The 109,764-nt window shown below is 61.8% G+C and carries 119 protein-coding genes, 1 tRNA gene, 1 other RNA gene and 2 pseudogenes (2 of these 123 running past the window's edge); 76 read left to right on the top strand and 47 right to left on the bottom strand.

Annotated elements, in window-relative coordinates; all coding sequences use genetic code 11:
• Positions 1-522: the 3' end of a hypothetical protein gene (locus tag ACYG9V_RS02600; protein WP_352765245.1), read on the top strand. 2,793 nt of this gene lie to the left of the window's left edge; the window shows 522 of its 3,315 coding nt (coding positions 2,794-3,315); the start codon falls outside the window, past its left edge; the stop codon is at positions 520-522.
• Here the strand turns inward: ACYG9V_RS02600 and ACYG9V_RS02595 are convergent.
• A complete protein-coding gene (locus tag ACYG9V_RS02595; protein ID WP_352765247.1) occupies positions 519-911 on the bottom strand; it encodes a hypothetical protein in 393 nt (130 codons plus the stop codon). The genes ACYG9V_RS02600 and ACYG9V_RS02595 overlap by 4 nt on opposite strands.
• 89 nt (positions 912-1,000) lie before the next feature.
• Between ACYG9V_RS02595 and ACYG9V_RS02590 the strand changes: the two genes are divergently transcribed.
• A complete protein-coding gene (locus ACYG9V_RS02590) occupies positions 1,001-1,681 on the top strand; it encodes a hypothetical protein (protein WP_352765249.1) in 681 nt (226 codons plus the stop codon).
• A gap of 543 nt (positions 1,682-2,224) precedes the next feature.
• Here ACYG9V_RS02590 and ACYG9V_RS02585 read toward each other — a convergent pair.
• The gene (locus tag ACYG9V_RS02585) at positions 2,225-3,487 is read right to left on the bottom strand and encodes an ATP-binding protein (RefSeq protein ID WP_352765250.1); all 1,263 of its coding nucleotides are present in this window, start codon (positions 3,485-3,487) and stop codon (positions 2,225-2,227) included.
• A 282-nt stretch (positions 3,488-3,769) separates the two neighbouring features.
• On the opposite strand from ACYG9V_RS02585, the gene ACYG9V_RS02580 reads away from it, so the two are divergent.
• Positions 3,770-3,907: a hypothetical protein gene (locus ACYG9V_RS02580; RefSeq protein ID WP_352765252.1), complete on the top strand. Its 138-nt coding sequence runs from the start codon at positions 3,770-3,772 to the stop codon at positions 3,905-3,907.
• Positions 3,908-4,278: 371 nt separating this feature from the next.
• Here ACYG9V_RS02580 and ACYG9V_RS02575 read toward each other — a convergent pair whose 3' ends face one another.
• From ACYG9V_RS02575 to ACYG9V_RS02565, 3 genes are all read right to left on the bottom strand, one after another.
• Positions 4,279-4,713 (bottom strand): hypothetical protein, encoded by a 435-nt coding sequence (locus ACYG9V_RS02575; RefSeq protein WP_352765253.1) that lies wholly within the window; start codon positions 4,711-4,713, stop codon positions 4,279-4,281.
• Between the two features lie 577 nt (positions 4,714-5,290).
• Positions 5,291-5,698 (bottom strand): thermonuclease family protein, encoded by a 408-nt coding sequence (locus ACYG9V_RS02570; RefSeq protein WP_352765255.1) that lies wholly within the window; start codon positions 5,696-5,698, stop codon positions 5,291-5,293.
• A gap of 288 nt (positions 5,699-5,986) precedes the next feature.
• Positions 5,987-6,451 (bottom strand): hypothetical protein, encoded by a 465-nt coding sequence (locus ACYG9V_RS02565; RefSeq protein ID WP_352765256.1) that lies wholly within the window; start codon positions 6,449-6,451, stop codon positions 5,987-5,989.
• Positions 6,452-6,944: 493 nt separating this feature from the next.
• Between ACYG9V_RS02565 and ACYG9V_RS02560 the strand changes: the two genes are divergently transcribed.
• The 3 genes from ACYG9V_RS02560 to ACYG9V_RS02550 all read left to right on the top strand — a co-directional run bounded on the left by ACYG9V_RS02560 (position 6,945) and on the right by ACYG9V_RS02550 (position 9,528).
• Positions 6,945-7,391 (top strand): hypothetical protein, encoded by a 447-nt coding sequence (locus tag ACYG9V_RS02560; RefSeq protein ID WP_352765257.1) that lies wholly within the window; start codon positions 6,945-6,947, stop codon positions 7,389-7,391.
• Between the two features lie 208 nt (positions 7,392-7,599).
• Positions 7,600-8,406 (top strand): outer membrane protein, encoded by an 807-nt coding sequence (locus ACYG9V_RS02555; protein WP_352765258.1) that lies wholly within the window; start codon positions 7,600-7,602, stop codon positions 8,404-8,406.
• Between the two features lie 234 nt (positions 8,407-8,640).
• The gene (locus ACYG9V_RS02550; RefSeq protein WP_352765260.1) at positions 8,641-9,528 is read left to right on the top strand and encodes a hypothetical protein; all 888 of its coding nucleotides are present in this window, start codon (positions 8,641-8,643) and stop codon (positions 9,526-9,528) included.
• Here ACYG9V_RS02550 and ACYG9V_RS02545 read toward each other — a convergent pair.
• Positions 9,520-9,867, bottom strand: coding sequence for a hypothetical protein (locus ACYG9V_RS02545; protein ID WP_352765261.1), 348 nt, complete (start codon positions 9,865-9,867; stop codon positions 9,520-9,522). The two genes, ACYG9V_RS02550 and ACYG9V_RS02545, sit on opposite strands and share 9 nt — an antisense overlap.
• Positions 9,868-10,223: 356 nt before the next feature.
• Between ACYG9V_RS02545 and ACYG9V_RS02540 the strand changes: the two genes are divergently transcribed.
• The gene (locus tag ACYG9V_RS02540; protein ID WP_352765263.1) at positions 10,224-11,174 is read left to right on the top strand and encodes a hypothetical protein; all 951 of its coding nucleotides are present in this window, start codon (positions 10,224-10,226) and stop codon (positions 11,172-11,174) included.
• A gap of 455 nt (positions 11,175-11,629) precedes the next feature.
• A complete protein-coding gene (locus ACYG9V_RS02535; RefSeq protein WP_352765265.1) occupies positions 11,630-12,859 on the top strand; it encodes a hypothetical protein in 1,230 nt (409 codons plus the stop codon).
• 525 nt (positions 12,860-13,384) lie between these two features.
• On the opposite strand, the gene ACYG9V_RS02530 is transcribed toward ACYG9V_RS02535, so the two are convergent.
• On the bottom strand, positions 13,385-13,684 hold the full coding sequence (locus ACYG9V_RS02530; protein WP_352765267.1) for a DUF982 domain-containing protein: 300 nt from the start codon (positions 13,682-13,684) through the stop codon (positions 13,385-13,387).
• A gap of 389 nt (positions 13,685-14,073) precedes the next feature.
• Positions 14,074-14,259 carry a DUF3606 domain-containing protein gene (locus tag ACYG9V_RS02525; protein ID WP_023711570.1) on the bottom strand — a complete coding sequence of 62 codons (186 nt, stop codon included), beginning with the start codon at positions 14,257-14,259 and terminating at the stop codon, positions 14,074-14,076.
• 125 nt (positions 14,260-14,384) lie between these two features.
• Here ACYG9V_RS02525 and ACYG9V_RS02520 point away from each other — a divergent pair, with 125 nt between their 5' ends.
• The gene (locus ACYG9V_RS02520; protein WP_352765269.1) at positions 14,385-15,245 is read left to right on the top strand and encodes an ATP-dependent DNA ligase; all 861 of its coding nucleotides are present in this window, start codon (positions 14,385-14,387) and stop codon (positions 15,243-15,245) included.
• Entirely contained in the window at positions 15,208-16,032 is an 825-nt protein-coding gene (locus ACYG9V_RS02515) for a hypothetical protein (RefSeq protein WP_460221905.1), read from the top strand. Before ACYG9V_RS02520 ends, ACYG9V_RS02515 begins: the two co-directional genes overlap by 38 nt.
• A gap of 230 nt (positions 16,033-16,262) precedes the next feature.
• Here the strand turns inward: ACYG9V_RS02515 and ACYG9V_RS02510 are convergent, their stop codons facing one another.
• The 3 genes from ACYG9V_RS02510 to ACYG9V_RS02500 are packed head-to-tail and all read right to left on the bottom strand — an operon-like array spanning position 16,263 to position 17,626.
• Positions 16,263-16,955, bottom strand: coding sequence for an SOS response-associated peptidase (locus ACYG9V_RS02510; protein WP_460221904.1), 693 nt, complete (start codon positions 16,953-16,955; stop codon positions 16,263-16,265).
• Between the two features lie 9 nt (positions 16,956-16,964).
• Entirely contained in the window at positions 16,965-17,345 is a 381-nt protein-coding gene (locus tag ACYG9V_RS02505) for a hypothetical protein (RefSeq protein WP_352765389.1), read from the bottom strand.
• Entirely contained in the window at positions 17,345-17,626 is a 282-nt protein-coding gene (locus ACYG9V_RS02500; RefSeq protein ID WP_352765388.1) for a hypothetical protein, read from the bottom strand. The genes ACYG9V_RS02505 and ACYG9V_RS02500 overlap by 1 nt, the downstream gene beginning before the upstream one ends.
• A gap of 73 nt (positions 17,627-17,699) precedes the next feature.
• Between ACYG9V_RS02500 and ACYG9V_RS02495 the strand changes: the two genes are divergently transcribed.
• Both ACYG9V_RS02495 and ACYG9V_RS02490 read left to right on the top strand, forming a co-directional pair.
• Positions 17,700-18,014, top strand: coding sequence for a hypothetical protein (locus ACYG9V_RS02495; protein WP_352765386.1), 315 nt, complete (start codon positions 17,700-17,702; stop codon positions 18,012-18,014).
• An 869-nt stretch (positions 18,015-18,883) separates the two neighbouring features.
• Positions 18,884-19,177: a hypothetical protein gene (locus ACYG9V_RS02490; RefSeq protein WP_352765384.1), complete on the top strand. Its 294-nt coding sequence runs from the start codon at positions 18,884-18,886 to the stop codon at positions 19,175-19,177.
• A gap of 148 nt (positions 19,178-19,325) precedes the next feature.
• Here the strand turns inward: ACYG9V_RS02490 and ACYG9V_RS02485 are convergent, their stop codons facing one another.
• Positions 19,326-20,174 carry a rolling circle replication-associated protein gene (locus ACYG9V_RS02485; protein WP_352765382.1) on the bottom strand — a complete coding sequence of 283 codons (849 nt, stop codon included), beginning with the start codon at positions 20,172-20,174 and terminating at the stop codon, positions 19,326-19,328.
• 147 nt (positions 20,175-20,321) lie between these two features.
• Here ACYG9V_RS02485 and ACYG9V_RS02480 point away from each other — a divergent pair, with 147 nt between their 5' ends.
• On the top strand, positions 20,322-21,317 hold the full coding sequence (locus ACYG9V_RS02480) for a PGN_0703 family putative restriction endonuclease (protein ID WP_352765380.1): 996 nt from the start codon (positions 20,322-20,324) through the stop codon (positions 21,315-21,317).
• Positions 21,318-21,451: 134 nt separating this feature from the next.
• On the opposite strand, the gene ACYG9V_RS02475 is transcribed toward ACYG9V_RS02480, so the two are convergent.
• Positions 21,452-21,541, bottom strand: a tRNA-Ser gene (locus ACYG9V_RS02475).
• Positions 21,542-21,910: 369 nt separating this feature from the next.
• Between ACYG9V_RS02475 and ACYG9V_RS02470 the strand changes: the two genes are divergently transcribed.
• The 3 genes from ACYG9V_RS02470 (at position 21,911) to ACYG9V_RS02460 (ending at position 23,707) form a co-directional block, all read left to right on the top strand.
• Complete coding sequence (locus ACYG9V_RS02470) at positions 21,911-22,618, top strand: 50S ribosomal protein L21 (RefSeq protein WP_023693165.1); 708 nt, start codon at positions 21,911-21,913, stop codon at positions 22,616-22,618.
• Between the two features lie 99 nt (positions 22,619-22,717).
• Positions 22,718-22,987 carry a 50S ribosomal protein L27 gene (gene rpmA, locus ACYG9V_RS02465; protein WP_015315190.1) on the top strand — a complete coding sequence of 90 codons (270 nt, stop codon included), beginning with the start codon at positions 22,718-22,720 and terminating at the stop codon, positions 22,985-22,987.
• 132 nt (positions 22,988-23,119) lie between these two features.
• Complete coding sequence (locus tag ACYG9V_RS02460; protein WP_023688901.1) at positions 23,120-23,707, top strand: GNAT family N-acetyltransferase; 588 nt, start codon at positions 23,120-23,122, stop codon at positions 23,705-23,707.
• A 192-nt stretch (positions 23,708-23,899) separates the two neighbouring features.
• Here the strand turns inward: ACYG9V_RS02460 and ACYG9V_RS02455 are convergent, their stop codons facing one another.
• Positions 23,900-24,763 (bottom strand): endonuclease/exonuclease/phosphatase family protein, encoded by an 864-nt coding sequence (locus ACYG9V_RS02455; protein WP_352765379.1) that lies wholly within the window; start codon positions 24,761-24,763, stop codon positions 23,900-23,902.
• 167 nt (positions 24,764-24,930) lie between these two features.
• Between ACYG9V_RS02455 and obgE the strand changes: the two genes are divergently transcribed.
• The 5 genes from obgE to ACYG9V_RS02430 all read left to right on the top strand — a co-directional run bounded on the left by obgE (position 24,931) and on the right by ACYG9V_RS02430 (position 30,624).
• On the top strand, positions 24,931-25,962 hold the full coding sequence (gene obgE / locus ACYG9V_RS02450; protein ID WP_352765377.1) for a GTPase ObgE: 1,032 nt from the start codon (positions 24,931-24,933) through the stop codon (positions 25,960-25,962).
• Positions 25,963-25,964: 2 nt separating this feature from the next.
• On the top strand, positions 25,965-27,143 hold the full coding sequence (gene proB, locus ACYG9V_RS02445) for a glutamate 5-kinase (RefSeq protein ID WP_352765375.1): 1,179 nt from the start codon (positions 25,965-25,967) through the stop codon (positions 27,141-27,143).
• A 3-nt stretch (positions 27,144-27,146) separates the two neighbouring features.
• Complete coding sequence (locus tag ACYG9V_RS02440) at positions 27,147-28,433, top strand: glutamate-5-semialdehyde dehydrogenase (protein ID WP_352765373.1); 1,287 nt, start codon at positions 27,147-27,149, stop codon at positions 28,431-28,433.
• A 203-nt stretch (positions 28,434-28,636) separates the two neighbouring features.
• Positions 28,637-29,269 carry a nicotinate-nucleotide adenylyltransferase gene (locus tag ACYG9V_RS02435; protein WP_023688904.1) on the top strand — a complete coding sequence of 211 codons (633 nt, stop codon included), beginning with the start codon at positions 28,637-28,639 and terminating at the stop codon, positions 29,267-29,269.
• A gap of 74 nt (positions 29,270-29,343) precedes the next feature.
• A complete protein-coding gene (locus ACYG9V_RS02430) occupies positions 29,344-30,624 on the top strand; it encodes an MFS transporter (protein ID WP_352765371.1) in 1,281 nt (426 codons plus the stop codon).
• A 15-nt stretch (positions 30,625-30,639) separates the two neighbouring features.
• On the opposite strand, the gene ACYG9V_RS02425 is transcribed toward ACYG9V_RS02430, so the two are convergent.
• Positions 30,640-31,494 (bottom strand): mechanosensitive ion channel family protein, encoded by an 855-nt coding sequence (locus ACYG9V_RS02425; protein WP_352765369.1) that lies wholly within the window; start codon positions 31,492-31,494, stop codon positions 30,640-30,642.
• Between the two features lie 241 nt (positions 31,495-31,735).
• Here ACYG9V_RS02425 and rsfS point away from each other — a divergent pair, with 241 nt between their 5' ends.
• The 8 genes from rsfS (at position 31,736) to ACYG9V_RS02385 (ending at position 40,079) form a co-directional block, all read left to right on the top strand.
• A complete protein-coding gene (gene rsfS, locus ACYG9V_RS02420) occupies positions 31,736-32,113 on the top strand; it encodes a ribosome silencing factor (RefSeq protein WP_023668698.1) in 378 nt (125 codons plus the stop codon).
• A gap of 62 nt (positions 32,114-32,175) precedes the next feature.
• Complete coding sequence (rlmH, locus tag ACYG9V_RS02415) at positions 32,176-32,658, top strand: 23S rRNA (pseudouridine(1915)-N(3))-methyltransferase RlmH (protein WP_352765367.1); 483 nt, start codon at positions 32,176-32,178, stop codon at positions 32,656-32,658.
• Between the two features lie 121 nt (positions 32,659-32,779).
• Positions 32,780-34,138 carry a murein hydrolase activator EnvC family protein gene (locus tag ACYG9V_RS02410; protein ID WP_023732986.1) on the top strand — a complete coding sequence of 453 codons (1,359 nt, stop codon included), beginning with the start codon at positions 32,780-32,782 and terminating at the stop codon, positions 34,136-34,138.
• Position 34,139: 1 nt separating this feature from the next.
• Positions 34,140-35,465 (top strand): S41 family peptidase, encoded by a 1,326-nt coding sequence (locus ACYG9V_RS02405; protein ID WP_023668701.1) that lies wholly within the window; start codon positions 34,140-34,142, stop codon positions 35,463-35,465.
• Positions 35,466-35,648: 183 nt separating this feature from the next.
• Entirely contained in the window at positions 35,649-36,830 is a 1,182-nt protein-coding gene (locus ACYG9V_RS02400; RefSeq protein ID WP_023832620.1) for a divergent polysaccharide deacetylase family protein, read from the top strand.
• Between the two features lie 2 nt (positions 36,831-36,832).
• Positions 36,833-37,348, top strand: a complete 516-nt coding sequence (locus ACYG9V_RS02395) for an RNA pyrophosphohydrolase (RefSeq protein WP_352765365.1) — start codon at positions 36,833-36,835, stop codon at positions 37,346-37,348.
• 271 nt (positions 37,349-37,619) lie between these two features.
• Complete coding sequence (alr, locus tag ACYG9V_RS02390) at positions 37,620-38,729, top strand: alanine racemase (RefSeq protein WP_352765363.1); 1,110 nt, start codon at positions 37,620-37,622, stop codon at positions 38,727-38,729.
• A gap of 93 nt (positions 38,730-38,822) precedes the next feature.
• Positions 38,823-40,079: a D-amino acid dehydrogenase gene (locus tag ACYG9V_RS02385; RefSeq protein ID WP_352765361.1), complete on the top strand. Its 1,257-nt coding sequence runs from the start codon at positions 38,823-38,825 to the stop codon at positions 40,077-40,079.
• 104 nt (positions 40,080-40,183) lie between these two features.
• Here ACYG9V_RS02385 and ACYG9V_RS02380 read toward each other — a convergent pair whose 3' ends face one another.
• The 3 genes from ACYG9V_RS02380 to ACYG9V_RS02370 all read right to left on the bottom strand — a co-directional run bounded on the left by ACYG9V_RS02380 (position 40,184) and on the right by ACYG9V_RS02370 (position 43,779).
• Entirely contained in the window at positions 40,184-42,337 is a 2,154-nt protein-coding gene (locus tag ACYG9V_RS02380; protein ID WP_352765359.1) for a phospholipase D-like domain-containing protein, read from the bottom strand.
• Positions 42,334-42,774, bottom strand: a complete 441-nt coding sequence (locus ACYG9V_RS02375) for a hypothetical protein (protein WP_023806586.1) — start codon at positions 42,772-42,774, stop codon at positions 42,334-42,336. The genes ACYG9V_RS02380 and ACYG9V_RS02375 overlap by 4 nt, the downstream gene beginning before the upstream one ends.
• 123 nt (positions 42,775-42,897) lie before the next feature.
• Complete coding sequence (locus ACYG9V_RS02370) at positions 42,898-43,779, bottom strand: LysR family transcriptional regulator (RefSeq protein ID WP_023806585.1); 882 nt, start codon at positions 43,777-43,779, stop codon at positions 42,898-42,900.
• Positions 43,780-44,144: 365 nt separating this feature from the next.
• Here ACYG9V_RS02370 and ACYG9V_RS02365 point away from each other — a divergent pair, with 365 nt between their 5' ends.
• The gene (locus ACYG9V_RS02365; protein WP_023684131.1) at positions 44,145-45,641 is read left to right on the top strand and encodes a CoA-acylating methylmalonate-semialdehyde dehydrogenase; all 1,497 of its coding nucleotides are present in this window, start codon (positions 44,145-44,147) and stop codon (positions 45,639-45,641) included.
• 203 nt (positions 45,642-45,844) lie between these two features.
• On the top strand, positions 45,845-46,144 hold the full coding sequence (locus tag ACYG9V_RS02360) for a hypothetical protein (protein ID WP_352459899.1): 300 nt from the start codon (positions 45,845-45,847) through the stop codon (positions 46,142-46,144).
• Positions 46,145-46,181: 37 nt separating this feature from the next.
• Here the strand turns inward: ACYG9V_RS02360 and ACYG9V_RS02355 are convergent, their stop codons facing one another.
• The gene (locus tag ACYG9V_RS02355; RefSeq protein WP_352596711.1) at positions 46,182-46,871 is read right to left on the bottom strand and encodes a GntR family transcriptional regulator; all 690 of its coding nucleotides are present in this window, start codon (positions 46,869-46,871) and stop codon (positions 46,182-46,184) included.
• 69 nt (positions 46,872-46,940) lie between these two features.
• Between ACYG9V_RS02355 and ACYG9V_RS02350 the strand changes: the two genes are divergently transcribed.
• The 13 genes and pseudogenes from ACYG9V_RS02350 (at position 46,941) to ACYG9V_RS02290 (ending at position 61,857) form a co-directional block, all read left to right on the top strand.
• Positions 46,941-47,834: a dihydrodipicolinate synthase family protein gene (locus tag ACYG9V_RS02350; RefSeq protein WP_352537837.1), complete on the top strand. Its 894-nt coding sequence runs from the start codon at positions 46,941-46,943 to the stop codon at positions 47,832-47,834.
• A gap of 51 nt (positions 47,835-47,885) precedes the next feature.
• The gene (locus ACYG9V_RS02345; protein WP_280940085.1) at positions 47,886-49,304 is read left to right on the top strand and encodes an NAD(P)/FAD-dependent oxidoreductase; all 1,419 of its coding nucleotides are present in this window, start codon (positions 47,886-47,888) and stop codon (positions 49,302-49,304) included.
• 13 nt (positions 49,305-49,317) lie between these two features.
• Positions 49,318-50,319: a 4-hydroxyproline epimerase gene (locus ACYG9V_RS02340; protein WP_023755542.1), complete on the top strand. Its 1,002-nt coding sequence runs from the start codon at positions 49,318-49,320 to the stop codon at positions 50,317-50,319.
• A gap of 459 nt (positions 50,320-50,778) precedes the next feature.
• Positions 50,779-51,681 (top strand): branched-chain amino acid ABC transporter permease, encoded by a 903-nt coding sequence (locus ACYG9V_RS02335; protein WP_023668715.1) that lies wholly within the window; start codon positions 50,779-50,781, stop codon positions 51,679-51,681.
• Positions 51,682-51,685: 4 nt separating this feature from the next.
• Positions 51,686-53,281, top strand: a complete 1,596-nt coding sequence (livM, locus tag ACYG9V_RS02330) for a high-affinity branched-chain amino acid ABC transporter permease LivM (RefSeq protein ID WP_023668716.1) — start codon at positions 51,686-51,688, stop codon at positions 53,279-53,281.
• A pseudogene (locus ACYG9V_RS02325) lies at positions 53,281-54,387 on the top strand (ABC transporter ATP-binding protein); the annotation flags it as partial. The gene livM and the pseudogene ACYG9V_RS02325, both read left to right, overlap by 1 nt.
• Before the next feature lie 20 nt (positions 54,388-54,407).
• A complete protein-coding gene (locus ACYG9V_RS02320; protein WP_023668718.1) occupies positions 54,408-55,136 on the top strand; it encodes an ABC transporter ATP-binding protein in 729 nt (242 codons plus the stop codon).
• Positions 55,137-55,248: 112 nt separating this feature from the next.
• Complete coding sequence (locus tag ACYG9V_RS02315; protein WP_023668719.1) at positions 55,249-55,596, top strand: DUF6867 family protein; 348 nt, start codon at positions 55,249-55,251, stop codon at positions 55,594-55,596.
• A gap of 137 nt (positions 55,597-55,733) precedes the next feature.
• Positions 55,734-56,855 carry a branched-chain amino acid ABC transporter substrate-binding protein gene (locus ACYG9V_RS02310; RefSeq protein WP_023668720.1) on the top strand — a complete coding sequence of 374 codons (1,122 nt, stop codon included), beginning with the start codon at positions 55,734-55,736 and terminating at the stop codon, positions 56,853-56,855.
• A 279-nt stretch (positions 56,856-57,134) separates the two neighbouring features.
• Entirely contained in the window at positions 57,135-60,593 is a 3,459-nt protein-coding gene (gene pyc / locus ACYG9V_RS02305; protein WP_352765356.1) for a pyruvate carboxylase, read from the top strand.
• Positions 60,594-60,743: 150 nt separating this feature from the next.
• A complete protein-coding gene (locus tag ACYG9V_RS02300; protein ID WP_023668722.1) occupies positions 60,744-61,004 on the top strand; it encodes a DUF2312 domain-containing protein in 261 nt (86 codons plus the stop codon).
• A gap of 93 nt (positions 61,005-61,097) precedes the next feature.
• Positions 61,098-61,538, top strand: a complete 441-nt coding sequence (locus ACYG9V_RS02295) for a hypothetical protein (protein WP_023694568.1) — start codon at positions 61,098-61,100, stop codon at positions 61,536-61,538.
• A gap of 7 nt (positions 61,539-61,545) precedes the next feature.
• The gene (locus tag ACYG9V_RS02290) at positions 61,546-61,857 is read left to right on the top strand and encodes a hypothetical protein (RefSeq protein ID WP_031196451.1); all 312 of its coding nucleotides are present in this window, start codon (positions 61,546-61,548) and stop codon (positions 61,855-61,857) included.
• Positions 61,858-61,919: 62 nt separating this feature from the next.
• Here ACYG9V_RS02290 and msrB read toward each other — a convergent pair whose 3' ends face one another.
• The 6 genes from msrB to ACYG9V_RS02260 all read right to left on the bottom strand — a co-directional run bounded on the left by msrB (position 61,920) and on the right by ACYG9V_RS02260 (position 66,103).
• Complete coding sequence (gene msrB / locus ACYG9V_RS02285; RefSeq protein WP_023688927.1) at positions 61,920-62,324, bottom strand: peptide-methionine (R)-S-oxide reductase MsrB; 405 nt, start codon at positions 62,322-62,324, stop codon at positions 61,920-61,922.
• A gap of 100 nt (positions 62,325-62,424) precedes the next feature.
• Positions 62,425-63,222 carry an MBL fold metallo-hydrolase gene (locus ACYG9V_RS02280; RefSeq protein ID WP_023668726.1) on the bottom strand — a complete coding sequence of 266 codons (798 nt, stop codon included), beginning with the start codon at positions 63,220-63,222 and terminating at the stop codon, positions 62,425-62,427.
• Between the two features lie 16 nt (positions 63,223-63,238).
• Complete coding sequence (locus ACYG9V_RS02275) at positions 63,239-64,429, bottom strand: vWA domain-containing protein (RefSeq protein WP_352444851.1); 1,191 nt, start codon at positions 64,427-64,429, stop codon at positions 63,239-63,241.
• A 9-nt stretch (positions 64,430-64,438) separates the two neighbouring features.
• On the bottom strand, positions 64,439-64,699 hold the full coding sequence (locus ACYG9V_RS02270) for a type II toxin-antitoxin system HicB family antitoxin (protein ID WP_050485875.1): 261 nt from the start codon (positions 64,697-64,699) through the stop codon (positions 64,439-64,441).
• Between the two features lie 35 nt (positions 64,700-64,734).
• A complete protein-coding gene (locus tag ACYG9V_RS02265; RefSeq protein WP_023716049.1) occupies positions 64,735-65,181 on the bottom strand; it encodes a GNAT family N-acetyltransferase in 447 nt (148 codons plus the stop codon).
• 58 nt (positions 65,182-65,239) lie between these two features.
• Entirely contained in the window at positions 65,240-66,103 is an 864-nt protein-coding gene (locus ACYG9V_RS02260; RefSeq protein ID WP_023698426.1) for a LysR family transcriptional regulator, read from the bottom strand.
• A gap of 142 nt (positions 66,104-66,245) precedes the next feature.
• On the opposite strand from ACYG9V_RS02260, the gene ACYG9V_RS02255 reads away from it, so the two are divergent.
• Positions 66,246-67,784, top strand: coding sequence for an MFS transporter (locus tag ACYG9V_RS02255; RefSeq protein ID WP_352765353.1), 1,539 nt, complete (start codon positions 66,246-66,248; stop codon positions 67,782-67,784).
• 43 nt (positions 67,785-67,827) lie between these two features.
• Here ACYG9V_RS02255 and ACYG9V_RS02250 read toward each other — a convergent pair whose 3' ends face one another.
• On the bottom strand, positions 67,828-68,667 hold the full coding sequence (locus tag ACYG9V_RS02250) for an AAA family ATPase (protein WP_023806577.1): 840 nt from the start codon (positions 68,665-68,667) through the stop codon (positions 67,828-67,830).
• Between the two features lie 149 nt (positions 68,668-68,816).
• On the opposite strand from ACYG9V_RS02250, the gene ssrS reads away from it, so the two are divergent.
• The 6 genes from ssrS (at position 68,817) to ACYG9V_RS02220 (ending at position 71,974) form a co-directional block, all read left to right on the top strand.
• Positions 68,817-68,972: non-coding RNA, 6S RNA (gene ssrS / locus ACYG9V_RS02245), on the top strand.
• A gap of 92 nt (positions 68,973-69,064) precedes the next feature.
• Entirely contained in the window at positions 69,065-69,649 is a 585-nt protein-coding gene (locus ACYG9V_RS02240) for a 5-formyltetrahydrofolate cyclo-ligase (RefSeq protein ID WP_023698428.1), read from the top strand.
• 70 nt (positions 69,650-69,719) lie between these two features.
• A complete protein-coding gene (locus ACYG9V_RS02235; protein ID WP_023824272.1) occupies positions 69,720-69,863 on the top strand; it encodes a hypothetical protein in 144 nt (47 codons plus the stop codon).
• On the top strand, positions 69,860-70,258 hold the full coding sequence (locus tag ACYG9V_RS02230) for a DUF3592 domain-containing protein (protein WP_023824271.1): 399 nt from the start codon (positions 69,860-69,862) through the stop codon (positions 70,256-70,258). The genes ACYG9V_RS02235 and ACYG9V_RS02230 overlap by 4 nt, the downstream gene beginning before the upstream one ends.
• A gap of 56 nt (positions 70,259-70,314) precedes the next feature.
• Positions 70,315-71,139 (top strand): TIGR00282 family metallophosphoesterase, encoded by an 825-nt coding sequence (locus ACYG9V_RS02225; RefSeq protein ID WP_023668734.1) that lies wholly within the window; start codon positions 70,315-70,317, stop codon positions 71,137-71,139.
• 73 nt (positions 71,140-71,212) lie between these two features.
• The gene (locus ACYG9V_RS02220) at positions 71,213-71,974 is read left to right on the top strand and encodes a TerC family protein (RefSeq protein WP_352765351.1); all 762 of its coding nucleotides are present in this window, start codon (positions 71,213-71,215) and stop codon (positions 71,972-71,974) included.
• Positions 71,975-71,995: 21 nt separating this feature from the next.
• Here ACYG9V_RS02220 and ACYG9V_RS02215 read toward each other — a convergent pair whose 3' ends face one another.
• The 3 genes from ACYG9V_RS02215 to ACYG9V_RS02205 are packed head-to-tail and all read right to left on the bottom strand — an operon-like array spanning position 71,996 to position 73,373.
• Positions 71,996-72,478: an SRPBCC family protein gene (locus ACYG9V_RS02215; RefSeq protein WP_023698429.1), complete on the bottom strand. Its 483-nt coding sequence runs from the start codon at positions 72,476-72,478 to the stop codon at positions 71,996-71,998.
• A 29-nt stretch (positions 72,479-72,507) separates the two neighbouring features.
• Entirely contained in the window at positions 72,508-72,870 is a 363-nt protein-coding gene (locus ACYG9V_RS02210) for a VOC family protein (protein WP_023700266.1), read from the bottom strand.
• A gap of 20 nt (positions 72,871-72,890) precedes the next feature.
• Entirely contained in the window at positions 72,891-73,373 is a 483-nt protein-coding gene (locus ACYG9V_RS02205; protein WP_023668738.1) for an SRPBCC domain-containing protein, read from the bottom strand.
• A gap of 50 nt (positions 73,374-73,423) precedes the next feature.
• Here ACYG9V_RS02205 and ACYG9V_RS02200 point away from each other — a divergent pair, with 50 nt between their 5' ends.
• From ACYG9V_RS02200 to ACYG9V_RS02185, 4 genes are all read left to right on the top strand, one after another.
• Positions 73,424-73,747, top strand: a complete 324-nt coding sequence (locus tag ACYG9V_RS02200; protein WP_023668739.1) for an ArsR/SmtB family transcription factor — start codon at positions 73,424-73,426, stop codon at positions 73,745-73,747.
• A 180-nt stretch (positions 73,748-73,927) separates the two neighbouring features.
• A complete protein-coding gene (locus ACYG9V_RS02195) occupies positions 73,928-74,677 on the top strand; it encodes a YebC/PmpR family DNA-binding transcriptional regulator (protein ID WP_023668740.1) in 750 nt (249 codons plus the stop codon).
• Positions 74,678-74,758: 81 nt separating this feature from the next.
• Positions 74,759-75,547: an RDD family protein gene (locus ACYG9V_RS02190; RefSeq protein WP_023700267.1), complete on the top strand. Its 789-nt coding sequence runs from the start codon at positions 74,759-74,761 to the stop codon at positions 75,545-75,547.
• A complete protein-coding gene (locus tag ACYG9V_RS02185) occupies positions 75,544-75,855 on the top strand; it encodes an Rdx family protein (protein WP_023824269.1) in 312 nt (103 codons plus the stop codon). Before ACYG9V_RS02190 ends, ACYG9V_RS02185 begins: the two co-directional genes overlap by 4 nt.
• 33 nt (positions 75,856-75,888) lie before the next feature.
• Here ACYG9V_RS02185 and ACYG9V_RS02180 read toward each other — a convergent pair whose 3' ends face one another.
• Both ACYG9V_RS02180 and ACYG9V_RS02175 read right to left on the bottom strand, forming a co-directional pair.
• Positions 75,889-76,365: an anthrone oxygenase family protein gene (locus tag ACYG9V_RS02180; protein ID WP_023824268.1), complete on the bottom strand. Its 477-nt coding sequence runs from the start codon at positions 76,363-76,365 to the stop codon at positions 75,889-75,891.
• A 1-nt stretch (position 76,366) separates the two neighbouring features.
• Complete coding sequence (locus ACYG9V_RS02175; protein ID WP_023824267.1) at positions 76,367-77,194, bottom strand: NAD(P)H-binding protein; 828 nt, start codon at positions 77,192-77,194, stop codon at positions 76,367-76,369.
• Between the two features lie 118 nt (positions 77,195-77,312).
• Here ACYG9V_RS02175 and ACYG9V_RS02170 point away from each other — a divergent pair, with 118 nt between their 5' ends.
• The gene (locus ACYG9V_RS02170) at positions 77,313-77,954 is read left to right on the top strand and encodes a TetR/AcrR family transcriptional regulator (protein WP_023684159.1); all 642 of its coding nucleotides are present in this window, start codon (positions 77,313-77,315) and stop codon (positions 77,952-77,954) included.
• A gap of 185 nt (positions 77,955-78,139) precedes the next feature.
• Here the strand turns inward: ACYG9V_RS02170 and rpmE are convergent, their stop codons facing one another.
• Positions 78,140-78,361, bottom strand: coding sequence for a 50S ribosomal protein L31 (rpmE, locus tag ACYG9V_RS02165; RefSeq protein ID WP_023668748.1), 222 nt, complete (start codon positions 78,359-78,361; stop codon positions 78,140-78,142).
• A gap of 204 nt (positions 78,362-78,565) precedes the next feature.
• Here rpmE and ACYG9V_RS02160 point away from each other — a divergent pair, with 204 nt between their 5' ends.
• Complete coding sequence (locus ACYG9V_RS02160) at positions 78,566-80,368, top strand: ABC transporter transmembrane domain-containing protein (RefSeq protein WP_023668749.1); 1,803 nt, start codon at positions 78,566-78,568, stop codon at positions 80,366-80,368.
• A gap of 10 nt (positions 80,369-80,378) precedes the next feature.
• Here the strand turns inward: ACYG9V_RS02160 and ACYG9V_RS02155 are convergent.
• Positions 80,379-81,865 (bottom strand): annotated as a pseudogene (locus tag ACYG9V_RS02155) (carboxypeptidase M32).
• A gap of 146 nt (positions 81,866-82,011) precedes the next feature.
• On the opposite strand from ACYG9V_RS02155, the gene ACYG9V_RS02150 reads away from it, so the two are divergent.
• A complete protein-coding gene (locus ACYG9V_RS02150) occupies positions 82,012-82,365 on the top strand; it encodes a DUF1304 domain-containing protein (RefSeq protein WP_023668751.1) in 354 nt (117 codons plus the stop codon).
• A 112-nt stretch (positions 82,366-82,477) separates the two neighbouring features.
• Here ACYG9V_RS02150 and ACYG9V_RS02145 read toward each other — a convergent pair whose 3' ends face one another.
• The 8 genes from ACYG9V_RS02145 to ACYG9V_RS02110 all read right to left on the bottom strand — a co-directional run bounded on the left by ACYG9V_RS02145 (position 82,478) and on the right by ACYG9V_RS02110 (position 88,566).
• On the bottom strand, positions 82,478-82,681 hold the full coding sequence (locus tag ACYG9V_RS02145) for a hypothetical protein (protein WP_348626114.1): 204 nt from the start codon (positions 82,679-82,681) through the stop codon (positions 82,478-82,480).
• Between the two features lie 10 nt (positions 82,682-82,691).
• A complete protein-coding gene (locus ACYG9V_RS02140; protein WP_348626115.1) occupies positions 82,692-82,868 on the bottom strand; it encodes a hypothetical protein in 177 nt (58 codons plus the stop codon).
• 238 nt (positions 82,869-83,106) lie between these two features.
• The gene (locus ACYG9V_RS02135) at positions 83,107-84,138 is read right to left on the bottom strand and encodes a peptidoglycan -binding protein (RefSeq protein ID WP_023684164.1); all 1,032 of its coding nucleotides are present in this window, start codon (positions 84,136-84,138) and stop codon (positions 83,107-83,109) included.
• 1 nt (position 84,139) lies between these two features.
• Positions 84,140-85,165 (bottom strand): MotA/TolQ/ExbB proton channel family protein, encoded by a 1,026-nt coding sequence (locus ACYG9V_RS02130; protein WP_023668754.1) that lies wholly within the window; start codon positions 85,163-85,165, stop codon positions 84,140-84,142.
• A gap of 179 nt (positions 85,166-85,344) precedes the next feature.
• Positions 85,345-86,061 carry a PAQR family membrane homeostasis protein TrhA gene (gene trhA / locus ACYG9V_RS02125; RefSeq protein ID WP_023688947.1) on the bottom strand — a complete coding sequence of 239 codons (717 nt, stop codon included), beginning with the start codon at positions 86,059-86,061 and terminating at the stop codon, positions 85,345-85,347.
• A 110-nt stretch (positions 86,062-86,171) separates the two neighbouring features.
• Complete coding sequence (locus ACYG9V_RS02120) at positions 86,172-86,972, bottom strand: inositol monophosphatase family protein (RefSeq protein ID WP_023733006.1); 801 nt, start codon at positions 86,970-86,972, stop codon at positions 86,172-86,174.
• 22 nt (positions 86,973-86,994) lie between these two features.
• Positions 86,995-87,561 (bottom strand): elongation factor P, encoded by a 567-nt coding sequence (efp, locus tag ACYG9V_RS02115; protein ID WP_023668757.1) that lies wholly within the window; start codon positions 87,559-87,561, stop codon positions 86,995-86,997.
• A gap of 141 nt (positions 87,562-87,702) precedes the next feature.
• Positions 87,703-88,566, bottom strand: coding sequence for a LysR family transcriptional regulator (locus ACYG9V_RS02110; protein WP_023733007.1), 864 nt, complete (start codon positions 88,564-88,566; stop codon positions 87,703-87,705).
• A 101-nt stretch (positions 88,567-88,667) separates the two neighbouring features.
• On the opposite strand from ACYG9V_RS02110, the gene ACYG9V_RS02105 reads away from it, so the two are divergent.
• Positions 88,668-89,684 (top strand): zinc-dependent alcohol dehydrogenase family protein, encoded by a 1,017-nt coding sequence (locus ACYG9V_RS02105; protein WP_023733008.1) that lies wholly within the window; start codon positions 88,668-88,670, stop codon positions 89,682-89,684.
• 9 nt (positions 89,685-89,693) lie between these two features.
• Here the strand turns inward: ACYG9V_RS02105 and ACYG9V_RS02100 are convergent, their stop codons facing one another.
• The 3 genes from ACYG9V_RS02100 to ACYG9V_RS02090 form a co-directional block, all read right to left on the bottom strand.
• On the bottom strand, positions 89,694-90,758 hold the full coding sequence (locus ACYG9V_RS02100) for a tetratricopeptide repeat protein (protein WP_352765346.1): 1,065 nt from the start codon (positions 90,756-90,758) through the stop codon (positions 89,694-89,696).
• 46 nt (positions 90,759-90,804) lie between these two features.
• Positions 90,805-91,452, bottom strand: coding sequence for a thiamine phosphate synthase (locus ACYG9V_RS02095; protein WP_023733010.1), 648 nt, complete (start codon positions 91,450-91,452; stop codon positions 90,805-90,807).
• A gap of 142 nt (positions 91,453-91,594) precedes the next feature.
• The gene (locus tag ACYG9V_RS02090; RefSeq protein ID WP_023684172.1) at positions 91,595-92,512 is read right to left on the bottom strand and encodes a DMT family transporter; all 918 of its coding nucleotides are present in this window, start codon (positions 92,510-92,512) and stop codon (positions 91,595-91,597) included.
• A 129-nt stretch (positions 92,513-92,641) separates the two neighbouring features.
• On the opposite strand from ACYG9V_RS02090, the gene ACYG9V_RS02085 reads away from it, so the two are divergent.
• Positions 92,642-93,079 (top strand): Lrp/AsnC family transcriptional regulator, encoded by a 438-nt coding sequence (locus ACYG9V_RS02085; protein WP_023704892.1) that lies wholly within the window; start codon positions 92,642-92,644, stop codon positions 93,077-93,079.
• On the opposite strand, the gene ACYG9V_RS02080 is transcribed toward ACYG9V_RS02085, so the two are convergent.
• On the bottom strand, positions 93,036-93,533 hold the full coding sequence (locus ACYG9V_RS02080; protein ID WP_023733012.1) for a GNAT family N-acetyltransferase: 498 nt from the start codon (positions 93,531-93,533) through the stop codon (positions 93,036-93,038). The genes ACYG9V_RS02085 and ACYG9V_RS02080 overlap by 44 nt on opposite strands.
• Positions 93,534-93,762: 229 nt before the next feature.
• On the opposite strand from ACYG9V_RS02080, the gene ACYG9V_RS02075 reads away from it, so the two are divergent.
• Positions 93,763-94,533: a sulfite exporter TauE/SafE family protein gene (locus tag ACYG9V_RS02075; protein WP_023668765.1), complete on the top strand. Its 771-nt coding sequence runs from the start codon at positions 93,763-93,765 to the stop codon at positions 94,531-94,533.
• A gap of 7 nt (positions 94,534-94,540) precedes the next feature.
• Here ACYG9V_RS02075 and ACYG9V_RS02070 read toward each other — a convergent pair whose 3' ends face one another.
• Entirely contained in the window at positions 94,541-95,092 is a 552-nt protein-coding gene (locus ACYG9V_RS02070; RefSeq protein ID WP_023694595.1) for a DUF2269 family protein, read from the bottom strand.
• Positions 95,093-95,402: 310 nt separating this feature from the next.
• On the opposite strand from ACYG9V_RS02070, the gene ACYG9V_RS02065 reads away from it, so the two are divergent.
• The 6 genes from ACYG9V_RS02065 to ACYG9V_RS02040 all read left to right on the top strand — a co-directional run bounded on the left by ACYG9V_RS02065 (position 95,403) and on the right by ACYG9V_RS02040 (position 100,018).
• A complete protein-coding gene (locus ACYG9V_RS02065) occupies positions 95,403-95,783 on the top strand; it encodes a hypothetical protein (protein ID WP_352765343.1) in 381 nt (126 codons plus the stop codon).
• A 385-nt stretch (positions 95,784-96,168) separates the two neighbouring features.
• On the top strand, positions 96,169-96,699 hold the full coding sequence (gene rcdA, locus ACYG9V_RS02060) for a protease adaptor protein RcdA (protein WP_023668768.1): 531 nt from the start codon (positions 96,169-96,171) through the stop codon (positions 96,697-96,699).
• A 66-nt stretch (positions 96,700-96,765) separates the two neighbouring features.
• Positions 96,766-97,272, top strand: a complete 507-nt coding sequence (gene ruvC / locus ACYG9V_RS02055) for a crossover junction endodeoxyribonuclease RuvC (protein WP_023668769.1) — start codon at positions 96,766-96,768, stop codon at positions 97,270-97,272.
• A 10-nt stretch (positions 97,273-97,282) separates the two neighbouring features.
• On the top strand, positions 97,283-97,903 hold the full coding sequence (gene ruvA / locus ACYG9V_RS02050) for a Holliday junction branch migration protein RuvA (RefSeq protein ID WP_023668770.1): 621 nt from the start codon (positions 97,283-97,285) through the stop codon (positions 97,901-97,903).
• Positions 97,904-97,946: 43 nt separating this feature from the next.
• A complete protein-coding gene (ruvB, locus tag ACYG9V_RS02045; protein WP_023700287.1) occupies positions 97,947-98,984 on the top strand; it encodes a Holliday junction branch migration DNA helicase RuvB in 1,038 nt (345 codons plus the stop codon).
• Between the two features lie 134 nt (positions 98,985-99,118).
• On the top strand, positions 99,119-100,018 hold the full coding sequence (locus tag ACYG9V_RS02040) for a metallophosphoesterase (protein ID WP_023726179.1): 900 nt from the start codon (positions 99,119-99,121) through the stop codon (positions 100,016-100,018).
• A gap of 144 nt (positions 100,019-100,162) precedes the next feature.
• On the opposite strand, the gene ACYG9V_RS02035 is transcribed toward ACYG9V_RS02040, so the two are convergent.
• Positions 100,163-101,413: a glycoside hydrolase family 5 protein gene (locus ACYG9V_RS02035; RefSeq protein WP_352765341.1), complete on the bottom strand. Its 1,251-nt coding sequence runs from the start codon at positions 101,411-101,413 to the stop codon at positions 100,163-100,165.
• A gap of 65 nt (positions 101,414-101,478) precedes the next feature.
• Here ACYG9V_RS02035 and ybgC point away from each other — a divergent pair, with 65 nt between their 5' ends.
• The 9 genes from ybgC to ftsH all read left to right on the top strand — a co-directional run.
• On the top strand, positions 101,479-101,949 hold the full coding sequence (gene ybgC, locus ACYG9V_RS02030) for a tol-pal system-associated acyl-CoA thioesterase (protein ID WP_460221903.1): 471 nt from the start codon (positions 101,479-101,481) through the stop codon (positions 101,947-101,949).
• A gap of 312 nt (positions 101,950-102,261) precedes the next feature.
• Positions 102,262-102,972, top strand: coding sequence for a protein TolQ (tolQ, locus tag ACYG9V_RS02025; protein WP_023673844.1), 711 nt, complete (start codon positions 102,262-102,264; stop codon positions 102,970-102,972).
• Positions 102,973-102,981: 9 nt separating this feature from the next.
• A complete protein-coding gene (gene tolR / locus ACYG9V_RS02020; protein WP_023673843.1) occupies positions 102,982-103,434 on the top strand; it encodes a protein TolR in 453 nt (150 codons plus the stop codon).
• Between the two features lie 7 nt (positions 103,435-103,441).
• Positions 103,442-104,599: an energy transducer TonB family protein gene (locus ACYG9V_RS02015; protein ID WP_023673842.1), complete on the top strand. Its 1,158-nt coding sequence runs from the start codon at positions 103,442-103,444 to the stop codon at positions 104,597-104,599.
• Positions 104,600-104,637: 38 nt separating this feature from the next.
• On the top strand, positions 104,638-105,942 hold the full coding sequence (gene tolB, locus ACYG9V_RS02010; protein WP_023673841.1) for a Tol-Pal system beta propeller repeat protein TolB: 1,305 nt from the start codon (positions 104,638-104,640) through the stop codon (positions 105,940-105,942).
• Positions 105,943-106,190: 248 nt separating this feature from the next.
• Complete coding sequence (gene pal / locus ACYG9V_RS02005) at positions 106,191-106,697, top strand: peptidoglycan-associated lipoprotein Pal (RefSeq protein ID WP_460221902.1); 507 nt, start codon at positions 106,191-106,193, stop codon at positions 106,695-106,697.
• A 211-nt stretch (positions 106,698-106,908) separates the two neighbouring features.
• On the top strand, positions 106,909-107,991 hold the full coding sequence (ybgF, locus tag ACYG9V_RS02000) for a tol-pal system protein YbgF (protein WP_023726183.1): 1,083 nt from the start codon (positions 106,909-106,911) through the stop codon (positions 107,989-107,991).
• 51 nt (positions 107,992-108,042) lie between these two features.
• Positions 108,043-109,449, top strand: a complete 1,407-nt coding sequence (tilS, locus tag ACYG9V_RS01995) for a tRNA lysidine(34) synthetase TilS (protein WP_460221901.1) — start codon at positions 108,043-108,045, stop codon at positions 109,447-109,449.
• Between the two features lie 103 nt (positions 109,450-109,552).
• A protein-coding gene (gene ftsH, locus ACYG9V_RS01990) for an ATP-dependent zinc metalloprotease FtsH (protein ID WP_023673598.1) crosses the window boundary here: on the top strand, positions 109,553-109,764 show its 5' end (the start). It continues 1,714 nt past the right edge of the window; 212 of the gene's 1,926 nt are visible here — the first part of the coding sequence; it begins with the start codon at positions 109,553-109,555; its stop codon lies off the right edge, out of view.

Below are 109,764 nucleotides of genomic sequence, written 5' to 3'. Positions count from 1 at the left end.
CCAAGGAACCGCGCCGTTCTCAAAGAGGCCTTCCCGACTGAAGCGTCCTTCAAGGATTTTCAATCGGCTATGGAACGTGAAGGACAGAAGACCCGCACCAACATGGCGATTGGCGGCAACTCGACCACCGCAGCCCAGGCGGCGGACCTTGCAAGCAATTTCGACGCAGGCGTGGCTGGACACATCATTTCCGGTCGTCCGCTAGCGGCTGCAGGTGCACTTGTCCAAAAGGCCCTTGCTCGCGCTACGGTCGTGAATGAGGCCACCGCCAAGGAGCTGGCCAAGATTTTGACGACAACCGATCCCGCCGTGGGCCGACAAATCATGACACAATTGCAGCACATGGCGATGAGGGACGCGCGCGTGGCCAAGAACCTTTTGCGGGTCCGGAGCCTGCTGCGCAATTCGGCGATCGTCGGGGGAACGCGAGCGGGGACGGACGTTCTCCACCCGCCTGTGGTCCAGCCCGCGATGAAGTCGCCGATCAGCTTGGCAGCGCCTTCGTCAGATGGTGGGCTCTAATGCAACAGATAGAGCGTCCCCAACACCGGAACGAACGCGAGCACGAGCATCCAGAGATCGCGAAGCGAGCCGCGATAGGTGTCATTGCCTGCCGCCTCGTGCCGAGAATAGCGGATGATCCCGAATATGGCTCTCGATGCCAATAATGCCCCAATGACGCCGGCCGCTCCGAAAGTCAGCAGATCCGTCCGGCCGTCGCCGCTGTCGGGGAAGAATACGAAATACAGGGAGGCGAAGACCCAAACTGCGATAAGCCCCGGCCCCAGAAGCTTTCGCCAGTCCCGAGTCTTTGACCAGGCCACAACCTGCGCAATGACTGCCGCAGCGACGAGGCTCCCGGCGACAGTCGCGCCCATAACAGCGACAAACAGAGTCAGTTCGCGTGTCAATTCAAACCCTCAAAGAAGTTCGGCAGCTTATCATCAAGCATGCAGGGCGAGGAAGTCCAACTTGTCGGAACCAGCCAGGAGATCAGGCGATGACCGCAGCACTGAATAAGGTACACGGGGCGGTGGTCGTGCCGATAACGAAGCCGGCTGTACCCCCTGCTTCGCCCGAGGCTTTTACCGACGCCGAGAAACGGGCTTTTGCGTCATTTGATGCACGGGAGAAGAAGCGCACGCCTCTGCCTTCGTTCAAGGTAAAGATGGGAGCAAGCGTTGAGGGTGTGCCACACGCGCAACTGTCCATCGATCATGCCCATACAATGGCTGGCTATATCCTCCAATCTGAAGCCATCAAGTCGGAGAGCTTCGCCTTTTATGACGGCATCACCCAGGCGCTTGCCACGCTTGCAACAAAAGGTGGGGTAACCCAGCCCAAGGCTCTGAACTTCGGCATGGCTATCGTGGCCGGGATCAATCCGCGCGACCAACTTGAGACCATGCTGGCAACCCAAATGGCGGCAGTGCACATGGCAACAATGACATTTGCGCGCAAGCTGCAGGGCTCAGAGACTTTGGAGCAGCAGGACAGCAACGAACGTACGTTCAACAAGCTCGCGCGCACCTTCGCGAGCCAGGTTGAGGCGTTGAAACGCTACCGCAGCAAAGGCGAGCAGCGGGTCATTGTTGAGCGCGTCACCGTCGAAAGGGGCGGCCAGGCTATAGTTGGCAATGTCGCTCATGGGGGTGGGGAGGTTCAAGAAAATGGCCGGTAACCCCATAGACAAGGCGCACGCGGCGCCGAGGTGCACAGCTCGCAGTAAGCGCACAGGCGTTGGCTGCAAGGCGCCAGCAAAGCGCGGATGGCGCGTCTGCCGGTTTCATGGTGCTGGCGGTGGAGCCCCAAGAGGCACGGGGCATGGCCAGTTCAAGCACGGGCGGTTTTCATGTGAAGCAATTGCTCAAAGGCGGGCCGTAGCCGCCCTGGTTGCCGAAGCCATGCGCGCGGCCGCCGGCATCACTTAGCTAAGGGAGTAAGAACATGGACCTCACCAAAAGGTAGGAAGGATGATCCTCGATAGGCCGGCTGCCCCAAAGCATCAAGGAACCCCCGTAGGTTCGTCCGCGTTTGGGCGAATGGATCAAGAGACCCAAGCCTTCAAAGGTCATATGGCCTTAAACTGGACATGCCTATGGATGCTGGGATTGCGCCATACGTCCATTGAACTCAGCCCGGTGATGGTCACGAGCGCTAATGGAACGTAATGGAAGCTAATGGAACGTAATGGAAGCTAATGGAACGTAATGGAGCCCTCCATCTATCCCTCGAAATGCGAGCCCTTCAGGGCGTCGCTCTTGGCGCGAGCGGAGCGGATGGCGTTGATCCACGCGGCGAAAGATTTCGTTGGAAGCTTGTAAAGACCCCGTAGGGTTGCATCCTGCAGGATAACCTCTTTGGCTTTAAGTGCCCTAAGAGCGTTAGCGACGTTTGCCTCCGAAACTCCGGACTCTTTTATGATTGTCTTCCTAGGTACCCAATCATCGCCATACTCCGCCATCGCGTCTAGCACCCTGCGATATTCGGCCGACGACACCCGCGCGAGGTACATGTCTTTAAAAAACTTATCCCCTAATTGCGTAAGGGCGCCCCCATCATCAAATGCTCCCTCACCCACGTCCTCAATATCAATCTCATTGTCTTTGTCATGGTCGAATGCAGAGTAAGAAAACTGCTGCACAAAATGTGGATAGCCTTCTGACAACTCCGCTAAGAAATCGATGGCCTCTTCAGTGATCGTCGTTTTCACGGCGTTCTTCCTGTTGGCCTCCTCAATCCCGTTCCTTACGACCCTCTTTCTTTCATCGATCTCTAGTGGCTCTAGAAGCATTGTACTGAAAAGCCTAGGAGACGATTCGTGACTGTCGCGAAGTTTCCCCAACAGAGTTGGGAGACCCGCCAACCCAAAAACTATTCTGTCGCAGCCCTGCCATTTCAGGCGTTCAGCTATCAACTTCAGATAAGCGCCTAAGCCCGCATCAACGGAAGGACGGTCCGCCTCATCAATTAGAAATAGTATCCCGTCGATGTCGCTACCCATCGCCTCGCAAAAAGCAGCGATGTTATCTACGAATTGTTCAGCGACCTCCTCCGTGTCTAGGACTATTTGTTCCTTGCTGAAGCTGACCCCTAATACCTCCCAATTGGAGAGCCACTCCCACGCAGCCTTCGCTTTCTCTTTAACAGCATTTTTGCTGCCGATCTCCTTTCGGAGGCCCCTACCGATTTTTCTAACCACATCGTTCTGCGTGGTGCAGCCACCCAGGTCGATAGATACTGACAGAAAATTAAATTCAGGAGCCGCGAAAGGAGGCAATGTGCCTTCAGCAAGCATGTTGACGGCAAATAGAAGAGACGATTTGCCTATTCCACGCTCGCCTTGAACGATGAAGTGCTGAGGGTTTTTGTGCTTCGTCTGGAACAGACATTTTTCGATTAGTGTAAGCTCGTCCAATCGACCAACGAACATTCCGGAGTGGACAATATCATTTGGACGAAATGGATTGTATTTGAGAGTCGCCATCTTTTTTTGCCCTGTGCCGAACGCCGTTTATCAACCTCTAGCGTCTTCGCTGGCGATGGGTTTGCCACTTTCTGCAACACGCGGTCAAATGCTTCCTCCGACTGGTCGGTTCCGGGTAGTGCATTAGTTTAAAACTTTGGCTGGGCATGAACGCCTTGCTCGTAGCCAATTTCGGTGGTGTTCTGGGGAAAATCGATGGAGGGGATGATGCATTTTCCAAAGCCAGGAGATTGCCCAAAGTGTGGCAAGCCAGTTCGGGAAGCTCACATGGAGCATATGAACATGAGTGACGGCACCATGAGCTTAAAAGCCTTCAGCGCGGCTTGCCCCTCGTGCAACGCGATATTGGGCGTCGTGCTCGATCCTCGGCCGCCAGAAGACATGCTCGACAAGATCATGAAGGCCCTGCGCGTTAGGTAGCCCATCAGCGGTGGGCATGCTCGCCAGGTAGGCGTCAACGAACTTCAACATAGCCTTTTTGCAAGTGGGGAGCCTGCCCTCAAAGGTGCCTCTTAGTGCAATCATAATCACTGCTGTCGGATTTCGCTGGCGTGGTCCGTCACAGGCTCGCCGATCGGACGCAACTTCTTGATCGCTTCGTTGATACCCGAATAGTTTCCAAAGGCCCGCGCGGACATCTCGGTCTATGCATTCAGTTCGGGCGCATCGACACGACCTCTTCAATCGATAGCGGCGCTAATGGCTTCGCCGACGATTTCATATCCCGTCTCCGCGATGGCAGGCGAAATCCCCTGGTATTTCGTTGATCCGAATCGGCCGGTAATCTTCCGTCAGATGTATTCCGATTTTCCGTCCCACCAAGCCAGATAGACCGAATGGCTATCGGTGTCGGTGATGGTGGAAAGAGGGCCGGCGCTGGCGAAGTGTCGCCCTTGGCGGCGGTCTGAATTGTATTTCCTATACAGCACGCCTGATTTCTTAGACGCCCAAATCTGCTCCTGCAGGTACTTCTCCAGTTTCGCAGCGTCCATCAACGAGAGGCCGTTAGCGAGGATGACAAGGTATTGATAGCCATGCATGTGCCAATATTCGTTTAGCCGCATCATTCCTGGTCGGCGTGTGTATCCGATCATGTATTCTGTCACGAACGGAGATGCCACGACGCACCAAACGGTGTTGTAGTAGTGGTCTAGTGCTGCTGTCCTAAGCATCGATTGTCCCGGCTCGCGCGCATCATGCAATTTGTTGCACGGCTGGACCGACAACCGATCTCCTGTTTCTAGTTTCCCCCAACGTTTTACAAGGTCGCCCGATTGCCCGACACCGGCCTCTACCGGGGTACGGGCGAGCGGGCGCTTCCCGGACTGTCACTGCGCTCACTCAGGAGTAGGGGCAGATTTGAGCATCAGGATCGCCAAACGGTGACTCCATAATTAACCTCGGCACCCGATCACCATAACAACCGTAGTGCTCCCACACTGTCGCGCAAAATCCAGTTCTCGTGTCCTGTTTCAGCGCGTCTGAAATGCCTTTCGAGCAGTCATCACGATATAGCGATTGAGGGCCCCGAATTGGTCCGCCCAGCTTCTTCTCTAGCCTGCTTTCGGTTTGCATATGGACAATCAATCCATCGCATGACGTTTCCGCTTGGAGAACGAAACAGAACGCACGAACCAGAGATTTTTCTTCCTCTCCGGCACTGGCTGCCATGACGCTTGCGCCAAAGGCAGCAAGGAATAGAGTCGTTGAGCGGATGAGAGGCAAATCAAACTCCTTTGTTCGTTCACTCAGTGAAGAGGCCGGATGTTGTTTTAGGAACGCCGTGTCTGTACACGCGGCTGGTTAGTGGGCCGGCTGCGAATGGTGTTTCCGCCACTCCCAAGGTCTCTCGAATGACCCGGCCCAAACGCCGCGCTTGGCCGCTCTCGCTTCCATTTCAGCCTTGCCATAAAAACCCGCGCTGTATTTCGGCCAATCAATCGCAAAGCCCTGTCTGACCATCCATTCCCCGATGTCCACGCCGCCAGCGGTGCAGACAGCGACCACACGCCGGTAGCGGTCGCGATCGACCTCGATGCATGACGCTGGCTGGTGAGTTTCCAGGAAGTCCGACAGAGCAAGCGATGCCTTCTGTCCGCAACGATACTTCTTATTGCTGGCATCCAAGCAGATCTGAGCGCTTTCCGGGGAGTCGATGCCGTTCACGCGAATTCTCTGCCCGTGGATTTCGATCGTGTCGCCGTCGACCACAGATGGGATTCCAACTAACGGCTTGGCTGCCGCAGGATAGCCCGCCAGCACAAGCGCTATGGCTGAGAGGACCAACCTACCCGTCAGTAAAAGGACTTCGGTTGCACGCCGTGTCCCGCCACGTGGACGCGCTAACAGCATCGAGCGCCCTCTATTAGAGGGAGTATTGCGGAGGCGTCTTCCGCCATGAGTTCACCCTAAACCGTTGTAAGTGGAAGGTTTGTAGCATCGGTCGCGATCCATCCCCACTCGCATCCCCACTTACTCATTTCACGGTTCGAAATGGTATCAAGTGCAGGTTGTCAGAGAGCCCTGCTTGATCAACTTAGGCCAATCCGGCCCCAGCGTTGTCCTGGCATCGACGGCATTGGCGCCGGCTGGGTCGCTCGCTTTGAACATCTTGATTGCGAAAGCCTGAGAGTGATTGCCGGAGTAGATGGTTGGGCCAGGTTGATAGGTCGTGGTCGCGTTTAGGTAACCGCCGTTGACCGTTCCTATCGTCGAATAACTGCCCGGCATCTGTGTGGCTGTGACCGTGTTCTGAGCAGCCGCATCGTAGATGACGTATTTGTCAAAGCCGGCTTTGATCGTCTCGATCGCCGCCTCTTTAACGGCTACCCTCTCCGCGCCGACGCCGCCACAAACTGGCGCTGCCCGCGCCGTGATTATGGCAGTGTCACCTGAGGTCTGCACAACACTGGTCCCAGCACATCCCGACATGGCCAGCCCCAGAATCGCAACAACGATTTTCATTGATCCCCCCGTAGCCCTTTAGCCGTTTTCGCAGCCTATCCCGTCGCCGTCTCGATCGAGGTCATAGATATCCGTACCCACGACAGTGACAGGCCCGCTTACGTATGCGGGGCCATTGCCCTTTCCAGAGGAGCAGTCAACATCGCTGGCTATTGGAACACAGGCGCCCGTATAGTTTGGATCACAGGTTTCCTGAGCATGAGCGCACCCAATGAATGATGCCACGCCAAAAGCAAACACGCCCAGACGGCGAAAAGCCATCAAACCCGCCCCCCATGAGGACTAGAGTCGTAGCGGGCAATTTAGCGCTAGGCAATATTAGTAGTTCTGGCTGAGACGCCTTTATTTCTGCCCCTCGAACTAAGGTCGGTTGGCAGCGATTCTCCGAGGCTTGGCACTGAAATTAATTGGGATGATGCCGCTTGCCCACCCCAGCAACGTAAGCGATAGTTGATCAGACGCCGACAACGAGTTTGGGATGGGGCAAACTTCAATGAATACGCCGTTCGATAGCCCACTGCTGCCTTACCAACTGCATTGCGAGTTCCTTCTGATCAGCTACTCCCTGCACCCCAGTGACCCCGCCTTCGGAACGACGCAGTTTTTCGGCACGCACTTTGCTGACAAGAGTTCCGATTTTGTTGCCGGAGGACCAGGAATAGCTCACCCGCTCGGTGGCGATGTGGTCATCTCCCCGACGGTCGGGGCTACGGTCACCGTATCGATAAACAGCGATGACAACTTCCTAGTCGAATACAAAATAGACTTCAGCGGGAACGTTCGAAAGAGATCGGTCGTTGTACCGCCCGGTGCGAGTGTCCCATTTTTGCTGAACGCAAAACCCTTCGAACTTGGCGCCACCCTTTCTGGCCGCTCCGCCGTGCTTCAGGGTACTTTTACGGCAACGGAGCGAGAGTCTGCAGTATCACTGCATCTTTGATACCTAGCGCGGCTCTGAGTCGGGGAAAAAATGGACGGTGACGACGACCGAAAATCGCACTTGCGGCTAGCCGTCGAGAACAGTCAGCGCGACATCGACAGGGAATCGCAAAACGCGAGATCGGGTGGCCGCTGGGAGAGTTGGCGGAGGCCACATTGTTGTATTACGAAATGATGATATAACGCATAAGGGACGTGGGGAACATGCCGTGCAAAAGCTTCTAATTGCCCTGTTGATGTCGCTGTATGGCGGAGTTGCGTTCGCTGCGGACGCTCTTGATGATGTCATCATCGTCGAAAATCCGACTAATTGGTCAGGGTTATATATCGGCGGTCACGCTGGTTGGGTCGGAGTTGATCAAGGCGCTACCAGCAATCCTCAACCAGCGGGTTTTGGCGAGCCGGCCATAATAGGTGTAGGTTTGGCGGGTGGCGGCTTCACCCCATCGCAACATAACCTCGATTCAGATTCGTTCGGGGGAGGCGTCTACGCAGGATACAATTGGCAGCATTCAAACATTGTGTATGGTGCCGAAGTCGATCTTACCGTCTTCCGCCATGACGAGGAGAATACTCAGACGTTCACGGATACTTGTTGCGGTGGGTCAGTTTTTCCTCAGACAACCGTGCATGCGTCTAACGATTGGGTCGGCTCGGTAAGAGGCCGCGTTGGTTATACGACAGGCAATTGGCTTCTCTACGCAACCGGCGGTCTAGCTTTCACCGAGACACATTATAATTCGTTTCTTACTCCCGACGGTGTCGCGTTCTCCGACGCCACGACGGCGACCTCTTCACAGAAGAAGACCACTGCGGGAGGAGTCGTTGGGATAGGGTTGGAGATGCTCCTAAGAAACAATTGGGTTCTACGAACCGAGTACGACTACTACCACATTTCAGGCGGTTCTGCCGCCGCGCCTGTTGTCGGACAGGATTGTCCCAATTGTCGATTCAAGATCGATTACGATGATATCCAAATACACAGCGTTAAAGCCGGTCTAGCTTACAAGTTCTAGTTCTGCGCGCAGAACCGTAAGGCTCTCACCCCGCCTAGGCGACAAACCCCCATCAAATGCCCGCCCGCTTAAGATCAAAATCTAAGCGGGCATTTTAGCTCTATGCAATATTAGTAGCTCTGGCTGGGGCCTATATCTCCGCCCTCCAATCAAGAGGCCCTAGGACAGCCCTTGTCTAAGTCTTAGCACACATGCGACTCTGTGGGCTGGACTTCCAAATGGGGGCGCCGTTTCATGTCACGGTATTATCTCTTCCCGGAAGATGGCGAGCCGCTTCGCATGTCTCTGCGCCTTGTGCAGGGGCTCGTCTTCGAGAAGGATTTTCTGCCGCAGTTCGCGAATACCAGGCAGCATGTGCTCTGGGTGTGGTTGGACGTCAAAGATGGCAAACCCATGAGAATCGGCCGCACAGAAGGCTCGGTCTGGGTATTCGACCGGGAAGGCGGCATCAAAGGAGGCCTTCAGGAGGCAATGGCCCTTGTGATGGAATCCATAGCCGACCCGCCTAGCGGTGGCACAGTTGTCGAGCTGCGCCCCCATGCCGGCAAACAGAAGCTGCAGAAAGAATTCCGCTGGGAACCTTCCAAAGCCGATATCGAGAGGGTGGTGGCTGATATCTGGCCCAAAAAAAGAACCGACCGTTTGAAGGCATTGGAGGGCGTTGCAAAGCGCCGGCCACCATTGACCTTCGACGCACGGCACGCTCTCGATGAAATCTCGGGAACATTTTGGAAGATCTCCAGCTCGATCGAAGGCCTAAAGGGGCCTAGCCAGAAAGCCTTTGCTTTTGCAGCACGCGAGCGGGCGAACACTGAAGCTGAGTATTCGCACCTCTATAGAGCGATTGCCGAGATGTCGGATTGGCATCTGGAGGTGGAAAAGCGCCATCGATCCGGCAAAGGTATTTGGTATGCCGTAGTTGAAATTTTGCGGTGGGAAGACCACACAGGCGAGCCTGTTGGGCGACACTATGAACGTTGCGACAATCGCGACAAGGCGGTGTCGGCAGCACGTCGCTTATTGGCCCAGCACGCGAACCAGTTCAGTGCCGATACCACGGTCGAGGCTGAGACCATCACGGATCTTGAATGGGTGGCTCGCGCTTATCCGGACCTAAACTAGCGGCTCGCTAGGTTCTTCATTTCTGGTGAACCTGAGGCTGACAAACTGGGCGCGATAGCCAGTCAATGTCTCGAACAGTTTTTCCTCATCCGTTATGAATGCCAGAAAGCGATGTGGCAGCTCGTCAGATCGCGCCCAGACCATCGTTACTGGCAATAGGCAGATCGTTTCGGCAGCACTTTTAGCGCGCAAAACATAGTCATCGGCGAATTCGCCCGCCGCTTCATCGAGGGAGGCAACGGACGGAATCAGATTTGCAAAGATTGGGGTTTTGTCGGTCCCAGGGATTATGAGAACACCGTCCGTAACCACCGAAAAATTGGGGAAGTCAAAGACCATTTCCGACCCGTCCGCGCGTGCAGATATAGCCCGGCGCACCATCTACTTTTTTTTCAACCTTACGCCAGGCCCTCCGCCATTTTCGGCTATAAACTCGACGCCAGCTCCCTCAAGAGCGGACCTCATCTTATCGACGCTGCTGACTCTGGCGTCCTGGCCAGCCTCAAAGCGGTTGACGGTGTTGCCTCCGATGCCCGCCGCTTTGGCGAGGTCCAGGGTGCTCCAATTGAGCGCAGCGCGCCCCATACGACATTGAACTGGCTTCATATGGTGTTTTTATCACCAAAAGCTGTTGACATCAAATAGGTTACAGCGTTACCATTAATGGTGTAAATATAACCATTAGGGAGATAGCCATGTCGCACGTCGCAGTTCGGGCGCCCGCCGAAGGTTTGCCCTGTTATCCCCGCAATCCACAACGTTTCGGCTTCGTACGTGAACTGCTGATGCGCTGGAGTTCGCGTGCGGACAAGCCGTCGTCCGATCAACCTTTTGTACAGGAGAGTTTCATGAACCAACACGTCAACCGCCGCCATCTTGTCACCACCACAGCCGCCCTAGCGGCGTCTGCGGCGCCAATTGGAGGTGGTTCGGTAGCGGTTGCCGCGCCGATGGTGGAAGGCCTAAGCGTCCCGGAGCAGCTCCATCAGTTGGCCGTCCAATTCAAAGACGCGGCCACTGCTGTCGATTCCACGATCTCGGGCGCTTGGTTCGGGAAGACGGTGGCGGTCTATGACGGGGATGAAAATATTCTGAACGCCGTCTACCTGGAAAGAAGCCACGACGTATTCGCCAAGGCGCCGCCGCCGGCGCCGTCGGAGGTGGCGACTTTTGAGGCGACGTTCCATGCAGAATGGAGGAAGCTTCAAGAGATGGAGCCGGAGCTCAGCGCGGCTGAGCGGCGTTACAATGAACAATCCGCCAAGCTTGAAAGGCCGGTAATGCCCGAAAAGACGGAAGCGGAAATCGCAGCGTTTCGCCAAATGACCTTAGCCGAAATATCGGCGATGCCTCTCGACAGCACAGCGCACCGTGAACACGAGAAGGCCATGGCAGCATACAAAAAGGCCGATGCGGCCATCAGCCGGAAGAGTGGCTTCAGAAAGATCGAGCGGGCCTATCTCCATCAGCTGGACCTTACCTGCGATGCCGCTACCCGCCTTTTGCGTTGCCCAGCCCAAAACGTTGGCGACCTTGCCGCCAAGGCGAGGGTCCATCAAGTGTGGGGATACGCAAACAGCGAAGATATTGATTATGTCATGGCCGACATCTCGCGAATTGCTGAGAAGGCCGTTAGCCGACTGTAACGTTTGGCCATTCCTGCAGAGCCCGCCGGCGTCGCTGGCGGGCTTGAGCCCATGAACATCCGCGCTCCGAGGGTGTTCTGTCACACCCGGAGCTGGATGAGACGCAATCACTCCGACGGAGGTTGCTCCCGGAAATGATGCATGAGCGCCTCTTCCGAGCCGCAGAACCGACACTGTCGATGGTGGAGGACGCATTAGCTCCGCCAAATTGCGAATCGGGGCGAGCTGGACCTAACTGTCGAAGGACAGGGTGGCGAGCAAGCTGTCGTACATCATCAAGCGCCACTCGGCATTTAGGCTGAGACGCAGGAAGCCCCGATGTTCAGTTGCATATAGCCGTGAAATGTGGCTGCTTGCTACTCGGCTCCGCCGCAGGCGGGAAAGTTCGCTTTAGGCTGGTGAAGCGGGGTTGCAAGTCTTCGCAGTGTCTTCAACTGGGAAGCGAGGAGAACGCAATGAAACTTTACAAGGGAGTGCACCTAGCGATACTTTTAATTGCTTTCGCTTGGCCGAACGCCGGTGCTGCGACGCAACTAAGCGAGCAGAGGAATGCAGTTATTGGCAAGTGGCAGGCGCTGTTCAAACAGCGTGAAGTTCTGGTGGCTAGGGATCAAGCCACACAGCGGGCGTTTGACGACTACTTTCGGCGCAAAGATCCGGCGATGGCACTGTTTCAGGAGCTAGATAGTCAAGCCACGAAATTACAGGCTGAGCTTTCTAGATTGAGAGATGTGTCAGCGGCTATTTGTTCAAACCAAGACATTTGGCATGAGCATGACGTTGGATCGGGAACGGTTAAGTGTACTCCTTTCGTTGGAAAAGAAGAAGAAGTGCGAATTTTCTTTGTCGAACTGGAGGCTTCTAACAAAGCCAATCAATTATGGTTCGCTCAGCGGCAGGCCAACAGTGCCGAAATACGAGAACTCAATATCATCTTCAAGGCTTCGATCGCAGAGCGACGGGAGACACGCGCCAAGGTCGCGGAGACAGATGCTTTGATTCGCCCACTCAAGGAGGAGGTCGCTCGTCTTGATAAGGCAAGAAGCAATAAGCTCCGGATCACGACAAAATCATTTATCAAGAAATTCGACCTCAATGACTCCAGTCAGTTCGTTACGCCTGGAAACAGCTGCCAATCGGTCTTCGGAGCGATAATTCCAGCGATTGTAACGTGCGGAGTTCTGGGCGGAGAAGATCCGCAGGACGGGGGCTTGGCAAGCGGGCAATTCCGCCTCAGGAGCAATCTTGAGGGCGAGGTCACGTGCTTAGAAAACAAAATCATAGGTTGGAGGTTGGCTCCGGTCACGACGAATGCTGGGGCCGAGTTTTTCTTCGTCCCAGCCTCTGCTGAGCTAATCGTTCCTTTGGCAGCCACTCCGTCGAACGAGGGATGGCGAGAAGTTGATTCTGTAGCACTGTCATATCGAATGCGCGGTCAGCCAAACGGAGCAGGAAATAGTCTTATGAACCTAGCGAAGGCAAGGTCTTGCACTTTTATCTGGCACGAGATCAGCGCGCACCTAACATGCTCAAATGGATTTTTGAACTCCCAAGTCAGCAGTAGGGGAAGCAAATTTCCGTCTCACAGGACGTGGCTGAACGCGACCATGATAAATGAGCAAAGCCAAGGTCCCTTCAAAAACCTTTGGGATTGCGACGGCAACGATAGCACCTACGTGCAATAAGCCTGCAACTGACCCCACACTGTCTGGCGGGAGCTGTTCTGGAGTAGTCGTGCACGTAGCTAGACCCGGCTTGAGCCCAAAGCCCGGCGCGCGACCATTGCGACAGGCTTTACCCCGAGAGGATCAAGGCGGACCCCGAGCAGCCCGCACCTCTTGGCTGGGTTCTCTAAGGGCTTGGGTGATAATACCATCGATACCAGTGTCCATTGCCTTCAGCATAGATTCAAACGCCGAGTTCTGTGAATCCCCCTGGAACATCGTCGCCTCGAAACACTTCGGGCGGTCGCACTGTTCCCATATCAGTGTCTCCCAAAACTGCCCACTACCTCAACGGTTGGTGGGCTTTTTTGTACGTTAGCGGAACCTGAAATTTGGGGGCTTGTTGATAGAACGGCAGCGAGTGGGTGTTCGCTGCCGGTCGAGGTCCCGCAAGACTCGGCCGGGCTCGCATCACCTGCCCCGGTCGGTGCGAGCCCACCGTCGCGCGACCAAGCGAGACTCCGCTGTGTCGGCCCCAATTTGATACTAGGGGCCGTCGGCTTCATCATCACGATGGTTTATGTCGCGTTGTCGAACATGCCGAGCGCCGGGCTCCGGCTGCAGCAAGTGCTGGTCGATAGCGGCAGCCTTGAACGCCGCAAATGCTACGGCCGGACTGCAGCTTCCATCCTTGGCCTCCGCGATCAATCGGCACGCATCCCTATAGGCCGCCGCACCCTTATTTGGCCACTGCCCCAGCAGCGCTTCCTCGGCCTCACAAATAGAGGAAACCGTCATTGATTTCCGGTCTACCAGCTTAACGAACAGCGGCAAAAAGGTGCTCATGGGCACAGCCTCCCGACCTTTTAGTGCGCCGAACGCAACAAGCGCTTTTTGGTTTCCATGCCTATTTGATTTTTTGACCCATTTTAGCACAAGCCAATTGAATCGACGGGTGGGGACGACCCAGCCTTAGGGATGGCCGGTGCAGCCCCGCCACGTTTCGCCAAAACATGGATTAAAACTCAATTCAGCAGTCGAGCTTTTTGCGTCCTACGCGTCCAGTTCGAGCGGCTCGTGATCCGGATCGGAATGATACGCGACCTGGCGAAAATCGCGCATGTCGATCTGTTGGCCGCAAACAGGGCAAGGGATGAAATGATCGAGCTCGCTCGCGGGCGGGCCGTCATGTCGGTGCCAGATTATTGGTCTGCCGAGATCCGATAGCCTGGTCACTATTTCCGCAGCGCCTTGGCTTCCCGCTCCAGTGTCTCGCGTTGGTTGCCATGCTTCGCGATCAGTTCCCTGACCTGCTGCGGAGTGATGCCGGCCTTTGTGGCGAAATACTCGACCTCATAATCCTCATCGGCTGAAACACGGTCCCGATCGCGAAAATCCCGTTTGCTCTTGTCATCGGCCATATCTCGATTCCTCCTGCGAATATCGAGCAACGTTCAGTTAGCGTGTTTGTTGCCCCAAAAGCCGGTTTCCTGTTTCGGAACCATTTCAGCACAAGCTAATTGAATCGCCGGGTGCGGGTGAGTTCATGCGTCTAAAGTTCGTCGAGCCTTTGCTGCCGACCTTGGTCGAGAAGCCTCCCGAAGGCGATGAATGGATTCACGAAGTCAAGTTCGACGGCTACCGCAGCCAAATCATCATCGATCATGACGTGCGCATCTTCACGCGCAACGGCCACAATTGGACGGCAAAATACAGGGACCTGGCCGGCGCCGCAAAACGCCTTGGCGTTGAGAATGCCATCGTTGACGGCGAAATAGTCGTTCTCAACGAAGCCGGTCTTTCGGACTATCAGGCGCTGCGCAAGGCCATCACGCGCCGGCAGCACGACCTCTACTTCGTCGCCTTCGATCTCCTCTATTTGAACGGTCACGATCTGCGGGAAATGGACCTAAAAGACCGTCGCGAAATCCTGGAAGGCCTCATCTTGCCTGATGAACGCATTCAGTACAGCCAAGCGCTGCCTGGCGATGCCAAAGCCATATTCCACCTGATCGACGAGGCGGGCATCGAGGGCATGGTTTCGAAGCGCCGCGACAGCAAATACCGGAGCGGCAGGTCGACCGCCTGGCTGAAGGTCAAAAGCTACATGGTGGAGGAATACGATTTGCTCGGCGTCGAGCGGGAGCCCGGCAAACCGGCCTTTGCGCTGATGGCCGACCGTGCTACCGGCCAGTATGTCGGCTCTGCCTTCATCAACTCGCGGGGCGCAATCCGAGACCGCCTATGGAAGCACGTCCAGGAGCACGCTGGGCCGGCGCCGAAAGGCATGAAGCGGCCGGCGACACAATGGGTCAAGCCGGGCCTGATCGGTCGAGTGAAGCACTTGCGCGGCGAGGAGGACCTGCGCCATGCTTCGCTCCAGGATTTTCGAGAGGAGAGCAGATAGTAGACGAGATGTCTGCCTTAGCGTACTGGTGCTTGGCTTATTTTCACGAACAGGGCGAGGTTTCAGGATGCGCCGGGTCTTCCAATCACTTATTTGCGTGCTTCTCTTGCCTATTCAGTCAAACGCTGAAAGCATAACTCTGTTCAGGTTGCGTGGACCAGATCATCTTTATACAACAAGTTGCACGGAAGCGAAGGATGTCCAATCAAATGGAACTTACGGGTTAGATGCCCAGCAGATATTCTTCCACATAGAACGAGATCAGGTTTCAGGTTTTGTGCCACTGTACCGTTATATTGGCGAGAGCAGGCACTTTTACACAACAAGCGACAATGCCGAGGGCGTCGGCTATTATAGGCGGGAAGCTATTACGGGCTATGTTTCGCCCGTGAAAACTCCTGACACCACTCCGGTCTTTCGGGCTTACAATCCCAATAGTGGAGAGCATTTGCTGACAGCGAGTGAAGGCGAATATAATGATCTTCGTCGTGGTGGCCAGTGGCAGATGGAGGGTGTCGTTTTTTACGTGCCAACGACAGGGATTGAACAGTGCTCACCGCGTGTGACACCAGCGCCACAACCGGCGCCGACATCGCCGGTGGGTCTCGGAGGACCCCAAGTCTGTTGGAACTTGCAGGGGTATAATTCTTTTGGCCACGACACCGGTGTGCCAATACCGTTCTGCGGTCCAAGCGGCCAAGGCACGCAGATAAGAAATAGATGCCTCGCCCAAGCCACTCAATATGAGAATGCACGATACCATGGCTTATCTTGGAGATGTATTTAAATGGTCAGCCCTGCGCAGAACGGCTCCAGAGCGTGGCAGCGTAAGTTACAAATACCGCTCGCCTTCCACCCTATGTCCGAAACAGAACCAGTGCGAAGGCTGACGCGGCTTAGCAAAGCCGAACCCAGCATCCTTGCCGCAGCCGAGATGCTCGCACGCATGATTGTCGACGCGTCGCCGATCGCGCGGAATCGCTGTCATGTCTTCGGCAAGCCGGCCCGGTTCGTTGCTCACAGCGGGTTGATCGGCCCAACGAGGCCGGGATGGTCGTTGGGCAACTTGTTGACGGCGCTGGTGTTCACCTCACGCCCAACGCGATTGAACTGCAGCTGACCGTCGATGTCGTGGCTGAGAATGTCCTTGAGGCTGTCCTTGGGCGTCGCCGGGTCCAGCCAGGCGTCATAGTAGGCCGGGTCGAGAATGAGAGGCTGCCGATCATGCAACTGCTTCATCGGTTCTGCGGCAGGCTTTGTGATGATGGTGCAGCTGGTTATGTCGAGATTGGAATTGTAAGCCCAAAGCCCGGCGAACGAGAAAGGCGCGTGGCCTGGCTGGTAGATGTGCCAAGGGTCTTTCTTGCCGTCGGCTGGCGAGATCGTCCACTCGTAGAAGCCATCGGCAGGGATCAGGCAGCGCTTTGACTTGAAGGCATCGCGGAAGGCGGGCGCCGTATCGATGCCCTCGATCCTCGCATTGAACATCGCCGCCTTGGGCATCTCCTTCGCCCAGAAGGGGACCAGCCACCAGCGACCTTCGCGGAGCTTATGATTGCCATCTTCGCCAGCGGTGACGAATGGAACATCCTGCGTTGGCGCGATGTTGTAGCGCGGCTCGTCGTTGCGGCCGGTTTCCGCTGGCGCAGTCAGTCTGTAGAGCCGGTGAATTTCCGACCACGACAGATATTTGGTGTAGCGTCCGCACATGACTCTGCCTCAGTTGCGCAGGAGTTCAGGCACGCTGAGCGGGCCGAGGTCGAGAATTCTCCTATACTCGTCGCTACGGCGCCAGACGCCGCGTATCTTGCCCTTTTCGCGGTCCCGCTTCGCGTCAAAGGCTTCACCTTGAAAATGATCGAGGAACGCCTTTGCTTCGGCCGGATCCGCGAAGCAGTGCAATCGATATTCCTCGTATTTGCCGTTTGGCCAAACCGCTTGCACGTGCCTGATTTGGAAAGTCATTCCACGCTTCTGACAGTAGTCGTGGATCGTGGTCCGGTTCCGACCGGTGCAGAGGTCATCAGGCAGCGCCACCTGGTGTGGCCATCTTTCGTCGATCGTCGATGGCGGCGGTATGCCGCTGCTGCGCTTGACCATCAGTGGCGAGCGCCGCCGGTGTTCTTGCTCTCATGGAGATAGATGTCTGCCTGATGGCGTATGGCCTCTGCCAAAGACAACGCACGATCAAGGTCATCGGGATAGTTCGCCAGGCACCATATGGCGGTCAATTCGGCGATGGCCGCCTTTTGGCTGAGAGGTGAGAGGCCGCGCATCTGCTTTCCCATCTTGCTGACAGCCCTGTGGATGGCGGGCATCTCGCGCCTGACCGTGGCGTAGATTTCGGGCTGTTCGGATTCAGTCGCAATCATCGGCTTCATGAGGTGTCTCCAATTTGCCGGCAGTGAACAAAATGGGAACACGAGAGTCAATCCCTCTTGACTAGACAGGAATATGTTCCTCATTTTGCTCGCTTTGGCGCACGATCCGATCGACACGCTGGGCAAGGCGACCCGGCACAACATGCTTGTGAAAGCCGAATGCAGCTGCGGCAACGTCCGCTACTGCCGATCGGCCGACCTGATGATGGTCTACGGCGGCGGTGTCGATCCGATGAAGCTGAAATTTGACTGCAACCGTTGCAAGCCGCTGATCAAGATTACGCTTCTCGAGGTTCATCCCGAGCACTTGCCGAAGCGCCTGATGGTCCACAAGCCGATGAAGATCGATGGCAAGGTCGTCTGGCACACAGAGAGATTTCGAGGATAGGCCATGGCCAAGGTCGAAGGGTTCGCAGCAATTATCACAGGCTGAAATTGAGCGCTTTGTGGCGGGCAGCGGAAACGCTGCACTTGAGTATCATCAAGCCGTTTTTATCCCCGCATTGCGACCATTACCGCCAGACGCGTGTCCTGCATGAGGTGCTGTTGAAAGCCGTGGGAAGTCACCGGCAAGGAAGTGGCCTTTATTCAATGGAACGGGACGGGGCCGTCGAGGGTCCAAGTCTCCGAAGTTCGCAGCATAGCGCCTGAGGCGCCAATTGAACGAAACGCCGGCGGAGGCCTGAAACCCTCGCCTCCCAAGAGGAAAGAGCCGTCTTACAGCCTCGTTTTCGTCTCCGGGTACCAAACCACCGGCAAGGACGTTCCCGCCTCCCACGCGCCACCGGAGGTCTGTTTTGAGCCTGTTTTGCCAAGAACGATTCCGACGGCTCCGGTTTGGAACCACCGCCGGGTGAGCAGACGCGCCCCGCGCTCCCTATGGCCGTCCATCGGCAGCAGAGGAGCGAACCCATGCCTGATCAAGCAGTGCAATCGTCGCAGGGGGGCGCGATGACAATTGACCAGTTCTGCAGATGGGCTGCCATCGGGCGAACGCTCGTCTACCGAGAGATCAATGCAGGCCGCCTCCGATCGGTGAAGGTTGGCAAGCGGCGGCTAATCCTGTGGTCGAGTGCGATGTCGTGGCTCGCGTCACTTGAACACCGGGGGTGACCTCAGAATTTTGCTTCTTGGGGTTATCACCCCGAAAAGACACCGCGATAAGAAGAACCCTGCTGTTGCACTTAAACTTCTCTAACGGCTCTCACACAAGAGCCGCTCTGGGATCTAACGCCAACATCAACATAGGATAACCCAATGTCATCGCACTGGAACGCAAAGGCAATCAGGACGGCTGAAGCCAAACAAACCATTGAGGAGTGGGCAAAAGCAAATGGGCTTCACATTGAGCACTGCGGGGACAATCACCTAAAGATTTTCGACATCAACTTTTATCCCTCTACAGGGACCTTCATCGTAGATGGCCGGTTGGAAAAAGAGCCCGGTAAGGGTCCTTCCGACTTCATCAAATTCGTTGAACTTGGAGCACAGTTCGGCAGCCGCCGCCGATCGGTAATACCCTTTTCGGTGACCCATCCCAAAATCGCGTGACGGTCGAAAGCTTGGGGAAAGTGCCGGATGCGCGCCATACCGAAAACGTCGAAAATTCTGCAGGGAAGTCAGCAATTTGATCGAATGCCTCTGTATTTCCGAGGGCAACTGTCTGCGTTTTCCCAAAACGCAGACAGTTCTGGTGACCTCAGAAAAGCCTTGAGATGACCGGCAAATTCGCTGCTTGCAGTCGGCGCGTGAATTGTAGGAACCAATAGTCCGACCAAATCTCCTCGAAGGGGGTCTCCCAGGACATCAAGCCGGATAAATGGAACTCGCGACGGGCTGCTGCATCCTGTTGCGCGGTATCCGAAATTTGAAGAGACCGACCTGTGCGCTTAAATAGAATCTGACCCTGAGCAATTCCCCGTATGCCGAGCTGACGAGCGAATTTGTACCTTTCGCAGGTTTCGTCACCCTTGGAAGATATGTGCGGCTCGATACCCTTGTTGATGTAACGAAACCAAATCCACTGGCTAACGACATCCTTGGGCTGTCGAACATCCAGACCAATGCTCGCCACAGGGCTGCTGGTCGAAACCCCCAATGTCAGTTTCAGCCACGCCCTTGCTTTCGATTGGGCTCGATTAGGTATGTGCAGATGAAGGTGAACGTGTAGCGGTGTGTTCGGCGGGCGTTCCCATACATAGATGTAGGCGCAAGGCACATCATGGTGCTCACACCAGCTACGATATCGTGAAATGAACGATCTGAACGCCTTCAGACTTTGCGCGTCGGATGCTTGATAAGCGACGGTCAATTCGACATTCATCAGCCAGCCACAAGAGTTGGCGAACTGCACGGCGTCATAAAGCCGGAAAAATTCATTGACGGAAATGTACGAGCTAATTTTTGACGTTATCGGCATCCCGCTGCCAGGAGTAAACAGATTCCCTGGGCCAAGTCTGACCTCCGCCCAGGTGGTGGGGGTCATGTCCATAATAGGACGTTCGCAGATCTGAGGGTCAGCTTCGTTATTTTCGAGGGTTTCGGTCATATCTCGTCTCCTGTGTCGGCACGGAGACCCCGTGCGGAGACGTATAAGAGGCAAGGGGCTATGCAGATAACCGACTCGCGCGACTTTCTGTAAATTTCTGCCTCGGAGCAGCGAATCCTTCACGCCATGTGGCAAAAAGGAGACGAAATGCTCAGCTACCAAAAGCCCAACCTGCCAATTCCGCCCCGCGAAGTTCTCGAACGCTTTGACGTTCAAGAGCCGCTCGATACCCGGTTCCAATCCTGTGCGCGCCTGCTTCAAGCCGTCTGGCGCGGCCGGAAGGGTTTCGCTGTCGGCAACTATTCGCGGGGAAATGAAGTTCTTCGTACCCTCGGGAGCCGTCTCGATTCTTCAGCCGCACGGGCCGGGGTGAATTATCTGCGCCCTGACATCGCCAAGCTCGTACGGCGGGAAATGGCTTATCGGGAGCGCGGCGCTCTAATTGATGAGGCGAGAGCATGGGAAAACCTGCTCAGCAGCTCAGCGCTGGTGTTCAATCTGTTTGGCCCGATGAAGCTGGACCTTGTTCTTGCCAAGATGGTCTTGAAGGCCGCATTCGGCATCGATGCCGAACAGGTGGACGCCGTCCACTTCGAGACATCTCCCGGTCGAGGAGATGACGCCTACATTGGCGATCACACGGCTTTGGACGTGCTGATTGCTTACACCGGCAAAGACGCCAAATCGGGTTTTATCGGCATCGAGGTGAAATACTCCGAAAGTCGTCCGGGCACCGCGACACCCGTCAAGGAAAGGCACCTTGAGGTGGCGAGGCGCTCGAAGCTCTTTGTCGACCCGGACGATAATGCTCTGCATCAGGCGCCCCTGAGGCAATTCTTCGCCGAGCACACCCTCTGCTATTCGATGGTGCATGAGCGGCGCCACTTCGATCGTGGATCGTTCGTAGTCGTGGCGCCCACGCTCAATCATGAGATGGCGGCGACGGTCGAGACATACTGGCGTCATCTAGATCCGGCGGGCAGCACCTCGCTTCCGTTCGGCGTCGTCAGCCTGGAGAGCATTGTGGCTGCCATCAGTGATGCCGGCGAGACCGACCTCGCCCGAAAACTGGATGAGCGCTATCTCGACCTCAGCCCGGTCTACGATCTGATCGACGACTGGGAGCCTGACTTCAACGTCTAAAGTCTCGAATTGGAGTGGCCGGCGTCGATGCCGGCTGCTCTGGTTTCAAACTGATGCGAAGTGGGGAAGAAAGTGGGGACGCCCACCTGTCAGTCAGGAATATCTTTGGAAATCAACCCATTACCGGAGGAATTTGGCGGAGAGGGAGGGATTCGAACCCCCGATGGGCTTGCACCCATGCCGCATTTCGAGTGCGGTGCATTCGACCACTCTGCCACCTCTCCGCGGTCATGGTCGGCCGTTGCCGGCGCGGCGCACTAGATAACGGCTGGGCGGGCAGGTTACAAGGCCAAATCCGCGGGGGAATTCAGCTTCCTGTGCGGGCTCTGTCTGGAGGGCTGCGTTGCGGCCACGTCGGCAGATGGGGCCAACAGGTCCTCGACCGGAGAGATCGGGGGCGGCAAGGAGGCGGCGTGTCCAAGGATTCCGCCCGTTTGCCTTGACTCGTACCGAACCTTCGGTTAGGGGAAGCGCGCAATCGGCGTGGAGGGTTCTTCCACGCCGCTTGTTTTTCGAACCCGCAGACTGACAAAAAGACGGCCGAACCGCGTGACGCGGCTCATCGAGGCCGACCGAACAGCGAAAGGCAAAAAATGTTCGCAGTCATTAAAACGGGCGGTAAGCAGTATCGCGTTGCCGCCAACGATCTCCTGAAGATCGAGAAGCTCGAAGCCAATGTCGGCGATATCGTCGAAATCGGCAGCGTCCTCGCCCATGGCGAAGGCGAAAATGTCACCTTCGGCGCCCCGTTCGTCGATGGCGCTCTGGTCACGGCGGAAGTCGTCGAGCAGGGCAAGAACCGCACCGTCATCGCTTTCAAGAAGCGTCGCCGGCAGAATTCGCGCCGCAAGATCGGCCACCGCCAGCTTCTGACCACCGTGCGGATCGCCGAGATCCTGCTGGGTGGCGCCAAGCCTTCCAAGAAGGCCTCAGCCAAGGTGGAAGCCAAGGAAGTCAAGGCTGACGTAGCGCCCGAGGCGAAGGCCGAGGCCGCGCCGAAGGAAGCCAAGGCGAAGAAGGAAGCCAAAGCCGAGGCTGCTCCGAAGGATGAAGCCAAGACGGAGACCGCCGTCGCCGCGCCGCTGTTCAAGGCGCCGAAGGGCGAGCCGGACGATTTGGCCGTGATCAAGGGCATCGGCCCGGTTGCCGCCGGCCAGCTGCACGAGCAGGGCATCACCACCTTCGCCCAGCTTGCCAAGCTGTCGGACAAGGACGTGGCCAAGATCGACGCGCACATGCCCTTCAGCACCGACCAGATCAACGACTGGCGCGAGCAGGCCAAGGAACTGGCGAAGAAGTAAAACGAACCGGCGACAAGGTCGCCGGATCGGACTTGAAACGGAACGCGAACGCGTTCATAAGACCATTCAAGCGCCCCAGGGCGCATCGGAGTTAGTTAGATGGCACACAAGAAAGCTGGCGGCTCGTCGCGCAACGGTCGCGACTCGCATTCCAAGCGTCTGGGCGTGAAGAAGTTCGGCGGCGAAGCCGTCATCCCGGGCAACATCATCATCCGTCAACGCGGCACCACCTGGCATCCCGGCGTCAATGTCGGCATGGGCACGGACCACACCCTTTTTGCGCTCGAGACCGGCGCAGTCACCTTCAACAAAAAAGCCAACGGCCGAACCTACGTATCGGTCAACCCGATTACCAAAGCCGCGGAGTAGCCGGTTCCGCACTATAAAACCGGCGCCCATCTCGGGAACCGGTGTCTGGCCAAACCAGTGAATGGAGCCAGGAAAAGGATCAGGGGAGATGGGTTTTCCATCTCCCCTTTTTTCTTGCCTGGAGGACGTCGAATGGTTGCCGAAGCGGAAGACACCGAAGACGAAAGTTACGCGATAGATTGCCCGGTGCTGGCCACGGAGCGGCTGGTGATGCGCGCTCCCTGCGAAGCCGATATCGCGCAACTGGTCGAGCTTGCCGACAACCGTCATGTCGCCGAGATGCTGGCCCGCATGCCGCACCCCTATGGCGAGGCCGAGGCACGCGCCTTCCTGGCCATGACCCGGTCGCGCCGGGCCGGCATCGCCTACGCCCTGACGCTCGCCGGCACCGACATTTTCGTCGGCTGCGCCGGCCTCAACATGACCGATCGCGGGCTGGAACTCGGCTACTGGATCGGCGAGCCCTATTGGAAGCGCGGCTATGCGACGGAGGCCGCGCACGCGTTGGTCGACCTCGCCTTCCAACGGACGTCGATCCAGGTGCTGCAGGCTTCGACGCGGGTGATCAATCCGGCCTCGCGCCGGGTCATCCACAAATGCGGCTTCCAGTATGCCGGCCAGGGCATGCTGAACTCGATCGTCGCCGGCCAGGTGCCGGTCGAGCGGTACCGGCTGGACAGAAAGACCTGGATCAGCCTGCGCAACTGGGTGCATTTCTAGGTGTTTTGATATTCAGGTGAGGCTGGCCTGCAAACGCGGGTTTATGCGCTTCCGGTGCACGTACTTAAGTACGCTCCGCTCCGGTTCTCGGGAGCCGCCATTCTCGGCTCGGCCTGACCTGAATCTCAACACACCTAGGCGCGTGCCTCCAAACGACAGGTTTGGCAACGTTGGTTGTGGATCGGACTCAACTCAGCCCATCTCGACCCAAATCGGGAGATGGTCCGAACCGACCGCTTGCGGGTCGACCCACAGGCGCTTCAGCGATCCGGCGAGCGAGGCCGAGGTGAAGATGTAGTCTATGCGCTTGTGGCGGCTTGTGTCTTCGGGTCGCGTGGGATCGACCCAGGTGACGACGTCTGGTGTGTTCAGGCGCTGGGCGACGTCGACCGCGAGATCGGCGGTCAGCGGCATACCGAATTCATGGTCCGGGCGGCCGACGAGTTCGACATATTCGGGCGAGCCGGGCAGCATGTTGAAGTCGCCCATGACGATGAAGGCTTCGGGATAGGGCAGGTCCGGCAGGCCGATCTCGGGAATGCCGGAGAGGCCGCCGCCCTCGAAGGCATAGTTCAACAGGCGCTGGCGCAGGAAACGGATCTGGCTGGCGCGTTCAACCGGACTGCGATGGTCGAGATGCGTGGAATAGAAGCGGATGAAGCCGAGCGGGGTCTCGACCAACGCCTCGAGTGCGCCGCGCTGGAAGTTCATCGCCTCAAGGCTGCGGCTGCGCGGCAAAAGCAGATTGCGCGACAGATGGATCGGCGTCTTCGACAGCACCATGTTGCCGAGCTGGAAAGTGGTGGTGATGGCGCGGCCGGCCTCCAGGCGCGAGCCGACATTGACCTCGAAATTGCTGCCGTAGGCGGCAAAATATTCGGGCAGCGCGTCGCCGATCTCGGCGACCATGTCGCGGTTGCCGTTCCTCGGATTGTTGCGGGTCACTTCCTGCAGCGCGATCACGTCGGCGCCGCGAACCGCCTCGGTGATGCGGCCGAGATCGTAGCGGCCATCCAGACCGATACCGTACTGGATGTTGTAGCTTACAACCTTCATTCCCGCGCCCCTCAAGCTCCGTCCGCGAACACTGCTACCGCGTCCCCGACAAAAGGGCATCCGGCGCTTTAGTCGCAAAACGGCCTCGCCCTTGGCCGCGCCTTGGTTTAGAGCAAGGCGCAAGATCTAAAGCAAAGCCGCAAGGCCAACAGAAACTGCGTAGTCCGATGAAATTTCTCGATCAAGCCAAGGTTTATATCCGCTCGGGCGACGGTGGCGCCGGCTCTGTGTCGTTCCGGCGCGAAAAATTCATCGAATTCGGCGGCCCGGATGGCGGCGACGGCGGCCGCGGCGGCGATGTCTGGCTGGAAGCGGTCAACGGCCTCAACACGCTGATCGACTATCGCTACCAGCAGCATTTCAAGGCCAAGACCGGCGTCCACGGCATGGGCCGCAACATGACCGGCGCCAAGGGCGCCGATGTGACGCTCAAGGTGCCGGCCGGAACCCAGGTGTTTGCCGAGGACAATGAGACGCTGATCTGCGACCTGACCGTGGTCGGCCAGCGCTTCCTGCTGGCCAAGGGCGGCAATGGCGGTTTCGGCAACCAGCATTTCAAAACCTCGACCAACCAGGCGCCTCGCCGCGCCAATCCGGGCCAGCCCGGCGAAGAGATGAATGTCTGGCTGCGGCTGAAGCTGATTGCCGACGCCGGCCTGGTCGGGCTGCCCAATGCCGGCAAGTCGACTTTTCTGGCAACTGTCACCGCGGCCAAGCCAAAGATCGCCGACTACCCCTTCACCACGCTGCATCCAGGTCTCGGCGTTGCCCGGATCGATGCGCGCGAATTCGTCATCGCCGACATTCCGGGCCTCATCGAGGGCGCGCATGAGGGTGTCGGCATCGGCGACCGGTTCCTCGGCCATGTCGAGCGCACGCGTGTGCTTTTGCACCTGGTTTCGGCGCAGGAGGAAAATCCGGGCAAAGCCTATAAGACCGTGCGCGCCGAGCTCGACGCCTATGGCAATGGGCTGATCGAGAAGGTCGAGATCGTCGCGCTCAGCCAGGTCGATATCCTAGACGCCGATGAGCGCAAGAAGAAGGTTGCGTCGCTCAAACGCGCTGCCGGCCGCACGCCGATGCTGCTGTCGGCGGCCACCGGCGAGGGCGTCGAAGCGGTGCTGCGCGCGCTGATGGCGGTTGTCGGCGAAGCGCGCGACAGGGCTGCCGCTCCCGTCGAGACCCGCTGGGACCGATAGCGATGACGGCGCAGTCGCTGACAAAATACCGGCGCATCACGGTCAAGATCGGTTCGGCCTTGCTGGTCGACCGCACCAGCGGCCTGAAGCGCGACTGGCTGGCTTCGCTTGCCGGGGATATTGCGGTGCTGGCCAATGGCGGCGCCGATATCCTGGTCGTGTCGTCCGGCGCCATTGCGCTCGGCCGCACCATTCTGGGGCTCGGTAAGCGGGCATTGAAGCTCGAGGAGAGCCAGGCGGCGGCCGCCGTCGGCCAAATTGCGCTCGCCGGCGCATGGTCGGATGCGCTGGGCAAGGGTGCGCTGAAATCGGGCCAGATCCTGCTGACGCTGGGCGACACCGAAGAGCGCCGTCGCTATCTGAATGCCCGCGCGACGATCTCGACGCTGCTCAAGATGAAGGCGGTGCCGGTCATCAATGAGAACGACACGGTGGCGACCTCCGAAATCCGCTATGGCGACAATGACCGGCTGGCGGCACGCGTGGCGACCATGATGGGCGCCGACCTGCTGGTGCTGCTCTCCGACATTGACGGGCTCTATACGGCGCCGCCGGCGCGCGATCCCGCTGCGAAATTCATTCCGGTGGTCGACCGCATTACACCCGATATCGAAGCAATGGCGGGGGCGGCCGCTTCCGAACTGTCGCGCGGCGGCATGCGCACCAAGCTCGATGCCGGCAAGATCGCCACCGCCGCCGGCACCGCCATGATCATCACCTCGGGCACCAGGCTGTCGCCGCTAATGGCGATCGAACGTGGCGAGCGCGCCACCTTCTTCAAACCAAGCCCCAACCCGGTGAAAGGCTACAAAACCTGGATCGCAGGCCAGCTCGAACCGGCGGGCCGGCTTACGGTCGATGCCGGCGCCATCGGCGCGCTGTTGTCGGGCAAATCGCTGCTGCCGGCAGGCGTCAGGCTGGTCAGCGGCAATTTCTCGCGCGGCGACACGGTGGCGATCCTGTCGCCCGAGGGACGCGAGATCGCGCGCGGGCTGGTTGCCTACGATGCCGCCGATGCCGTAAGGATCGCAGGCCTGAAGACAGCGGAGATCGAAACCGTGCTCGGCTACGAGGCGCGCTCGGCGATGATCCACAGGGACGATCTGGTGGTGAGCGATCCGGGTGGCCAGATACGGCCTGCCGGCCAGCTATGGGCCGGGGGCGACGTAAGCGGAGGATGAGCCATGCTGAAACTGCATGAACAATCCGGGGATGACACCGTCGCGCTGATGGCTGATATCGGCCGCCGCGCCCGCGCGGCCGCCCGACCGTTGGCCATTGCGACCGCCGCCGCCAAGAATGCCGCACTCGTCGCCATGGCCGACGCGATCATTTCGCGTGAGCAGGACATTCTCGACGCCAACGCCATCGATGTCTCGAATGGCCACGAATCGGGATTGTCCGGCTCGTTCATGGACCGGCTGAAGCTCGATCCGGCGCGCACCCGTGCCATGGCGGATGGCATCCGTGAAATCGCCGAGCTCAGGGACCCGGTCGGCGATGTGATCGCGGCCTGGGATCGCCCCAACGGCCTGCAGATCGAGCGCGTGCGCACGCCGCTCGGCGTTGTCGGCGTCATTTATGAAAGCCGGCCGAATGTGACGGCGGATGCCGGCGCACTCTGCCTCAAGGCCGGCAATCCGGTGATCCTGCGCGGCGGCTCGGACTCGCTCAATTCATCCGCCGCCATCCATGCCTGCCTGGTCGAGGGGTTGAAGGCCGCCGGCCTGCCCGAAGACGCCATCCAGCTGGTGCCGACCACTGACCGCGCCGCCGTCGGTGAGATGCTGAAAGGGCTTTCCGGCAATCTCGACGTCATCATTCCGCGGGGCGGCAAGAGCCTGGTCGGGCGCGTCCAGAGCGAGGCGCGGGTGCCGGTCTTTGCCCATCTTGAAGGCATCTGCCATCTCTACATCGACCGCTCGGCCGATCTTGACATGGCGGTCAGGATCGCCGTCAACGCCAAGATGCGGCGCACCGGTGTCTGTGGCGCTGCAGAGACTTTGCTGGTCGACCGCGCGGTGGCCTCCACGCATCTGGTGCCGATCCTCGACGCGCTACGCGCAGCCGGCTGCGAGATCCATGCCGATCAGGAAGTGATGAAGCTGTTCTTCGACGCCAAGCCGGCGACCGATGCCGACTGGGTGACCGAATATCTCGACGCCATCATCGCGGTAAAGCTGGTAGACGGGATTGCCGGTGCCATCGACCATATCGAGACGTTCTCCTCACATCACACCGAGGCGATCATCGCCGAGGATGCAGAGGCTGTGCAGCGCTTCTTCAACGAGATCGACTCGGCGATTCTCCTGCACAATGCCTCCACCCAGTTCGCCGATGGCGGCGAGTTCGGCATGGGCGCCGAGATCGGCATCGCCACCGGCAAGATGCATGCGCGCGGACCGGTTGGCGTCGAACAGCTGACCTCGTTCAAATACCGCGTGCGCGGGTCGGGACAGGTGAGGCCTTGAATCATTCGCGTCAGGGCTTGAGGCATTGAGCCCAGACACCCCCCTCTGTCCTGCCGGACATCTCCCCCGCAAGGGGGGAGATCAGCTTTTTCTTCCGCTTTCGCCAATCACTAACGTTGCAAGAAAAGTGCCTTTGCCGAAGCTGCTGATCTCCCCCCTTGCGGGGGAGATGCCCGGTAGGGCAGAGGGGGGTGCCTAGCACCATGCTGTCGTCCCTTCAGCCCGCCATCCCCTCGCACTACCTCCGCATGCCGCATGCCGAGAAAGGCCTCGCCGTCGGCCTGTTCGGCGGATCGTTCAACCCGCCGCATGCCGGCCATGCGCTGGTGGCGGAAATTGCCTTGCGGCGCCTCGCGCTCGACCAATTGTGGTGGATAGTGACGCCTGGCAATCCGCTGAAGAGCACCAGGGAATTGGCGCCGCTGAGCGACCGGCTGCTCCAGTCGGAGCAGGTCGCCAAGAACCCGAAGATCAAGGTCACCGCCTTCGAGGCGGCGCATCATATTCGCTTCACCGCCGACACGCTGGCGCTGGTCAAGGCACGCAATCCCGGCGTCGACTTCGTCTGGATCATGGGCGCCGACTCACTTCGCGATTTCCACCGTTGGCAGCGCTGGCGCCAGATCGTCATGACCTTCCCGATCGCCGTCATCGACCGCCCGGGCGCGACGCTGTCCTTCCTGTCCTCGGTCGTGGCCAAGACCTTCGACTATGCCCGCGTCGACGAGGGTGACGCGCCCCGGCTCGCCCGCATGAAGGCGCCGGCCTGGACCTTCATCCACGGCCCACGCTCGTCGCTGTCATCGAGTGCTATTCGCCAGCAAGCCAAGGGGTAACTCCGTAAGACCAGATCGCCGATGTCGCTTTTACGGCGGCCTTTCGCGATTGGCTGGGCGATGCTGCGCTGGATATGGCCACTTCAGTGAACCAGACCGACATCGACCCCAATCATGGCGCCCCGCCGGCGCCCGTGATCGCCATTGCCAGCGTAATCGTGTCGATGGCGCTGATCGCGGTCGGCAACGGGTTGATGTTCGCCTATATCCCGGTCCGGCTTGGCGTCGAGCGCTTCGATCCGACCTGGGCCGGGCTGATCATCACCGGCCTGTCTGCCGGCGGACTTGCCGGCTGTATCCTGACCGGGCCGCTGGTGCGCCGCGTCGGGCACGCCCGCGCCTTCATGGTGCTGTCGGCGCTGATAGCGCTGTCGAATGCTGCCATTGGCGCCGGCACCTACCCGCTGCTGTGGATCGCGGCGCGCGCGCTTTACGGTTTTGCAATATGCGGCCTGTTCATCGTCGCCCAGAGCTGGCTCAACGATGCCGTCGCAAACGCCATTCGCGGCCGGGTGATGGCGGTGTTTTACGTCGCCTATGTCGCCGGACTTGGCGTCGGCTATGCCCTGCTGGCGGCGGTCGACATCGCGGCGGCGCAGGCGCCGCTGATCGGCATTGCCTTCACCGCAGTGTCGATCCTGCCGGTCGGCATGACGCGGTTGGCTCAACCGCCGCCACCTCGCGCAGCCTCCGTGGCGCTCGGTCGCGCCTGGCGGATTTCGCCGGTCGGAGTGGCCGGCATGCTCGCCGTCGGCGGTCTGTCGATGGCGATCGCCGGCTTTGCGCCGATCCATGCCACGGCCAAAGGCTATAGCCAGGCCGATGTGGCGCTTCTTTTGTCGGCGATGCCCGTCGGCACGCTGATCCTGCAGATACCGCTCGGCTGGATTTCCGACCGTACCGATCGCCGTTACGTGCTGGCCGGCGCTGCGGCACTGGCCATCGTTGCCGGTATTCTGGCTGTCGGCTTTGACGGTGGCGCTCTGGCGGTGCTGGTGGTGATCTATGTGATCTGGGACGGCGCTTCGGAATCGATCTATTCGCTGGCCAGCGCACACGCCGCCGATCGCGCCGGCAAGGACGACATGGTGGCGCTGTCGAGTTCGCTGCTGTTTGCGTGGTCGCTGTCGGGCTTCATCGTGCCGGGCATCGTGACGGCCCTGTCGGCCGTCTATGGAACGCAGGCCTTCATCTATGTGGCGATCATCATCGCCACCGTGTTCTGCCTGTTCGTGCTGTGGCGAGTGGCGACGACGCAGGCCGTTCCCGCCACGGCGACCGGCAGTTTCGCGCCGATGTCGGCGCAGGCGCCGTTGCCGGTGGAGCTCGCCTACGCCCCGGAAGATCAGCGCTGAACGGTTTCACAGCTCCTACTGCCTGGTGGCGGCAGTTTCCTGTCGGGCCTCCGGCGGAGGTGCGGGAACCGAAATGGCTTCCGCGTCGAAGGCCTGCTTGACGCGTTTGGTGAGATCGATCTGGGTGGCGAAGAAATCCGCCGCCGTGGTCCAGTAGCGCAAGGTGATGGCGACGCTGGCATCGCCTACCGTGGCTACGAAGGCGATCGGCGCCGGCTCTCGCTTGACGCGGCGCTCGCTGCCGGCGACGCCGAGCATGGTTTTCTGCGCCAGGTCGATGTCGTTCCAGGAGCCGATGGTCAGCGTGACATCGCCGCGGCGCACACCATTGCGGGTATAATTGCGCACCGGCTGGTTCCACAGCGTCGAATTGGGCGCCAGCACATAGACGCCGTCTGTCGTGCGGAGCTTGGTGGCGAACAGGCCGATTTCCTCGACGGTGCCGGAAATGGCGCCGACCTCGACATATTCGCCGATGCGGAATGGCCTGAGCGCCAGAAGCATGATGCCTGCGGCGATGTTCTGCAGCGTGCCTTGCAGCGCCAGGCCGATGGCCAGCCCGATGGCGCCGATGGCGGCGATGATCGAGGCCGTCTGCACGCCGAACTGGCCGAGCACCATGATGATCACCAGGATCAGGATGGCGTAGCGCACGATCTTCGAGAAGAAATGGCGCAGCGTCGCGTCGAACCCATGGATATGGCCGAGGCCGGCTGAGATCGATCGTTCTGCTAGCCCGGCGACGAGATAGCCGACGACCAGCAGGATGATGGCGCCGATGGCGGAGAAGGAATAGGAAACGATCAGCGTGCTGAGTTGCGCAAGGCCAGCCTGCACGGTGAGAAACGTGTTCTGGGGGTCGATTGGCATCAGGAAAATCCGTTTGGGGGTGTGTTCGATAACCTCTGCCGCGGCCATGGGTTCCGATTTTTCTCAAGGCTCCGGAACCGGAAGTCGTGCACTGCGTTCGCGGTGGCAGGGCCTCCCGTCTTGAAACTGCAAGGGAACTCTGCCTATCTATAGGGTGTCACCTGATTTCGTGGGTGATTTGGTTGTTCTTGCTGCGAAAGGAAATACACTGAGAACAGCATTGCGGAAGAAGGCTGACATCATGCCTTCGCCGGCCAGGATCAGCGTAGATGACGCCGTGTCCCGTGCCATCAAGACAGTCCTTGCCAGTCTGGAAGACTCCAAGGCCGAAAATATTGTCTCAATCGACATTCAGCGGAAATCGAGCCTCGGCGACTATATGGTCATCGCGTCGGGCCGGTCGCACCGTCATGTCTCGGCTGTCGCCGACCACCTGCTCAAGGCGCTCAAGGATGCCGGTCTCGGCACGGCGCGCGTCGAGGGGCTGTCCGGCGCCGACTGGGTCCTGATCGATTCAGGCGACATCATCGTCCATGTCTTCCGCCCAGAAGTCCGCGAATTCTACAATCTTGAAAAGATGTGGCAGGCGCCGGACCTCGAGGAAGAGACCTTGCACTGAGCTCCGTCTCATGTCGTAACCATCCTGGGTGCGACATGGATTGAAAGCTCGCCGAGGCAGGGATGAAGATAGCAGTTCATGCCGTGGGCCGGATGAAGGCCGGCCCCGAGAGACAACTCGCCGACCGCTATTTCGAGCGTTTCGCCAAGAGCGGCCCGGCGATCGGGTTCGAATTCTCTGGTGTCGCCGAGATCGCCGAGGGACGAGCCCAGAACGCCAATGAGCGCCGCCGCGAGGAAGGCCAGAAGCTGCAGGCACAGCTGCAGCCGGGCACGGCGCTGTTCCTGCTCGACGAACGCGGCAAAAACCTGTCCTCAGACGATTTCGCCAGCCGTATCGGCCAGCTGCGCGATGGCGGACGCAAGGCGCTGGTCATCGCCATTGGCGGCGCCGACGGGCACGACCAGTCGATTCGCGATCAGGCTGAGCTGATGGTCTCGTTCGGCGCGGCGACCTGGCCGCACCAACTGGTGCGTGTCATGCTGGGCGAGCAGCTCTATCGGGCGGCAACGATTCTTTCGGGACATCCCTACCACCGTTCGTAATCAGTGGGTCGAGGGTCAATCGTCCGGATTTCCGCCCCAATGCGCGGCTGTTTTGTGCTAGGCTTCGGTTCGATCATGGTTGATGGTTCGTTAACGAAGCCACGCATAGAGTCGGGCTTCAATGGCTGACAACGGGAAATCACGAACGGGCTTCCGGCACGCGCGCTGCGGCATCGCTGCAGCGGTGGTTTTGCTGTCGCTCGGGCTTGCGCGGGCCGAAAATACGCTGGACGTGGCGCCCGACCCCGATCTGAGCCGTGCCGAATATGAGAAGGTGTCGGCCGAGATCACGCTGTCGTCCGAACGGCTGGCCAAGCTCGCCGCCGACATTGCTTCGGTCAAGAAGGACCATGCCTCGATCACCGCGGCGCTTATCCAGTCGGCGATGACCGAGCAGAAGCTCGGCCAGGACATCGAGGATATCGGCGCCAGGCTCGAAGGACTGAAGGGCGAGGAACAGAAGATCCGTGTCTCGCTGGCGGCGCGGCGCGACGTGCTGGCCGAGGTGCTGGGGGCGCTGCAGCGCATGGGGCTCAATCCGCCGCCGGCGATCCTGGTCAAGCCGGAAGACGCACTGTCGTCGGTGCGCAGCGCCATCCTGCTCGGCGCAGTGGTGCCCGAACTGCGCCAGCAGACCGACAAATTGCTGGCCGACCTCAGGGAACAGACCCGGGTGACGGGCTCGATCGAGGCCGAGCGGACGCGGCTGACAGCGGCGGTCGGCGAGCAGACGGCGGAAAAGAAACGCCTCTCCATGCTGCTCGAAGCCAAGCAGAAGCTCGAGGCGGACACCTGGACGGCGATGGCCGCCGAAAAGCAGCGGTCCCAGGCGCTTGCGGCCAAGGCCGGCAGCCTGAAAGAGCTGATCGCTTCGCTTGAGGCCGACAAGAGCCGCAAGGCGGCGGATGCCGTCAAGGCAGGCGAGCAGAAAGCGGCCGACAGCGATAAGCCCGACGCCGATAACGCAGATGCAGGCACAACCGCGTCGACGGAGCTGGCTTCGCTGCCCGTGCCGGAAGGCAACCGCCTCACCGCCGCCGCGCCGTTTTCGGCACTTCAGGGACAAGTCTCGCTGCCGGTCACCGGCAAGATCAAGCTGCGTTTCGGGGCCGATGACGGTAACGGCGCGGTGATGCTCGGCGACATGGTTGCGACACAATCGGGAGCCATCGTCACGGCACCGGCGGACGGAAATGTGCTTTATGCGGGGCCTTTTCGCTCCTATGGTCAACTCTTGATCCTCAATGCGGGAGACGGCTATCATGTCGTTCTGGCGGGGATGAGCAGAATCAGCGTCGCGTCTGGCCAGTCGGTGCTCGCAGGAGAGCCGGTCGGCGCGATGGGAGAGGCCCGGGTGGCAAGCACCTCGGCCTCGAAGAATGGAAATGCCACGCCGGAACTCTATGTCGAGTTCCGCAAGGATGGAAAACCCGTCGATCCGACCCCATGGTGGGCGGACCGCTTCTCTGGAAGGACGTGAAATGATGCGGAAACTGTCGCTTCTTATTGCCGGTGCGCTGATGGGCGCGTCAGCGATGAGCCTGGTCTATGGCGCGCCCGGCTCGACGGCGAACGCTGCAGGCTCCGAGACCTACAAGCAACTGGCGATCTTCGGCGACATCTTCGAGCGCGTGCGGGCGCAGTATGTGACGCCGCCGGACGACAAGTCGCTGGTCGAAAACGCCATCAACGGCATGCTCACCTCGCTCGACCCGCACTCCTCCTACATGAATGCCGAGCAGGCGCAGGACATGCGTGTGCAGACCAAGGGTGAGTTCGGCGGCCTTGGCATCGAGGTCACCATGGAGAACGATCTGGTCAAGGTGATCACGCCGATCGACGACACCCCGGCTGCCAAGGCAGGCGTGCTGGCCGGCGACTATATCGCCAAGATCGACGGCCAAGAGGTTCGCGGCCTGACGCTCAACGATGCGGTCGAAAAGATGCGCGGCCTGGTCAACACGCCGATCAAGCTGACGATCCTGCGCCAAGGCGCCGACAAGCCGATCGAGCTGACGGTGGTGCGCGACATCATCAAGGTCAAGGCGGTCAAGTTCCGGGTCGAGAACGACATCGGCTACATGAAGATCACCTCCTTCACCGAAAAGACCTATGACGACCTCGAGAATGCCATCGACACCATCAAGAAGCAGGTGCCGAACGACAAGCTCAAGGGCTATGTGCTCGATCTCAGGCTCAACCCGGGCGGCCTGCTCGACCAGGCGGTGAGCGTGTCCGACGCCTTCCTCGACCGTGGCGAGATCGTCTCGACCCGCGGCCGCGACCCGAAGGACGTCACACGCTTCGACGCCAAGGCAGGCGACGACATCGGCGCCAAGCCGCTGATCGTGCTCGTCAATGGCGGTTCGGCCAGCGCCTCCGAGATCGTCGCCGGCGCGCTGCAGGACCTGCGCCGCGCCACAGTGGTCGGCACGCAGTCATTCGGCAAGGGCTCGGTGCAGACCATCATCCCGCTTGGCGAGAACGGCGCGCTGCGCCTGACGACGGCGCTCTATTACACGCCGTCCGGCAAGTCGATCCAGGGCAAGGGCATCACGCCCGACATCAAGGTCGACCAGCCGCTGCCGCCCGAACTGCAGGGCAGGGACCTGACGCGCGGCGAATCGGACCTCAAGGGCCATATCAAGGGCGCCGACGAGAGCGATACCGGCTCGGGCTCGGCTGCCTATGTGCCGCCGGATCCGAAGGACGATCTGCAGCTGATCTATGCCGAACAGCTGCTGCGCGGCCAGAAGACCGATCCGGCATTCCCGCCGAATCCGGAGAAGGCAGTGCTCAACCAGTAAAATCGACTGGTAGCTCTGGCTGCCCAATCGAAGCGATGCAATGCTGCCGGGACCGTGAGGTTCCGGCAGTTTGATTCGGGGACCGCTGGGCGCTGCGCCTCAAAAGGCGCAGGGGACGCGCCGTCAGTTTTGGATCTGCGCATGGCGAAAAGATTTCGCCGATCATGCGCCCGGGGATGCGGCTTGGCTGACATCGGCAAGGACATCGAACGCCCACTCGGACAGGCCGCCCGACCGCGTGCTGCGTCGCGCGGGATCAGCGCTGGCGCCGTCGCGGCGACGCTGGTCGTGCTGGCCGCGGTCGGCATCTCCGGCGCGATCGCGCTGCGCGAGAAGCCGTTCCGCAAACCGGAAGCAATCGCGGTCTCGACGCCAAAGGTGACGGCGGCGGCCGAGCCCGCGGCCGCAGCACCCACTGCTCAAGCGACGGCGGCAGCGCCGAAGGCGGAAACGCCCAAGGCCAGCGGTCCGCAGATCATCCATGTGCAAACCCAGGAGGGTGACGGCCCGCCCAATGCAGCCATTGTCATCCACGACCCGTCGACGATCGGCCAGAACCTGAAGATCGCGCATATCCCCGACAGGGCGCTGATCGAGGCCAGCGACACCGGCCCACTCCCGGTTCGCGCCGCTGACGGCCGGCGGCCGTTCGATGTCTATGCGCGGCCGTGGTCGGGTTCGCGCGGCGCTCGCGTGGCAATCGTCATCGGCGGGCTTGCCGTGTCGCAGACCGGCACGCAGGCGGCAATCGCCAAGCTGCCGGCTGAAGTGACTTTGGCCTTTGCGCCGCAAGGCAACAGCATCGGCCGGTGGATGCAGGCGGCACGGCAGAGCGGGCATGAGGTGGTCATGCAGGTGCCGCTCGAACCGTTCGACTATCCCAATGTCAATCCCGGCCGCAACACGCTGACAGTGGCGGCAAGCCAGGACGACAATCTGAAGAATCTGCGCTGGGCGCTGTCGCGGACCACCAACTATACCGGCGTCATGAACTATATGGGGGCGCGCTTTTCGGCCGACGCGACAGCGATGGGCCCGTTCATGGCCGAGCTTGGCAAGCGCGGCCTTGCCTATATCGATGACGGCTCGTCCGCACGGAGCTTGGCGTCCGATCTCGCCTTGAAGGACGGTGTGCCGTTCGTCGCCGGCGATACGGCAATCGACGCCGTGCAGGACCGCGGCGCCATCCTGAAAAAGCTCGACGAGCTGGAAGCGACCGCGCGTGCGAAAGGCTCCGCCGTCGGCATCGGCTCGGCCTTCGACCTCACCGTCGATACCGTGGCGTCCTGGGTGGTCGAAGCAAAAAAGCGCGGCATCGAGATCGTGCCGATCTCGGCGGTGGCCATCGACCCGGAAAAAGGCTGATCATGACGAAGAAACCTGTCGACCCCGAGACGCTGCCTTACCGCCCTTGCGTAGGACTGATGATCCTCAATGGCGACGGGCTGGTCTGGGTCGGGCACCGCATCGCCGAACCGGACAGCGAATTTGCCGGGACCACGCAGCTCTGGCAGATGCCGCAAGGCGGCATCGACGAGGGCGAGGAGCCGCTGCAGGCGGCCGGGCGCGAGCTCTATGAAGAGACCGGCATGCGCTCGGTCACGCTGCTCGCCGAGGCGCCGCACTGGATCAATTACGACCTGCCGCCCGATCTGGTCGGCATCGCCCTCAAGGGCCGCTATCGCGGCCAGACGCAGAAATGGTTCGCCTACCGCTTTCACGGCGAGACCAGAGAGATCCAGATCAATCCGCCGCCAGGCGGCCACACCGCCGAATTCGATGAATGGGCATGGCGGCCGATGCAGGACCTGCCCGATCTGATAGTGCCGTTCAAACGCAATGTCTATGAGGATGTGGTGGCGGCGTTCCGTCATCTTGCCTAGCTGGATGTGACGGTTCGCACGGCACCTGATTCGTGCTTTATTGATCGGGACACCCGCAGCCACGAGACCCATATGAACGACGCCGGGCAATGGCCTCTTAGCGCAGCGTATGGGCTGCCCCTCACCCGCCTGCCGGCTTTCGTCACTCGAAAAGCCAAGCAGTTGGCTTTTCGTCCGCTTTACGCCGACCGCTCCTCAACTCCCCGTATAGGGATAGGGAGAGATATCCGGCAGGACAATGAGGGGCAGCGCCGACTTCAGCGGGTCTGCGATGCATAAAGCCAAAGATACCATCAGCGAAGCGGCGGCCGGCGCCATTCTCACCATCGATCTCGGCGCTATCCGAGAGAATTACCGGCGGCTCAAGGCAAAGCTCGGCGGCGTGCGCTGCGCCGGCGTCGTCAAGGCCGACGGTTACGGGCTCGGCGCGCGGCAAGTGGCGGCGGCACTGGTTGCCGAAAGCTGCGACAGCTTCTTTGTCGCTCATCTCACCGAGGGGGTCGCGCTGCGCGACGCACTCGGACCGAAGCTGGAAATCCATGTGCTGAACGGCCTGCCGCCGGACTCGGAACCCGAAGCGGTGGCCGCCGACCTTGTTCCCGTCATCAACAGTGGCGGACAATTGAAGGCGTGGAGCAAAGCCGGCCAGAAGGCCGGCCGCAAGCTCAAGGCCGCCATCCAGGTCGACAGCGGCATGTCGCGGCTGGGCATGGGCCTGGCAGAGGTCGAGGCGCTTACGGCCGATGCTTTCGCCGGCGTCGATGTCGTCCTCGTCATGAGCCATCTGGCCCGTGCGGACGAACCGACCAATGCGGCCAATGACGCGCAACTCAGGGAGTTCGAACGGCTGCGCAAAATGCTGCCCAAGGCGCCGGCGTCGCTCGACAATTCCTCCGGCATCTTTCTTGGGCCGCGCTATCAGTACGACCTCGCGCGTCCGGGCGCTGCGCTCTACGGCATCAATCCGACGCCTGATGAGGCGAACCCGATGCTGCCGGTGGTGCGGCTCGAGGCAAAGATCATCCAGACACGCGGCATCGATAAGGGCGCGGGCGTCGGCTACGGACATGCGTTTCTGGCCAGCGGTCCCTTGCTCGCGGCCACGATCTCGCTCGGCTATGCCGATGGCTGGCACCGGCGCGCGGCTTCGGCTGCCTGGCTCGACGGCGTGCGACTGCCCTTTGTCGGGCGGGTGTCGATGGATTCGATCATACTCGACATCTCGGCCCTGCCGGCCGGCCGGCTGCGCGAGGGCGACCTTGTCGAACTCCTGGGCCCCTCGCAGAGCGTCGATGACGCCGCCGGTCATGCCGGCACGATCGGTTATGAAATCCTGACCAGTCTCGGCCCCCGCTTCCACCGCCGCTATATCAACGAATAGAGCAGCGACACGCCGCCCCTTGGCGGACGCCGCAGAATCCGGCAGACAGGAGGCGGCGGCCCTCTGACGGAAGTCGTCGTGGAGAGTGATGCGATGAAGATCTTCGTGTTGGGCGGCGGCGTTATCGGGGTCACCACTGCCTATTATCTCGCCGAGGCCGGCCACGAGGTGACGGTGTTCGACCGCCAGAAAGGGCCGGCGCTGGAAACCAGCTTCGCCAATGCCGGCGAGATCTCGCCGGGCTATGCCTCGCCCTGGGCCGGCCCCGGCATTCCGCTGAAGGCAATCAAGTGGCTGTTGATGAAGCACGGCCCGCTGGTGGTGCGGCCGGCCTTCGATCCGCATATGTGGACATGGCTCATCAAGATGCTGCGCAACTGCACGGCGGATCGCTATGCCATCAACAAGGCGCGCATGGTGCCGCTCGCCGAATACAGCCGCGACACGTTGAAGGCGCTGCGCGAAGCGACCGGCATCGCTTATGATGAGCGGACCAAGGGCACGCTGCAGCTGTTTCGCACGCAAAAGCAGCTCGACGGCACCGGCGGCGATGTCGAGGTGCTGAAGAAATATGGCGTTCCCTACGAGTTGCTCGATCCCGAAGGCTGCATTGGGGCCGAGCCGGCGCTGGCCGGCGTGCGGGAAAAGTTTGTCGGCGGGCTGAGATTGCCCGGCGACGAAACTGGCGACTGCAAGATGTTCACCGATCGGCTGGCCGAGCTCTGCGTGGCGCGCGGCGTCACGTTCGAGTACGGCACGCAAATCCGGCGCTTCTCCAAGAACCGCAATCGCATCGTCAGCGTCGGCACCGACCAGCGCTCGCGCGCGGCCGACGCTTATGTGCTGGCGCTGGGCAGCTATTCGGCGCGCTTCATGCGCCTGCTCAGGCGCCCGATCCCGGTCTATCCGGTCAAGGGCTATTCGATCACCGTTCCTATCAAGGACGCGGTCGCCGCCCCGGTGTCGACGGTGATGGACGAAACCTACAAGGTGGCCATCACCAGGCTCGGCGACCGCATCCGCGTCGGCGGCACGGCGGAGATTTCCGGCTTCGACCTCAGGCTGCACGAATCGCGCCGGCGCACCCTCGAACATTCAGTCGGCGATCTGTTCCCGGATGGCGGCGACCTCAAGGCGGCGTCCTTCTGGTGCGGGCTGCGGCCGATGACGCCGGACGGGCCGCCGCTGGTCGGCCGCACCGAGTTCTCCAACCTCTATCTCAACACCGGGCACGGCACGCTTGGCTGGACGATGGCCTGCGGCTCGGCCAAGGCGCTGTCCGACATCATCTCCAGCAAGGTGCCTGATATCGATGTGCGGGAGCTGGGGCCGGAGCGGTATTTGAGGTAGGGGTGCTTTCTAAAGCTCGCGGGCCAGCACCCCCTCTGTCCTACCGGACAGAGGGGGTGTAAAGGATCGCTACAGAACGGCATTCCTTCAGCCTCGCCAGCCTCTCAAAACGCCTCCTTCACCCAGCCCTTCGAGAACAGCCACCGGTAGGCCCAGGGGATCATTACCTTGGTCGATACCGGATTCGAATGGGCGACATAGTCGTCGTAGACCGGCTGCATCCTGGCGTAGAAGGCAGGGTCGAGCACCGTCATGCCGTTCTCCAGATCGTGGAAGAAACTGCGGTTGTTGAGATTGACCGACGAGATCGTCACCAGCCTTTCGTCGATCATCATGATCTTGGAGTGCAGCACGACATCGGGCGCCGTGAATTCGCGGATGTTGATGCGGTCGCCATATTTCTCGACGAACAGCTTGTTGAGCGCGGTCAGCAGCTTGCCGCCAATATCGCCCTTGAGGTCGATGCGGCCGACAATGTCGATCCTGACGCCGCGCGCCAGCGCCCGCTCGATGGCCAGGCTGAGCTTCGGCGTCAGATTAAGGTAGGGATTGACGATCTCGATATGGTGCCGGGCAGTGTCGATCAGCTCGACGAAATAGGTCTCGAGCGCATGGTTGTCCTCATAGGGCACGGAAATGAAATGGCGCACCGTGCCCGGCGGGCGCCGGCTGTCGGAGCGCACCGGAATGGAGAAGGGTCTTGCGATGTTGGCGTCGGCGTCGCGCAGCCACAATGTCGAGAGATGCGCGGCCAGCGTTTCGACCGTGGCCGGGTCGGCAAACTCGATGTCGAAATCGCTCCAGTTCGAATAGTAGTTGAGCGAGAGGCCGTCGGTCTTGCCGTATTGCTCCAGGTTCGGATAGCGCGACAGGTCGATCGGCTTGTGGAACAGGAAGCCGTCATGAATGTTGCGGCCGCCGATGATGACGCGCGAGCGGGCGGGATCCTCGGCAAGTGTCGCCAGCATCTTGACGTGATGGGTCTTGTGCAGCTGCGACAGCTGCTCGTCCACCGGCGCGCCGTGGTCGGCCCGCCAACGATATTCCTGCAACTCGACATTGGGATAATCGGCCGCCAGCCGGTGCAGCAGCGCGTCGTCCTTGTCGCGCTCCAGCACGTCTGTGACCATGATGCGCACTTTGGTGCCGAGGCCTGCGTGATGGCGGATCAGCCGCTCGATGACGCGGCCGGAAAAATCGGCCTTGAACTCCAGCGACGACAGATAGACCAGCTTGAGTTTCGGCGCGCGCGAGAAATCGAGCGGCAGTTCGGGGTCGGCCTTGTCGAAGGCGCTGTCGGGTAAAGGCGCGCCGAGCAGCGCTTCGACCTTGGCGTTGAAGCCGTCGCGCGACTTGCGTAACAGGCGCGGTGACCCGAGCGGCAGCGAACAGCTCTGCGACAGCCAGCGGCCGGCGTAAAAGACGCTGGCAAGCTTATCCACGCCGGATGGATCGGGCACTGGACAACGCTCGTAGCGGCTGTCGAGCGCGGCTATCGCCGGATAGGCAACCTCTTCGCGCAGGATGGTGAGCGGGGCGCCTGCCGGCGCCAGGCTGGAACTGAGCTTGAGGCTGCAGCGGTTCAGGTCATCGCTGGGGAACATGGAGACGGTTTGCCCGGCCGACAGGCGGAGCCGGAAGGCGGCGCCGCTCGTTAAGCCACGCGAGCCACCGCCGGCGCGAAACGCCAGCGCACCGTCGCAGACGCCCGATATCTCAACCGGCTGCTTTCCCGCCTGGCGCATCACGATCTCGACCGAGCGCGCCTGCAGGCCGGAAAAGCTGAACGTCTTTGGCGCGGAGGGCCGCGCGGCGGCGTCGACATAGAGCGTCTGCCGCGACACCCGCCAGCGGCCGTCGAAATGGCCTTCGCCGGCTGTGCCGCTCACTGCCGGCATCTGTTCGGCGGTAACCGGCTTCCCCAGCCGTTCCAGCGTCCGGTAGGTGGCCTGGAAATCGCGGTTGGCGATGGCGTGGCGGTCATGGCCGAACGGACCGGTGCCGTTCGCCCTGTCGATGGCGCCGATCTGGTTGTGGGCGAGCAGCGCCAGAAACTGCCTTTCATAGTCGCGGGCGCCGGCATCGCCGAAAAACGCTGCTGCTGCAGTCTGCGGTCCCGGCGTGTCGGCCGATAGCGACGGCCGGCCGCAATCCTTCGCATCGGGAAAGAAATCGCAGCTGTGCCGGATCGGGGCGGCGCAACCGGCAAGGGCCGCCAGCCCCAGCCCGGCCAAGGCCAGGCAGATGGCGCGGTTCATCCGGCCGCACCGTTCATCGTCTTCAGTTCAGCCGGATCGCGCGGCGGCAGGAAGCCTTGCGGAAACACCTTGCAGACGGGAAGTGCGAAAGTGGCGATCAAAAGCTCGGCCTCGCCGCGCATCTTTTTCGGCGCTGTCTTGTCATCACGGATCGCCTTTGCCGAGGCGACGAGCGCGCCGTCGCAGTCGCAATGATTATGGCGCGCGATGTAGCAGGCGTCATGGATTTGGCAGGCGCTGTCGAGGCGATTGACAGGGCGAGCCGAGAGGTCGCCGGTGCGGGTGCCGGGACCGCAGTAATTGCCGAAGACGAAAGGCGACGGGCGGGCCATTGCGATACGGACCGGCTTGGGCAGTTCGGCTTCCGGAACTACGGTCCATGGATTGGCGCAGGCGGAAAGCGCGACAAGCGGCAAGATGGCGAGCACCGCTCGCATTTTGATCCGCACCAGCTTTGCAAAAAAGTGTCCCACCCGGCGCAGCCAATCCTTAATAATAGGCGACATCGCGCTTGTTGCCACACTGGCCGATTTTGTGGCGAGGGCAAGGCGGCGCGGCCATCAGACAAACAGCCCGCGCTCTCTCTCGACTGCCTTGGTGATGAAGTTGGCGACGATCTGCACGCGGCGCAGTGGCCGGACCGATTCATGATAGACCAGCCAGTAGGCGCGGCGGATCGGCGTCACGATGTTAACGGGGATCAGCTCCGGCATCGAGCGGGCGACAAAGGTGTGCAAGATGCCGATGCCGGCGCCCGACCGCACCGCTTCGGCCTGGCCCAGCGCTGAGGAGATGGCGAAGCTGGTGCGCCAGTCCGGGCTGAACTCCGCCGCATAGTCGAGCGACGGGCTGACGATCAGGTCTGGGACATAGCCGATCAGCGTATGCTGGCCGAGTTCGGCAGCGGTCTCGGGTAAGCCGTGCGCCTGCGCATAGGCGCGCGAGGCAAACAGGCCGAGTGTGTAGTCGACCAGCTTTCCCGCCACCAGCCTGCCTTCGCTCGGCCGCTCGACGGTGATGGCGATGTCGGCCTCGCGCCGCGACAGCGAGAAGGAGCGCGGCACCGGCACCAGTTGGATGGTGAGTTCGCGGTGCAGCGCGGTCAGCGCGCCAAGACGCGTGGCGAGGAATGCGACGCCAAACCCGTCGGGCGCGCCGATGCGCACGGTGCCTGAGATATCGTCGCCTTCGCCCGACACGGCGGAGCGCGCGGCGATCATGTCGGCTTCCATGCGCTCGGCAATGTCGAGAAAGCGCTGGCCGGCCGGCGTCAGCTCGCTGCCGGTGGTAAGCCGGCGAAACAGTTTTGTCCGTAACGCATCCTCAAGCGCTGCGATGCGGCGCGAGACGGTGGCGTGATTGAGTTCCAGCCGCTTGGCGGCGCCAAGGATCTGCCCGGCGCGGGCCACGGCGAGGAAGATGCGGACGTCATCCCAGTTCATGGGGGTGGTCCGGGCTAGCGGCGAACGCGGCGTTCCCGCCCACCCCCCTCTGGCCTGCCGGCCATCTCCCCCGCAAGGAGGGAGATTGGCAGCTCCGCCACCTGCGTCTCTTTTGCTGCGTTGAAGATTTGCGAAGGCGGCGGCCACATCTGATCTCCCCCCTTGCGGGGGAGATGTCCGGCAGGACAGAGGGGGGTGTGACGGAGCGCAACCTTCGGGCCTTTCAGCAATCTGTAATTTGCGGCAATTAATGCACACTCGTCCTTCGTTGTCTATTTCTTGCACAACGGTTGCGTTTCCCCTCGCGTTGCCTTCGCGCCTGCAAAGGCGTTGAATGCTTCATCACAAACTCAGGGAGAGAAACCATGATCGAATACGGTCATTTCATCGGCGGCAAGCATGTCGCCGGGACCAGCGGGCGCAAGCAGGACGTCATGCAGCCCATGGACGGCTCGGTGCGCGGCACGGTGGCGCTGGCGTCGCCGGCGGAACTGCGTGCGGCTGTGCTGAACGCCAAGGAAGCACAGATCAAATGGGCTGCGACCAACCCGCAGCGGCGTGTGCGCGTGCTGATGAAGTTTCTTGAACTGGTTGCTCGCGACTATGACGAACTGGCCGATCTCCTGGCGCGCGAGCACGGCAAGACCATCGCCGACGCCAAGGGCGACATCCAGCGCGGCCTCGAAGTGGTCGAAGTCTGCATCGGTGCGCCTCACATGATGAAGGGCGAGTTCACCGACGGCGCCGGCCCCGGCATCGATGTCTATTCGATGCGCCAGCCGCTTGGCGTCGTTGCCGGCATCACCCCGTTCAATTTCCCGGCGATGATCCCGTTGTGGAAGATTGCCCCGGCGCTGGCCTGCGGCAACGCCTTTATCCTGAAGCCTTCCGAGCGTGACCCTGGCGTGCCGATGCGCATCGCCGAACTGTTCCTCGAGGCTGGCCTGCCGGCTGGCGTTCTCAACGTCGTCAATGGCGACAAGGATGTCGTCGACGCCATCCTCGACGATCCTGATATCAAGGCTATCGGCTTTGTCGGCTCGACGCCGATCGCGCATTACATCTACTCGCGCGGCACGGCCGCGGGAAAACGCGTGCAGTGCTTCGGCGGCGCCAAGAACCACATGATCATCATGCCCGATGCCGACATGGACCAGACCGTCGACGCGCTGATCGGCGCGGGCTACGGCTCGGCCGGCGAGCGCTGCATGGCGATCTCGGTTGCCGTTCCCGTCGGCAACGACACCGCCAACCGGCTGATGGAAAAGCTGATCCCGCGTGTCGAAAGCCTCAAGGTCGGCCCGTCGACGGATTCGTCCGCCGATTTCGGCCCGCTGGTGACGGCGCAGGCATTGGAACGCGTCAAGGGTTATGTCGACACCGGCGTCAAGGAAGGCGCCAAGCTGGTCGTCGATGGCCGCGGCTTCTCCATGCAGGGCTACGAGGATGGCTACTATATGGGCGGCTGCCTGTTCGACAATGTGACCGCTGACATGCGCATCTACAAGGAAGAGATCTTTGGTCCGGTGCTGTCGGTGGTGCGTGCGCCGACCTATGAGAGCGCCATCAAGCTCGCCAACGATCATGAGATGGGCAATGGCGTGGCCATCTTCACCCGTGACGGGGATGCTGCTCGTGATTTTGCTTCGCGCGTCCAGGTCGGCATGGTCGGCATCAACGTGCCGATCCCAGTTCCGATCGCTTACTACACGTTCGGCGGCTGGAAGGCGTCGTCCTTCGGCGACCTCAACCAGCATGGTCCGGACGCGTTCCGCTTCTACACCAAGACCAAGACGGTGACCTCGCGCTGGCCCTCCGGCGTCAAGGACGGTGCCGAGTTCGTCATCCCGACGATGAACTGACCGGACGATTTCGAAGATCGGCAAGAAGGCCCGGGTTCAACGTCCCGGGCCTTTCTTTGTACGAAACCGACATTGGCGATCACGTTCAAGCGATGGAACCAAGAGCCTGTCATCTGCCTTAAATTGCATTCCTGCCGTGGTGCAGGCCATCAAAATAGCGCCGGTAGCAGCCGGGGTTCTCGTCTGGCGCAAGGAGGTGTCAGATGACACGACGTCTTGTGGCGGCGATGTTCTTTGCGGTGTTCGCGATGTCCGGCATCGCCCAGGCCAAAGCCGATCAATGCGCGGCGCGGACCGACCTGGTCAAGGCGCTCGGCGAGAAGTTCCACGAAAGCCAAGCCGCACGTGGCCTGGTGAACCCAAATGTGGTGCTGGAGATATTCGTCTCCGACCAGGGCACTTGGACCATCCTGGCCACCGACACACACGGCCAAAGCTGCATCATCACGGCTGGCGAAGGCTGGGACGGGGCGGCTATGGCAGCAGTCTTGCCGGGCACCTGATAAAAGACCGGTCGGAAGTCTGGAGCAGAGACGGAGTTCAGCGTGTGGCGGCCACTTCGGCATGGCCGCGCAGCAGTGCCATAAGGCGTTTGGCGTCCTTGGCGGCAGCCTCTTCGTCACCGGCCAGGATCGAGCGGATTAGCGCGACGTGGTGCTCAGCCGATTCGGCCAGTCCTGTGTCGGCCTTGTAGCGAAACCAGAAGCGGCGGCTGTGGGCCTGCAGGGGCGCGGCCAGACGGGCCGCAAACGGGTTGTCGGCGGCCATCGCCAAGGCCTCGTCGAGCGCCTTGTCGGCCTGGATGAAGGCCAGCACATTGCCCGAGATGACGGCCTTCTGCATGGCAAGGGCTGCCTCATGAAACAGATCGGCGGCCTCGCGGGTGACGAAGCGGGCGGCCGAGCGCGCCAGCACCACCTCGACGCCGCGCCTGGCATCCAGCACGCGCAGCCAGTCGCCGGGATGCAGCGGGGCAATGGCGATGCCGGCGCGTGGCCTGACGTCGAGCAGTCCTTCCCAGGCGAGGCGCTGGATCGCTTCGCGCACCGGCGTGCGTCCTAGCGCCAGCTTTTCGATCAGCGCGCCTTCGGTGACAAAGCTCGCGGGCGCCAGTTCCAACGTCACGATCATATGCTCGAGCACATGATAGGCCTTGGCGGCGGCCGGCTCGGGGGATGCTGTCTCAGTCGATATCACAGGTGGGCTCCTGATATATCTTCCATATATCATAACAGATTCCGCATTGACAGCCGGTTTGGCAACAGATATATGGCTGATATATCAGATGGAGAGACGATCATGTGGACCGGAGTTTTCCCCGCCGTCACGACCAAATTCACCGAAGACGACCGCCTCGACCATGCCGAGATGGAGCGCTGCTTTGCGTTGCAGATGGATGCCGGTTGCGACGGCATCATCGTCTGTGGCTCGCTCGGCGAAGGCCCGATGCTGTCGCATGACGAAAAAATCGAGGTGCTGAAGACTGCCCAGAAAGTTGCCGGCAGCAAGCCGGTTCTGCTGACCGTCAACGAGGCAGGCACCCGCGAGGCGGCGAACATCGCAAAGCGCGCGAGCCGGGAAGGCGCCAACGGGCTGATGGTGGTACCGAGCCCGATCTATCACACCAACCCGGAAGAGACGGTCGCCGCCTTGCGCGCCGTCGCTCAGGCCGGCGACCTGCCGGTGATGATCTACTCCAACCGGCTGGCCTACCGTGTCGATGTCACTGTCGACCAGATGGAGGATCTGGCTGCGGACAAGCGCTTCGTCGCCATCAAGGAGTCCTCCGACGACATCCGCCGCTCGACAGAGATCATCAACCGCTTCGGCGACCGCTACGATTTGTTCACCGGCGTCGACAATCTCGCCTTCGAGGCGCTGTCGGTGGGCGCCATCGGCTGGGTGGCGGGTCTGGTCGTCGCCTTCCCGCGCGAGACCGTCGCCATCTACCAGCTGATGAAGCAGGGCCGCCGCGAGGAGGCGCTTTCGATCTACCGCTGGTTCCGGCCGCTGCTCGATCTCGATGTCTCGACCTATCTGGTCCAAAACATCAAGCTTGCCGAAGTGCTCGCGATCGACACAAATGACCGCGTGCGCATGCCGCGCCAGCCGCTGTCGGGCGAGCGCCGCAAAGCGGTCGAGAAGATCGTCAAGGACGCGCTGGCGGTACGGCCGAAGCTGCCGCAGTTCTGAAGGCTTTCTTCTCCCCGTGCACGTGCACGGGGAGAAGATGGCGGCAGCCAGATGAGGGGCAGCGCCGACGTGCAAGGAAATTCCAGGGACACAGAGGAGGGCCGCCGCCCCTCATCCGCCCTTCGGGCCCCGCAGCCCTTCGCTGGCGCTCCGGGCGTTCGTCGTTCGGAAAGCCAAGCAGTCGGCTTTTCCACCGCTTCGCGGACCACTCCTCACCCCCGTGAACGGGGAGAAGGGGTAGATATCGCCATTGTCGGTGGCGGCATTGTCGGCATCTGCGCGGCGGCCATGCTGGCCGAGGCCGGGCGCAGCGTCACGGTCTTCGACCGCACCGGCATCTGCGAGGAGACGAGCTCCGGCAATGCCGCCGCCTTCGCCTTCTCCGACGTGCTGCCGCTGGCGCATAAGGGCATGATGCGGCACTTGCCGAAATGGCTTGCCGATCCGCTCGGGCCACTCAGCATCCCGCCAGCCTATCTGCCGAAACTGTTGCCTTGGCTGTTCCGCTTCTGGCGCGCCGGCGCACCGGCAAAATATGAGGCGAGCCTTGCTGCTCAGGCAGACATGATGAAGCTCGCCGAGGCCGAATGGATGGGACTGCTCGACCGTTCCGGCACGCGGCCGATGCTGCGCGAGGACGGTTCGCTGGAACTTTATGAAAGCGAGGCCGAGTTTCAGGCCGGGCTGCCGGGCTGGGCGGCGCGCCAGCGCTTCGGCATCGACTTTCGCCATGTCGAAGGCGACGAACTGGCGCGGCTGCAGCCGGGACTGTCGCCGCGCTTCATCAAGGGCACCTTCGTGCCGGGCTGGAAGACCGTCGCCGATCCGAAACTGCTCGGCAAGGCGGTGTGGGCCTATGCCGAAGGGTTGGGCGCGCGTTTCGAAAAGGCGCGCATAGAGCGCGTCGCCGCCAAACCTGATGGCGCGACGCTGACGCTGACCGACGGCACGACCAGGCAGGCAAGACATCTTGTCGTGGCCGCCGGGGCATGGTCGCATCTGCTGGCGAAGGCGCTTGGCGACACCATCCCGCTCGAAACCGAGCGCGGCTACAACACCACACTGCCGAAGACCGCTTTCGACGTGCAGCGAATGCTGATCTTTTCCGGCCATGGCTTCGTCATCACGCCACTCGACACGGGCTTGCGCGTCGGCGGCGCCGTCGAGTTGGGCGGTCTCGACCGGCCGCCGAATTTTGCGCGCTCGAAGGCCATGCTGGAAAAAGCCAGACAGTTCCTTCCGGGGTTGGACGCGTCAGGCGGCCGCGAGTGGATGGGCTATCGCCCGTCGCTGCCGGATTCGCTGCCGGTGATCGGCACGGCGCGAACCGCGCCCAACATTGTCTACGCCTTCGGCCATGGCCATCTCGGCCTGACCCAGGCGGCGGCCACCGGCCGCTTGATCCGCGATCTTGTTCTCGGGCAGACTTCGCCGATCGATCTTGCCCCCTTCAGCCCGCAACGGTTTTGAGTCCGAGGAAATCATGGCCAAAAAATCCTTCTTTTGCATCGACGGCCATACCTGCGGCAATCCGGTGCGGCTGGTCGCCGGCGGCGGTCCCTTGCTCGAGGGTTCGACGATGATGGAGCGGCGGGCGCATTTCCTGGCGGAGTATGACTGGATCCGCACCGGGCTGATGTTCGAGCCACGCGGCCACGACGTCATGTCGGGCTCGATCCTCTATCCGCCGACGCGCGAGGATTGCGACATAGCCATCCTGTTCATCGAGACGTCGGGCTGCCTGCCGATGTGCGGCCACGGCACGATCGGCACGGTGACGATGGCCATCGAACATGGGCTGATCAAGCCGAAGACACCCGGCGTGCTCCGGCTCGACACACCGGCCGGGCTGGTTATCGCCGAATACAAACAGGTCGGCGACTATGTCGAGGAGGTGCGCATCACCAATGTACCGTCCTTCCTTTATGCCGAGGGACTGACGGTCGACTGCCCGCAGCTTGGCGAGATCACTGTCGATGTCGCCTATGGCGGCAATTTCTACGCCATCGTCGAGCCGCAGGCGAATTTTCGCGACATGGCTGATTATTCCGCCGGCGATTTCATCGCCTGGAGCCCTGTGGTGCGGCAGCGGCTTAACGAGAAGTACTCGTTCGTGCATCCGGAAAACCCCGGCATCAACCGGCTGTCCCACATGCTGTGGACGGGCAAGCCGACGGTGGAGGGGGCCGACGCACGCAACGCCGTCTTCTATGGCGACAAGGCGATCGACCGTTCACCTTGCGGCACCGGCACCTCGGCGCGCATGGCGCAGCTCCATGCCAAGGGCAAGCTCAAGGCCGGCGACAGTTTTGTCCACGAATCGATCATCGGCTCGCTGTTCAAGGGCAAGGTCGAGAAGGACGTCACTGTTGCCGGCAAGCCGGCCATCATTCCCTCGATCGGCGGCTGGGCGCGGATGACCGGCCTGAACACCATATTCATCGACGACCGCGATCCGTTCGCGCACGGTTTTGTGGTTAAGTGATACGGTAGGCTGCCGATCATCCACCGAGACGAAGACTTGGACCCAGAGCGGGACCTCTTGGCGAAACCAGTCAGCGAAAGGTTAGCGCGTTGGGCGAGGCATCCACCGCCATAGTCGGAAGTAACCCATGTTGCAGCTGGTCAGTACGGAATGTGGCTAAAAAACGAAACCCGCCAACAACGCAAAGATTCGTCTCATCACCTAATTTTGACCGGGATTTCTTCGAAATGAGGTCGCTGGTCCGGCTGAATCGTCAAAGACATTGCGTTATGCCAATGATAGGGTCCGCGATAGTCCAGGGGTCGGGAGCAAAAAAACGGGCAATCGGAAGGCGTGCCGGCAAAACACGCTCGACGTTTGAAAAATCACGTTGCAATCCGGGCTCGAAACTTTACGACTAGGGGAAATACGAAAAGGAATGCGCCTGCATGGGCGACATTCCAGGGGAGCCATGTACACATGCAGTACTTTGTCCAGCAGCTTATCAATGGGCTGACGCTGGGATCGATCTATGGGCTGATCGCAATCGGCTACACGATGGTCTACGGCATCATCGGCATGATCAACTTCGCCCACGGCGACATTTTCATGGTCGGGGCATTCGCCGCCCTCGTTGTCTTCCTCATCCTCGGCTCCTTGTTCTATTCGGTCCCGGTCGTCCTGGCGCTGCTGATCATGATGATCGTGGCGATGCTGCTCACCAGCCTCTACAACTGGACGATCGAGAAGGTGGCCTACCGGCCGCTGCGCGGTTCGTTCCGGCTGGCGCCGCTGATCACCGCCATCGGCATGTCGATCGCGCTGTCGAACTTCATCCAGGTGACGCAAGGTCCGCGCAACAAGCCGATCCCGCCGATGGTCAGCCAAGTCTACAACATCAACGGCATCAGCGTGTCGCTGAAGCAGATCATCATCGTCGTCGTCACCGCCCTGCTGCTGGCGCTGTTCTGGTACCTGGTCAACAGGACTTCCCTCGGCCGGGCGCAAAGGGCGTGCGAGCAGGACCGCAAGATGGCGGCGCTGCTCGGTGTCGATGTCGACCGTACGATCTCGATCACCTTTATCATGGGTGCAGCGCTTGCGGCCGTCGCGGGCACGTTGTTCCTGATGTATTACGGCGTCATCGCCTTTTCCGACGGCTTTGTGCCGGGGGTCAAGGCCTTCACCGCGGCCGTTCTCGGCGGCATCGGGTCTCTGCCGGGCGCGGTGCTTGGCGGGCTTTTGATCGGCTTCATCGAGAGCATGTGGTCGGCGTATTTCTCGATCGACTACAAGGACGTCGCGGCGTTCTCGATCCTGGCGATCGTGCTGATCTTCCTGCCTTCCGGCATTTTGGGCCGGCCAGAAGTCGAAAAGGTCTGAGACAATGGCGGTTTCCGTATCCTCGGAGCGCGACACCGTCGCCTCCCCCGTGCAGCGTGCATTGCGCGAAGCGTTCTATGCCGGCGCCATCTCGCTGGGGTTGTTCATTCTCTTCATCGGCCTGAAGACCGACCAGAACATAAGCAACCAGCTGATCCTGGTGCAGCGCTGGTTGCTGCTCATCACCGTGGTCGTGCTGACCATGCTTGGCCGCTTCTTCTACATTGCATATGGCCAGCCGTTCATGGCCAATCAGAAGATCACCAATGTCGCCACCGGCCTGTTGCCGGCGAGCGTCGCGTCGCGCTTCTTCCTGCTTCCGGCCTTCATCGTCGCCGTTGTGCTGGCGGTTGTCCTCGTTGCGTTCGGCAGCGCCCTGCCGGTGTTGGTGGGACCCGATCTGGCCGGCTACCTTCAGTTCCTGCGCGCATTGGCCGTCATTTACGCGCTCGCTTGCGTGATCTTCTATTTCCGCTCCTTCATCCACGCCAATTTCACCAAGCTCGGGATTGCGGCGCTGGTGCTATACCCGATCCTCGTCGTCGTGGTGCTGTCGATCTACGCGTGGTCGATAACCGGCGGCCTGCAGGGCTCGTTGAAGTGGGTCGACAATTTCGGCATCCAGATCCTGATCTATGTGATGCTGGCCTGGGGGCTGAACATCGTCGTCGGCCTCGCCGGCCTGCTCGATCTCGGCTACGTCGCCTTTTACGCGGTCGGTGCCTATGCCTATGCGTTGCTCGGTTCGCAATACGGCCTGTCGTTCTGGATCCTGCTGCCCGCCGCCGGCGCCATGGCCGCCTTCTGGGGCGTTATGCTCGGCTTTCCGGTGCTCAGGCTTCGTGGCGATTACCTGGCGATCGTGACGCTGGCCTTCGGCGAGATCATCCGCCTGGTGCTGATCAACTGGCGTGAAGTCACCAACGGCTCGGCCGGCATCTCCGGCATCCCGAAGGTCACCTTCTTCGGCCTGATGACGTTTAATTCGACCGACCCGAACTATATCGGCAAGGTGCTGCACATCGCCCAGTCAAGCGCCTACTACAAGATCTTCCTCTACTATCTCATTCTCGGGCTGGCGCTGCTGACCGCCTTCGTCACCATCAGGCTCAGGCGCATGCCTGTCGGCCGCGCCTGGGAGGCGCTGCGCGAGGACGAGATTGCCTGCCGCTCGCTTGGCATCAACACCACCACCACCAAGCTCACCGCCTTTGCCACCGGCGCCATGTTCGGCGGTTTTGCCGGCGCCTTCTTCGCCGCACGGCAAGGCTTCGTCAGCCCTGAATCCTTCGTCTTCCTGGAATCGGCGATCATCCTGGCCATCGTGGTGCTCGGCGGCATGGGCTCGCTGGTCGGCATCGCGGTCGCCGCGCTGGTGATGATCGGCGGCACCGAGGCACTGCGCGAACTCGATTTCCTGAAAAGTGTCTTCGGAAAAGATTTCACGCCGGAGCTTTACCGCATGCTTTTGTTCGGCATGGCGATGGTCATCGTAATGCTGTGGAAGCCGCGCGGCTTTGTCGGCAGCCGTGAACCGACGGCCTTCCTCAGTGAACGAAAAGCGGTCTCCTCCTCCTTCACCAAGGAAGGGCACGGCTGATGAGCGCGACCTCCATTCAGAAGACCAATCCGGGTATGAAAGACGCCATCCTCCAGGTCGAGCATCTTTCGATGAAGTTCGGCGGCCTGATCGCCATCGGCGATCTGTCGTTCCAGGCCAAGCGCGGCGAGATCACCGCTCTGATCGGACCCAATGGCGCCGGCAAGACCACCGTCTTCAATTGCATCACCGGCTTCTACAAGCCGTCGGAAGGCATGATTACGCTCAACCGGGCCGACGGCTCGAGCTTCCTGCTCGAACGGCTGCCCAATCATGAGATCCCGGCGCGCGCCAAGGTGGCGCGCACCTTCCAGAACATCCGCCTGTTCTCGGGCATGACGCTGCTGGAGAATCTGCTGGTTGCCCAGCACAACAAGCTGATGAAGGCATCCGGCTATACGATCCTGGGCCTGTTCGGGATCGGCGGCTACCGCAGAGCCTCGGCTGAATCGGTGGAGCTTGCCAAGCACTGGCTGGAGAAGGCCGATCTTGTCGATCGCGCCGACGATCCGGCCGGCGACCTGCCCTATGGCGCGCAGCGGCGCCTCGAGATTGCGCGCGCCATGTGCACAGGGCCCGAACTTCTGTGCCTCGACGAGCCTGCGGCCGGTCTCAATCCGAAGGAGTCGGCTGCGCTGAATTCGCTGCTGATGGACATCAAGAGCAGTACCTCGATCCTGCTGATCGAACATGACATGTCGGTGGTCATGCAGATTTCCGACCATGTCGTGGTGCTTGAATATGGCCGCAAGATTTCCGACGGCAGCCCGCAATCGGTGCGTACCGACCCGCGCGTCATCGCCGCCTATCTCGGCGTCGACGACGAGGAGGTCGAGACGGTGCTGACCGAGGTTGGCGATGAAGACGTCATCGAGCAGCTGGACATCGGGCCGGATTCGGCTCACGGACCAGGCACATCGTCTTCCTATCTCGCCGGCCCGGTAAGCGACACGATCGGCCACAGCCAGGGCGAGCGGGTCACAGTGTCGAAGGGAGCTTCAAAAGCCACCCAATACGATACAAGAGCCAACTCCGCGCCAAGAGCACCGTCCGAGCGTCTGACGGCCAAGTCCAAGCCGGCGGCCACCAAATCCCCGACAGGCAAGCCGCGCGGAGGGCGTAAGTGATGGCCGAGACAACGCTCCTCGACATCAAGGGCGTCGAGACCTACTACGGCAACATCAAGGCGCTGAACGGCGTCGATGTCCACGTCAACCAGGGCGAGATCGTCGCGCTGATCGGTGCCAACGGTGCCGGCAAGTCGACGCTGATGATGACCATCTTCGGTGCGCCGCGCGCTCGTGCCGGCTCAATCACTTTCGCCGGCACCGACATCACCCAGATGCCGACGCACGAGATCGCCCGCATGCGTATCGCGCAGTCGCCGGAAGGCAGGCGCATTTTCCCGCGCATGACGGTGATGGAAAACCTGCAGATGGGCGCCGGTCTCGACAATCTCAAGCACTATGACGAGGATGCCGAGAAGGTGTTCGCGCTGTTCCCGCGCCTCAAGGAGCGCATTGCCCAGCGCGGCGGCACGCTGTCGGGCGGTGAGCAGCAGATGCTGTCGATCGGACGTGCGCTGATGGCGCGGCCTAAGCTGCTGTTGCTCGACGAGCCGTCGCTGGGTCTGGCGCCGCTGATCGTCAAGCAGATCTTCGATGCCATCCGCGAGCTGAACCGCACGCAAGGGCTGACTGTGTTCCTGGTCGAGCAGAACGCCTTCGGCGCGCTCAAGCTCGCCACGCGCGGCTATGTCATGGTCAACGGCAACGTGACCATGAGCGGCACAGGCAAGGAATTGCTCGCCAATCCGGAAGTGCGGGCGGCCTATCTCGAAGGCGGCCATCACTGATTTTGGAGCGGAATGTATGCATACGGTATTCCGCTCCAACTTGTTTGTTTGTCGCATGACCTTTGTCCGAAAAGTCTGCAACTTTTCGGGATCATGCTAGGGAGTCTTCATCATGCAAGGCATTCTTCACGAGGAACCTTCCATCTGGCAGTTCTTCTTCGTCACCTGTCTGCTCGGCGGCTGGGCGGCATGGATGACCGGCAAGGCCAGCGCCCAGACATGGCGCAGCCTGCCGGCGCTGTTCGCCTATCTGCTGGGCCTCGGCATCGGCATCAGGTTCATCCATCATGCCTTGTTCGGCGGCACGATGTTTTCGCTGCAATACTATGTCGTGGACACAATCGTGCTCATGATATTGGGGTTTGTCGGCTATCAATACACGCGTACGAACCAGATGGTGACGCAGTATAATTGGCTTTACGAACGGGCTTCGATCTTAAGCTGGAAACCGAAAGGTTGACGTTCATCATTAACGCCGTTCCGGGGATGAATCGGCGTGACAAGGGCCTGAAAATCGGCAAAGTACGCTTTCTGCGATAAGGGTGGGCATCGCATGAAAGTTTCATCCACGCCCACCTCGTAAATGGGAGCGTTTAAATGAAGAAATCACTTTTGTCCGCCGTTGCCCTGACCGCGCTTGTCGCGTTCGGTGGCAATGCATGGGCTGACGTTATCGTCGGCGTCGCAGGTCCGATCACCGGTCCGAATGCGGCCTTCGGTGCGCAGCTGCAGAAGGGTGCGGAAGCGGCCGTTGCCGACATCAACGCCGCAGGCGGCATGAACGGCGAGCAGATCAAGCTCGAAGTCGGCGACGACGTCTCCGATCCGAAGCAGGGCATTTCGGTCGGCAACAAGTTCGTCGGCGACGGCGTGAAGTTCGTGATCGGCCACTTCAACTCGGGCGTCTCGATCCCGGTTTCGCAGGAAGTCTACGTCGACAACAACATCGTCGAAGTAACCCCGGCGGCGACCAACCCGAAATTCACCGAGCGCGGCCTGTGGAACGTGTTCCGCACCTGCGGACGCGATGACCAGCAGGGCGGCATCGCCGGCGGCTATATCGCGACCAACTTCAAGGACGCCAAGGTTGCCGTCATCCACGACAAGACCCCCTATGGTCAGGGCCTTGCCGACGAGACCAAGAAGGCGATGAACGCAGCCGGTCTGACCGAAGTCATGTATGAAGGCGTCAATGTCGGCGACAAGGACTTCTCGGCGCTGATCGCCAAGATGAAGGACGCCGGCGTCACCCTGATCTATTGGGGCGGCCTGCATACCGAAGCCGGCCTGATCATCCGCCAGTCGGCGGACCAGGGCCTCAAGGCTACCTTGATGTCGGGCGACGGCATCGTGACCGACGAGCTGGCTGCGATCGCCGGCGATGCGGTTATCGGTACGCTCAACACCTTCGGTCCAGATCCGCGTCTGATCCCCGAGAACAAGGCACTGGTCGAGAAGTTCCGCGCCCAGGGCTTCGAGCCGGAAGCCTACACTCTCTACTCCTACGCCGCCATGCAGGTGATCGCCGAGGCCGCTGCCGTGGCCAAGTCGAACGACCCCGTGGAAGTGGCCAAGGCGCTGCACGAGAAGGGTCCGTTCAAGACCGTTCTGGGCGATCTCGCCTATGACGCGAAGGGCGATCCGAAGCTCCCGGGCTACATCATGTACGAATGGAAGAAGGGTCCGGACGGCAAGATCTCCTGGTTCCCGAAGTCGTAATTCGGGACACAGCTCTATGGAATGCCCGGCGCTCGCGCCGGGCATTTTTCTTTGGTGACAGGGCGCAGCGAGGGTGGCTGGACAAGCCGCTAGCCGGGTCGAATTTGTGCGGGCACGACAATTAGCGTCACCTCGCGACGCCAATCGCACGCATCTTTTCGATCGGTGGTGCTAGAATCGCATTTAAATCGGTTTAACCTCTCCCCGATTTTGGTTGCACTGCAGCATTTTCGCGTTAATCATGCCTCTGCCCCACCCTCCTGTCCGGAGCCTGCTTCCTTGGCCATCACGAAGATCCTCGTCGCCAACCGGTCCGAAATTGCCATCCGCGTCTTTCGCGCGGCCAACGAGCTCGGCCTCAAAACCGTGGCGATCTGGGCCGAGGAGGACAAATATTCGCTTCATCGGTTCAAGGCCGATGAAAGCTACCAGGTCGGGCGCGGGCCGCATCTGGCCAGGGACATGGGGCCGATCGAAAGCTATCTGTCGATCGAGGAAATGATCCGGGTCGCCAGACTGTCCGGCGCCGACGCCATCCACCCGGGCTATGGCCTCCTGTCGGAAAGCCCTGAATTCGCAGATGCCTGCGCCGAGGCCGGCATCACTTTCATAGGGCCGAAGCCCGACACGATGCGCCGGCTCGGCAACAAGGTCGCCGCGCGCAATCTGGCCATTGAGGTCGGCGTGCCGGTGGTGCCGGCAACCGAACCGCTGCCGGACGACATGGAAGCAGTCAAGCAGCTCGCCAAGACAGTCGGCTATCCGGTGATGCTCAAGGCATCATGGGGCGGCGGCGGGCGCGGCATGCGCGCCATCCGCGCGGAAGCCGACCTCGCCCGCGAGGTGATGGAAGGCAAGCGCGAGGCCAAGGCCGCCTTCGGCAAGGACGAGGTCTATCTCGAAAAGCTGATCGAGCGCGCTCGCCATGTCGAGGTCCAGGTGCTCGGCGACACGCATGGCAACGCTGTACATCTGTTCGAGCGCGACTGCTCGATCCAGCGCCGCAACCAGAAGGTCGTCGAACGGGCGCCGGCGCCCTATCTCAGCGAGGCATTGCGCCAGGAGCTTTGCGGCTATGCGCTCAAGATCGCGCGCGAGACCAGCTATATCGGCGCCGGTACGGTGGAATTTCTGCAGGACGCCGACACCGGCAAATTCTACTTCATCGAGGTCAATCCGCGCATCCAGGTCGAGCACACCGTCACCGAGCAGGTGACCGGCATCGACATCGTCAAGGCGCAGATCCACATACTGGACGGCTTTGCCATCGGCACGAAAGAGTCGGGCGTGCCGGCGCAGGCCGACATCAGGCTGAACGGTCACGCGCTGCAGTGCCGCATCACGACCGAGGATCCGGAGCACAGTTTCATTCCGGACTACGGCCGCATCACCGCTTATCGCGAAGCCGCCGGTTTCGGCATCCGCCTCGACGGCGGCACCGCCTATTCGGGCGCGGTCATCACCCGCTTCTACGATCCGCTGCTGGAGAAGGTGACTGCCTGGGCCCCGACACCGGCCGAGGCGATCGCCCGCATGAATCGGGCCCTGCGCGAGTTCCGCATCCGCGGCGTGGCCACCAACCTCACCTTCCTCGAGGCAATCATCAACCACCCGCGCTTCGCCGACAATTCCTACACGACCAGGTTCATCGACACGACGCCGGAGCTGTTCGCGCAGGTGAAGCGGCAGGACCGCGCCACCAAGCTGCTCAACTATCTGGCCGACGTCAGCGTCAACGGCCATCCCGAAACCCGCGGCCGACCGATGCCGAAGGCCGATGCGGCAGCGCCTGTCGTGCCCTATCTCAACGGCAATGTGCCTGATGGCAGCAAGCAGAAGCTCGACGCGTTGGGGCCGGAGAAATTCGCTGCCTGGATGCGTGAGCAAAAAGAGGTGCTTGTCACCGACACGACGATGCGCGACGGTCACCAGTCGCTGCTCGCCACCCGCATGCGCACGCATGACATTGCCGGCATTGCCGGCACCTACGCGCGGGCGCTGCCGCGGCTGCTGTCGCTGGAATGCTGGGGCGGCGCCACTTTCGACGTCGCCATGCGCTTCCTCACCGAGGATCCGTGGGAGCGGCTGAGCAAAGTGCGCGAAGCAGCCCCCAACCTTTTGCTGCAGATGCTTCTACGCGGCGCTAACGGCGTCGGCTACACCAACTATCCCGACAATGTCGTGCAACATTTCGTCAGCCAGGCCGCTGCTGGCGGCGTCGACCTGTTCCGCGTCTTCGACTGCCTGAACTGGGTCGAGAACATGCGCGTCGCCATGGACGCGGTGGGCGCCGAGGGCAAGCTGGTCGAAGCAGCGATCTGCTACACCGGCGACATCCTCGATCCGACGCGCGCCAAACACGACCTTAAATACTATGTCGGGTTGGCGAAGGAATTGCAGGCAGCCGGCGCCCATATCATCGCCGTCAAGGACATGGCCGGGCTTTTGAAGCCTGCCGCCGCCCGCGTGCTGTTCAAGGCGCTGCGCGAAGCCACCGACCTGCCGATCCATTTCCACACCCACGACACGTCAGGCCTGTCGGCGGCGACGGTGCTGGCGGGCGTGGAAAGTGGCGTCGACGCCATCGACGCGGCGATGGATTCCTTCTCCGGCAACACCTCGCAGCCTTGCCTGGGCTCGATCGTCGAGGCGCTGAAGGGAACCGAGCGCGATCCCGGCCTCGATCCGCAATGGATCCGCAACATCTCCTTCTACTGGGAAGCGGTGCGCAACCAGTATGCGGCCTTCGAAAGCGACCTCAAGGGGCCAGCCTCGGAAGTCTATCTGCACGAAATGCCGGGCGGCCAGTTCACCAACCTCAAGGAACAGGCGCGTTCGCTGGGGCTGGAAACGCGTTGGCACGAGGTGGCACAAGCCTATCACGACGTCAATTTGATGTTCGGTGACATCGTCAAGGTGACGCCGTCGTCCAAGGTGGTCGGCGACATGGCGCTGATGATGGTGAGCCAGGATCTGACCGTTGCCGACGTCGAAAACCCAGCCAAGGACATCGCCTTCCCGGACTCGGTCGTCTCGATGCTGCGCGGGGATCTCGGCCAGTCGCCCGGCGGCTGGCCTGCAAAGCTGCAGAAGAAGGCATTGAAGGAAACCAAGCCGATCACCGTACGGCCGGGCTCGCTGCTCAAGCCAGCCGACCTCAAGGCCAGCCGCAGGGAGATCGAGCAGAAGCTGGAGCGCAAGCTCTCGGAGTACGAATTCGCCTCCTGGCTGATGTATCCGAAGGTGTTCACCGACTTCGCCGCCGCGCAGGAAACCTACGGGCCGGTCAGTGTGCTGCCGACGCCGACCTATTTCTACGGCATGAAGTCCGAGGATGAGATCTTCCTGGACATCGAAAAAGGCAAGACGCTTGTAGTGCGCTGCCTTGCGATCGGCGACGTCGATGAGAAGGGCATGGTCACCGTGTTCTTCGAGCTCAACGGCCAGCCGCGCCGTGTCCGGGTGCCGGACAGGGCGCATGGCGCCTCGGCGGCCAAGGCTCGGCGCAAGGCCGAGCCCGGCAACGAGGCGCATGTCGGCGCGCCGATGCCGGGCGTGGTCTCCGCCCTTTCGGTTGCCGCCGGCCAAGCGGTCAAGGCCGGCGACGTGCTGTTGTCGATCGAAGCCATGAAGATGGAGACGGCCCTGCATGCCGAGCGCGACGGCACAGTGGCCGAAGTGCTGGTCAAGGCCGGCGATCAGATCGATGCGAAGGATCTGTTGATCGCGTTTGGCTGACGCGCGGATCCATCACACTGGGGACGGCTGGCAGCAGCCGTTCACGAAGCGCCGATAATGGCTTGACCCGCCGCGCCTGCTCGGGCATCGAACCCGCTCCCAATTTACCGCGCCAGAATCGCGGTGGTTAAAAAGTAGCGGAGAAAAAACATGGCCGACGACATCACAGATACCAGCCAGACTGTTGCCGCCGGCCAGTTGCGCGCCTTCATCGAGCGCATCGAGCGGCTCGAGGAAGAAAAGAAGACCATCGCCGACGACATCAAGGAAGTGTTCGCCGAGGCCAAGGGCACCGGCTTCGACACCAAGGCGATGCGGTCGATCATCCGGCTGCGCAAGAAGGACCAGGCCGAGCGCCAGGAAGAGGAAACCATCCTCGATCTCTACAAGGCCGCGCTCGGCATGGTGTAAGGCTGTGTGGAAATTCTACTCCGGTTGATATCGCCGGAGCGAATTTCGAAACAGTCTCGGGCCAAGGAATGATGCTGGAACGGGCATCGAACCATGAGCGAATTCGACTTCGGCGCCCGCCGCGCCTCTGAATTCCGCCAACGCAGCTTCTGGGCGCTGTTCGCCGAACGGCATCCGGAGGAACGCGCTTCCATGGCGCGGCGCGGACCCTGGTTCTGGCAGCGCGGGCTGCCCGACTTCGCTCTGGTCCTGTCCATGTATGTCGCGCCGGCGCAAAGCCAAGTTGGCGTCTTTTTCGGCCGTAACGAGAAGTTCGGCGCGACCGGGGTCTGGTCGCGGCTGAAGCCGTTCCAACCGGCAATCGAAGACAGGCTGAAGCTCAGGCCGGAGCAGAGCTGCGAGGCCCTCGGCATCAATTCGATGTGGCGGGTGAACTGCTATGCCGAGGACAACTGGCCGGCCATGGCCGACTGGCTGGTGACGGAATGCTCGCGCTTCGAGCGCGCCGTCACCGACGTGCTGAGAGAGGGATAGCTATTAGGTGTTGGTGCAAAGCATCGGATCCTTCTTCGGCTCGCGCTGGCAAGGCGCGGTTCCGGTCGAGCGGTTGTTCTGGCGCGATCTAGTCCTTGTCGGCACGGCGATCAACATCACCTCGTCGGTGGCCGCGCTCATTCTGCTCGGCTTGAAGCTGCCGCTCGCCGTCGTCCTGGCGGTGCATTTCGCGCCCGTGCCCTACAACATCTTTCTGACCTTTGCCGTCTGGCGAACCACGGAAAAATCCAGTGGCGCCAAGGCTTCGTTGATGACGCTCGGGGCTACGCTTTGGCTGATCCTGGTGGTGGTTGTCTGAGAAGATTGACACGAAAAAGGGCGGCCGAAGCCGCCCTTTGAAGATGGTGGTCAAGCCGCGGTTTAAGCCGTCGGCTCGAATTTCAGCGCCACGCCGTTGATGCAATAGCGCAGGCCGGTCGGCGGCGGGCCGTCCTCGAAGACATGGCCGAGATGGCTGCCGCAGCGGGCGCAGTGGCATTCGGTGCGGACCATGCCGTAGCTGCGGTCGACGGTGTTTTCGACCGAACCGGGCACCGGATCATTGAAGCTCGGCCAGCCGGTGCCGCTCTCGAACTTGAGCTTGGATTCGAACAGCGGCTGGTCGCAGCCGACGCAGGAAAAGGTGCCGGCGCGCTTTTCGTAGAGCAGCGCGCAGCTTCCGGGCCGTTCGGTGCCATGGCCGCGCATGACCGCATATTGCTCGGGCGTCAGGCGGGCGCGCCATTCGGCGTCGGTGCGGGTGACAGGGTAGGTGTGGGTGTCCATTTGATCTCCTCAGCCTTGGCGGCTTGTTGTTGGTTGCAAGCTATATTCGCTTAGAGATAGGCGTTTGTTACGTGTTTTGCTCGCATTTTCAGCCGAGCTCCTACCCAATCGCCTGAAGATAGCGGGCGATCGACGCATGAAATGCCGTTCTTGCGCCGCCGATGATGTTCTGCTGCCACCACGCGCCGTAGATGTCGTCGAATTCGAAAGGCTCAAGTGCCGCCGCGATGCGTCGCACGGCCGGCGCATTGAGCGGAATGTAGTTCGGATAGCTGTACATGAAGCTGACATGGCGACGCGTCGGCGTCACCTGCAATATGTCGCCGGACAGCAGGGCGTTACCGCCATCGCGTTTCCAATGCAGCACCTGGCCGCCGGCAAAATGGCCACCGCAACGCACGAGTGTCAGCGACGGGTTTATGGCCAGCGTCTCGCCCGCCCAGCTGACGATGGCGTTGTGCGGCCGCATGATCCACTGGCGGTCGTCGGCATGGAGATAGATCGGCACGCCGCCAAACGCCTCGCTCCACTCGACCATCACCGAATAATAGTGGCAGTGCGAAATGGCGATCGCGGCCAGGCCGCCGCGACGGTTGATTTCGGCTACCGCCTCGTCGCTCACCATCGAGATGCAATCCCACAGCACATTGCCGTGCGGCGTCTGCGCCAGCAGCGCCCGCTGGCCGATAGCAAAGCGCGGCTCGATGCCGAAAGCGAGAACGCCGGCATCGTCCTTCATCACAAGCCTATGCCCGGCAGAGAGTTCTTCCCCAGTGATCCAGGCCTGGCCTTCCCAGCGCACATATTGCCGCTCGTCCTCGCAGATCGGGCAATTTTCTGGAGGGGTCTGCGTTGCCGCGAACTGGACGCCGCATTGCGGGCAAAGAAAGCAGGTCATCGGTTTTCCTCTCATATCAATGCTTGCGTGAGAGCTGCTTCGTCGCGGCTTCCAACCCGGCCAGCGTCAGTGGGAACATGCGGCCGCCGAAGAGATCGCGGATCATCGCGATCGAATGGGTGAAGCCCCAGTTTTTCTGGTTTTCGGGGTTCAGCCAGACCGCATTCGGCCATTGCTGGATGAGGCGGCCAAGCCAGACACTGCCGGCTTCCGGATTCCAATGCTCGACCGAACCGCCGGGATGCGCGATCTCGTAAGGGCTCATCGAGGCATCGCCGACGACGATCACCTTGTAGTCGGGGCCGTATTTGTGAAGCAGATCGAAGGTCGGGATGGTCTCGGCATGCCTGCGCCGGTTGTCCTTCCAGACGCCCTCGTAAACGCAGTTGTGGAAGTAAAAATATTCGAGCTGGCGGAATTCGGCGCGGGCGGCCGAAAACAGCTCCTCGACGCTTTTGATGTGGTCGTCCATCGAGCCGCCGACATCGAAGAACATCAAGAGCTTCACGGCGTTGCGCCGTTCGGGGCGCGTCTGCACATCGAGATAGCCGTGCTCGGCGGTGGCATGGATGGTGCCGGGCAGGTCGAACACTTCCTCCGCACCCTCGCGCACCCAGCGGCGCAGGCGCTTCAGCGCCACCTTGATGTTGCGGGTGCCGAGCTCGACGGCGTCGTCGAAATTTTTGAACTCGCGCTCGTCCCAGACTTTCACCGCACGGCGATTTCGGCTTTCATGCTGGCCGATGCGCACGCCTTCGGGATTGTAGCCATAGGCGCCGAAAGGCGAGGTGCCGCCGGTACCGATCCATTTCGAGCCGCCCTGGTGGCGGCCTTTCTGCTCCTCCAGCCGCTGCTTCAGTGTCTCCATCAGCTTGTCGAAACCGCCGAGCGCCTCGATCAGTTTCTTCTCTTCCTCGGTCAGGTGCTTTTCGGCGAGCCGGCGCAGCCATTCCTCAGGGATGTTGGCGACACCGACGGCATCGGGGCCGGTGAGCGCCTCGATCCCCTTGAAGACATGCGTAAACACCTGGTCGAAGCGGTCGATATGGCGTTCGTCCTTCACAAGCGCGGCGCGGGCGAGGTAGTAAAAACCCTGGACGTCATAGTCGACCAGCCCGGCCTCCAGCCCTTCCAGCAGCGACAGATATTCCCTGAGCGAAACGGGAACCCGCGCGGCCTTTAGTTCGAGAAAGAAGGGGAGGAACATGGTTGGCCGTTATCTATGCCGAACGGTCACGGCGGAGTCGCCACGGGCACTGTCGATTTCGCCGGATTGCAGAAGATTTGCCACGGTACGTGGGTTGGGCATGGGCAAGTGCTTTGCGATGCGGGCTTCCGCCCATTCGCGCATAGCCGACGCGGCATCGGCTATCGCTTCAGCCGGGTTTGCGCCGGCCCCGTGGCAGCCGGCGAGATCGGGCATCCGCACTCCCCAAACGCCGTCACTGCCATCCAGGATTCCGACATAGCGGATCATTCGGCTCCTTCCGCGTTATTTCGATCGCGCTCGCATCATAGCAGATCATACTCGATAAACCCTGTCCGCCGCGCGACATGGTCGTAGAGCTTGCGCGCTGTGGCGTTGGTTTCGTGGGTCATCCAATAGACGTTCTTGACGCCGATCTTGCCGGCTGCCTGCTTGACCGCTTCAATGAGGGCCGCACCGATGCCCTTGCCGCGCACATCAGGGTCGGCGAACAGGTCCTGCAGGTAGCAGTTGTTTTTCTCCGACCAGCCGGAGCGGTGATAGAGAAAATGGGTCAGGCCGACCGCCTTGCCGTCGAGCGTGGCGATAAACCCCTTCGGTTCGAATTCACCTTCCGTGAACAGTCGTTTCCAGGTGATGTCGTAGACCTCGTCCGGCAGCTTGGTCTCGTAGAAGGTGAGGTAGGCAGTCCACAGCCGCCGCCAGTCGGCATGGTCGGCCAGCGCCAGCGGGCGGACGGTGATCTCGGTCATTTCGGTTCCTCCAAAGCCTTATCGGATTCCGGCGGAATCAGATCGGAAACACCATCGCCTAATCCACCGGCGAATTGTACTCGCGAAATGCGGTCGCCAGCATCTGCAGCGCGTCACGCGCGCGCGGCGCCAGATTGTGCGAATGCAGCACCACTTCGGAAGGGTCAAGCGATGGAAGACCAAGTTTGCGGCCAACCTCGATCAGGCCGGGCGGAGCGACGCAGTGAGCCAGCGCCGAAACGGCAAAGCCCGCCGATATCGCAATGTTGACGGCCGCGCCGCCGCCGCCGACGAAGGCCTCCTCCCAGGCGATGCCTGCTTTGTCCAGCGCCTCGACCGCCCGCACACGATCCGGACAGTTGCACACGGTGCTTAAGAGCGCGAGGCGCAACGGCGTTCCGCGCTGCCACTCGAAGGAAGGTGCTGCGAACCAGCCATAGTGGTTGCGCGACAAGGTCCGGCCAGGACGGCTGTCGCCTTCGCGGTGCACGATGACTGCATCGAGCTCGCCGTGATCGAAAGCTTCCTTGAGCACCGTGCTGGTATCGATCCTCAAACTGAGCGTCAGCGATGGATCGTGCGCATGGAGCTGGGCAATCAGAATGGACAGCGCCGGACCGGCGGCATGATCGACAAAGCCGAGCGCAAGCCGGCACGGTGCTGACGCAAACTCCGCCATGGCGCGCTCGTGCGCGGCAAGGAAGTCACGCGCGGCGGGGAGGAAGACGGCGCCTCGTGCCGACAGGCTGACGCGGCGCGGCGTTCTTTCAATCAATCGCGCGCCGAGCTTCTCCTCAAGGCGGCGCAGCTTGACGCTGATCGTCGCCTGCGTGCTGCCCAGCGCCGATGCCGCCTGGGTGAAGCTCTGCAGATCGGCCACCATCACAAAGGTTCGTACGGCGTCCACATCAAGACTGGTCATCGCAGCACTCCATTGGGCCGATCATTCCGTTTTGTCATTTCTGATATAGCCGAGCATAGCCTTTTTTCATGGTCGAGTCTCCTCTATCTCAAACTGGTCGCGGTTTGAAGAGCGCCTCATGCTCGGATGGAAAGAGATCGATATGCCAATTCAACGAAACACCATCGCGCTCACCGGCGTGTGCCTGGCGTCGCTCTTGTTCGGGCTCGAAATCTCCAGCGTGCCGGTGATCCTGCCGAAACTGGAAAGCGTGCTCGCCGCCAATTTCAGGGATTTGCAGTGGATCATGAATGCCTACACCATCGCCTGCACGACAGTGCTGATGGCGACGGGGACATTGGCCGACCGTTTCGGCCGCAAGAGCGTGATGGTGATCACCACCGTCGCCTTCGGCCTCGCCTCGCTGCTGTGCGGCCTGGCGCCGAGTGCGGCGCTGCTGATCGCCGCCCGCTTCCTGCAAGGCCTCGCCGGCGGCGCGATGCTGACCTGCAGCGTCGCCGTGCTGTCTCACCAGTTCCAGGACGGCCGCGAACGCGGCAAGGCTTTTGTTGCCTGGAGCGTCGTCTCAGGCATCGGGCTTGGTTTCGGTCCCGCCATCGGTGGCTTGATCGTGGCGCTGTCGAACTGGCAATGGGTGTTCCTCATCCACGTGCCGCTGGCGCTCCTGGCGCTCGCCTTTATCGGCGCCGGTGTCACGCAATCGCGCGATCACAACGCCCAGAAGCTCGACTGGGCCGGCATGCTGACGCTGTCGGCTTCTGTGTTCGGCTTCTCCTATCTGATCACGCAGGGTGCGGATCTCGGGACCAGCGCCCGCATCGGCGTGATATCAGCCTCCGTGGCTGCGTTCATCGCTTTCCTTGTCGCCGAGAGGGTCAATCCCTATCCGATGTTCGATTTCGCCGTGTTCCGCATCCGCCAGTTTTCCGGCGCGATCATGGGCGCCATCGGCATGAATTTCAGCTACTGGCCGTTCATCATCTATCTGCCGATCTATTATTCCGGCGTTCTCGGCTACGACAGCACGACGACCGGCCTGCTGTTGCTCGTCTACACGCTGCCCTTCATGGTGATGCCGCCGATCGCCGAGCGCCTGCGCGCGCGCTGTCAGGCGCGAATTGCCATCCCGCTCGGTCTGCTGACGCTAGGGATCGGTTTCATCGCCATGTGGATCGGCTCCGGGCTCGAGGGCGCGACCTGGCTGACCATGCTGCCCAGCACGCTGATTGCCGGCATCGGCATCGGTCTCACCAATTCGCCGACCACCAATACCACGACCGGCGCGGTATCGCCGGATCGTGCCGGCATGGCGTCCGGCATCGACATCAGCGCACGCCTGATCACGCTTGCCATCAACATCGCGGTGCTCGGCCTGCTGCTGACGCAAGGTATCGTTTCCCACCTGCGGGCCACACTCGGCGCGGCTTTGGAGCCGGATGAGTTGCGGGCACTGGCGGAAAGGGTCGCCACCGGCAATCTGGAGGGCCTTGCGCAGGGGACGCCGAAGCTCGCAGCCCTCGACCCATCCGGCGCCATCGTGCATGCCGCCCTGGTCAACGGTTTCGGCTGGGTCATGCTCTATTGCGGGATCGGCGTTCTCGCCCTGTCGGTCATCGGCTTCGTCATCTTCGGGCCGAAGCGCGTCGCGCCGCAGGAGACAGGGCTTGCGGCGGCCGAGTGATCGGCCGAAGCCCGCTCATAGCGCTCAGCCCGCCCGACGATCCTTATCCCTGCCGCCTGGCCATGAAAGCAAGGCGCTCAAACAGATGCACGTCCTGCTCGTTCTTCAGCAGCGCGCCGTGCAGTTTCGGCAGCGCGTTCCTGGGGTCGGCGCGCAGATCCTCGGGTGCGATGTCGTCGGCGACCAGCAGGCGGATCCAGTCGAGCGCCTCGGAGGTCGACGGCTTCTTCTTCAACCCCTGCACGTCGCGGATCTCGTAGAACTGGGTCAGGGCAGCACGCACCAAATTCTGCTTTATGCCGGGATAGTGCACGTCGACGATTTTGTGCAGCGTGTCGACATCGGGAAAGCGGATGTAGTGGAAGAAGCACCGGCGCAGGAAGGCGTCGGGCAGTTCCTTCTCATTGTTGGAAGTGATGATGACGATGGGGCGCACAGCGGCGCGGATCGTTTCGCCGGTTTCGTAGACGAAGAACTCCATCCGATCGAGTTCCTGCAGCAGGTCGTTGGGGAATTCGATATCGGCCTTGTCGATCTCGTCGATCAACAGCACGACCTTCTTACCGGCCGCGAAGGCGTCCCAGAGCTTGCCGCGCTTGATGTAGTTTTTGATGTCGTTGAACCTGGCATCGCCGAGCTGGCTGTCGCGCAGCCGCGAGACAGCATCATATTCATACAGTCCCTGCTGCGCACGGGTGGTCGACTTGACGTGCCATTCGATCAGGTCGAGGCCGAGCGCCGATGCCACCTGGCGGGCAAGCTCGGTCTTGCCGGTGCCCGGCTCGCCCTTGACCAGCAACGGCCGCTCCAGCGCGATCGCGGCGTTCACCGCCACCATCAGATCCTTGTCGGCGACATAGGCCGCCGTGCCTTCGAAACGCATACTTGCTCCTCGGTTGGTCAGCGCGAGCGTAAGGACGCTGCTTGACCTGTGCAAGGGCGAGCCGGCTGCGACCAAAGCGTGTGAGATCGAAATGGAAACATCGGCTCATGTCACTAGCGCTTGACCGACCAGCCGCCTATATTGGGCTTGGCGGTCTGCGCTTCCCGGCAGGAGAACATTTTCCCCGGGGCCTTAACGATCCTTAGGGAGCTGTCCCTGGGAAGACCCGTGGGTTTTCTCATACGGCGCCCACCTACTTTGTAGGTTCCCGGGATCGCTCTCTCCACCGGTTGTGTGGATCGTCACTTACCTCTATCCGCCCAGTTTGGCGGATGATGTGGTAGAAAACGTCGCTCATGAAACGTCACCCAGATCCGACCTTTTCTATCGTCCGCGCATGACATCTCCCAAAGACCTGAAAAAGCAGTTGCGCCTCGAGGCACTCGGCCGTCGCGATGCGCTCGATCCGCTGTGGCGGGTGGAGATCGCGCTTGAAATGGCCGAGACGGCGCGCGACCACCTCGCCATCGAGCCGGGTCAGATCGTTTCAGCTTTCTGGCCGATGCGATCGGAAGTCGACGTCAGGCCGCTGATGTTCGCCTTGCGCGAGAACGGGGCCAGGCTTTGCCTGCCGGCCATCCTCGACAAGACCACCATCGTCTTTCGCGAACTGGTGCGCGGCGCGCCGATGGTCGAGATGGGTTTTGGCACGGTCGGTCCGCATGCGGAGGCCGAGGTTCTCGATCCCGCGGTGATGCTGGTGCCGCTCGCGGCCTTCGACAGCCGCGGCCATCGCATCGGGTATGGCGCCGGCTATTACGACCGCGCCATCGCCAGGCTGATCGACAAGGGCCAGCCGCCACGACTGATCGGCATCGCTTTCGATTGCCAGGAGGTGGGTCTGGTGCCGGATGAGGCGCACGACGTCATCATCCCGGAAATACTCACCGAGAGCGGTTTGCGCCGCTTCGACATCGCTTAAAAGACCGCGATCCCGCTTAACGCGTTTCCAAGACGTGCCGGATAGTATTCCGGCAACACAGTCCGAGCCGATGGCGGCCATCATGTTTGTCTTCGCACGCTTCCTGCTGATGCCGTTCGTCCTCATCGCGGTAACGCTGTTCGCGATGGCATTGCACATTTCCGGAACGGCCCTGCACCACCAGTTCGCCTGCATCAGACGGTTGCCACAGTGACGGATGTCAGTTCCTACAGCGAAGCCCAGGGTAATGGCCTCACCGCGAAAGGCATCAACGTCGCTGTCACCTATGTCGCGAACGATGCACCGATGACGTGGTCCGGCAAGGGAAAGGACATCGGCCTCTACACGGCGTCCAAAGGCGACGCGGTGAAGTTGTATTACAACCCTGCCAATCCATCGATCCTCGATACCGCGGCGATGAAGGGCTGGCGCGGCGGGCTGTTGCTCCTGGCCGCTACTGGTGGGTTCACTGTTTTTTACGTGTGGTTCTTCTGGCTGCGCGGACGCACCGCACCGCCGGCGTCACCGATGATGCCTTCGGCAGTTCGCGTTGCGGGCGCGAGCGCCAAGCCGCCTCAACAGCAGCGTGGTACTTTCGGCCGGCGTTAGCGCCAATCGCCCGGGTAGCGCTTGCCTAGCGTCCGTGCCTCTGGATAGAAGTGGGCATGAGACTTCTCTTCCTCGGCGACATGGTGGGCAAATCGGGACGTACGGCGGTGTGGGAACAACTGCCCGGCCTGATCTCGGATTTCAAACTCGACTTCGTCATCGTCAATGGCGAGAACGCCGCCGGCGGCTTCGGCATCACCGAAGACATTTTTCGCGACACCATCGCCGCCGGTGCGGATGTCGTCACCACCGGCAACCATGTCTGGGACCAGCGCGACGCACTGGTCTTCGCGCCGCGCGAGGAGCGCTTCTTGCGCCCGTCCAACTTCCCCAAGGGCACGCCGGGGCGCGGTTCCGGCGTCTATATCGCCAAAAACGGCGCGCGCGTGCTGGTCGCCAACATCATGGGCCGGGTGTTCATGCATCCCGAGCTCGACGATCCGTTCCAGGCCGGCGAGCGCGAGCTGGCCGCCTGTCCGCTGGGCGAGCAGGCCGATGCCGTGGTCATCGACTTCCATGCCGAAGCGACCTCGGAGAAAATGTGCTTCGCGCATTTCGTCGACGGCCGCGCCAGCCTCGTCATCGGCACCCATACGCACCAGCCGACGGCCGACCACCAGATCCTCAACGGCGGCACCGGCTACATGTCCGATGCCGGCATGTGCGGCGACTATGATTCCTCGCTCGGCATGGACAAGGAAGAGCCGCTCAACCGCTTCCTGTCGAAAGTGCCGAAAGGCCGCTTCGAGGCGGCGACCGGACCGGCGACATTGTGCGGCGTCGGCGTCACTATTTCCGACCGCACCGGCCTGACCGAGAAGATCGCGCCTTTTCGTCGCGGGCCGCGGCTCGAAGAAACCGCGCCATCCTTCTGGTCTTGACATTGATATAGTCGAGTAAAGTACCTAACTGGCGACGAAACTGCTCTAGATCGTTAAAGAGGGGACGACCTCCATGCAGCTGATCGAGTTCTTTGCGCCGCATTTTCAATTTGTTTCCGATCCAACCGCGTGGGTCGCGTTGCTGACGCTGATCGTCCTCGAGGTCGTGCTCGGCATCGACAATCTGATCTTCATCTCGATCCTGACCAACAAATTGCCTGAGGCGCAGCGCGCCCGCGCCCGCCGTCTCGGCATCTCGGCGGCGCTGATCATGCGGCTGGTGCTGCTCGCAACCATCTCCATCATCGTGCAGCTGACGACGCCGGTGTTCACAGCGTTCGGCCATGGCTTTTCCTGGCGCGACCTGATCCTGATTGCCGGCGGCCTGTTCCTGGTCTGGAAGGCGACCAAGGAAATCCACCACACCGTCGATCCCGACGACCACAAGGATACGATGATGGGCGAGACGCTGCAGATCTCGCTTGCCGGCGCCATCTTCCAGATCCTGCTGCTCGATCTCGTCTTTTCGATCGATTCGATCATCACCGCCGTCGGCATGACCGACGAGATTGCCATCATGTACATCGCCGTGATCATGGCGGTGAGCGTGATGATGCTGGCGGCCGGGCCGCTGGCCAATTTCATCGCCAAGAACCCGAGCATCGTCATGCTGGCGCTGGGCTTCCTGCTGATGATCGGCATGACGCTGATCGCCGACGGCATGGGCTATCATGTGCCGAAGGGCTACATCTACGCCGCGATGGGCTTTTCCGCCCTGGTCGAGGGCCTCAACATGCTGGCGCGGCGAAGGAAGAAATCCAGCGGTGGGCATTGAGGCTGGGCGATCGGGGCGATCCTAGCGCCCCGGCACGCCCTTCGGATAACGGTCGCCGATCAGGCCAAGCGACAGGCCCTGTTCCAGCCATGCCTTTGCGCCGGCAAGAACCAGTGCGAAGCCGTCGGTCGAGCCGACCGCCTGCTTGACCTGCTCGTCGGCGGTGCCGGCGAAGCCAAAATTGCTGACCTCAAGAAAGGTCGCACCGTCAGGCGTTTCGGCGCCGGGCATCTCCGTGAATGTCCAGACCACAGTGGTCGGCGGATCGCTCCATTGCATGACGATCTTCTTGTTCTCGACGATCTCGCTGACATTGACCATCGCCGAGGCCCCGTACATGCGCCACTCCCAGCGAACCTCTTTGCGGCTATCCAGCCGGCCGCTACTGTGGGTAAACCAGAATTTCGTGGTGATGGCCGGGTCGACGATCGCCTCGAAGACCTCGGCGACCGGCCGCCTGATCAGCATGCCAGCTTCGGCAGTCGGCGTTTTGTGAATTTCCATCGATGCTCCTTTCCTTGTCCGGTTTGCGCTCACCAGGCGTCAGGCTCGCGCACCATGTGAACGATGCTGGCCGGGTTGGCGATCCAGAAGCCGCGAAAGCCTTCGCCCAGGGGCTCGACCGCGTCGCAACGGACGACGCCGGCCTTGGCGAGATGATCCGCAATGGCTGCAGAATTGTCGGTGAAAAGCTCAAGCCAGACTTCGGCCTGGCTCAGCATCGGCGCCTCGTCGATCCACAGACGGTTTGGGCCAAGCTCGAAGCCGATGGCCGGCGTCTTGGCGGTGAATGGATTCAAGCCGACGACGTCGCGATAGAAGGCGATCGTCGCCTCGTACTGATGTGACGGGACTTTCATGGCGATGTTGATTCCACCTGTCATTTTCGCGGTCATTGCGGGCTCCGTTGCGCTGTTCATCTGTTTGTCTCGTTGGCCGGCTCGCCCCTCATCTCGCCGCGGTAGTAGCCGTCGCGCAGATTGATGCCGTATTCGACATAGGCCTTCATGCAGGCCAGCATCTGCGACCAGCCCTCGCAATTGAGGTAGGATTTCTGCAGGCCGACCACGCCTTCCGGCCAGCCGGATTCAGCAATGGTCACAAGGGTGCCGCCATCGTCCAGCGGCTCGAAGTTCATCTCGATGCGTGTCTTGTAGGCGGGCTTGCCTTCGGCATCGGTGGCATCCCAGCGCAGCACGATATGGCGGTCCTTGATCACCTCATCGACTTCGACGGGCACCTTGCCCCACCAGACCACCCCGGTGCCGGCCTTCAGCGGCGCGCTGGCGCCGCCGATGGTGGTGAAATAGCCACTCAGCTTTTTGGGATTGACGACGGCGTCGAAGACTTCGGCGACCGGTTTGCCGATGCGCCCGGAAACTCTGAATCCAAGAGACATATCCACAGCTCCTCCTTGATTGGCTCGACGATATGTTATAGAAACATAACATGTCAAGCCAAACCGCAGACGATCACGTTTTCAAGGCGTTGGCGCATCCGCGCCGTCGCGAATTGCTGGATCGGCTGAAGGATGCGCCGCAGACGACCGGCATGTTGTGCGAGGCGTTTCCCGACATCGATCGCTGCACCGTCATGCTGCATCTCAAGGTGCTGGAAGAAGCCGAACTGGTGGTGGCAAAGCGCCAAGGGCGAGAGCGCTGGAACCATCTCAACGCGCTGCCGATCAAGCACATCCACGACCGCTGGATCAGCCAGTATGCCGGCCATGCGCTCAGCATTATCGACCGGCTGAAGTCCGATCTGGAGGGCTGAACCGGCGCGGCTGGACGAATTGAGCCGATTTATCTATAAGCCGGCCATTCCGACAGAGAACGCCGTGCATCCATCGCGTTGCACCTTGGACGGCTCTGAAAATTTGAATTCGAGTACCCGGGAGGACGAGGTGAGACCACCTCGCTTCGGGATGCTCTAGCCGAAGACGACAGGGGTGCCATGGCCGGCCATTCACAGTTCAAGAACATCATGCACCGCAAGGGCCGGCAAGACGCGGTGCGGTCGAAAATGTTTTCCAAGCTGGCGCGCGAAATCACCGTCGCCGCCAAGAGCGGAACACCGGATCCGTCGATGAACCCGCGTTTGCGCCTGGCCATTCAGAACGCCAAGGCGGTGTCGATGCCGAAGGACAACATCCAGCGCGCCATCAACAAGGCATCGATGGGCGATGCCGAGAATTACGAAGCGGTGCGCTATGAAGGCTATGGGCCAGGCGGCGTGGCGCTGATCGTCGAGGCGCTGACCGACAACCGCAACCGCTCGGCCTCGAACGTGCGCGCCGCCTTCACCAAAGCCGGGGGTGCGCTTGGTGAAACCGGCTCGGTGTCGTTCATGTGGAACCGCGCCGGCGAGATTTACTATCCGGCCTCCGCCGGCAGCGCCGACAAGGTGATGGACGCGGCGATCGAGGCCGGCGCCGATGACGTCGAGTCCGACGAGGAAGGCCACACCATCTACTGTGCGTTCGAGAGTATGGGCGAAGTGTCTAAGGCGCTGGAAGCCTCGCTTGGCGAGGCCGAATCGGTGAAGCCGATCTGGCAGCCGCAGAACAATGTCCCGGTCGACGAAGAGCGGGCGCAATCGCTGATGAAACTGGTGGCAACGCTCGAGGACGATGACGACGTGCAGAGCGTCTACGCCAATTTCGAGGTCGACGACGAGACCATGGCCAAGCTCAGCGCGGCGTAGGTCCGTGCAATACAGTCGGATGCGAATATTGCTGTATGACGGCGGCCTGCCTATAGATTAGTCAGTTATCAGGGGGGGCCGATGACCGACTATAAAGAGGCAAGTTTTGCCGATGCGGTGGCCTGGCCTCGCCGGCCCGGCATATGGCGACGGTTTCTCGCTGCACTCATCGACTACCTTGTAATCCTGATCGCCCTCTATTTGCTCGTAGGGGCTCTATTTCTGCTGACCAACGGTGGCGTAAAAGGCAGCTTTTGGCTGAACTGGAAACTATGCCAGGAGGGTACGGTTCACGGTGCCCCGACACTTGCCCGTTATGATTGGCAGGTGTGTAGAACATCAGTACTCGGTTTGCCGGTCGCCATATGGAGCGTGGGTACGGCGCCGGGCTCAAAGCCTGGAGAAACCTCCTCCATCTCGATCGATCTGGATTCGCAAGGGAATTTCAGGCCTGCAGCATTGGACCTGGGTTTCCTCGAGCTGATCGCTCTGGCGTCTTATCTCCTCATTATGGAGTTGAAGTCCGGCCAATCAATCGGCAAGCGGCTCACGGAGCTCACTGTACATGATGAGGACGACAGACATAGGGTCGGCCTGCCGGCGAGAAAGGCTGTTCGGCGGCAACTTATCAAGTTTCTCGGCGCATTACCGATCGTCCTGACGGGAAGCTGGTATGCTTTTCAGGCTTGGGGCACCGCTCCCGGTGGCGTGCAGGATTACTCCAGCCTGGAAATAGTGGTTGCATCCGCTGCCCTCGTTTTGGTGCTGATCTGGCCGGTCTGGATTGCGATATCCATAGCTCTGGGCGACGACCCGATACACGATCGATTCGCAAATACCACGGTGCGCATACAGGAGGCCCAGACATGAGTGTGCCGGAGAGGCCCCGCGTGGTCATCACCTATTGCACGCAGTGCCAGTGGCTGTTGCGGGCCGGCTGGATGGCGCAGGAACTGCTCTCCACCTTCGGCACGGATCTTGGTGAAGTGACGCTGGTGCCGGGCACAGACGGCATCTTCACCGTTTCCTGCAACGATGTGCTGGTCTGGGACCGCAAGCGCGACGGCGGCTTTCCCGATGCCGCCAAGCTCAAGCAGCTGGTGCGCGACGTCATCGATCCGGGCCGCGATCTCGGTCATTCCGACCGCAAGGGTCACACGCAAAAGGACCCCGCTTGAGGCGAGGTCCTTGCGTTTGCGAAGTGTCATTTTTCAGAGCAATGCGAACATGAAGCAGGCCATCGACACGATGGCGGTGATGGTGCGGACGTGGTTCCACATCACCCATTGATTCAGATGGTTCGCCCACACGGCTGCGCCATTGGCGCTGGCCGGGTCGACGGCGGCGAGCGCATCGTTGAGCGGCACATTGAAGACCATGGTCACGATCGGGTTGCCGATCAAATAGATCACGGCGCCGGCAAGCAGCCAGTATGAGCCGGACTGGCTCCACCCCATGAGAACGGCGGCGATAAGCACCAGACAGAGCACGCCGGTGCCGAACAGCGCCGTCATGAAGGTGGGCGTGATCACCGTGATGTTGATCGAATTCATCGCTGCGATGCCTTGGGGGACCGGCAGCCGGGCAAGCGCCGACATGATAAAGTTGGAAAAGGCGAAGAACACGCCGCCGACGACGCCCGAGCCGATGGCGGCGATGATGGTGAGGGTGGGAAGAAGCTTGATCATCTCAGTTGCTCCAGATGCCGGTTGCAGCGGTTTCATTTGCGTAGGCGGAAAAGTCTTTCGGCGCGCGGCCGAGCACACGCTGGACGCCGTCGGTCAGCGTCTCGTTGCGGCCGTCAAGCACTTCGGTGAACAGCTCGTTGAGCAGCCAGGCGATTTCGGGCGGCAGTTCGTATGCCGCCGTCGCGGCGGTGAATTCGTCATGCGAGATCTTGATATAGCGGATGTCGCGGCCGGTCGCCTTGGCGATCTCGGCAACCGCGTCGGCGAAGCTTAGCAGCCGCGGCCCGGTCAACTCATAGAGCTGGCCGACATGGCCCGGTTCGGTCAGCGCAACGAAGGCAGCATCGGCGATGTCGTCGACATCGACGAAGGGCTCGCCAACAGGGCCGACAGGCAAAGCCACTTCGCCCTGCCGCAAGGACTCGACGAGAAAACCTTCGCTGAAATTCTGCGAAAACCAAGCGCAACGCAGGATCGTCCAGTCAGCGCCCGAGGCTTTGACCATCTCTTCGGCGCGCTGGGCTTCGGTCTCGCCGCGGCCGGAGAGCAGCACCATGCGGGTGACGCCATTTGCCACCGCAAGCCTGGCGAAGGCGCCGACGGTCTCGGCGGCGCCCGGCACGGCGATGTCGGGATAGTAACTGATGTAGACGGCGCCCACGCCCAGCATGGCAGGCTCCCAGGTCGCCGGAACCTCCCAGTCGAAGCGGGGGCTGCCGGAACGCGAGCCGATGCGCACGGGAATGCCCTGTGAGGTCAGCCGCTCGGCGAGGCGACGGCCGGCCTTGCCAGTGCCACCGAGGATCAGGACTGGTTTGGTGTCGGTCATTGTGGTTTTCCTCTGTTTACAAATATGAGTAATCCTCACATTTGCAAAACGTGATAAACCCTCGTATTTTGGGAGTCAAGCCGTCTGTTGGCAGATTTTGTCGAGACCGGAGGCCGTCATGGAAGACACAGCAACGCCCGCATCTGCCCAGGAGCAGGTCGCATCGCCGCGACGGGCGCCCACCCAGCAGCGCAGCCGCGAGCGGGTCGAGCGCATGCTGGCCGCAGCCTCGGCGCTGATTGCCGAGCAAGGCAGCGACGCCATGCGCATGGGCGAGGTGGCGGAACGGGCCGCGGTGTCGATCGGCTCGCTCTACCAGTTCTTTCCCGACAAGCGGGCGATCGTCTGGGCGCTGGCCGAGCGCTACACCGCCGAAAGCCAGGCCTGCATCTCCTCGGCGCTCAAGGATGTCGTCGACGCCGAGGGCCTGCGGCAGGCGTTTTCGGAGCTGGTGGATATCTACTATCAGCTGTTCCTGGCCGAGCCGGTGATGCGCGACATCTGGTCGGGCACCCAGGCCGACAAGGCGCTGCGCCAGCTCGAACTCGCCGACAGCCGGGCGAATGCCGAATTCCTGACGATGGTGCTGAAGCGGCTGCATCCCGGCGCCGATCCGGTGGCGCTGGAGACCACAGCGTTTCTGGTCTGGCAGATGGGCGAGGCTGCCGTGCGGCTGGCGATCTCGGTCGACCGGCAGGAGGGCGACAGGCTGGTCGCCGCCTACAAGCGCATGGCGCTGCGGGAATTGGTGGACGGGTAGGCTCGCACCACTCTGGGAAGGGTCGCTTCGAAGCAGCAGGGTGGAGGCGTCGGACCGCACCCGACCCTGGGCGACCTCCCCACAAGCGGGAGGTATCGGCGCGTTAGCTCGAAGCGACTGACTTTGGCGGCAACAAAAAAACCCGCCACAAAGGCGGGTTCTTGATTCAGCGATACAGGTAAACTTTAGAGGCCGAAGCCTTCGAAGCGCTTCTTGAACTTCGACAGGCGGCCGCCGCGGTCGAGCAGGGTCTGCTGGCCGCCGGTCCAGGCCGGGTGCGTGGTCGGGTCGATATCGAGGTTCATCGTATCGCCTTCCTTGCCCCAGGTCGAACGGGTCGAGTATTCGGTGCCATCGGTCATGACGACCTTGATGGTGTGGTAGTCGGGATGGATATCGGCCTTCATTGTCGTGCTTCCTGGCTTGCGGCGCTACAGACGGGCCCGCGGCCTGCGTCGATGCGCCCCTTTTTAAAACTCGAAGCCGCAGCTATTGAAAAGCCACGGCTTCTAAAACGGTCGGCGAGCCTATACATCAGCCGGAATTGAATCACAAGGCCACGGCAGGCGCATATTGAACGCGCCCACCTGGAGCGGCCAGAGGAAACGGTCATGGCGGACATCAGCGGCGAGCAAGACGGGCGCAGGCGCTCGCTCGGGCCGCTCAGGCGCCTATATCCCTACATATTCCGCTACCGCAAACTGGTCATAGGCGCCCTCATTTCGCTCGCCATCGCCGCAGCGACGACGCTGGCGCTGCCGCTGGCCGTGCGGCGCATGATCGACCACGGTTTCAGCGCTTCCGGCACCGTCTTCATCGCCGAATATTTCGCCGCTTTGGTGGCGATGGCAGCCATTCTGGCGGCGGCATCGGCCGGACGCTACTACTTCGTCATCACGCTCGGCGAGCGGGTCGTTGCCGACATCCGCAGCGACGTGTTTTCGCATGTCACGACGCTTTCGCCGTCCTTCTTCGACACCGCCCAGTCGGGCGAGATCGTCTCGCGGCTTGCCGCCGACACCACGCAGGTGAAATCCGCCGTCGGCGCCACCGCCTCCGTGGCGTTGCGCAACGTCATCCTCGGCCTTGGCGCGGTGGCGATGATGGTCGTCACCAGCCCGAAACTGTCGGGCCTGGTGATCGCGGCCATTCCGCTCATCGTGCTGCCGCTGGTCGCGTTCGGCCGTTCGGTGAGGCGCCGGTCACGGCAGGCGCAGGACACGCTGGCGCAAGCGACCGCCTATGCCAGCGAGCAGATCGGCGCGGTGCGCACGCTGCAGGCGTTCACCAACGAGACGCTGGTCACCGGGCGGTTCTCGGCCGCGGTGGAAGCCGCCTTCCAAGCGGCGCGCTCGTCGATCTTCTCCCGCTCGCTGCTCACCTTCTTTGCCATCTTCATGATCTTTTCCTCGGTCGTGGCGGTGTTGTGGTTCGGCTCGCGTGACGTGCTTGCCGGCACGATGTCGCCCGGTACGCTCGGCCAGTTCCTGCTTTACTCCGTGTTTGCCGCAGGCGCGCTGGGCGCACTGTCGGAAGTCTGGGGCGAGCTTGCCCAGGCGGCGGGTGCGGCCGAAAGGCTGACCGAGATACTCGACGAGACGCCGGCGATTCAACCGCCGGCCAATCCGCTGCCGCTGCCCGCCAAGGCGACAGGCGCGATCAGCTTCGACGACGTCTCCTTCTCCTACCCGGCAAGGCCGGACCGTGCCGCCGTCCACGGCTTGAGTTTTCAGGTCAAGCCCGGCGAGACGGTGGCGATCGTCGGCCCGTCGGGCGCCGGAAAGAGCACCGTCTTTTCGCTGATCCTGCGCTTCTACGATCCAGAAACCGGCCGCATCGCCATTGACGGCGTCGACGTGCGCGAAGCCGATCCGGCTGAAGTGCGGGAGCGCATTGCGATCGTGCCGCAGGATGTCACCATCTTTGCGGCAAGCGCGCGCGACAATATCGGCTTTGGCCGGCCGGGCGCGACGAATGCCGAGATCGAGGCCGCCGCCAGGGACGCGCTGGCCGACGAGTTCATCCTCAGGCTCGACAAGGGCTACGACAGCCAGGTCGGCGAGCGCGGCGTCACCTTGTCCGGCGGCCAGCGCCAGCGCGTGGCGATCGCCCGCGCCATCCTGCGCGACGCGCCGATCCTGCTGCTCGACGAGGCCACGTCGGCGCTCGACGCCGAAAGCGAAACGCTGGTGCAGACGGCGCTGGAACGGCTGATGCAGGGCCGCACCACCATCGTCATCGCCCACCGGCTGGCGACCGTGCTGAAGGCCGACCGCATCCTGGTCATGGATGGCGGCCGCATCGTCGAGGAAGGCACGCACCAGAGCCTGGTCGCCAAGGGCGGCATCTATGCAAGGCTGGCCAAGCTGCAGTTCGAAACCGGAGCAAGCGCCTTCAGGGGTGCCGCGGAGTAGCAACCCGCAATCAGGCGGGACCATACCGCTTGCGGAGATGCTCGGTGAAATGCGCGGCATTCAGTTTCTCGCCCGTGGCGCGCTCAAGCAGTTCGGGCGTCGACCAGCGCGATCCCTGCGACCAGATATTGTCGCGGCGCCAGTCATTGATGGCGGCGAAATTGCCCCTGGCGAGATCGCTGTCGGCTGAAGGATGGTCGCGCGTCAGCGCAGCCCATTGCTGCGCCGCCATCATGGCGCCCAGCGTATAGGACGGGAAATAGCCGAAGGCGGCGCCTGGCCAATGCACGTCCTGCATCGGTCCGTCGGCTGGGTTGTCGATGGTCGAAAGGCCAAGATACTCCCGTATCTTGGCGTCCCACGCTTCGGGCAGGTCGGCCGCCTGCAGCCGCCCCGAGACCAGCTCCTGCTCCAACTCGTAGCGCAGGATGACATGCAGCGGGTGGTGACCTCGTCGGCGTCGACGCGGATCAGGCCGCGCTCGACCCGGTGCACATGCGGCAGGATGTCGTCCAGCGACCAGGCCTCGCCGAGATGCTTTTCCACCACCGGCAGCGCCCAGCGCCAGAATTCGGGGTTGCGGCCGATCTGCTTTTCGACGAACAGGCTCTGGCTTTCATGCACCGCCATGCCGCGCGCCTTGCCGAGCGGCCAGTGCGCCCAGGCCTTCGGCAGGTTCTGCTCGTAGAGCGCGTGGCCGGTCTCGTGCAGCACGCCCATCAAAGCCGACAGGAAATCGGACGTTTTGTAGCGGGTGGTGATGCGCACGTCGCTCGGCACGCCGCCGCAGAAGGGATGGTGCGATACGGACAGAGAACCGTGGGTGAGGTCGAAGCCGACCGAAGCCATCATGGCGAGACCAAGCTCGCGCTGCCGGTCGATCGCATAGCTGCCGGAGAGCGGCTTCACGGGATGCCTGGCCAGGCGCGCTTCCTGCGCGGCCAGGGCTTCCGGCACGAAGCCCTTCAGGAATGTCTTCAGCTCGGTGAACACCGGCGTGATGTCGGCGGCGCGGTTGCCAGGATCGTATTGCTCCATCAGTGCGTCGTAGGGATCGAGGCCGAGCGCGTCGGCGCGCAAAGCGGCTTCCTCGCGCACCAGCGCGATGACACCTTCGAGCGCCGGCAGGAAGCCTGCCCAGTCATTCTTGGCGCGCAGGTCGCGCCAGAGCTGCTCGGAGCGCATACGCGCCACCGTCTGGCGCTCGACGAATTCGACCGGCAGGCAGGTCAGGTTGGTGTATTGGCGACGCAGTTCGCGGACCGCCGCCTGCTGCTCCTCGTTGAGCGCCTCCTGTTCGGCGGCGGCGAGCCAGTCGGCGATCTCCGGCGCCGTTGCCCTGATATGCAGCATCCCGGCCAGGGACGACATGGCTTCGGCGCGCTTCTCGCCGCCGCCGACAGCCATGTGAGTCGCCTCGTCGGCGCCGAGGATAGCGAGCGCATGTTCCAGCGCTTCGAGCTTGTGGCCGAGATCATCGAGCTTCTGAAAAGACATGACAGGTTCCGCGTTTTGGACCGCGGGAAAAGATACCAACGCGCCAGGATTGGCAACCCTCAAAGGTGGCTATGCAGCTTGCGCCGGTGAGCTGGTGCGTGGAATGCTGGCTGACGGTGGAACACCGCCATGGAGGGGAGACTAAGATGATCGGCAATATCCTGGTCGGGCTGGTGGCCCTGATCCACCTCTTTATCGTCTATCTGGAGATGGTGGCGTGGGACACACCGCGCGGGCACAGGGCGTTCAACCTCAAGCCGGACTTCGCCAGCGCATCGAAGGTGCTCGCCGCCAATCAGGGGCTCTACAACGGCTTCCTTGCCGCCGGGCTGATCTGGGGCCTCTATCTCGGCGCGGCGGGATTCCAGATCAAGGTGTTCTTCCTGCTTTGCATCGCCGTCGCCGGCCTCTATGGCGCGGCGACTGCCAGCCGGAAGATCCTCTATATTCAGACCGTGCCGGCGGTGCTGGCCCTCGCTGCGCTGTGGCTGGGCTGGTGACAAAAAAGACGCCCTCGGAGCCAGATCCGGGGGCGTCAGACAGTCCCTTCCTCATTCCTGGAGATATCAGAGCGGATCTCAGCCGTTCGGATAATTTCCGCCGTCGGAGCCATCACCGATCATTGAAGCCGCTGCCGGTGTCGGACATCAGCCTCTGATCGACATTGTCGAGGCGGCGCAGCAGATCGTGATATTGCGCGGCCGGGATCCGGCCATGGTCCGAAGCGGCGACCCGTTCGGCGGCCTGGCCGATATGCGCAGCACGCAGATGCAGCCACTGCTTCCGAGGTCGAGATGCCCTTCGTCTCGCGCGCATCCGTGATGCCCTATTCGACGCCCCGCACCTGCTCGATCAGGCCGGTCACGCGCGGACCGGTCATGTCGATCGGGTCGCTGGCGTCGAGGGCGCCCTTGTGATGTCCGGCGGCATAGGCGCCGGCGAGTGGAACAGTGATCAGAAGTGTCGTGAGGGTTGCGGTCCTGAGAGTCTTCAAAGAGCGCATGATGTGCGTCTCCTCCTGCTATGGAAGGGGCAAGCGCTTTCGCTCCGCCTTCCGGAAGCGGGCCGTCCGGTTCCGTCGCGTCGCGATGGGAGGCATCGCCGGCGGTTCTCGGCCCTGCGCGTCAAAGTAGGAGCCCGGAAACGCGAAGTGTAATTAAAGAAAGATAATGTTTTCAGGCCTTGCCGACCTGGCGTTGCGCCCTAGAGTTGAGCCGGCAAACATTTCGCGTGACTGAAAATCACCGTTCGGTGAGCTTCAGTTCAATGCGTCGGTTCTTGTTGCGGGCGTCTTCGGTGTCGGCGGGGTCGAGCGGCTGGAATTCGCCGAAGCCGGCCGCAACCAGCCGGTTGGCGGGCACGCCGTTCTCGATCAGGAACTTGACCACCGAGGTCGAACGCGCCGTCGACAATTCCCAATTGTCGCGATAGCGGCCGGCGCCGGACAGCGGCTTGTTGTCGGTGTGGCCGTCGACGCGCAGCACCCAGTTGATCTCGGGCGGGATTTCCTTTTGCAACTCGATGATGGCATCGGCGAGCTTCTTCATCTCGACTTTGCCGGCATCGTTGATCACTTCCGACCCGGTCGGGAACAGAACTTCCGACTGGAAGACGAAGCGGTCGCCGACGATGCGGATGTTCTCGCGGTCGGCGAGGATTTCGCGCAGGCGGCCGAAGAAGTCGGAGCGATAGCGGTTCAGCTCCTGCACGCGCTGCGCCAGCGCGACGTTGAGCCGACGGCCGAGATCGGCGATCTTGGTGTTGGAATCGCGGTCGCGCGTTTCGGACACATTGAGGGCGTCCTCGAGCGCGCCGATCTGCTTGCGCAGTGCTGCGATCTGCTGGTTCAGGATCTCGACCTGGCTCAGCGCCTGCTGGCTGATCTGGCGCTGGCTGTCGAGTTCGCCGCCGAGTTCCGCGGCGCGCTGGGTGGCGGCGTCGCCGGCGCCGGCACCTTGTGCCAGCAGCTGCTCGAGCCGGCTCTTCTCAGCTTCGGCGGCCGACAGCGACGCCTGCAGATTGGCCAGCGAATCGTCCTTGTCCTGCGCGCTCGAGCGCTCCAGCGCCAGCAACTGCGTCAGTTCGTTGATCTGCGAGTTGAGGCGCGTGAGCGCCGTATCTTTGCCGGAGAGTTCGCGTCCGAGCAGGAACTGCGCCAGCACGAAAACGGTGAGCAGGAACATGATGGCGAGCAGCAGCGTCGACAGCGCGTCGACGAAGCCCGGCCAATAGTCGATCCGGCGATCGGTGCGCCGGCCCCTGGCGAGAGCCATGCTAGTGGACCCCGGGTTTCTTCAGCGCGTCGGCGATCTTTTCCAGCGTGTTGCGCATCGCCTTCTGCTCGTCCGATTGGGCCTCGACCCAGTCGCGCATGATCTGCTGCTCGGAGCGCATGTTCTTGACCAGTCCGGAAATGCCGTCGGCGAGATTGGCCATGGCGGTGGCGACGCGCGGATTGGAGCCGCCGCCGCTTTCCTGCATGCTGCGCAGCCGTTCCGACAGGACCCGGATCTCGTCGGAGGATTCAGTCTTGGCCGGGTCGGCGACGGCGATGTCGGAGGAGAGATCGGTGACCGAGGAGAGCCAGTTTTCAAGCTCGGTATAGAAGCGGGTCTGCGCGCGGCCGGCCTGCAGGTCGAGGAAGCCTAGCACCAGCGACCCGGAAAGGCCGAACAGCGAGGACGAAAAGGCCGTACCCATGCCGGCCAGCGGCGCCGACAGCCCCTGCTTCAGCGAATCGAGCACGGCGGCGGCGTCGCCGGTGCCGGGATCGAGCGATTCGATGGTTTCGCGGATCGAGCCGATGGTGTTGAGCAGGCCCCAGAAGGTGCCGAGCAGACCGAGGAACACCAGCAACCCGACGAGATAGCGCGAGGTGTCGCGGCTTTCGTCGAGGCGGGTGGCGATCGAATCCAGCATGGTGCGCATCGAAGACGTCGAGAAGGCGACCGTCGAGGAGCGGCCGATCATCGCCTTCATCGGAGCCAGCAGCACCGGCTCGGTGGTTTCGGAACCGGCGCGGAAGGAATTGACCCAGCGCACTTCGCGAAACAGTCGTCCGACCTGGGCGAAGGCGAGCAGGATGCCGACCACAAGGACGCCGACGATGAGGCCATTGAGGCCGGGATTGCTCCCGAAAGCGGTCGAGATCTGGCGGGTGAGGATGGCGGCGATGAAGGCGACGATGACCAGGAAGATGACCATGGTCAGGAGGAAGACCTGCGGGCTCGACAGTTTGTGCGGATCGTACATCAGGACATCAGAACGCCTGCCCACGCCGAAGGATCTGAGAAAAGCCATCCGTGCCCCGTTTCCGATGCTCTATTTGCCTTGACGCAATTCCGAACGGGAAGCCGCTCATACTTCCCTGGAACCGCTCCAGTGCCGCCGATCACGTAATTCGCGACTCTAAACGGAATTGTGACCAAATTGAATGGCGCTTGGCAATATTGCCCGACTGTCGGGCCGCACCACGCCGTTCAGAGGCGGTTGACGACCAGGCAGTCGACCATGGCGGCAAGATGCAGCCCGGCGCCGGTGACGACAAAGCCGTGCCAGAGGGCATTGTGAAAGCGCAGGCGTTTCCAGGCGAAGAAGATGACGCCGCAGGAGTACACGATGCCGCCGGCGACAATCAGCGCGATCGAGGTCGTCGGCAACGTCGCCACCAGCGGCTTGACCAGGACGACGCCGCTCCAGCCGATGGCGAGATAGAAGACAATGGCCAGACGATCGAAGCGGCCGGGCAGGAACACTTTCATGGCAATGCCGGTCAAAGCAGCGGTCCAGACAAGGACAATCATCGGCAGCGCCAGCGGCGAGCCGTCGAGCTGGGCCAGAAAGGGCGTGTAGGTCGCGGCGATCAGGAGGTAGATCGCCGCATGATCGAAGCGCCGCAAGATCCACTTCGCCGGCGACGTCACCGGCCACAGATTGTAGGTCAGCGAAATCGACAGCACAGTCAGCAGCGACACCACAAAGAAGGCGGCGGCGATGTATTCGCCGGGACCGGCATGGAAGGCGGCCAGTGCCAGCAAGGCCGAGCCGGCTGCTATCGCCAGCACGATGCCGACCGCATGGACGATGCCATCGGCGATCATCTCCGCACGCGAGTAGTGCCAACGCCCGACATAAGGGATTTCAACTGGCTGGTCTGGCTGCGCTTCTCGCGAGGATAGTGAAGGTATGCTCGTCATAAAAAATCCTGCGTCACCCTTATCTGGGCGGCCGCCGGGCAGTATTTCAAGCTTTGATTGCGGTTTTGCGACTGCGGCGCTTCAGCACGCCGCGCCGGCATGCCAAGTGATCAGCGCGCCGAAAGCGGCTTCTTCACCGCCTTGAGCAGCGCGCGCTGGATGACCTCGTTGCCGGCGACGAGCGAACCCGCCTCGAGCATATCCTGGCCTCCATCCATGTCGGAGACGAAGCCACCGGCCTCGCGGATCAGCAGCAGGCCGGCGGCAATGTCCCAGGCCGAAAGGCCGGTTTCCCAAAAGCCGTCCATGCGGCCGGCGGCGACATAAGCGAGATCGAGCGCGGCGGAACCCAGGCGGCGCACGCCCGAGACCTCGGCCATCACATTGCGCAACTCGACGAGGAAATTGCCGTGCTGGCCGCGGCCGAGATGCGGCACGCCGCAGCCGATGACGCAGTCGGTGAGCTTGCTGCGGCCGGCAACGCGCAGCCGGCGATCGTTCATGTAGGCGCCGCCGCCGCGCTCGGCGGTGTAGAGCTCATCCATTGCCGGATTGTAGATGACAGCGGCGACCAACTGGCCCTGTCGCTCCAGCGCGATCGAGATGGAAAAGATCGGAATGCCGTGCAGGAAATTGGTGGTGCCGTCGAGCGGGTCGACGATCCAACGGTGCTGGTCGTCGTCCCCTGCGATCATGCCGCGCTCTTCCATCAGGAAGGCATAGCCCGGCCGTGCCTTCGACAGTTCGGCAAACAGGATGTCCTCGGCCTTGCGGTCGGCTTGGCTGACATAGTCGCCCGGTCCCTTCATCGACACCTGCAGGTTCTGCACCTCGCCGAAGTCGCGCGACAGCGAGCGGCCGGCCTTCATGGCGGCCTGGACCATGACATTGAGAAGTGCGGAGCGTGCCATCGTATCTGTTCCTGCCTACGTGTCAGTCTGCGCGGCGCATGTAGGTGAGTTCGTTGGTGTCGACGACGATGCGTTCGCCGGCGCCGATGAATGGCGGCACCAGCACGCGGATGCCGTTTTCCAGGACCGCCGGCTTGTACGAGGACGCGGCCGTCTGGCCCTTCACCACCGGGTCGGCCTCGGTGATGGTCAGCGTCACCTGGTCGGGCAGCGAAATGCCGATCGGCCTGTCCTCATAGAGCTGAACCGTCACCATCATGCCGTCCTGCAGGAAGGCGGCGCGGTCGCCGACGAAATCCTTCGCCAGCTCGAGCTGCTCGTAGCTCTGCGTGTCCATGAACACCAGTGCGTCGTCCTGGGCGTAGAGGAAGGAAAAATCCTTCAGGTCGAGCCGGATCTGCTCGACGGTCTCGGCCGAGCGGAAGCGCTCGTTGAGCTTGGTGCCGTTGATCAGGTTCTTCAGTTCGACCTGGTTGTAGGCGCCGCCTTTGCCGGGCTTGACGGTGTTGGTCCTGACCGCCACCCAAAGTCCGCCATCGTGCTCGATGACATAGCCGGGACGGATTTCGTTGCCATTGATCTTGGCCATGATGAGATTGATCCGGGATGCTAGCAACGGCTTGGCCGTTGATATGAGGATGGTCGCTGGATAAGCGATTTCGGGCTCCCAAGACCACAAATCGGCAGGAGAGGCAAGGGATGCCAGATCGCCCGACAAGGGCTGGTAGCCTCAAACCTGGGCCGCAATGACTTTGCCGACGGCCTCGACGATGGCGTCCGCAGCCTCAGTCAGCCGGTTGAGATGAGGCGAACGAAGTGCGGCGACCTGCAAGGAAAGGTCGACATCTTCCGTGTTGACCAGCATGAGGCCGTCGGGAATTCCGCGCCTTGCAAGACGCAACGGCACTAGCCCAAGGCCGTGCCCCCGACGGACCCATTCCATCTGCAAGGCCGGATCCTGTATCTCCGCCGCGATCTCGAAATAACGCCTTCCGCCGACCAGAACGGACGTGAGCTTCTGGCGCGCGTCGCAAGGTGCCGGACTAAGCACCCACGGCATGGGTGTCCGGCCACCGTCTTCCGGATCGGCGACGGTGGACGCAGCTATGACGCCAAGACGTTCAGTGCCAAGCGCTTCCGGACCTGGCTTGTCCGACGATCGCAGAACAATCGTCACATCGAGCTCGCCGCGTTGGAATTGATCGATCAGTTCGGCGCTCCAGCCGGTCTTGAGCCGTAGCGACACTTTCGGGAACGCCGCCGCGGCGTTGGCGATGGCCCCGGCGATGTCGCGGTCCGAGAGGCCATGGGCGAGACCCAGGCGGAACAGTCCTTCCGGCTCGGTCTTTCCGGCGAAGGATTTCAGCGCTTCTACGGAAGCGATGATATCGCGTCCGCGCGCCAGCACTTCCAGCCCCGTCGGCGTCAGTCGCGGCGGCTTTTGCCGGCGGTCGAGCAGCGTCGTGCCAAGCATGTCCTCCAGCCGCTGGATTTGCCGGGTCACAGCCGGCTGCGTCAGCGGCAGGCGCCGGGCGACCTTCTGGATCGAGCCCTCCTCGGCAAACAGGGCGAGCGTGCGCAATTCCTCAAGCATAGCTAGAACCATGTCTCGTAAGCATAATCATTGTAAACATTATGAATTTGAAATCCATCGCCTGGCAAGCAATTTTCCTTTCAAACGAAAGGACGACGACAATGAAGGCAATCGAACTGCAGAAGCCGGGCGGCATCGACAATCTCAAGATGGTCGAACGACCAATGCCGGAGCCCGGCCGTCAGGAGATGATCGTCAGGGTAAAGGCGACGGCGCTCAACTACCGCGATGTCGAGATCGCGCGCGGCAGCTATCACACGACATTCCCCTTGCCGCTGGTGCCGCTTTCCGACGGCGTCGGCGAGGTCGTCGCGCTTGGCCCCGAGGTCAGCCGCTTCAAGGTTGGCGACCGGGTCTGCGGCACGTTCTGGCAGCGATGGGTCGGCGGCAGCTTCGCCATGGCCGAACCCTCATACCAGCGCGGTGGCCCCATCGACGGTTTGCTGAGCGAATTCGCCCGGCTGGACGAACAGGCGGCTGTCATCGCGCCGGCGCATCTCAGCGACGTAGAGGCGGCGACGTTACCCTGCGCCGCCGTCACCGCTTGGCATGCCTTGTTTACGGAAGGCAACCTCAAGCCGGGCGAGACCGTGCTCAGCCTCGGCACGGGAGGCGTATCGCTGTTTGCCATGCAGTTCGCGAAGGCGGCCGGCGCGCGGGTCGTCGTTACGTCGAGTAGCGATGAGAAACTTGTCCGGGCCAAAGAGCTCGGCGCGCATCACGGCATCAACTACCGCGACAATCCGGACTGGTCGTCGGCCGTGCTGGCGCTGACCGATGGCCGTGGCGCGGACCACATCATCGAAGTCGGTGGTCCCCAGAGTTTCGCGGATTCGCTCAAGGCGTCGGCGCGTGGCGCCCAGATCAATGTCATCGGCTATCTCGGCGGCAGCGAAGGGGTGATCAATCCGCTCGACATCTTCCGACGCCAGGTGAAAGCACGCGGCATACCGGTCGGCTCGCGCGAGTCCTTCGAAGCGATGAACCAGGCGCTCGCCGTCAATCGGCTGCGGCCGGTGATCGACCGGGTCTTCCCATGGGCAGAGGCAGCGCAGGCCTTTCGCCATCTCGAACACGGCTCTCCCTTCGGCAAGGTCGTGCTGGATCATACACAGTGACGTTGCGTGTCAGGGCAGGCGGTTGGCCTTCTGCAAGGCTTGCTTTGTCTGGTCGTCGGTCAGCCCTTGCAGGAAATCGTCCATCTCCGGATCGATAAGGCCGGCGCGGCGGGCGACCACATACCAGGCCCCGGCCAAGATCAGGTCGGGGTCGGTGCCGATGCCGCCCATATAGAGCTTTGCCAACCGGTTCTGGGCAGCGACATTGCCGCCTTCAGCTGCCTGCTTCATCCAGTTGAAGCCGGATTTCAGGTCGCGAACACCGCCCCGGCCCTCGATCATCCAGGCGGCAAGATCGATCTGCGCGGTGTCGTAGTTCTGCCTGGCAGCCTGTGCCAGCAAGCTGCGGGCCTTTCCATCGTCGCGGGTCTTGCCGCCGACGCCATTGGCATAGACCTGCGCCATCGCATACTGGGCGTCGGCAAGCCCTGTCGCCGCGGCACGCTCATAATAAGGCACAGCCCTGGCGATGCCGGCATCGCCCGGATCCTGCTGCACGAGCAATTGCGCGAAGTTGAACTGCGCCAGCCGGTTGCCGGCCTCGGCGGCGGCCTGCATCAGCGCATAAGCTCCCTTCTCGTCCTTCTTGACGTAGCGGCCGTCGAGCAGCATCAGCGCATACTGGAACTGCGATTCAGGAATCCCCTGCTCGGCGGCCTGCGCATACCATTTGGCGGCTTCCGCTGGGTTGAGCGGCACGCCCAACCCGCGCGACAGGATCTCGGCCACCAGCGTTTGCGCCGCCGGGTCGCCATTCTGAGCTCGCACCAACGCCAGATTGTAGGCCGTCTTGTAAAGGCCGCGCTGGAAAGCGCCATAGGCGGGGTCCGCCGGCTTGGCGCCGAAACGTTCGGGGTTGATCGCGTCGGCCGACGGCAGCGGCGCGGTTGTCGCCGGCTGCGGCAGCGGGGTGTCGATGGGCTTGTCGATATGGACGCCGGAATCCGTGGCACCGGCTTTTGGAGCACCCGCATCGGGAGCGATCGCATCCGGCACGCTGAGGGCGGGCGCGCTGGTGTCCGGCCTCGGCTGCGGCAGCGGAACGGTCTCCGCCGCGATCGCTGCCCCGCTCATCAAGGCCGCAACGAGAACCGCGAGAGGAAGTCCATGTCGGCGCACGTTAGCCCCCGAAGCGCGGCGCGGTTTGGTCGAGCAGCGCATTGGCGGCGGCAATCGCCGCCTTAGGATCGGCGCCTTCGGCAAAGACGGCGCTGGACAGCGCCACGAACTCGGCGCCAGTGGCGGCCACCGCTTCGACCGAGGCGATGGCGGAACCGGCCATGACAATGCAAGGGATCTCAATCACGTCCGCCCACCATTGCCCGAGCGACAGGTTGCGCGGATGCGGTTCCGGCTTGTTGTCGTAGCCGAAGCGGCCGAAGAAGATGTAGTCGGGTCTGGTTTCGCCGAGTTCCAGCGCGTCGTCGCGCGTCTTGGCGCCACCGGCGCCGACCATCATCTTGCCCTGGAAGTGTTCGATGGTCTCGGCGAGCGCGTCCTTGGAAACCTCGACATGAATGCCGTCGGCCTGGACACGGCCGGCAATGCGGGTATCGCCGGCGATGATGACGGCGATGCCGGCCGCTTGCGCGGCCGGTACGATCTGTTCTGCAAAGGCCTGGAAGGCAGCCTCGTCCATGCCGCTCTCAGGCAGGATCAGCGAAGCGATATCACCGCCGTCGAAGGCAGCCGCAATGCGCTCGGCCGGAGCGTCCTTGGGTGCGATCAGCACGATGCGGCAGCGGTTGGGGGGTGTTGCGTCGTTCATGGCTTTCGATCCCGGGTTTCGCCTATGCCGGGCGAAGATGGTTGCATTGCGGCATAGAACAAAGCGCCCGCCTTGAACAGGCGGGCGGGGAACGATGCGCTGGCTTTGGTTTACGATCGCCGGCGAGCCGACGCTCTGCGGCTCATTTGACGGCTTGCGGGCTTTCGACCGTTGGTTTGGCTTTCCACAAAGTCCAGCCGAGGTTCATGCCGGCGGCGGCGACCAGGATCGCGGCGGCGCCGACGAGCTGGGCCGGATGCAGCCGGTGGCCGAAAGCCATGACATCGACCAGGATCGCCACGACAGGATAGATGAAGGACAGCGACCCCTGCAGATGCGTCGGCAGTTTCTGGATGGCGGCGTACATCAATATGTACACCAGGCCGGTGTGAACGACGCCAAGCGTGGCCAGCATGGCCCAGCTCCAGGCATCGGCGGGCAAATGCGAGAGGTTGGCGAAGGGCGCCAGCATGACGACGCCGACGCAGACCTGGATCAGCGCGATCAGATGCGGCGGGGTGCCCTTGAGCTTCTTGGCGACGATTGCCGCGACAGCCCAGAAGAAGGCCGCTCCGAGCGCCATGACGATGCCGATGACATAATCTGTGCCGGTTATGCCGGAACCGACACCCGCATCGGGCCCTGTCTGCACGATCAGCAGCATGCCGGCGAAGGCGATGCCGAGCCAGGTCAGCTTGGCCAGGGTCAGCCGCTCGCCGAAGAACAGCGCGCCGAAGCCGACCAGCATGAAGGGCTGCGTGTTGTAGACCGCCGTGGCAATCGAGATCGAGGCGCGGGAGAAGGCGCTGAACAGCAACAGCCAGTTGATGACAATGGCCGCGCCGCCAAGAGCGGCGATGGCAACAATGCGCAGCGTCAGCCTGCCGCGCAGCAGCCCGAGTGCCGCGCAGGTGATCAGCAGCGCCACCGCGCCGAAGGCGCAGCGCCAGAACACCACGTCCATAACGGGCTGGCCCGACATGACGACAAACCAGCCGATCGTGCCGACGATCGTCATCGCCGCCGTCATCTCGATCGTGCCGCGTACCGTGTTGTCCATGACAATACCTCTATCTGTTGAGGCCATAATCTCATGCCGTCTTGAGGGTTTATATGCCCTATGAAAGGTGATAAGGGGGCAACACCTTATTTAATAAGGCGCGCGCTGCCCTTTTGCGAGGAGATGAAAATGCTGGACGAGTTGGACAGAAAGCTTCTCGACATCCTGATCCTGGATTCGCGGACTTCGTTGAAGGATCTGGCGCAGCAGGTCGGGCTGTCGTCGCCGAGCGTCTCGGAACGGCTGCGGCGGCTCGAGGAACGCGGCGTCATCCGCGCCTTCACCATCGAGATCGACCCGGAGGCGCTGGGGTTTCCGCTGCAGGCGATCGTGCGGGTGCGGCCACTGCCGGGCAAGCTGCATATCGTCCAGAAGCTGATCGAGGAGATCCCGGAATTCGGCGAATGCGACAAGGTCACTGGCGACGACTGTTTCGTGGCCCGGCTCTACGTGCGCTCCATCGGCGAGCTCGACAAGCTTCTCGACCGCATCGCCGACAAGGCGGAGACCAGCACCGCCATCATCAAGGCGCAGCCGATCCGGCGCCGTCCGCCGCCACTGAATTAAGCTCCAGCTTGTAGCCGATGTGGCTGGCCTTGAAGCCGAGCCGGTCATAGAAGCGATGCGCGTCCTGGCGGCTCTTGTTGGTGGTCAGCTGGACAATCTTGCAGCCGCGTTCACGGCACTGTTCGACCGCCCATTCCAGCAGACGCTGTCCCAGCCGTTCGCTGCGGCGGTCTGCGACGACGCGCACAGCCTCGATCTGGCCGCGCAAGGCGCCCTGCAGCGACAGCCCGGCGAGATAGCTGATCTGCAACGTGCCGATGACGCGGCCGCTATCCGTCATCACGGCAAGAAACTGGTTGGGGTCGGCGTCGATGGCGGCAAAGGCGTCGCGATAGGCCTTGGCGAGTGGCTCGGTCGCATCCTCGCGGCTGCGGCCAAGCGGATCGTCGGCGAGCATGGCTACGATGGCAGGCAGGTCGGCCGCTTCGGCGCGGCGGATGTGGGGTTCGCTCATTGTCAAAAACCTGGGGTCAAAAACCTGGGGTCAAAACCTGGGGCCAAAACCTGGGGTCAAAACTTGATGCATCGGACGGCGCCCTTATGCATCGGCGGCGATCTTGCCGTAAATCCGGAACCGTCGCTTTACGCACAGTTGATCGACACGGCCGGCATTTTCCCGGTCGCGGCGCAAGGGTTTCTGGGCTATTGCAGGGCAACCGTCTTCCCTCCAGCATTTCCAGTTCATGTCAGGTCTGCTCGCCGATCCGTGGTTTTATGCCGCCGCCATTCCGGCGGTGATACTTGTCGGGCTGTCGAAAGGCGGCTTCGGCGGCGCTGTCGGCTTCGTTGGCGTGCCTTTGATGGCGCTGGCCATGCCGCCGGTGCAGGCGGCGGCCATCCTGCTGCCGATCCTGTGCCTGATGGACATCGTTTCGGTGTGGACGTGGTGGGGCGTCTACGACAGAAAGATGCTGGTCGACATGATGCCGGGCGCGGTGATCGGCATTGGGCTCGGCTGGCTGACGGCAGCGCTCGTAACCGAAGAGATGGTGCGGCTGATCGTCGGCGCTGTCGCGCTGATCTTCGTGCTGCGCTGGCTCTATCTCCAGTTCCGCCACGGTTCCGACCATGCGGCGGCGCCCAACCGCATCGCCGCCGCCTTCTGGGGCACCGTCGCCGGCTTCACCAGCTTCGTCGCCCATGTCGGCGGGCCCCCCTTCCAGGTCTATGCGCTGCCGATCCGGCTCGATCCGAAGGTGCTGTCGGGGACATCGGCGATCTTCTTTGCCGCCACCAACGCGCTGAAGCTGATCCCCTACTTCGCGCTTGGCCAGTTCGACACCGCCAACCTGACGGCGTCGGCCGTGCTGATGCCGCTGGCGCCGCTGGCCACCATCGCCGGCGCCTGGCTGGTGCGGCGCATGCGGCCGGAGATTTTTTATCCCTTCACCTACGCGACCGTGGCCGTGGTCGCGGTCAAGCTGCTTTGGGACGGGATCGCCGGCCTGCTCTAAATCCCGCTCAGGCGGCTGCCGGTTTGGTTCGCGGGGCGCTCGCAAAGGTCAGCGATGCACCACCAACGACCACGACCGCCATGGCGCCGAGAGTGGCGATGTCGTGCGCGGTCGGCTTCAGCACCATGTCGGCGACGACGACGATCATGATGACGAAATCGAACTTGACGATCCGTATCATGCGGCGCCCAAACGCTATGGCAGCCGGGGTCATGCCGTCCGCGGCAAGCATTGTGGCAAGCTTTTCGAACGAAGGCTTCAGCACGAGGATACCGGTCAGAAACGCGGCGGCGTAGCCGCAAAGGCCGATGACGACCCAAAGGTCGGAGAAGCCGGTCCATAGCGAAGTCAGCACCAGACCAGAAGCCAGGGTCGCGATAGACGCCGGCACGAACAGACGCAAGCCGAGTTTGTCCGTCGTTCTCAGCATGACCATCAGCGTCTCGTCGTCGCCGTCGCGATCGGCGAGTATCGAAACCAGCAGCATGGCGAAACCGCCGCCGAGCCAGAGGATCGCTGCCATGACATGCAGGAATTTGAAGAGAGAATACCAGTCCATTGCCGCTCCTTGTGCATCGTTCCGGGGGTAAACGCTGCTATCGCGCGTCTGCTTCCGTAGGAGGGCGGATTATCTCCGTACATGTATCCAGAAGATGCCGCGTGGGTGCCGGCTTGTTGCGGTGGCGCCGTCGCCGGATTTTACCGCCAGCCCGCACAATACCCGGCATTTGCCGGATAGACGCCGTGTCGGCATTGGCTGGTTCGCGGCATGATCCTGAAACCTGCGGGGACTAAGCCGCTCGCGACCGACGCTCCATTTTGGCCGCGCGCGGTCGGACCAAGTCTGCAACAACCAACGAGGGTATCCCATGCAAGGCGTAGCACGAATTTTCTTCACCCTGGCCGTCATCTATTCCCTGTGCGGCATGGCGCTCGGCCTGCATATGGCGATCTCCAATGACCATGGGCAGATGCCGACCCACGCGCACACCATGGTGGCGGGCTGGCTGATGTCGGCGGTGTTTGCCTTCTTCTACCACCTGTTTCCAGCGGTCGGGCAAAAGACGATTGCCGTCGTGCATTTCTGGCTGACGGCAATCTGCGGCATCGCACTGATGATTGGGCTTTACTTTGAACTTGCCGGCCATCCGGAGATCGAGCCGGTGCTGGCTTCCTCCTCGATGGGGTTTTATGCGGCAATGCTGCTGTTCGCCTTCATTTCCTTGCCGGCTGTGTGGAAGAAGGCATGAACAAGCCGACGATCAGGCTTAGGGCACCGTTGTGCTGATACGGCACAGAAGGGCAGCGGTCGATCAAGAAATATCCGCGCCGTTAAGGGTTCATTAAGCTTTACAGGTGTTTACTATGTCCATCCAGTGATCTGGATTCTTACCGAGTGGTTGGAGCCACTTCGTTTGACGCCTCCCTGTTAAACTCCTGAGAGCCGCCTTATCCGCGGCTCTTTTTTTGTCTGCTTTTGGTCCGCTTAGCGCCCCTGCGCAGGCGTTAACCGTTTGTTAAACATGTGCTTGCCTTCGCCGGCGGCGAAGCGCATTTTCAAGCTTCAGTCATCTAGGGTGCCGGCGTGACGGCGAGAAGCCGAATCAGCCGACGGGGCAGTGCAGGGGCGTATCGATGAACGAGCCTTCGAAGGGCATCGCGAAAACCATCAAGCTGGCGGAACGCCGGGTTTTCTCCCAATCCTTCAAACCGCTCTACCAGGAAGGCATGGGCCTGGTCGAACAGGCAGCCGAGTATCTTGACGGCAAGGGCCGGGCCGAGGCCAAGAAGCTGTCCAGGCTGGCGGCGACGCTCTATGCGGCCGAATCGATGCGGCTGACCACAAGGTTGATGCAAGTCGCCTCCTGGCTGCTTTTGCAGCGGGCGGCAAATTCCGGCGAGATGACCCGCGACCAGGTTGCTTCGGAAAAATCCAAGGTGCGTCTCGACACCGCCTCGGCGCATGACGAAGCGGTCGGCTGGGGCGAACTGCCGAAGGATTTCCTCGACCTCGTCACCCGCTCGCTGCGCCTGCAGGCGCTGGTGCGCCGCATGGACGAAGAGATCTATGGCGGCGCGTTTGCCGAGACGCCTGCCGCCGCCCGCCGCGCCAATCCGGTTTCCGACCAGATCACGCTGCTGAACACGGCTTTCGCTCGAGGTTAAACGCCTCCGTTTCCGGTTTGTTCACATTTCGCTGACATCGCTGTGCGCCGGAGGTAGACTTCGCGCATGAGGGAAGCGATTCGCATTATCGGTATCGATCCGGGGCTGAGGCGCACCGGCTGGGGCATCGTCGAGAGCCTCGGCAACTCGCTGCGCTTTATCAGCTCCGGCACTGTACGCTCCGACGACAAGGCGGCGCTGGCGACACGGCTCTGCCAATTGCATGACGGGCTGGCCGAGATCCTGCATGCGGCCATGCCCCAGGAAGCGGCCGTCGAGCAAACCTTCGTCAACAAGGATGCGGTGGCGACACTGAAGCTCGGCCAGGCGCGCGGCATAGCCATGCTGGTGCCGGCGCGCGCCGGCCTTGTTGTGGCCGAATATGCCCCCAATGCCGTCAAAAAGGCGGTGATCGGCGTTGGCCATGGCGACAAGAAGCAGATCCACATGATGGTAAAGGTGCTGTTGCCGAAAGCCGTTTTCGACACCGAACATGCCGCAGACGCGTTGGCTATCGCCATCTGCCACGCGCATCACCGGCAAAGCGTCGCCTACAGGATGGCGCTGGCATGAGGGATCACGCATGATCGGCAAATTGAAAGGCACGCTGGACGAGATCGAGGAGGATTTCTGCCTCGTCGATGTGCACGGCGTCGGCTATGTCGCCTATTGCTCGGCGCGCACGCTGGCCGCGCTGCCTTCGCCCGGCGAGGCGGTGGTGCTGTTCATCGAGACCTATGTGCGCGAGGACATGATCCGGCTCTACGGTTTCCAGTCGGTGCTTGAGCGCGAATGGTTCCGGCTGTTGATGAGCAATGTGCAAGGCGTCGGCGCCAAGGTGGCGCTGGCCATCCTGTCGACGCTGGCGCCGGCAGACCTCGCCAATGCGATCGCGCTGCGCGACATCGCCATGGTCAGCCGCGCGCCCGGCGTCGGCAAGAAGGTGGCCGAGCGCATCGTCACCGAGTTGAAGAACAAGGCGCCGGCCTATGCCGGAACCGCCTCCGGCACCATCGGCCTTAAGCAGGAGCTCGGCGAAGGCGTGGCGCCGGCGCCGATTACCGACGCCGTCTCGGCGCTGGTCAATCTCGGCTATTCGCGCGACACAGCAGCCAATGCTGTCGCGGCGGCGCTGAAGACGGCCGGCGAGGACGCCGATGCCTCGAAGCTCATTCGTTTCGGGCTGAAGGAACTGGCGCGGTGAGTGATTGCTTGTCCGGTCCTTTGCCCTGTGCGAGGAAGGCCGCATGAGCCTTTCACCCCGCCTCATTGCCCCGGAAAAGCGCGGCGAGGATGCTGAGCAGACCTTGCGGCCGCAGACGCTCGCCGATTTCGTCGGCCAGGCCGCAGTGCGGGCCAATCTCAAAGTCTTCATCGAGGCCGCCAAGGGCCGCAGCGAGGCGCTTGACCATGTGCTGTTCGTCGGGCCGCCGGGGCTTGGCAAGACAACGCTGGCGCAGATCATGGCGCGCGAGCTCGGCGTCAATTTCCGCTCGACCTCCGGTCCGGTGATCGCCAAGGCCGGCGATCTCGCCGCCCTTCTCACCAATCTCGAAGACCGCGATGTGCTGTTCATCGATGAGATCCACCGGCTCAATCCGGCAGTCGAGGAGATCCTTTACCCGGCGATGGAGGATTTCCAGCTCGACCTGATCATCGGCGAAGGTCCGGCGGCACGCTCGGTCAAGATCGATCTTGCCCGCTTCACGCTCGTTGCCGCCACCACCAGGCTCGGCCTTTTGACCAACCCGCTGCGCGATCGCTTCGGCATTCCGGTGCGGCTTAATTTCTATTCGGTCGAGGAACTGGAGCAGATCGTGCGCCGCGGCGCCCGTATCCTACAAATGCCGCTCGGCGACGACGGCGCGCTTGAGATTGCGCGCCGCGCCCGCGGCACGCCGCGCATCGCCGGCCGGCTGTTGCGCCGCGTGCGCGATTTCGCCTCCGTCGCCGGCGACGGCCACGTCGACAAGCAGATTGCCGACGAAGCTCTCACCCGGCTCGAGGTCGACGCGCTCGGCCTGGACGCACTCGACCGCCGCTATCTCTCGATGATCGCGCGCAATTTCGGTGGTGGGCCGGTCGGGATCGAAACCATCGCCGCCGGCCTCTCCGAGCCGCGCGACGCCATCGAGGACATTATCGAGCCCTATCTGATCCAGCAGGGTTTCATCCAACGCACGCCACGCGGCCGCGTGCTGACCGCCAACGCCTGGCGCCATCTCGGCCTCGACGCGCCAAAGGATCTGGCACAGCAGCAGATCAACCTGTTCCAGGAAGAGTAACGGACATTTGTTCTTCGGAACGGATTTCTGTGCAGAATCTCCTCAAACCTGCCAGCGTGAAGGCGCATTCCTCGATTGTATCGGGCGTCGCAATGTCGGCGCGAACTGCTCCGATCAAGGTCGGAGCCAGAAAAGTGATCACCAGACGCGGGTTCCTGAAATTCGCCGGAGGTTCGTTCCTCTCGCTGGCTTCGCTCAGTGCCTATGCGGTCGGCATCGAGCCGATGCTGTTGACGCATGTGAAGCGCTACCAGCTGACGCCGCCGCATTGGCCTGCAGATCTCAAGCTGCGCGTCGTAGCACTTGCCGATATTCACGCCTGCCGTCCCTGGATGACGCCTGAGCGGATCGCTTCGCTCGTCGAGGATGCGAACGTGCTGAAGCCCGATCTGATCGTACTGCTCGGCGACTATTTCTCAGGCATGTCCCTGGTGACGAACCGGGTGGAGGCCCATGAATGGGCGCCGGCCTTGTCAGGACTGAAGGCGCCGCTTGGTGTGCTGTCGATCCTCGGCAATCACGACTGGTGGCACGATCCTTTCGCGCAGCAGGCCGGAGCGGGGACTGTGGCGCGCAAGGCATTGGAGGAATCCGGCATCTCGGTTCTGGAGAACGACGCCGTGCGCCTGCAAAAGGATGGATACGGCTTCTGGATCGCCGGGCTCGCCGACCAGCTGGCACTGTTACCGAACAAGGCCGCAGGCCGCGACAGATTTGAAGGCCTGGACGATCTCGACGGCACGCTGGCCAAGATCACCGACCAGGCACCGATCATCCTGCTTGCGCATGAGCCTGACATTTTCCCGAAAGTGCCGTGGCGGGTTTCGCTGACGCTGTCGGGCCACACACATGGCGGGCAGGTCAGGCTGTTCGGCTATTCACCGGTGGTGCCGTCCCGCTTCGGCAACCGCTTTGCCTATGGCCATGTCGTCGAGAATGACCGCAATTTGATCGTGTCAGGCGGACTCGGCTTCAGCATCGCGCCGGTGCGCTTTGGCATGCGGCCGGAGATCCTGCAGATCGACCTCGGTTAGGGCATGCCGGTATTCAGGTGATGCCGGCCTGCAAATGAGGTGTTCCTGCTCTTCCGGTAGTCACGGATCAAAGTCCGCTCCGTTCCGGTTCTCGGACCCCTCATTTTCGACTCGGCCTGACCTGATTCTCGACATGCCCTAGGGCTAATGGAGCGAGCGGATTGCATCCATCACGGCGGGTTCGGCCTTTTCGCCGTTGAAGGCATCAACGATGCCGAAGGCGCCGCCAAAACTCCACACCGACCATGAGAAGCCATGCGCCTCGGCGCGCGCGATCATGTCTTTGACATAGGCGGCGCGGTATTTGGGCGGCATCACATAGGGGTTGCCATACTCCTGGCGGATCATGCCGAACTCGCCCAGCGTGATGTTTTCCGGCTTGATACCGTTGGCCTTCGCCCAGGCCTCGACCTTTTCGAACGGCGCATCCATGACGCCGAGCAGCTTTTCGTCCGTGTCCATGCTGCCGACTTGTTCATCGAGATAGGCGAGCAGGCCGTTCCGTCTGGTCCATGGCGCCTCGGCTTTTATCTTGGCGCGGATTGCATCCAGCGTCGCATCGAGCTCGGCGCGCGGCACCGCGGTCAGCGGATAGGGCAGGCCGGTGACATAAGGGATGAAATCGCCGGCCCAGGTCGCGCCCTGATGGGTCAGCAGGAACGGGTCGTAGGAGTGGAAGGTCCAGATGATGTTGTCGTCGGGGATCGACTTTGGGTCGATCCTGACCAGCGAAGCCGCATTGGAATAACAGGCGCCGGTCAGGATCAGCGTCAGCCTGGTGGCCGAGGCGCGCGCGGCCGCGAACAGCTTCTGCTGACGCTCCGGCCACAGGTTGGTGCCATCGCTGTCGCAGTCGACGATAGGCTCGTTCATCGGCTCGAAAGCGACCTGCGCCGGGTCCTCGGTGGCCAGCGCGCGCGCCATTTTGCGGATCACCTCGACATAGGCGTCGAAGGTTGCGGGATCGTCCATCACCTGGCCCATGCCGATCTCGCGGCCGCCGCCGGCCGGGATCAGGTGCATGTCGACGATCACTTTCAGACCGGCCCGGTTGATCATGCGCGCCGAGTCCCGCACGCTGGCATAAAGGTCGTCACGCAGCGCCAGTGTCTGATCCGACATAAACGGCGAGGGATCGACCGGCATGCGCAGAAAGTCGAAACCGGCGGCCTTCAGCGCCTTGAGGTCATCCTCGTTCAGGAACTTGCGCCATTCCGGATAGGGCAGGATGGCTTGTCGGTCGTTCCATTTGTCTTCCCCGACCCAGGTCGTCCACTGGTCGAGGTTGAGGCCGCGCTTCATCGAAAAGCTAGCGGCCTGACCGGGAAGCGCAGACGCCGCCAGCACCAGCAGCGCTGCCATCACGGTCTTGATCATCGCCGTCAACAGTGCCATCCGGTTTGCTGCGCTGGTGATTTTGGCAAGACAGGTGCCCCGCCGGGGGCAAAAAGGAAAGCGCGATGGACGATCATGGTGAATTGGCGGCGCTTGCCGGCGGGCTTTCCGGAGCCTTGACGGAATTCGGCCATCGGCTGATGGCGCGAGTCTATTATGCCGACACCGATTTTTCCGGCGTCGTCTACCACGCGCGCTATCTCGAATTCTTCGAGCGCGGCCGCTCGGACTATCTCAGGCTGGCGGGCGTCCACCACACAGAACTTCACGAAGGCAAGCACGGCGAACGGATCGTCTGGGTGGTGCGGCGGATGGAGATAGATTTCCGCTCGCCTGCCCGCATGGACGACATCCTGACCATCGACACATCAACGCAGGATATTTCCGGCGCCCGCATCGTCATGGCGCAGCAATTGAAACGCGGGACAGAGGTTCTGGTCGAAGCAAAGGTCGAGGCGGCGATCATCGGCGAGAACGGCCGGCCGAAGCGCTTTCCGAAAGAATGGATCGCGGCCTTTCTACCAGGAGCAAGCTGATATCCAGGCCTGCCGGCCGGCAACGAGCGGCCAATCGGCAGCGCATTCGATTGTGGATGGATGGCCCGCGTCGTGCCTTGGCGCGGCAATGCGCCGCGCCATATTTCCTAACCCATCCTTAACCATAACGGTTCATGAAGAGATCGGTGAAGATTGGAAGAATCCGCGCGCCTTCCTTTCACCAATATTTGCCCTGAAAAGGCCGCCAACGGTGCATTTTGGGGTTAATCCGGAAGCCAAGCGCGAAGGGACCACAAGGGATGCCCATGGGCCAGCCGCCAGCGATGCCCGGAAAATCTTAAGGACTGAAGCATGGAAACTACCGCACTCGCCGATCCGGCAGCGCAATTGTCGATTTGGGCGCTGTTCACACAGGCCAGCTGGGTGGTCAAGCTGGTCATGATCGGTCTGCTCTGCGCCTCGGTCTGGACCTGGGCGATCATCGTCGACAAGCTGGTCAGCTATGCCCGCATGCGTCTGTCGCTCAATCGCTTCGAACAGGTGTTCTGGTCGGGGCAGTCGCTGGAAGAGCTCTATCGCACGCTTGCCGACCGCAAGACCACGGGCATGGGTGCGATCTTCGTTGCGGCCATGCGCGAATGGAAGAAGAGCTTCGAGAAGGGGGCCAAATCGCCGCTCGGCCTGCAGACCCGCATCGACAAGGCGATGGACCTGGCGTTGACGCGCGAGATGGAGAAGCTGGAGGGCCGTCTCGGCTTTCTCGCCACCACTGGTTCGGCCGCACCCTTCATCGGCCTGTTCGGCACCGTCATCGGCATCATGACCTCGTTCCAGGCGATTGCCGGTTCGAAGAACACCAGTCTCGCGGTTGTTGCACCCGGCATTGCCGAAGCGCTGCTGGCGACGGCCATCGGTCTTCTCGCCGCCATACCGGCGGTTATCGCCTACAACAAGCTGTCATCCGACGCGAACAAGATCGCGGTGCGGATGGAAGGGTTCTCGGATGAGTTCTCCGCCATACTCTCGCGCCAAATCGATGAAAAAGTAGCGCCTAAGGGCTGAGGTAAGAAGATGGGTATGTCGGTTGGCATGGCAGGACGCGGCGGGCGCGGACACAGGCGGCGCGGCCGCCACCATGCATTGATGTCGGAAATCAACGTCACGCCGATGGTCGACGTGATGCTGGTGCTCTTGATTATCTTCATGGTCGCCGCACCTATGTTGACGGTCGGAGTGCCGGTCGACCTGCCGGAGACGAAGGCCAAGGCTATGAACGCCGACACCCAGCCGATCACCGTTTCGATCGACGCGGCCGGCAAGATTTTCCTGCAGGAGACCGAAATCCCAAGGGAAGAGCTGGTCGCCAAACTGCAGGCGATTTCCAAGACCGGCTACGAAGAGCGCATCTTCATCCGCGGCGACAAGGCGACCAACTATGGCGCCGCGATGGAGGTCATGGCCCTCATCCAGGCCGCCGGCTACAAGAATATCGGCCTGATTTCACTGCAGCAACAGGATCAGTAGACGCACGATGAAGACCGGCCTCACCACATCGGTGATACTGCATACGGTGGCACTGGCTTTCGGCCTGTTCACCCTGTCGGCGCCGGCCGCGCTGCCGTCCACGGATGTGGAGTCGATAGCGGTCGACATCGTTCCCATGGAAGCCATTGCGCAGACGCTGCAGGGCGACAAGAAGGCGGTGATGCACGAAAAGCCGGCGCCGATGCCGACCAAGCGTCCCGACATCGTGCCAGATGCACAGAAAATCGGCGAGAACAGCGTTGATACCGACAAGCCGGTGACGGACGAGCCCAAGCCGAAGCCGGTGGAGAAAACAGCGACGGCTGCTCCGGCGCCGACCCCGACCGAAAAGCCGAAGACCGAGGACACGCCGAAGCCAAAGGAAGCGCCGAAGCCGACACCTGCGACGGAGGTGGCGCCGGAGCCGCAGCCGAAGGAAGAGGTCAAGCCCGAGCCGGTGAAGCAGGTTGAACCGAAGCCGACCCCGGTGAAGGAGCCTGCACCAACACCGCAGCCGGACACGACCGCCGCCATAGAGCCGAAGCCACGCGTGAAGCCCGATGCGGTCGCCGAAGCCATATCGGATCAGCAGCCTCTGGAAGAAGCGCAGCTTCCGACTTCCGCTCCTGCTCCCGAAGCACGGCCGAAGCCGCAGCCGGCGCAGGCCGAAAGCGCGAAGGCTCCGGACCGCAAGGACACCGACAAGCCGGTCAAGGAAGCCTCGTCGAAGCCGAAGTCGGATGACAAGCAGTTCAATGAGGCTGACATCAAGGCTTTGCTCGACAAGCAGAAGCCATCCGGCGGCGGCGCCAAGCGCTCGACCCAGCAGGCATCGCTAGGCGGCGACAAGGATCAAGGCCAGAAGCTGTCGAAGTCCGAGCAAGGGGCATTGGAAGAACAGCTCGGTGGCTGCTGGACCCTCCCGGTTGGGCTTGAGGGTTCTGAGGATTTCACCGTGGTGATCCGTTTCAGCCTGGATGCCTCCGGCAAGCTGGAGGGCCGTCCGACCGTCGAGAAGTCCAGCGGCAACCCCCAATTCGACAGCAGCGCGGTTCGCGCTGTGCAGAAATGCGATGTCGCCGGCCTGCAGGTGCCCGCCGGAAAGCATGACATTTGGTCCGACGTTCGCGTCAACTTCGATCCCAGAGCGATGCTTGGCCTGTAGCCTGAGCACCCAGAAATCAGCAAGAGAAGCGAGAAGACATGAAATCCATCCTCAAGCCGCTCCTGATGGTCGCCGCGATGGCGATGGGCATGAACGCCGTCGTCACCTTGCCTGCTCGAGCAACCCTCGAGCTCAACGTCAACAAAGGCAATGTCGAACCGATGCCGATCGCCATCCCAGATTTCCAGGGAGGGCTCGGCGCGCAGATTTCCGAGATCGTCACCGCCGACCTGAAGCGCTCCGGTCTCTTCGCACCGATAGACAAGAACGCCTTCATCGAGAAGATCGCCAATCCGGATGCGCAGCCCCGTTTCGACGACTGGAAGGTGATCAATGCGCAGGCGCTGGTCACCGGCAGCGTGAGCAAGGAGGCGGACGGCCGAATCCGCGCCCAGTACCGACTATGGGATATTTTTGGCAACCAGCAGATAGCCGGGGAGCAGTTTTTCGCCAACGACGCAAATCAACGCCGTGTCGCCCACATCATCGCCGATGCGATCTATGAGAAGCTCACCGGCGAGAAGGGCTATTTCGACACACGCGTCGTCTTCATCGACGAATCCGGCGCCAAGAATGCGCGTAAGAAGCGGCTCGCCATCATGGACCAGGACGGCGCCAATGTGCGCTATCTCTCCGATGGCCGCTCGATCGTGCTGACGCCGCGTTTCTCGCCGAATCGGCAGGAAATCACTTACATGTCGTATGAAAGCGGCCAGCCGCGGGTCTATCTGCTGCAGATCGAGACCGGACAGCGCGAACTGGTCGGCAACTTTCCCGGCATGACCTTTGCGCCGCGCTTCTCGCCCGACGGCCAGAAGGTGATCATGAGCCTGCTGCGCGATGACGGCAATTCCAACATCTTCGCCATGGACCTGCGAAGCCGCTCGACCACCCGGCTGACCAACTCGACCGCCATCGACACCTCGCCCTCTTATTCGCCCGACGGCAGCAAGGTGGTATTCACTTCCGATCGTGGCGGCCGTGCGCAGATTTATGTGATGGGCGCCGACGGCTCGGGCCAGACCCGCATTTCGTTCGGCGACGGCGTCTATTCGACGCCGGTGTGGTCGCCGCGCGGCGACCTCGTCGCCTTCACCAAGCAGACCGGCGGCGAATTCCAGATCGGCGTCATGAAGACCGATGGTTCGGGCGAGCGCATCCTCTCCTCGGGCTTCCAGCAGGAGGGACCGACCTGGGCGCCCAACGGCCGCGTGCTGATGTTCTTCCGCGACTCCGCCGGCGGCCCAAAACTGGTTTCCGTCGATCTCACCGGCCGCAACGAACAGTCGATCCCGACCGCGAATTTCGCGTCGGATCCCGCCTGGTCGCCGCTGCTGGAGTAGTTTCGGCCGAATTGCCACACCTGCTAAAAAGGGGCCCGTTTGGCCCTTTTCCATTCATTAGTCGCGTTTCGGCCGCATTTCCGCCTAGGGTCCGCGCCAACTGTGACCGTGGATTTGAAGGTCGTGGACGGACGATCGAAACCAAACATTAACCGTATTTCTTGAATGCCGGTTAACCCAAACGTGGTTACTGGGTGATCAACGAAATCACTCGAAATACGATCACTCGAATACGAAGGAGAGGCGGCATGGGCCGTATCGCAGCACTTACCAGAAACCCGGCGATGATCGCCCTGATCGCGATGCTCGCCATCACCGGTTGCGCCTCGAAGAAAACCCCGAACAACGCTGCCGATCTCGGTCTCAATGGCGCGGGTGCCGCAACGCCGGGCTCGGCGCAGGACTTCACCGTCAACATTGGCGACCGCATCTTCTTTGACACGGACTCGACCGCGATCCGCGCCGATGCGCAGACGACGCTGTCGCGGCAGGCACAGTGGCTCAACCAGTACAAGCAGTACGCCATCGTCGTCGAAGGCCATGCTGACGAACGCGGCACACGTGAATACAATCTGGCTCTCGGCGCCCGCCGCGCCGCCGCCACTCGCGACTTCCTGGTCGCCAGGGGCGTCTCGGCGAGCCGATTGAAGACGATTTCCTACGGCAAGGAACGTCCGGTCGCGGTCTGCGACGACATCTCCTGCTGGTCGCAGAATTGCCGCGCCGTCACCACGCTCTCCGGCGCCGGCTCCTGATGAGTAAGACGGCGGCCTTAGTCGCATAATTGCAACACCTCCATGCGAAAGGCGGCCTTGTGGCCGCCTTTTTCAGTTTCGGCCCCGGAAACAAACCCGGAAACAAAATTTGGCCGAAGTCTCGCCTCCTGCTAAGAGCCGAGGGCGTCGTGCCGGTCCCACTGTGATCGGAAGGCGCGAACAGGCTCACGATATTCACGGCGAGAGGCACATGCATTTCAGATCGGTCTTGAGCGGCACGCTTGCGCTGCTGCTCGTATCAGGCTTCGCGGCTTCTGCGAGCGGCACCGGACAACCCGCGGATAGCGGCTTTTCCTTCCATCTGCCGACGCTCGGCATTTTCGGCAAGAAGGAGAAGCCGGAGCAGCAACAGATCGCGCAGCAGCAGGACGGCACCGCCGCCGCGGGGCTGGAAGATCAGCTCCGGCAGATGAACGGCAAGCTCGAGGAACTCAACTTCCAGATCCTGCAGATGCAGGAGCAGATGCGCAAGCAGCAGGAAGACAACGAGTTCCGCTTCCAGCAGTTGGAAGGCGGCTCCAGCGGGCAGCCGCCGGCCCAGAAGAAATCGGAGGCCGCGCCGCAGGACGGTGGCGCGGGCACCGGCGTCGCCGAGGCCCCGGCAGACCAGGCGCCGGCCGGTGCCGGCGCGCAGTCGGATGGCGGCCAGAGCGTCGGCGAGGTCATCGTCGAATCGCAGACCGGCGATCCCGGCAAGGTGATCAACGGCACGCCGCCCAAGACCTTCGGCACCATTACCGTCGACAAGAACGGCAATGTAATCGACGCCGGCGGCAACACGCAGGCAGCGGCGCCGGCGGAAGGTGCGGCTCCCGCCGCCGAGGCGCCGGCTGCCGGGGCTAAGACCGGCAAGTCGGACGGCACGGTGGTGGCGGCGCTGCCTGCCACCAACAACCCGGAAGAGATCTACCGCAACTCCTACCAGTTCATCCTGTCGGGCGACTACAGCACCGCCGAGCAGGGTTTTCGCGACCACATCGCCCGGTTCCCGAAGGACGCCAAGGCGGCGGACGCGCATTACTGGCTTGGCGAATCGCTGCTTGGCCAGCAGAAGTATCATGACGCTGCCGAGGTTTTCCTCTCCGCCAGCAAGGACTATCCGAAGGCCAAGAAGGCGCCTGACATGCTCCTGAAGCTTGGCGTGTCGCTGGTCGGCCTCAAGCAGAAGGATGTCGCCTGCGCCACCTTCGGCGAGATCGGCAAGCGCTATCCCGATATTTCGGCCGCGCTCAAGGAACGCGTCAAGCAGGAGAGGGCGCTGGCGGCGTGCTAGTCTTTGCCGTGTTGTCCCAGAACCGGGACCACTTTTGCGCGACATGCATTGATGCTCGATACCGAGCCTGACCTTTCGAATTTTTCGCAGATCGACTTTACCAACGGCGCGCTTGCGGCCGTGTCCGGCGGCAGCAACTCGACCGCCCTCCTTCTTCTCCTCAAGGCTCACCTCGACCGCAGCGCCCCGACAGCCCGGCTGCTGGCGGTGACGATCGACCACGGCCTGCGTCCGGAAGCAGCAGTCGAAGCGCGCAGCATGGCAAAGCTCTGTGCGGAGCGCGGCATTGCGCACCGGACGCTCAACTGGTCCGGCGCCAAGCCGTCGACCGGCCTGCCCGCGGCGGCGCGCGAGGCGCGCTACCGGTTGCTGGCCGAGGCAGCGCAGGCGCAAGGCATTGGTGTGATCGTGACCGGCCACACCGCCGACGACCAGGCCGAGACCGTCCTGATGCGAGCCGCGCGGAATGACGGGCGAGAGCTTGCAGGCCGAGGTCTCGCCGGCATGGCGCCGGCCACCCTCTATGACTGGCGGATCTGGATCGCGCGGCCGCTGCTCGGCGTACGGCGCGCGGCGTTGCGCGCTTTCCTGCAGCGCGAACATGTCGGCTGGGCGGAGGATCCGACCAACATCGACACGAATTTCGAACGCCCGCGCATCCGGGCCGTGCTCGGCGAAGACCGGAGCGGGCAGCGTTTTGCCGAGGCAATCGGCCTGGCTGGGCGGGCTGCCGGCGATCGCGAGGAACTCGGTCGCCGTGCTGCCGCCCTGATTGGTGAATTTGCCAGCCGGCCGGCGAGGGGTCTCATCCGTCTCGATCTCGGTTTGGCGGAAGCGGATGACACGCAAGCCGCGGTCTATGCGCTGCGTGTTCTGCTGGCGGTGACGGGCGGCACCGCCTTGTTGCCGGACCAGGCGCGCAGCGAAGCGCTGTTCGAGCAAATGCGGGCCGGTCGGCTTTGCGCCACATTGTCGCGGGCGGTCGTCGATATCAGGCGAAACGGCATCTTCCTGCGCCGTGAATCGCGCGACCTGCCGCGTTCCGCGCCGGTAGCTGGCACTCTGCTTTGGGACGGTCGCCGGCGGATCACGCCACACATCGAAGCCGGGGCGATCACATTGGACGACAGTCCGGGTGCATGGTTGATCGCGCCGCTTGGCGCCGCTGCCGCCGCCAAAACGCCGATTGCCGGGGATGGCGCGCCGCCAAGCCTTGTGCGCGCCGCCCTGGCTGCGGAACCGGCGCTGTGGCGCGGCGGCGAATGCCGTGGTTTTGCAGGGGATGTAGCGGCGGCGGCGGCAATCGCCGTCAGCCCCGCCGCTGCCCCCTTTGCCCGTTTCCTGCCGTGCTTCGATCTGGTGTTGGCGCAGCCCGTCGCCGAGTTGATCGGCGCACCGCCTGTTCCGGCTTGCCCTTTGGCCGCCACAGTGCCGGTTGATCATGGCGCGAAAGCTTAACCCAGACGTGCTGTTATGCTTGGCAAGGGGGGGCGCTCTCCCTATGTTAGGCGCAAGTTTCCTCTCATGACGCGTGTCCCAGCGGGCACCAACGGGACAATTGATGAATCCGAATTATCGCAATCTCGCGCTCTGGGCGATCATAGCGGTCCTGCTCATTGCTCTCTTCAATCTGTTCCAGACGCCGCAAACTCGCGGGGCCTCGACCGACGTTCCCTATTCGCAGTTCCTGCAAGAGGTCGCGGCCGGCCGGGTCAAGACGGTGGTCATCGCCGGCGCCCGCATCACGGGCACCTACGCCGACAACGCCAATGG

The organism is Mesorhizobium sp. W016, assembly GCF_054719485.1.
Note: the sequence above shows the minus strand (reverse complement) of the source record. Positions and strands in the feature narration are given on the sequence as shown.

Coding starts and splice junctions, on each gene's coding strand:
- ACYG9V_RS02130 (WP_023668754.1), bottom strand. CDS start 85,165: ATGGCTTTTCTCAGATCCTTCGGCGTGGGCAGGCGTTCTGATGTCCTG.
- proB (WP_352765375.1), top strand. CDS start 25,965: ATGACGGCGCAGTCGCTGACAAAATACCGGCGCATCACGGTCAAGATC.
- ACYG9V_RS02455 (WP_352765379.1), bottom strand. CDS start 24,763: ATGAAGGTTGTAAGCTACAACATCCAGTACGGTATCGGTCTGGATGGC.
- ACYG9V_RS02270 (WP_050485875.1), bottom strand. CDS start 64,699: ATGATCCGCTATGTCGGAATCCTGGATGGCAGTGACGGCGTTTGGGGA.
- alr (WP_352765363.1), top strand. CDS start 37,620: ATGCATAAAGCCAAAGATACCATCAGCGAAGCGGCGGCCGGCGCCATT.
- ACYG9V_RS02315 (WP_023668719.1), top strand. CDS start 55,249: ATGCAAGGCATTCTTCACGAGGAACCTTCCATCTGGCAGTTCTTCTTC.
- rcdA (WP_023668768.1), top strand. CDS start 96,169: ATGAACGAGCCTTCGAAGGGCATCGCGAAAACCATCAAGCTGGCGGAA.
- ACYG9V_RS02255 (WP_352765353.1), top strand. CDS start 66,246: ATGCCAATTCAACGAAACACCATCGCGCTCACCGGCGTGTGCCTGGCG.
- ACYG9V_RS02300 (WP_023668722.1), top strand. CDS start 60,744: ATGGCCGACGACATCACAGATACCAGCCAGACTGTTGCCGCCGGCCAG.
- ACYG9V_RS02380 (WP_352765359.1), bottom strand. CDS start 42,337: ATGAACCGCGCCATCTGCCTGGCCTTGGCCGGGCTGGGGCTGGCGGCC.
- rpmA (WP_015315190.1), top strand. CDS start 22,718: ATGGCACACAAGAAAGCTGGCGGCTCGTCGCGCAACGGTCGCGACTCG.
- ACYG9V_RS02350 (WP_352537837.1), top strand. CDS start 46,941: ATGTGGACCGGAGTTTTCCCCGCCGTCACGACCAAATTCACCGAAGAC.
- ACYG9V_RS02110 (WP_023733007.1), bottom strand. CDS start 88,566: ATGCTTGAGGAATTGCGCACGCTCGCCCTGTTTGCCGAGGAGGGCTCG.
- ACYG9V_RS02410 (WP_023732986.1), top strand. CDS start 32,780: ATGGCTGACAACGGGAAATCACGAACGGGCTTCCGGCACGCGCGCTGC.
- ACYG9V_RS02160 (WP_023668749.1), top strand. CDS start 78,566: ATGGCGGACATCAGCGGCGAGCAAGACGGGCGCAGGCGCTCGCTCGGG.
- ACYG9V_RS02205 (WP_023668738.1), bottom strand. CDS start 73,373: ATGTCTCTTGGATTCAGAGTTTCCGGGCGCATCGGCAAACCGGTCGCC.
- ACYG9V_RS02180 (WP_023824268.1), bottom strand. CDS start 76,365: ATGATCAAGCTTCTTCCCACCCTCACCATCATCGCCGCCATCGGCTCG.
- ACYG9V_RS02085 (WP_023704892.1), top strand. CDS start 92,642: ATGCTGGACGAGTTGGACAGAAAGCTTCTCGACATCCTGATCCTGGAT.
- ACYG9V_RS02135 (WP_023684164.1), bottom strand. CDS start 84,138: ATGGCTCTCGCCAGGGGCCGGCGCACCGATCGCCGGATCGACTATTGG.
- ACYG9V_RS02015 (WP_023673842.1), top strand. CDS start 103,442: ATGAAGACCGGCCTCACCACATCGGTGATACTGCATACGGTGGCACTG.
- ACYG9V_RS02590 (WP_352765249.1), top strand. CDS start 1,001: ATGACCGCAGCACTGAATAAGGTACACGGGGCGGTGGTCGTGCCGATA.
- ACYG9V_RS02480 (WP_352765380.1), top strand. CDS start 20,322: ATGCTCAGCTACCAAAAGCCCAACCTGCCAATTCCGCCCCGCGAAGTT.
- ACYG9V_RS02540 (WP_352765263.1), top strand. CDS start 10,224: ATGTCGCACGTCGCAGTTCGGGCGCCCGCCGAAGGTTTGCCCTGTTAT.
- ACYG9V_RS02385 (WP_352765361.1), top strand. CDS start 38,823: ATGAAGATCTTCGTGTTGGGCGGCGGCGTTATCGGGGTCACCACTGCC.
- ACYG9V_RS02195 (WP_023668740.1), top strand. CDS start 73,928: ATGGCCGGCCATTCACAGTTCAAGAACATCATGCACCGCAAGGGCCGG.
- ACYG9V_RS02560 (WP_352765257.1), top strand. CDS start 6,945: ATGAATACGCCGTTCGATAGCCCACTGCTGCCTTACCAACTGCATTGC.
- ACYG9V_RS02360 (WP_352459899.1), top strand. CDS start 45,845: ATGACACGACGTCTTGTGGCGGCGATGTTCTTTGCGGTGTTCGCGATG.
- pal (WP_460221902.1), top strand. CDS start 106,191: ATGGGCCGTATCGCAGCACTTACCAGAAACCCGGCGATGATCGCCCTG.
- tolQ (WP_023673844.1), top strand. CDS start 102,262: ATGGAAACTACCGCACTCGCCGATCCGGCAGCGCAATTGTCGATTTGG.
- ACYG9V_RS02235 (WP_023824272.1), top strand. CDS start 69,720: ATGGCGGCCATCATGTTTGTCTTCGCACGCTTCCTGCTGATGCCGTTC.
- ACYG9V_RS02375 (WP_023806586.1), bottom strand. CDS start 42,774: ATGCGAGCGGTGCTCGCCATCTTGCCGCTTGTCGCGCTTTCCGCCTGC.
- rlmH (WP_352765367.1), top strand. CDS start 32,176: ATGAAGATAGCAGTTCATGCCGTGGGCCGGATGAAGGCCGGCCCCGAG.
- ACYG9V_RS02070 (WP_023694595.1), bottom strand. CDS start 95,092: ATGGACTGGTATTCTCTCTTCAAATTCCTGCATGTCATGGCAGCGATC.
- ACYG9V_RS02200 (WP_023668739.1), top strand. CDS start 73,424: ATGTCAAGCCAAACCGCAGACGATCACGTTTTCAAGGCGTTGGCGCAT.
- ACYG9V_RS02500 (WP_352765388.1), bottom strand. CDS start 17,626: ATGAAGCCGATGATTGCGACTGAATCCGAACAGCCCGAAATCTACGCC.
- ACYG9V_RS02140 (WP_348626115.1), bottom strand. CDS start 82,868: ATGCGCTCTTTGAAGACTCTCAGGACCGCAACCCTCACGACACTTCTG.
- ruvC (WP_023668769.1), top strand. CDS start 96,766: ATGAGGGAAGCGATTCGCATTATCGGTATCGATCCGGGGCTGAGGCGC.
- ACYG9V_RS02265 (WP_023716049.1), bottom strand. CDS start 65,181: ATGACCGAGATCACCGTCCGCCCGCTGGCGCTGGCCGACCATGCCGAC.
- ACYG9V_RS02355 (WP_352596711.1), bottom strand. CDS start 46,871: ATGATATATGGAAGATATATCAGGAGCCCACCTGTGATATCGACTGAG.
- ACYG9V_RS02075 (WP_023668765.1), top strand. CDS start 93,763: ATGTCAGGTCTGCTCGCCGATCCGTGGTTTTATGCCGCCGCCATTCCG.
- ACYG9V_RS02185 (WP_023824269.1), top strand. CDS start 75,544: ATGAGTGTGCCGGAGAGGCCCCGCGTGGTCATCACCTATTGCACGCAG.
- ACYG9V_RS02190 (WP_023700267.1), top strand. CDS start 74,759: ATGACCGACTATAAAGAGGCAAGTTTTGCCGATGCGGTGGCCTGGCCT.
- ACYG9V_RS02425 (WP_352765369.1), bottom strand. CDS start 31,494: ATGCCAATCGACCCCCAGAACACGTTTCTCACCGTGCAGGCTGGCCTT.
- ACYG9V_RS02530 (WP_352765267.1), bottom strand. CDS start 13,684: ATGAGCACCTTTTTGCCGCTGTTCGTTAAGCTGGTAGACCGGAAATCA.
- ACYG9V_RS02280 (WP_023668726.1), bottom strand. CDS start 63,222: ATGACCTGCTTTCTTTGCCCGCAATGCGGCGTCCAGTTCGCGGCAACG.
- trhA (WP_023688947.1), bottom strand. CDS start 86,061: ATGACGAGCATACCTTCACTATCCTCGCGAGAAGCGCAGCCAGACCAG.
- ACYG9V_RS02470 (WP_023693165.1), top strand. CDS start 21,911: ATGTTCGCAGTCATTAAAACGGGCGGTAAGCAGTATCGCGTTGCCGCC.
- ACYG9V_RS02175 (WP_023824267.1), bottom strand. CDS start 77,194: ATGACCGACACCAAACCAGTCCTGATCCTCGGTGGCACTGGCAAGGCC.
- tilS (WP_460221901.1), top strand. CDS start 108,043: ATGCTCGATACCGAGCCTGACCTTTCGAATTTTTCGCAGATCGACTTT.
- ACYG9V_RS02035 (WP_352765341.1), bottom strand. CDS start 101,413: ATGGCACTGTTGACGGCGATGATCAAGACCGTGATGGCAGCGCTGCTG.
- ACYG9V_RS02565 (WP_352765256.1), bottom strand. CDS start 6,451: ATGAAAATCGTTGTTGCGATTCTGGGGCTGGCCATGTCGGGATGTGCT.
- ACYG9V_RS02080 (WP_023733012.1), bottom strand. CDS start 93,533: ATGAGCGAACCCCACATCCGCCGCGCCGAAGCGGCCGACCTGCCTGCC.
- ACYG9V_RS02515 (WP_460221905.1), top strand. CDS start 15,208: ATGCTTCGCTCCAGGATTTTCGAGAGGAGAGCAGATAGTAGACGAGAT.
- rsfS (WP_023668698.1), top strand. CDS start 31,736: ATGCCTTCGCCGGCCAGGATCAGCGTAGATGACGCCGTGTCCCGTGCC.
- ACYG9V_RS02065 (WP_352765343.1), top strand. CDS start 95,403: ATGCAAGGCGTAGCACGAATTTTCTTCACCCTGGCCGTCATCTATTCC.
- ACYG9V_RS02090 (WP_023684172.1), bottom strand. CDS start 92,512: ATGGACAACACGGTACGCGGCACGATCGAGATGACGGCGGCGATGACG.
- ACYG9V_RS02365 (WP_023684131.1), top strand. CDS start 44,145: ATGATCGAATACGGTCATTTCATCGGCGGCAAGCATGTCGCCGGGACC.
- ruvB (WP_023700287.1), top strand. CDS start 97,947: ATGAGCCTTTCACCCCGCCTCATTGCCCCGGAAAAGCGCGGCGAGGAT.
- ACYG9V_RS02405 (WP_023668701.1), top strand. CDS start 34,140: ATGATGCGGAAACTGTCGCTTCTTATTGCCGGTGCGCTGATGGGCGCG.
- ACYG9V_RS02225 (WP_023668734.1), top strand. CDS start 70,315: ATGAGACTTCTCTTCCTCGGCGACATGGTGGGCAAATCGGGACGTACG.
- ACYG9V_RS02340 (WP_023755542.1), top strand. CDS start 49,318: ATGGCCAAAAAATCCTTCTTTTGCATCGACGGCCATACCTGCGGCAAT.
- ACYG9V_RS02310 (WP_023668720.1), top strand. CDS start 55,734: ATGAAGAAATCACTTTTGTCCGCCGTTGCCCTGACCGCGCTTGTCGCG.
- ACYG9V_RS02520 (WP_352765269.1), top strand. CDS start 14,385: ATGCGTCTAAAGTTCGTCGAGCCTTTGCTGCCGACCTTGGTCGAGAAG.
- ACYG9V_RS02240 (WP_023698428.1), top strand. CDS start 69,065: ATGACATCTCCCAAAGACCTGAAAAAGCAGTTGCGCCTCGAGGCACTC.
- ACYG9V_RS02250 (WP_023806577.1), bottom strand. CDS start 68,667: ATGCGTTTCGAAGGCACGGCGGCCTATGTCGCCGACAAGGATCTGATG.
- ACYG9V_RS02150 (WP_023668751.1), top strand. CDS start 82,012: ATGATCGGCAATATCCTGGTCGGGCTGGTGGCCCTGATCCACCTCTTT.
- ACYG9V_RS02210 (WP_023700266.1), bottom strand. CDS start 72,870: ATGACCGCGAAAATGACAGGTGGAATCAACATCGCCATGAAAGTCCCG.
- ACYG9V_RS02550 (WP_352765260.1), top strand. CDS start 8,641: ATGTCACGGTATTATCTCTTCCCGGAAGATGGCGAGCCGCTTCGCATG.
- ruvA (WP_023668770.1), top strand. CDS start 97,283: ATGATCGGCAAATTGAAAGGCACGCTGGACGAGATCGAGGAGGATTTC.
- ACYG9V_RS02430 (WP_352765371.1), top strand. CDS start 29,344: ATGGCCACTTCAGTGAACCAGACCGACATCGACCCCAATCATGGCGCC.
- obgE (WP_352765377.1), top strand. CDS start 24,931: ATGAAATTTCTCGATCAAGCCAAGGTTTATATCCGCTCGGGCGACGGT.
- ACYG9V_RS02260 (WP_023698426.1), bottom strand. CDS start 66,103: ATGACCAGTCTTGATGTGGACGCCGTACGAACCTTTGTGATGGTGGCC.
- ybgC (WP_460221903.1), top strand. CDS start 101,479: ATGGACGATCATGGTGAATTGGCGGCGCTTGCCGGCGGGCTTTCCGGA.
- ACYG9V_RS02505 (WP_352765389.1), bottom strand. CDS start 17,345: ATGGTCAAGCGCAGCAGCGGCATACCGCCGCCATCGACGATCGACGAA.
- ACYG9V_RS02510 (WP_460221904.1), bottom strand. CDS start 16,955: ATGTGCGGACGCTACACCAAATATCTGTCGTGGTCGGAAATTCACCGG.
- ACYG9V_RS02395 (WP_352765365.1), top strand. CDS start 36,833: ATGACGAAGAAACCTGTCGACCCCGAGACGCTGCCTTACCGCCCTTGC.
- livM (WP_023668716.1), top strand. CDS start 51,686: ATGGCGGTTTCCGTATCCTCGGAGCGCGACACCGTCGCCTCCCCCGTG.
- ACYG9V_RS02525 (WP_023711570.1), bottom strand. CDS start 14,259: ATGGCCGATGACAAGAGCAAACGGGATTTTCGCGATCGGGACCGTGTT.
- ACYG9V_RS02335 (WP_023668715.1), top strand. CDS start 50,779: ATGCAGTACTTTGTCCAGCAGCTTATCAATGGGCTGACGCTGGGATCG.
- ACYG9V_RS02460 (WP_023688901.1), top strand. CDS start 23,120: ATGGTTGCCGAAGCGGAAGACACCGAAGACGAAAGTTACGCGATAGAT.
- ACYG9V_RS02495 (WP_352765386.1), top strand. CDS start 17,700: ATGTTCCTCATTTTGCTCGCTTTGGCGCACGATCCGATCGACACGCTG.
- ACYG9V_RS02120 (WP_023733006.1), bottom strand. CDS start 86,972: ATGGCACGCTCCGCACTTCTCAATGTCATGGTCCAGGCCGCCATGAAG.
- ACYG9V_RS02170 (WP_023684159.1), top strand. CDS start 77,313: ATGGAAGACACAGCAACGCCCGCATCTGCCCAGGAGCAGGTCGCATCG.
- tolB (WP_023673841.1), top strand. CDS start 104,638: ATGAAATCCATCCTCAAGCCGCTCCTGATGGTCGCCGCGATGGCGATG.
- ACYG9V_RS02345 (WP_280940085.1), top strand. CDS start 47,886: ATGAGGGGCAGCGCCGACGTGCAAGGAAATTCCAGGGACACAGAGGAG.
- ybgF (WP_023726183.1), top strand. CDS start 106,909: ATGCATTTCAGATCGGTCTTGAGCGGCACGCTTGCGCTGCTGCTCGTA.
- ACYG9V_RS02275 (WP_352444851.1), bottom strand. CDS start 64,429: ATGTTCCTCCCCTTCTTTCTCGAACTAAAGGCCGCGCGGGTTCCCGTT.
- ACYG9V_RS02370 (WP_023806585.1), bottom strand. CDS start 43,779: ATGAACTGGGATGACGTCCGCATCTTCCTCGCCGTGGCCCGCGCCGGG.
- tolR (WP_023673843.1), top strand. CDS start 102,982: ATGGGTATGTCGGTTGGCATGGCAGGACGCGGCGGGCGCGGACACAGG.
- ACYG9V_RS02490 (WP_352765384.1), top strand. CDS start 18,884: ATGTCATCGCACTGGAACGCAAAGGCAATCAGGACGGCTGAAGCCAAA.
- ACYG9V_RS02535 (WP_352765265.1), top strand. CDS start 11,630: ATGAAACTTTACAAGGGAGTGCACCTAGCGATACTTTTAATTGCTTTC.
- rpmE (WP_023668748.1), bottom strand. CDS start 78,361: ATGAAGGCCGATATCCATCCCGACTACCACACCATCAAGGTCGTCATG.
- ACYG9V_RS02095 (WP_023733010.1), bottom strand. CDS start 91,452: ATGAACGACGCAACACCCCCCAACCGCTGCCGCATCGTGCTGATCGCA.
- ACYG9V_RS02545 (WP_352765261.1), bottom strand. CDS start 9,867: ATGGTCTTTGACTTCCCCAATTTTTCGGTGGTTACGGACGGTGTTCTC.
- ACYG9V_RS02145 (WP_348626114.1), bottom strand. CDS start 82,681: ATGCGCGCGAGACGAAGGGCATCTCGACCTCGGAAGCAGTGGCTGCAT.
- ACYG9V_RS02105 (WP_023733008.1), top strand. CDS start 88,668: ATGAAGGCAATCGAACTGCAGAAGCCGGGCGGCATCGACAATCTCAAG.
- ACYG9V_RS02220 (WP_352765351.1), top strand. CDS start 71,213: ATGCAGCTGATCGAGTTCTTTGCGCCGCATTTTCAATTTGTTTCCGAT.
- ACYG9V_RS02100 (WP_352765346.1), bottom strand. CDS start 90,758: ATGAGCGGGGCAGCGATCGCGGCGGAGACCGTTCCGCTGCCGCAGCCG.
- ACYG9V_RS02215 (WP_023698429.1), bottom strand. CDS start 72,478: ATGGAAATTCACAAAACGCCGACTGCCGAAGCTGGCATGCTGATCAGG.
- ACYG9V_RS02440 (WP_352765373.1), top strand. CDS start 27,147: ATGCTGAAACTGCATGAACAATCCGGGGATGACACCGTCGCGCTGATG.
- msrB (WP_023688927.1), bottom strand. CDS start 62,324: ATGGACACCCACACCTACCCTGTCACCCGCACCGACGCCGAATGGCGC.
- ACYG9V_RS02580 (WP_352765252.1), top strand. CDS start 3,770: ATGAGTGACGGCACCATGAGCTTAAAAGCCTTCAGCGCGGCTTGCCCC.
- ACYG9V_RS02320 (WP_023668718.1), top strand. CDS start 54,408: ATGGCCGAGACAACGCTCCTCGACATCAAGGGCGTCGAGACCTACTAC.
- ACYG9V_RS02295 (WP_023694568.1), top strand. CDS start 61,098: ATGAGCGAATTCGACTTCGGCGCCCGCCGCGCCTCTGAATTCCGCCAA.
- ACYG9V_RS02585 (WP_352765250.1), bottom strand. CDS start 3,487: ATGGCGACTCTCAAATACAATCCATTTCGTCCAAATGATATTGTCCAC.
- efp (WP_023668757.1), bottom strand. CDS start 87,561: ATGGCCAAGATCAATGGCAACGAAATCCGTCCCGGCTATGTCATCGAG.
- ACYG9V_RS02485 (WP_352765382.1), bottom strand. CDS start 20,174: ATGACCGAAACCCTCGAAAATAACGAAGCTGACCCTCAGATCTGCGAA.
- ACYG9V_RS02435 (WP_023688904.1), top strand. CDS start 28,637: ATGCTGTCGTCCCTTCAGCCCGCCATCCCCTCGCACTACCTCCGCATG.